General features: G+C 39.3%; 118 protein-coding genes, 4 tRNA genes and 2 pseudogenes (1 of these 124 only partly in view). 82 read left to right on the forward strand and 42 right to left on the reverse strand.

All coding sequences use genetic code 11. From position 1 onward, the window contains the following. Window positions 1-112: 112 nt before the first annotated feature. Entirely contained in the window at window positions 113-1,522 is a 1,410-nt protein-coding gene (locus KNQ97_RS12345) for an FAD-binding oxidoreductase (RefSeq protein WP_000993504.1), read from the forward strand. Window positions 1,523-1,617: 95 nt separating this feature from the next. Beyond that, complete coding sequence (locus KNQ97_RS12350) at window positions 1,618-1,986, forward strand: hypothetical protein (RefSeq protein WP_001189301.1); 369 nt, start codon at window positions 1,618-1,620, stop codon at window positions 1,984-1,986. Between the two features lie 45 nt (window positions 1,987-2,031). Here KNQ97_RS12350 and KNQ97_RS12355 read toward each other — a convergent pair whose 3' ends face one another. Then, window positions 2,032-2,346: a putative quinol monooxygenase gene (locus KNQ97_RS12355; protein ID WP_000955560.1), complete on the reverse strand. Its 315-nt coding sequence runs from the start codon at window positions 2,344-2,346 to the stop codon at window positions 2,032-2,034. A 13-nt stretch (window positions 2,347-2,359) separates the two neighbouring features. Then, the gene (locus tag KNQ97_RS12360) at window positions 2,360-2,947 is read right to left on the reverse strand and encodes an NAD(P)H-dependent oxidoreductase (RefSeq protein ID WP_000065452.1); all 588 of its coding nucleotides are present in this window, start codon (window positions 2,945-2,947) and stop codon (window positions 2,360-2,362) included. A gap of 224 nt (window positions 2,948-3,171) precedes the next feature. Here KNQ97_RS12360 and KNQ97_RS12365 point away from each other — a divergent pair, with 224 nt between their 5' ends. Both KNQ97_RS12365 and KNQ97_RS12370 read left to right on the forward strand, forming a co-directional pair. After that, entirely contained in the window at window positions 3,172-3,537 is a 366-nt protein-coding gene (locus KNQ97_RS12365) for a hypothetical protein (protein ID WP_000719497.1), read from the forward strand. Between the two features lie 369 nt (window positions 3,538-3,906). Beyond that, complete coding sequence (locus KNQ97_RS12370) at window positions 3,907-5,136, forward strand: MFS transporter (protein ID WP_253612297.1); 1,230 nt, start codon at window positions 3,907-3,909, stop codon at window positions 5,134-5,136. Window positions 5,137-5,172: 36 nt separating this feature from the next. Here the strand turns inward: KNQ97_RS12370 and yccS are convergent, their stop codons facing one another. From yccS to KNQ97_RS12390, 4 genes are all read right to left on the reverse strand, one after another. Continuing rightward, the gene (yccS, locus tag KNQ97_RS12375) at window positions 5,173-7,323 is read right to left on the reverse strand and encodes a YccS family putative transporter (protein ID WP_001061809.1); all 2,151 of its coding nucleotides are present in this window, start codon (window positions 7,321-7,323) and stop codon (window positions 5,173-5,175) included. A gap of 193 nt (window positions 7,324-7,516) precedes the next feature. Then, entirely contained in the window at window positions 7,517-8,092 is a 576-nt protein-coding gene (sodC, locus tag KNQ97_RS12380; protein WP_001143890.1) for a superoxide dismutase family protein, read from the reverse strand. 115 nt (window positions 8,093-8,207) lie between these two features. Then, the gene (locus KNQ97_RS12385) at window positions 8,208-9,326 is read right to left on the reverse strand and encodes an AI-2E family transporter (RefSeq protein ID WP_000553809.1); all 1,119 of its coding nucleotides are present in this window, start codon (window positions 9,324-9,326) and stop codon (window positions 8,208-8,210) included. A gap of 122 nt (window positions 9,327-9,448) precedes the next feature. Next, window positions 9,449-10,093 carry a ParA family protein gene (locus tag KNQ97_RS12390; RefSeq protein WP_174724423.1) on the reverse strand — a complete coding sequence of 215 codons (645 nt, stop codon included), beginning with the start codon at window positions 10,091-10,093 and terminating at the stop codon, window positions 9,449-9,451. A 158-nt stretch (window positions 10,094-10,251) separates the two neighbouring features. Between KNQ97_RS12390 and KNQ97_RS12395 the strand changes: the two genes are divergently transcribed. Together KNQ97_RS12395 and KNQ97_RS12400 are read left to right on the forward strand one after the other, a co-directional pair. Then, entirely contained in the window at window positions 10,252-10,719 is a 468-nt protein-coding gene (locus tag KNQ97_RS12395) for a Holliday junction resolvase-like protein (protein WP_000118035.1), read from the forward strand. Window positions 10,720-10,858: 139 nt separating this feature from the next. Further along, complete coding sequence (locus KNQ97_RS12400) at window positions 10,859-11,422, forward strand: hypothetical protein (RefSeq protein WP_253612298.1); 564 nt, start codon at window positions 10,859-10,861, stop codon at window positions 11,420-11,422. A 49-nt stretch (window positions 11,423-11,471) separates the two neighbouring features. Here the strand turns inward: KNQ97_RS12400 and KNQ97_RS12405 are convergent, their stop codons facing one another. Both KNQ97_RS12405 and KNQ97_RS12410 read right to left on the reverse strand, forming a co-directional pair. Further along, on the reverse strand, window positions 11,472-12,005 hold the full coding sequence (locus tag KNQ97_RS12405) for a hypothetical protein (protein ID WP_000915016.1): 534 nt from the start codon (window positions 12,003-12,005) through the stop codon (window positions 11,472-11,474). A gap of 15 nt (window positions 12,006-12,020) precedes the next feature. Next, a complete protein-coding gene (locus KNQ97_RS12410) occupies window positions 12,021-12,815 on the reverse strand; it encodes a class I SAM-dependent methyltransferase (RefSeq protein WP_253612299.1) in 795 nt (264 codons plus the stop codon). Window positions 12,816-12,942: 127 nt separating this feature from the next. Between KNQ97_RS12410 and KNQ97_RS12415 the strand changes: the two genes are divergently transcribed. The 8 genes from KNQ97_RS12415 (at window position 12,943) to astE (ending at window position 24,599) form a co-directional block, all read left to right on the forward strand. Next, on the forward strand, window positions 12,943-14,220 hold the full coding sequence (locus KNQ97_RS12415) for a hypothetical protein (RefSeq protein ID WP_253612300.1): 1,278 nt from the start codon (window positions 12,943-12,945) through the stop codon (window positions 14,218-14,220). 413 nt (window positions 14,221-14,633) lie between these two features. Next, the gene (locus KNQ97_RS12420) at window positions 14,634-16,067 is read left to right on the forward strand and encodes an amino acid permease (protein ID WP_001191140.1); all 1,434 of its coding nucleotides are present in this window, start codon (window positions 14,634-14,636) and stop codon (window positions 16,065-16,067) included. 1,035 nt (window positions 16,068-17,102) lie between these two features. After that, on the forward strand, window positions 17,103-18,374 hold the full coding sequence (locus KNQ97_RS12425) for a Glu/Leu/Phe/Val dehydrogenase (RefSeq protein ID WP_001281781.1): 1,272 nt from the start codon (window positions 17,103-17,105) through the stop codon (window positions 18,372-18,374). A gap of 144 nt (window positions 18,375-18,518) precedes the next feature. Then, window positions 18,519-19,733: an aspartate aminotransferase family protein gene (locus tag KNQ97_RS12430; RefSeq protein WP_253612301.1), complete on the forward strand. Its 1,215-nt coding sequence runs from the start codon at window positions 18,519-18,521 to the stop codon at window positions 19,731-19,733. 17 nt (window positions 19,734-19,750) lie between these two features. Then, a complete protein-coding gene (gene astA / locus KNQ97_RS12435; protein ID WP_000973732.1) occupies window positions 19,751-20,782 on the forward strand; it encodes an arginine N-succinyltransferase in 1,032 nt (343 codons plus the stop codon). Further along, window positions 20,782-22,251, forward strand: a complete 1,470-nt coding sequence (astD, locus tag KNQ97_RS12440; RefSeq protein WP_253612302.1) for a succinylglutamate-semialdehyde dehydrogenase — start codon at window positions 20,782-20,784, stop codon at window positions 22,249-22,251. Before astA ends, astD begins: the two co-directional genes overlap by 1 nt. Before the next feature lie 17 nt (window positions 22,252-22,268). Further along, the gene (astB, locus tag KNQ97_RS12445; protein WP_000679450.1) at window positions 22,269-23,612 is read left to right on the forward strand and encodes an N-succinylarginine dihydrolase; all 1,344 of its coding nucleotides are present in this window, start codon (window positions 22,269-22,271) and stop codon (window positions 23,610-23,612) included. A gap of 12 nt (window positions 23,613-23,624) precedes the next feature. Next, window positions 23,625-24,599: a succinylglutamate desuccinylase gene (astE, locus tag KNQ97_RS12450; protein WP_005109362.1), complete on the forward strand. Its 975-nt coding sequence runs from the start codon at window positions 23,625-23,627 to the stop codon at window positions 24,597-24,599. A 62-nt stretch (window positions 24,600-24,661) separates the two neighbouring features. On the opposite strand, the gene KNQ97_RS12455 is transcribed toward astE, so the two are convergent. Then, window positions 24,662-25,423, reverse strand: a complete 762-nt coding sequence (locus KNQ97_RS12455) for a hypothetical protein (protein ID WP_000783288.1) — start codon at window positions 25,421-25,423, stop codon at window positions 24,662-24,664. 592 nt (window positions 25,424-26,015) lie between these two features. Between KNQ97_RS12455 and KNQ97_RS12460 the strand changes: the two genes are divergently transcribed. Both KNQ97_RS12460 and KNQ97_RS12465 read left to right on the forward strand, forming a co-directional pair. After that, window positions 26,016-26,324, forward strand: a complete 309-nt coding sequence (locus KNQ97_RS12460; protein ID WP_086222286.1) for a hypothetical protein — start codon at window positions 26,016-26,018, stop codon at window positions 26,322-26,324. Between the two features lie 35 nt (window positions 26,325-26,359). Continuing rightward, window positions 26,360-27,715 carry a S8 family serine peptidase gene (locus KNQ97_RS12465; protein WP_253612303.1) on the forward strand — a complete coding sequence of 452 codons (1,356 nt, stop codon included), beginning with the start codon at window positions 26,360-26,362 and terminating at the stop codon, window positions 27,713-27,715. Window positions 27,716-27,814: 99 nt separating this feature from the next. On the opposite strand, the gene KNQ97_RS12470 is transcribed toward KNQ97_RS12465, so the two are convergent. The 3 genes from KNQ97_RS12470 to KNQ97_RS12480 form a co-directional block, all read right to left on the reverse strand. Beyond that, the gene (locus tag KNQ97_RS12470; RefSeq protein WP_001088069.1) at window positions 27,815-28,246 is read right to left on the reverse strand and encodes a hypothetical protein; all 432 of its coding nucleotides are present in this window, start codon (window positions 28,244-28,246) and stop codon (window positions 27,815-27,817) included. 94 nt (window positions 28,247-28,340) lie between these two features. Next, window positions 28,341-28,760 (reverse strand): hypothetical protein, encoded by a 420-nt coding sequence (locus KNQ97_RS12475; RefSeq protein WP_000644154.1) that lies wholly within the window; start codon window positions 28,758-28,760, stop codon window positions 28,341-28,343. A 148-nt stretch (window positions 28,761-28,908) separates the two neighbouring features. After that, window positions 28,909-29,775 (reverse strand): LysR family transcriptional regulator, encoded by an 867-nt coding sequence (locus tag KNQ97_RS12480; RefSeq protein ID WP_000355656.1) that lies wholly within the window; start codon window positions 29,773-29,775, stop codon window positions 28,909-28,911. 108 nt (window positions 29,776-29,883) lie between these two features. On the opposite strand from KNQ97_RS12480, the gene KNQ97_RS12485 reads away from it, so the two are divergent. Then, a complete protein-coding gene (locus tag KNQ97_RS12485; protein WP_001018287.1) occupies window positions 29,884-30,786 on the forward strand; it encodes a DMT family transporter in 903 nt (300 codons plus the stop codon). A gap of 35 nt (window positions 30,787-30,821) precedes the next feature. After that, complete coding sequence (locus KNQ97_RS12490; RefSeq protein WP_253612304.1) at window positions 30,822-31,106, forward strand: YciI family protein; 285 nt, start codon at window positions 30,822-30,824, stop codon at window positions 31,104-31,106. 50 nt (window positions 31,107-31,156) lie between these two features. Here KNQ97_RS12490 and KNQ97_RS12495 read toward each other — a convergent pair whose 3' ends face one another. The 5 genes from KNQ97_RS12495 to KNQ97_RS12515 form a co-directional block, all read right to left on the reverse strand. Further along, a complete protein-coding gene (locus KNQ97_RS12495) occupies window positions 31,157-32,479 on the reverse strand; it encodes a reverse transcriptase domain-containing protein (protein ID WP_253612305.1) in 1,323 nt (440 codons plus the stop codon). Continuing rightward, window positions 32,472-33,110 carry an SLATT domain-containing protein gene (locus tag KNQ97_RS12500; RefSeq protein ID WP_253612306.1) on the reverse strand — a complete coding sequence of 213 codons (639 nt, stop codon included), beginning with the start codon at window positions 33,108-33,110 and terminating at the stop codon, window positions 32,472-32,474. Before KNQ97_RS12500 ends, KNQ97_RS12495 begins: the two co-directional genes overlap by 8 nt. A 247-nt stretch (window positions 33,111-33,357) precedes the next feature. Beyond that, a complete protein-coding gene (glyS, locus tag KNQ97_RS12505) occupies window positions 33,358-35,427 on the reverse strand; it encodes a glycine--tRNA ligase subunit beta (RefSeq protein ID WP_253612307.1) in 2,070 nt (689 codons plus the stop codon). Continuing rightward, window positions 35,427-36,404 (reverse strand): glycine--tRNA ligase subunit alpha, encoded by a 978-nt coding sequence (gene glyQ, locus KNQ97_RS12510; protein ID WP_000085212.1) that lies wholly within the window; start codon window positions 36,402-36,404, stop codon window positions 35,427-35,429. Before glyQ ends, glyS begins: the two co-directional genes overlap by 1 nt. A gap of 94 nt (window positions 36,405-36,498) precedes the next feature. After that, window positions 36,499-36,921, reverse strand: coding sequence for a hypothetical protein (locus KNQ97_RS12515; RefSeq protein WP_002010652.1), 423 nt, complete (start codon window positions 36,919-36,921; stop codon window positions 36,499-36,501). Window positions 36,922-36,950: 29 nt separating this feature from the next. Here KNQ97_RS12515 and KNQ97_RS12520 point away from each other — a divergent pair, with 29 nt between their 5' ends. The 4 genes from KNQ97_RS12520 (at window position 36,951) to KNQ97_RS12535 (ending at window position 40,772) form a co-directional block, all read left to right on the forward strand. After that, complete coding sequence (locus KNQ97_RS12520) at window positions 36,951-37,367, forward strand: lysozyme inhibitor LprI family protein (protein ID WP_253612308.1); 417 nt, start codon at window positions 36,951-36,953, stop codon at window positions 37,365-37,367. A 109-nt stretch (window positions 37,368-37,476) separates the two neighbouring features. Beyond that, on the forward strand, window positions 37,477-38,739 hold the full coding sequence (locus KNQ97_RS12525) for a putative DNA modification/repair radical SAM protein (protein WP_057054110.1): 1,263 nt from the start codon (window positions 37,477-37,479) through the stop codon (window positions 38,737-38,739). A gap of 2 nt (window positions 38,740-38,741) precedes the next feature. Next, window positions 38,742-39,539: a TIGR03915 family putative DNA repair protein gene (locus KNQ97_RS12530; RefSeq protein WP_000481387.1), complete on the forward strand. Its 798-nt coding sequence runs from the start codon at window positions 38,742-38,744 to the stop codon at window positions 39,537-39,539. A 132-nt stretch (window positions 39,540-39,671) separates the two neighbouring features. Further along, window positions 39,672-40,772: an HPP family protein gene (locus KNQ97_RS12535; RefSeq protein ID WP_253612309.1), complete on the forward strand. Its 1,101-nt coding sequence runs from the start codon at window positions 39,672-39,674 to the stop codon at window positions 40,770-40,772. A 69-nt stretch (window positions 40,773-40,841) separates the two neighbouring features. Here the strand turns inward: KNQ97_RS12535 and KNQ97_RS12540 are convergent, their stop codons facing one another. Then, window positions 40,842-41,096: a PspC domain-containing protein gene (locus tag KNQ97_RS12540; RefSeq protein ID WP_000013717.1), complete on the reverse strand. Its 255-nt coding sequence runs from the start codon at window positions 41,094-41,096 to the stop codon at window positions 40,842-40,844. A 252-nt stretch (window positions 41,097-41,348) separates the two neighbouring features. On the opposite strand from KNQ97_RS12540, the gene KNQ97_RS12545 reads away from it, so the two are divergent. Then, complete coding sequence (locus KNQ97_RS12545) at window positions 41,349-41,996, forward strand: hypothetical protein (RefSeq protein WP_253612310.1); 648 nt, start codon at window positions 41,349-41,351, stop codon at window positions 41,994-41,996. 71 nt (window positions 41,997-42,067) lie between these two features. On the opposite strand, the gene KNQ97_RS12550 is transcribed toward KNQ97_RS12545, so the two are convergent. Then, window positions 42,068-43,891 carry an acyl-CoA dehydrogenase C-terminal domain-containing protein gene (locus tag KNQ97_RS12550; RefSeq protein ID WP_001112080.1) on the reverse strand — a complete coding sequence of 608 codons (1,824 nt, stop codon included), beginning with the start codon at window positions 43,889-43,891 and terminating at the stop codon, window positions 42,068-42,070. Between the two features lie 259 nt (window positions 43,892-44,150). On the opposite strand from KNQ97_RS12550, the gene KNQ97_RS12555 reads away from it, so the two are divergent. Next, the gene (locus tag KNQ97_RS12555; RefSeq protein ID WP_253612311.1) at window positions 44,151-46,454 is read left to right on the forward strand and encodes a hypothetical protein; all 2,304 of its coding nucleotides are present in this window, start codon (window positions 44,151-44,153) and stop codon (window positions 46,452-46,454) included. Between the two features lie 47 nt (window positions 46,455-46,501). Here KNQ97_RS12555 and aroE read toward each other — a convergent pair whose 3' ends face one another. The 3 genes from aroE to ribA all read right to left on the reverse strand — a co-directional run bounded on the left by aroE (window position 46,502) and on the right by ribA (window position 49,144). Next, a complete protein-coding gene (gene aroE / locus KNQ97_RS12560) occupies window positions 46,502-47,290 on the reverse strand; it encodes a shikimate dehydrogenase (RefSeq protein WP_253612312.1) in 789 nt (262 codons plus the stop codon). Between the two features lie 173 nt (window positions 47,291-47,463). After that, entirely contained in the window at window positions 47,464-48,414 is a 951-nt protein-coding gene (gene hemF / locus KNQ97_RS12565; protein ID WP_058062061.1) for an oxygen-dependent coproporphyrinogen oxidase, read from the reverse strand. 127 nt (window positions 48,415-48,541) lie between these two features. Beyond that, a complete protein-coding gene (gene ribA, locus KNQ97_RS12570) occupies window positions 48,542-49,144 on the reverse strand; it encodes a GTP cyclohydrolase II (protein ID WP_032046388.1) in 603 nt (200 codons plus the stop codon). A 303-nt stretch (window positions 49,145-49,447) separates the two neighbouring features. Here ribA and dxs point away from each other — a divergent pair, with 303 nt between their 5' ends. The 9 genes from dxs (at window position 49,448) to KNQ97_RS12615 (ending at window position 58,202) form a co-directional block, all read left to right on the forward strand. Further along, window positions 49,448-51,352, forward strand: coding sequence for a 1-deoxy-D-xylulose-5-phosphate synthase (gene dxs / locus KNQ97_RS12575; RefSeq protein WP_000967377.1), 1,905 nt, complete (start codon window positions 49,448-49,450; stop codon window positions 51,350-51,352). Between the two features lie 122 nt (window positions 51,353-51,474). Further along, a complete protein-coding gene (locus tag KNQ97_RS12580) occupies window positions 51,475-52,305 on the forward strand; it encodes an inositol monophosphatase family protein (RefSeq protein ID WP_000433617.1) in 831 nt (276 codons plus the stop codon). 409 nt (window positions 52,306-52,714) lie between these two features. Beyond that, window positions 52,715-54,562, forward strand: a complete 1,848-nt coding sequence (locus KNQ97_RS12585) for a DEAD/DEAH box helicase (protein ID WP_000047396.1) — start codon at window positions 52,715-52,717, stop codon at window positions 54,560-54,562. 105 nt (window positions 54,563-54,667) lie between these two features. After that, window positions 54,668-54,838: a hypothetical protein gene (locus tag KNQ97_RS12590; protein ID WP_001232173.1), complete on the forward strand. Its 171-nt coding sequence runs from the start codon at window positions 54,668-54,670 to the stop codon at window positions 54,836-54,838. A 125-nt stretch (window positions 54,839-54,963) separates the two neighbouring features. Then, window positions 54,964-55,782, forward strand: a complete 819-nt coding sequence (locus tag KNQ97_RS12595; protein ID WP_002019647.1) for an ABC transporter ATP-binding protein — start codon at window positions 54,964-54,966, stop codon at window positions 55,780-55,782. After that, the gene (mlaE, locus tag KNQ97_RS12600; protein ID WP_001091949.1) at window positions 55,779-56,555 is read left to right on the forward strand and encodes a lipid asymmetry maintenance ABC transporter permease subunit MlaE; all 777 of its coding nucleotides are present in this window, start codon (window positions 55,779-55,781) and stop codon (window positions 56,553-56,555) included. The genes KNQ97_RS12595 and mlaE overlap by 4 nt, the downstream gene beginning before the upstream one ends. Next, window positions 56,555-57,235 (forward strand): outer membrane lipid asymmetry maintenance protein MlaD, encoded by a 681-nt coding sequence (locus KNQ97_RS12605; protein WP_000842362.1) that lies wholly within the window; start codon window positions 56,555-56,557, stop codon window positions 57,233-57,235. Before mlaE ends, KNQ97_RS12605 begins: the two co-directional genes overlap by 1 nt. Before the next feature lie 26 nt (window positions 57,236-57,261). Then, window positions 57,262-57,903, forward strand: coding sequence for a phospholipid-binding protein MlaC (locus KNQ97_RS12610; protein WP_001093907.1), 642 nt, complete (start codon window positions 57,262-57,264; stop codon window positions 57,901-57,903). A gap of 11 nt (window positions 57,904-57,914) precedes the next feature. Continuing rightward, window positions 57,915-58,202 carry a lipid asymmetry maintenance protein MlaB gene (locus KNQ97_RS12615; protein ID WP_000250997.1) on the forward strand — a complete coding sequence of 96 codons (288 nt, stop codon included), beginning with the start codon at window positions 57,915-57,917 and terminating at the stop codon, window positions 58,200-58,202. A gap of 68 nt (window positions 58,203-58,270) precedes the next feature. On the opposite strand, the gene KNQ97_RS12620 is transcribed toward KNQ97_RS12615, so the two are convergent. Further along, entirely contained in the window at window positions 58,271-59,284 is a 1,014-nt protein-coding gene (locus tag KNQ97_RS12620; protein ID WP_000888321.1) for a CorA family divalent cation transporter, read from the reverse strand. A 157-nt stretch (window positions 59,285-59,441) separates the two neighbouring features. On the opposite strand from KNQ97_RS12620, the gene KNQ97_RS12625 reads away from it, so the two are divergent. Both KNQ97_RS12625 and KNQ97_RS12630 read left to right on the forward strand, forming a co-directional pair. Further along, a complete protein-coding gene (locus KNQ97_RS12625; protein ID WP_001084310.1) occupies window positions 59,442-60,023 on the forward strand; it encodes a TIGR00730 family Rossman fold protein in 582 nt (193 codons plus the stop codon). Window positions 60,024-60,037: 14 nt separating this feature from the next. Then, entirely contained in the window at window positions 60,038-60,439 is a 402-nt protein-coding gene (locus tag KNQ97_RS12630) for an NUDIX domain-containing protein (protein WP_000849701.1), read from the forward strand. Window positions 60,440-60,441: 2 nt separating this feature from the next. Here KNQ97_RS12630 and KNQ97_RS12635 read toward each other — a convergent pair whose 3' ends face one another. Continuing rightward, window positions 60,442-61,077 (reverse strand): ComF family protein, encoded by a 636-nt coding sequence (locus KNQ97_RS12635; protein ID WP_017815938.1) that lies wholly within the window; start codon window positions 61,075-61,077, stop codon window positions 60,442-60,444. Then, window positions 61,070-63,115 (reverse strand): ATP-dependent DNA helicase RecG, encoded by a 2,046-nt coding sequence (recG, locus tag KNQ97_RS12640; RefSeq protein WP_253612313.1) that lies wholly within the window; start codon window positions 63,113-63,115, stop codon window positions 61,070-61,072. Before recG ends, KNQ97_RS12635 begins: the two co-directional genes overlap by 8 nt. A gap of 20 nt (window positions 63,116-63,135) precedes the next feature. Between recG and KNQ97_RS12645 the strand changes: the two genes are divergently transcribed. Both KNQ97_RS12645 and adeT2 read left to right on the forward strand, forming a co-directional pair. After that, window positions 63,136-63,951: an NAD(P)H-binding protein gene (locus tag KNQ97_RS12645; protein ID WP_000547774.1), complete on the forward strand. Its 816-nt coding sequence runs from the start codon at window positions 63,136-63,138 to the stop codon at window positions 63,949-63,951. Between the two features lie 79 nt (window positions 63,952-64,030). Continuing rightward, window positions 64,031-65,017 (forward strand): putative multidrug efflux protein AdeT2, encoded by a 987-nt coding sequence (adeT2, locus tag KNQ97_RS12650; RefSeq protein WP_000712907.1) that lies wholly within the window; start codon window positions 64,031-64,033, stop codon window positions 65,015-65,017. 43 nt (window positions 65,018-65,060) lie between these two features. On the opposite strand, the gene plsB is transcribed toward adeT2, so the two are convergent. Continuing rightward, complete coding sequence (gene plsB, locus KNQ97_RS12655) at window positions 65,061-67,634, reverse strand: glycerol-3-phosphate 1-O-acyltransferase PlsB (protein WP_000045404.1); 2,574 nt, start codon at window positions 67,632-67,634, stop codon at window positions 65,061-65,063. A gap of 275 nt (window positions 67,635-67,909) precedes the next feature. Here plsB and KNQ97_RS12660 point away from each other — a divergent pair, with 275 nt between their 5' ends. Together KNQ97_RS12660 and KNQ97_RS12665 are read left to right on the forward strand one after the other, a co-directional pair. Then, a complete protein-coding gene (locus tag KNQ97_RS12660) occupies window positions 67,910-68,782 on the forward strand; it encodes an acyl-CoA thioesterase II (protein ID WP_000993136.1) in 873 nt (290 codons plus the stop codon). A 106-nt stretch (window positions 68,783-68,888) separates the two neighbouring features. Continuing rightward, window positions 68,889-70,154 carry a dicarboxylate/amino acid:cation symporter gene (locus tag KNQ97_RS12665; RefSeq protein ID WP_002000599.1) on the forward strand — a complete coding sequence of 422 codons (1,266 nt, stop codon included), beginning with the start codon at window positions 68,889-68,891 and terminating at the stop codon, window positions 70,152-70,154. Window positions 70,155-70,197: 43 nt separating this feature from the next. Here KNQ97_RS12665 and KNQ97_RS12670 read toward each other — a convergent pair whose 3' ends face one another. The 7 genes and pseudogenes from KNQ97_RS12670 to KNQ97_RS12700 all read right to left on the reverse strand — a co-directional run bounded on the left by KNQ97_RS12670 (window position 70,198) and on the right by KNQ97_RS12700 (window position 76,371). Continuing rightward, the gene (locus KNQ97_RS12670; RefSeq protein WP_086262216.1) at window positions 70,198-71,148 is read right to left on the reverse strand and encodes a metal-dependent hydrolase; all 951 of its coding nucleotides are present in this window, start codon (window positions 71,146-71,148) and stop codon (window positions 70,198-70,200) included. 123 nt (window positions 71,149-71,271) lie between these two features. Further along, complete coding sequence (gene yihA / locus KNQ97_RS12675; RefSeq protein ID WP_001254463.1) at window positions 71,272-72,048, reverse strand: ribosome biogenesis GTP-binding protein YihA/YsxC; 777 nt, start codon at window positions 72,046-72,048, stop codon at window positions 71,272-71,274. A 108-nt stretch (window positions 72,049-72,156) separates the two neighbouring features. Next, window positions 72,157-72,594, reverse strand: a complete 438-nt coding sequence (locus KNQ97_RS12680) for an Rrf2 family transcriptional regulator (RefSeq protein ID WP_001176606.1) — start codon at window positions 72,592-72,594, stop codon at window positions 72,157-72,159. 85 nt (window positions 72,595-72,679) lie between these two features. Then, on the reverse strand, window positions 72,680-73,444 hold the full coding sequence (locus KNQ97_RS12685; protein ID WP_000188889.1) for a globin domain-containing protein: 765 nt from the start codon (window positions 73,442-73,444) through the stop codon (window positions 72,680-72,682). 2 nt (window positions 73,445-73,446) lie between these two features. Further along, window positions 73,447-73,568, reverse strand: a pseudogene (locus tag KNQ97_RS12690) (hypothetical protein). A gap of 21 nt (window positions 73,569-73,589) precedes the next feature. Continuing rightward, a complete protein-coding gene (locus tag KNQ97_RS12695) occupies window positions 73,590-75,137 on the reverse strand; it encodes a helicase HerA-like domain-containing protein (protein ID WP_000537113.1) in 1,548 nt (515 codons plus the stop codon). 43 nt (window positions 75,138-75,180) lie between these two features. After that, window positions 75,181-76,371, reverse strand: coding sequence for a PLP-dependent transferase (locus KNQ97_RS12700; RefSeq protein ID WP_057051676.1), 1,191 nt, complete (start codon window positions 76,369-76,371; stop codon window positions 75,181-75,183). A gap of 167 nt (window positions 76,372-76,538) precedes the next feature. Between KNQ97_RS12700 and KNQ97_RS12705 the strand changes: the two genes are divergently transcribed. The 30 genes and pseudogenes from KNQ97_RS12705 to KNQ97_RS12850 all read left to right on the forward strand — a co-directional run bounded on the left by KNQ97_RS12705 (window position 76,539) and on the right by KNQ97_RS12850 (window position 92,751). Beyond that, window positions 76,539-77,267, forward strand: a complete 729-nt coding sequence (locus KNQ97_RS12705; protein ID WP_000835293.1) for a type 1 glutamine amidotransferase — start codon at window positions 76,539-76,541, stop codon at window positions 77,265-77,267. 252 nt (window positions 77,268-77,519) lie between these two features. Next, a complete protein-coding gene (rpsJ, locus tag KNQ97_RS12710) occupies window positions 77,520-77,831 on the forward strand; it encodes a 30S ribosomal protein S10 (RefSeq protein ID WP_000070912.1) in 312 nt (103 codons plus the stop codon). 57 nt (window positions 77,832-77,888) lie between these two features. Continuing rightward, window positions 77,889-78,527 carry a 50S ribosomal protein L3 gene (gene rplC / locus KNQ97_RS12715; RefSeq protein ID WP_001982642.1) on the forward strand — a complete coding sequence of 213 codons (639 nt, stop codon included), beginning with the start codon at window positions 77,889-77,891 and terminating at the stop codon, window positions 78,525-78,527. Between the two features lie 11 nt (window positions 78,528-78,538). Further along, complete coding sequence (gene rplD / locus KNQ97_RS12720; RefSeq protein WP_001050255.1) at window positions 78,539-79,141, forward strand: 50S ribosomal protein L4; 603 nt, start codon at window positions 78,539-78,541, stop codon at window positions 79,139-79,141. Beyond that, on the forward strand, window positions 79,138-79,458 hold the full coding sequence (rplW, locus tag KNQ97_RS12725; protein WP_001058538.1) for a 50S ribosomal protein L23: 321 nt from the start codon (window positions 79,138-79,140) through the stop codon (window positions 79,456-79,458). Before rplD ends, rplW begins: the two co-directional genes overlap by 4 nt. 11 nt (window positions 79,459-79,469) lie before the next feature. After that, window positions 79,470-80,294, forward strand: coding sequence for a 50S ribosomal protein L2 (gene rplB / locus KNQ97_RS12730; protein ID WP_001122317.1), 825 nt, complete (start codon window positions 79,470-79,472; stop codon window positions 80,292-80,294). Between the two features lie 13 nt (window positions 80,295-80,307). Continuing rightward, a complete protein-coding gene (gene rpsS, locus KNQ97_RS12735; RefSeq protein ID WP_001138119.1) occupies window positions 80,308-80,583 on the forward strand; it encodes a 30S ribosomal protein S19 in 276 nt (91 codons plus the stop codon). Window positions 80,584-80,594: 11 nt separating this feature from the next. After that, window positions 80,595-80,924, forward strand: coding sequence for a 50S ribosomal protein L22 (gene rplV, locus KNQ97_RS12740; protein ID WP_001982638.1), 330 nt, complete (start codon window positions 80,595-80,597; stop codon window positions 80,922-80,924). A 1-nt stretch (window position 80,925) separates the two neighbouring features. Further along, window positions 80,926-81,742, forward strand: a pseudogene (gene rpsC / locus KNQ97_RS12745) (30S ribosomal protein S3). Further along, on the forward strand, window positions 81,682-82,095 hold the full coding sequence (gene rplP / locus KNQ97_RS12750) for a 50S ribosomal protein L16 (protein ID WP_000941215.1): 414 nt from the start codon (window positions 81,682-81,684) through the stop codon (window positions 82,093-82,095). Before rpsC ends, rplP begins: the two are co-directional and overlap by 61 nt. Beyond that, a complete protein-coding gene (gene rpmC, locus KNQ97_RS12755; RefSeq protein ID WP_000849928.1) occupies window positions 82,095-82,292 on the forward strand; it encodes a 50S ribosomal protein L29 in 198 nt (65 codons plus the stop codon). Before rplP ends, rpmC begins: the two co-directional genes overlap by 1 nt. Further along, complete coding sequence (gene rpsQ, locus KNQ97_RS12760; RefSeq protein ID WP_001291845.1) at window positions 82,289-82,546, forward strand: 30S ribosomal protein S17; 258 nt, start codon at window positions 82,289-82,291, stop codon at window positions 82,544-82,546. The genes rpmC and rpsQ overlap by 4 nt, the downstream gene beginning before the upstream one ends. Window positions 82,547-82,638: 92 nt before the next feature. After that, window positions 82,639-83,007: a 50S ribosomal protein L14 gene (rplN, locus tag KNQ97_RS12765; protein WP_001982634.1), complete on the forward strand. Its 369-nt coding sequence runs from the start codon at window positions 82,639-82,641 to the stop codon at window positions 83,005-83,007. A gap of 9 nt (window positions 83,008-83,016) precedes the next feature. After that, complete coding sequence (gene rplX, locus KNQ97_RS12770) at window positions 83,017-83,334, forward strand: 50S ribosomal protein L24 (protein ID WP_001062685.1); 318 nt, start codon at window positions 83,017-83,019, stop codon at window positions 83,332-83,334. A 15-nt stretch (window positions 83,335-83,349) separates the two neighbouring features. Then, on the forward strand, window positions 83,350-83,886 hold the full coding sequence (rplE, locus tag KNQ97_RS12775) for a 50S ribosomal protein L5 (protein ID WP_000113197.1): 537 nt from the start codon (window positions 83,350-83,352) through the stop codon (window positions 83,884-83,886). A gap of 9 nt (window positions 83,887-83,895) precedes the next feature. Then, the gene (gene rpsN / locus KNQ97_RS12780; protein WP_001074624.1) at window positions 83,896-84,201 is read left to right on the forward strand and encodes a 30S ribosomal protein S14; all 306 of its coding nucleotides are present in this window, start codon (window positions 83,896-83,898) and stop codon (window positions 84,199-84,201) included. A gap of 11 nt (window positions 84,202-84,212) precedes the next feature. After that, window positions 84,213-84,608: a 30S ribosomal protein S8 gene (gene rpsH, locus KNQ97_RS12785; RefSeq protein WP_000062616.1), complete on the forward strand. Its 396-nt coding sequence runs from the start codon at window positions 84,213-84,215 to the stop codon at window positions 84,606-84,608. 13 nt (window positions 84,609-84,621) lie between these two features. After that, window positions 84,622-85,155, forward strand: a complete 534-nt coding sequence (rplF, locus tag KNQ97_RS12790; protein WP_000091932.1) for a 50S ribosomal protein L6 — start codon at window positions 84,622-84,624, stop codon at window positions 85,153-85,155. A 14-nt stretch (window positions 85,156-85,169) separates the two neighbouring features. Then, window positions 85,170-85,520: a 50S ribosomal protein L18 gene (rplR, locus tag KNQ97_RS12795; RefSeq protein ID WP_001003194.1), complete on the forward strand. Its 351-nt coding sequence runs from the start codon at window positions 85,170-85,172 to the stop codon at window positions 85,518-85,520. Between the two features lie 2 nt (window positions 85,521-85,522). Beyond that, window positions 85,523-86,020 carry a 30S ribosomal protein S5 gene (gene rpsE, locus KNQ97_RS12800; protein ID WP_001141025.1) on the forward strand — a complete coding sequence of 166 codons (498 nt, stop codon included), beginning with the start codon at window positions 85,523-85,525 and terminating at the stop codon, window positions 86,018-86,020. A gap of 6 nt (window positions 86,021-86,026) precedes the next feature. After that, window positions 86,027-86,203: a 50S ribosomal protein L30 gene (rpmD, locus tag KNQ97_RS12805; RefSeq protein ID WP_000849088.1), complete on the forward strand. Its 177-nt coding sequence runs from the start codon at window positions 86,027-86,029 to the stop codon at window positions 86,201-86,203. 3 nt (window positions 86,204-86,206) lie between these two features. Next, window positions 86,207-86,647 (forward strand): 50S ribosomal protein L15, encoded by a 441-nt coding sequence (gene rplO, locus KNQ97_RS12810; RefSeq protein ID WP_000175340.1) that lies wholly within the window; start codon window positions 86,207-86,209, stop codon window positions 86,645-86,647. A 45-nt stretch (window positions 86,648-86,692) separates the two neighbouring features. Next, on the forward strand, window positions 86,693-88,012 hold the full coding sequence (gene secY / locus KNQ97_RS12815) for a preprotein translocase subunit SecY (RefSeq protein ID WP_253612323.1): 1,320 nt from the start codon (window positions 86,693-86,695) through the stop codon (window positions 88,010-88,012). Between the two features lie 20 nt (window positions 88,013-88,032). Further along, on the forward strand, window positions 88,033-88,149 hold the full coding sequence (rpmJ, locus tag KNQ97_RS12820; RefSeq protein ID WP_000867907.1) for a 50S ribosomal protein L36: 117 nt from the start codon (window positions 88,033-88,035) through the stop codon (window positions 88,147-88,149). A 107-nt stretch (window positions 88,150-88,256) separates the two neighbouring features. Next, entirely contained in the window at window positions 88,257-88,613 is a 357-nt protein-coding gene (gene rpsM / locus KNQ97_RS12825; RefSeq protein ID WP_000090815.1) for a 30S ribosomal protein S13, read from the forward strand. 19 nt (window positions 88,614-88,632) lie between these two features. Next, entirely contained in the window at window positions 88,633-89,019 is a 387-nt protein-coding gene (gene rpsK / locus KNQ97_RS12830) for a 30S ribosomal protein S11 (protein ID WP_001040166.1), read from the forward strand. A 12-nt stretch (window positions 89,020-89,031) separates the two neighbouring features. Next, window positions 89,032-89,658: a 30S ribosomal protein S4 gene (rpsD, locus tag KNQ97_RS12835; protein WP_000135204.1), complete on the forward strand. Its 627-nt coding sequence runs from the start codon at window positions 89,032-89,034 to the stop codon at window positions 89,656-89,658. A gap of 17 nt (window positions 89,659-89,675) precedes the next feature. Next, window positions 89,676-90,683: a DNA-directed RNA polymerase subunit alpha gene (rpoA, locus tag KNQ97_RS12840; protein ID WP_000198631.1), complete on the forward strand. Its 1,008-nt coding sequence runs from the start codon at window positions 89,676-89,678 to the stop codon at window positions 90,681-90,683. Between the two features lie 18 nt (window positions 90,684-90,701). After that, entirely contained in the window at window positions 90,702-91,079 is a 378-nt protein-coding gene (gene rplQ / locus KNQ97_RS12845; protein ID WP_001216380.1) for a 50S ribosomal protein L17, read from the forward strand. Between the two features lie 181 nt (window positions 91,080-91,260). Beyond that, window positions 91,261-92,751: an NAD(P)/FAD-dependent oxidoreductase gene (locus tag KNQ97_RS12850; RefSeq protein WP_000415132.1), complete on the forward strand. Its 1,491-nt coding sequence runs from the start codon at window positions 91,261-91,263 to the stop codon at window positions 92,749-92,751. 49 nt (window positions 92,752-92,800) lie between these two features. Here KNQ97_RS12850 and KNQ97_RS12855 read toward each other — a convergent pair whose 3' ends face one another. Continuing rightward, entirely contained in the window at window positions 92,801-93,973 is a 1,173-nt protein-coding gene (locus KNQ97_RS12855) for an acyl-CoA dehydrogenase family protein (protein ID WP_253612314.1), read from the reverse strand. A 187-nt stretch (window positions 93,974-94,160) separates the two neighbouring features. Here KNQ97_RS12855 and KNQ97_RS12860 point away from each other — a divergent pair, with 187 nt between their 5' ends. From KNQ97_RS12860 to KNQ97_RS12880, 5 genes are all read left to right on the forward strand, one after another. Continuing rightward, window positions 94,161-94,418 carry a succinate dehydrogenase assembly factor 2 gene (locus KNQ97_RS12860; RefSeq protein ID WP_001288210.1) on the forward strand — a complete coding sequence of 86 codons (258 nt, stop codon included), beginning with the start codon at window positions 94,161-94,163 and terminating at the stop codon, window positions 94,416-94,418. A 6-nt stretch (window positions 94,419-94,424) separates the two neighbouring features. Beyond that, on the forward strand, window positions 94,425-94,814 hold the full coding sequence (locus tag KNQ97_RS12865) for a hypothetical protein (RefSeq protein WP_002086511.1): 390 nt from the start codon (window positions 94,425-94,427) through the stop codon (window positions 94,812-94,814). A 769-nt stretch (window positions 94,815-95,583) separates the two neighbouring features. Continuing rightward, window positions 95,584-96,669 (forward strand): hypothetical protein, encoded by a 1,086-nt coding sequence (locus KNQ97_RS12870; protein ID WP_000049106.1) that lies wholly within the window; start codon window positions 95,584-95,586, stop codon window positions 96,667-96,669. Between the two features lie 78 nt (window positions 96,670-96,747). Next, complete coding sequence (rrtA, locus tag KNQ97_RS12875) at window positions 96,748-97,314, forward strand: rhombosortase (protein WP_000651536.1); 567 nt, start codon at window positions 96,748-96,750, stop codon at window positions 97,312-97,314. Window positions 97,315-97,501: 187 nt separating this feature from the next. Further along, on the forward strand, window positions 97,502-99,697 hold the full coding sequence (locus KNQ97_RS12880; protein ID WP_001158905.1) for a TRAP transporter large permease subunit: 2,196 nt from the start codon (window positions 97,502-97,504) through the stop codon (window positions 99,695-99,697). Window positions 99,698-99,845: 148 nt separating this feature from the next. Here KNQ97_RS12880 and KNQ97_RS12885 read toward each other — a convergent pair whose 3' ends face one another. The 4 genes from KNQ97_RS12885 to rnr form a co-directional block, all read right to left on the reverse strand. Then, the gene (locus KNQ97_RS12885) at window positions 99,846-100,277 is read right to left on the reverse strand and encodes a hypothetical protein (RefSeq protein ID WP_001130988.1); all 432 of its coding nucleotides are present in this window, start codon (window positions 100,275-100,277) and stop codon (window positions 99,846-99,848) included. Between the two features lie 11 nt (window positions 100,278-100,288). After that, entirely contained in the window at window positions 100,289-100,498 is a 210-nt protein-coding gene (locus KNQ97_RS12890; protein WP_000745518.1) for a YheV family putative zinc ribbon protein, read from the reverse strand. Window positions 100,499-100,538: 40 nt separating this feature from the next. Continuing rightward, window positions 100,539-102,593, reverse strand: coding sequence for a M3 family metallopeptidase (locus KNQ97_RS12895; protein ID WP_049081866.1), 2,055 nt, complete (start codon window positions 102,591-102,593; stop codon window positions 100,539-100,541). A gap of 133 nt (window positions 102,594-102,726) precedes the next feature. Beyond that, window positions 102,727-105,144, reverse strand: coding sequence for a ribonuclease R (gene rnr / locus KNQ97_RS12900; RefSeq protein ID WP_253612315.1), 2,418 nt, complete (start codon window positions 105,142-105,144; stop codon window positions 102,727-102,729). A 261-nt stretch (window positions 105,145-105,405) separates the two neighbouring features. Between rnr and KNQ97_RS12905 the strand changes: the two genes are divergently transcribed. The 4 genes from KNQ97_RS12905 to KNQ97_RS12920 all read left to right on the forward strand — a co-directional run bounded on the left by KNQ97_RS12905 (window position 105,406) and on the right by KNQ97_RS12920 (window position 106,397). Beyond that, window positions 105,406-105,496, forward strand: a tRNA-Ser gene (locus KNQ97_RS12905). A 10-nt stretch (window positions 105,497-105,506) separates the two neighbouring features. After that, window positions 105,507-105,583 (forward strand) — tRNA-Arg (locus KNQ97_RS12910). A 39-nt stretch (window positions 105,584-105,622) separates the two neighbouring features. Further along, window positions 105,623-105,699: transfer RNA gene (locus KNQ97_RS12915), tRNA-Arg, on the forward strand. A gap of 107 nt (window positions 105,700-105,806) precedes the next feature. Next, on the forward strand, window positions 105,807-106,397 hold the full coding sequence (locus KNQ97_RS12920) for an HAD-IB family hydrolase (RefSeq protein ID WP_253612316.1): 591 nt from the start codon (window positions 105,807-105,809) through the stop codon (window positions 106,395-106,397). Window positions 106,398-106,456: 59 nt separating this feature from the next. Here the strand turns inward: KNQ97_RS12920 and KNQ97_RS12925 are convergent, their stop codons facing one another. Next, a complete protein-coding gene (locus KNQ97_RS12925; protein ID WP_253612317.1) occupies window positions 106,457-108,823 on the reverse strand; it encodes a hypothetical protein in 2,367 nt (788 codons plus the stop codon). A gap of 591 nt (window positions 108,824-109,414) precedes the next feature. Here KNQ97_RS12925 and KNQ97_RS12930 point away from each other — a divergent pair. Continuing rightward, a tRNA-Arg gene (locus KNQ97_RS12930) sits at window positions 109,415-109,491 on the forward strand. Between the two features lie 120 nt (window positions 109,492-109,611). On the opposite strand, the gene KNQ97_RS12935 is transcribed toward KNQ97_RS12930, so the two are convergent. Beyond that, window positions 109,612-110,304: a nitroreductase family protein gene (locus KNQ97_RS12935; protein ID WP_004742225.1), complete on the reverse strand. Its 693-nt coding sequence runs from the start codon at window positions 110,302-110,304 to the stop codon at window positions 109,612-109,614. Window positions 110,305-110,528: 224 nt separating this feature from the next. Between KNQ97_RS12935 and KNQ97_RS12940 the strand changes: the two genes are divergently transcribed. Then, a complete protein-coding gene (locus KNQ97_RS12940) occupies window positions 110,529-111,026 on the forward strand; it encodes a YcxB family protein (RefSeq protein ID WP_000139385.1) in 498 nt (165 codons plus the stop codon). 39 nt (window positions 111,027-111,065) lie between these two features. Beyond that, complete coding sequence (locus tag KNQ97_RS12945) at window positions 111,066-111,707, forward strand: fumarylacetoacetate hydrolase family protein (protein WP_000857685.1); 642 nt, start codon at window positions 111,066-111,068, stop codon at window positions 111,705-111,707. A gap of 75 nt (window positions 111,708-111,782) precedes the next feature. On the opposite strand, the gene KNQ97_RS12950 is transcribed toward KNQ97_RS12945, so the two are convergent. Continuing rightward, window positions 111,783-112,577: an AraC family transcriptional regulator gene (locus KNQ97_RS12950; protein WP_253612318.1), complete on the reverse strand. Its 795-nt coding sequence runs from the start codon at window positions 112,575-112,577 to the stop codon at window positions 111,783-111,785. A 105-nt stretch (window positions 112,578-112,682) separates the two neighbouring features. On the opposite strand from KNQ97_RS12950, the gene KNQ97_RS12955 reads away from it, so the two are divergent. Beyond that, window positions 112,683-113,597: a DMT family transporter gene (locus KNQ97_RS12955; RefSeq protein WP_253612319.1), complete on the forward strand. Its 915-nt coding sequence runs from the start codon at window positions 112,683-112,685 to the stop codon at window positions 113,595-113,597. A gap of 20 nt (window positions 113,598-113,617) precedes the next feature. On the opposite strand, the gene KNQ97_RS12960 is transcribed toward KNQ97_RS12955, so the two are convergent. After that, on the reverse strand, window positions 113,618-114,753 hold the 3' portion of the coding sequence (locus KNQ97_RS12960) for a YihY family inner membrane protein (RefSeq protein ID WP_000893466.1). 112 nt of this gene lie beyond the right edge of the window; the window shows 1,136 of its 1,248 coding nt (coding positions 113-1,248); the start codon falls outside the window, past its right edge; the stop codon is at window positions 113,618-113,620.

Raw genomic sequence — 114,753 nt, forward strand, 5'->3', positions numbered from 1 at the left:
ACATGTAGAATATAGGAGTTCCTTGAACATTATGGCTTTGCTCAGGTGAAAACCTAGAGAAATATGAGGTCATAGTCCCACCACAGTTTACTTCTTGCTAGGTCTGCAAACGATGAATGCTCCAGTCGCTTTAACACCTGAGTTACTCACCCAATTAACAGCAATCGTCGGTGAAAACCGTATTAAAACCGATGCTGATAGTCTCGAAAACTGGGGTAAAGATCATACCAAGCATTTTAATCCGAACCCATCGGTCATCGTTTTTCCATCAACGACTGAACAAGTTCAGGAAGTTGTGAAGCTTGCAAACCAGTTTAATATCGCAATTACACCGTCAGGTGGACGTACAGGACTTTCTGCTGGTGCTGTAGCAACCAATGGTGAAATTGTCATTAGCATGGACAAAATGAACCAGATTCTTGAGTTCTTTCCGGCAGACCGTATGGTTCGTGTACAAGCTGGTGTTGTGACTGAGCAATTGCAAAATTATGCAGAAGAACAAGGCATGTATTATCCAGTTGACTTTGCGTCAGCAGGTTCTAGCCAGATTGGCGGTAATATCGGTACCAACGCTGGTGGTATTAAAGTCATTAAATATGGCATGACGCGTAACTGGGTACTCGGTTTAACTGTAGTGACGGGTAAGGGCGACATTTTACGTTTAAACAAAGGCATGATTAAAAATGCAACTGGTTATGCATTACAGCATTTGTTTATTGGTGGTGAAGGTACATTAGGTTTAGTGACTGAAGCAGAAATTAAACTTGAGCGTCAACCACAAAACCTACAAGTTTTAGTTTTAGGTGTTCCTGATTTTGATGCAGTAATGCCTGTGTTACATGCTTTCCAAAAAGATATCGACTTAACTGCATTTGAGTTCTTTGGTGAGCTTGCAATGCAAAAAGTACTCGACCGTGGTCATGTTCAACGTCCATTTGAAACTCAATGTCCATTCTATGTATTGCTTGAGTTTGAAGCGCCATACGAACCGATTATCGACAAAGCAATGGAGATTTTCGAGCACTGTATGGAACAAGGTTGGGTACTTGATGGTGTAATGAGCCAGAGTCTTGATCAAGTAGAGAGCTTGTGGCGTTTACGCGAAGATATTTCTGAATCAATCGCGCCGTTTATTCCATACAAAAACGATATTTCAGTATTAATTACTCACGTACCTGCATTTATTCGTGAGATTGATGCAATTGTTCAAGAAAACTATCCTGACTTTGAAATTTGCTGGTTCGGCCATATCGGCGACGGTAACTTGCACTTAAATATTTTAAAACCTGAAAACTTAACCAAAGATGAGTTCTTTGCGAAGTGTCAAGTTGTGAATAAATATGTGTTTGATACCGTTAAAAAATACGATGGTTCAATCTCTGCCGAGCATGGCGTAGGTATGACGAAAAAGCCATATTTGGAATATTCGCGCTCAGCTGAAGAAATCGAATATATGAAAGCTTTGAAAAAAGTATTTGACCCGAAAGGTATTATGAATCCGGGTAAATTATTCGATCTTTAAATTAGATCTATTTTGTAGAACTACATAGTTTCTACAGAGTAACCGACAAAGGCATAGCATCATAAAGCTATGCCTTTTGTTTTTTGGTGATGAAAATGCAACGTTTATTTTTTATTTCTGCACTTTGTGCTGGACTTATGACGGGTTGTGCAACCACAAGTAAATTAATTCCTTTTGTGGGCTCAGAAACCCCAATGCAACAAGTACTTAAAACGCAACCCGAGATTGTAAAAGAGCATAACAATACTTCAGTTCAGCAGGTATTTAACCGAGTAGAATCTCCAACAGTTTCTCGCATTACTGTTATACAAACCGGTTTAATGGATGATTCTGTCTCAGCAATTCGGACGGAATATTTATTTAAATTGGTTGATGAAAAGTGGCAATTGCAAAATAAGCAAAAGAGCTACCAATGTGCAAGAGGAAAAGGTTCTAAAGGTTTCCAGACGCAGCTTTGTTCTTAAGCATAAAAAAGACGATAAATATATCGTCTTTTTTTATTTCTTAAATTATACGCCGCTTTCTAAAATTTTAATTTTGACGTCAACTACATCATCTTTGACTGCTTCATGATGCGCTTGCATATGAGGTGTAGCTAAGTGTGCTTCAAGATGAGCCACACTTTCCCATTTTTCTAACATCACAATAATGTCAGGGTCTTTGTTTTGGAAGCTCGCATTTGAAATGTGGTCAACCAAAGGTTCATAACCATGACAACCATCTTCTGCTAAAACAGTTGGAATGATTTTTTGAAATGCATTCAATACGTTTTGGCGGTGCTGTCCACCCGATTGAGTACGAATTTCCGCGATAATAGTAAGCATGGTTTTCTCCGGGTTAGGCTGCTGCAAATAGTGTGTTCAAATGTGCTTTGTATGCTTCCACATAACTATCTACATCAGGCATTTTAATTACATCATTTACAATAAATGTTGGTAGGGTACTCATACCTAAGAACTGATTTGCTTTATGAAATGGTAAATAAACACCATCTACACCCACGCCATGGAAAAACTGATCCGCATCGTCAAATGCTTCCATTGGCGCATTCCAAGTAAGTGACAGCATATATTTTTTGTCATGAATTAAACCACCTGAACCATATTTTTTTGAGGCATCAGAGCGGCTACGACCATCGTTTGCATAAAGAGAACCATGACCTGTCGTAAATACATCGTCAATATATTTTTTTACGGTCCACGGTGCACCCATCCACCAGCCCGGCATTTGATAAATCACGACATCTGCCCATAAATATTTTTCTACTTCAGCTTCAGCATTGTAGTCACTATCTGCACGAGTGACTTTTACTTCATGACCGAGTTCAGTGAGGTGATTCGTCGCTAATGTCGTGAGTGTGTCATTTAATTCACCATTTGAGTGCGCAAATTGTTTGGCACCATTAATGACTAAAATATTGCTCATGGGAGTTACTCTAATTCAATTCTTAAACTTGAGCGATACTTTAGAGAACTTACTCTTAAAGAAAAATGTAGTAATTGGAAAAATATTATTGATTAAAAATCATTAATCTTGGTTTGATACCTTATATTGGTTTCTTTATTTTAATGGCAAATACTTTACAAAGTTGAACGGAAAAAATTGTTTGTAGCCTTTAGCATCATGGTGAAATTGTGGTGGAGTTGAGTATGAAAAAGATTGGTTTACTCATGATGTGTAATTTGTTGATTCTGAGTGCTTGTACACCAAATACAAATCCACCTACACCTCAAGCGAACAGTCCGATACAAGCTGTTTTACTCGATCAACCTAATCTTTTAAATAATGCCAGTAATTTAAGTATTTCACAGCAAATGAATGCTTTAGAAGATCCTTCTAATGCTCAAGTCACTATTTTGCAGACAGAGCCGAGTGAAGATGCTGTTTCGAAAACACGTACTGAGTATTTATTAAAAAAAGATCAGACTGTTTGGAAAATCGTGAATAAAAAACAAAGTTATCAATGTACAAAGGGCGAGGAAGCAGCAGACTTTCAAGTTAATCCTTGTCCTTAAAGCTGAATTTCTATTGAATATGTGGATAACTTTAGGGTTATTCACAATATAAAAATGAGTTCGTCATCATTAAAATATAGAATTTAAAATTGTTGGAATTGTCCGATTGATGATCAATTTGAAAAGTGATATTGTGTCATCCGGCAATTATGCCAGATGGTAAAAATTACCGAATCTCACGTCATACATTTTTTCTCGTTTTAGACACCTTGTGAATACGGTGTTTCACATTCTAAACATGCACTCTCACGGCATATAACAACTTAACTAAAGATTGACTGACCATACTGTCATCGTCATGGCTACATTATTTATTTCAATATGTAGTTGCTGAGACATAGTGGCCGCTATTTTGAAGTGTACAAACTCATGAAAAATATTCAAACGACAGCGTTGAACCGTACAACGTTGATGTTTCCTTTAGCTTTAGTGCTATTTGAATTTGCGGTTTATATTGGTAATGACCTGATTCAGCCAGCCATGTTGGCAATTACTGAAGATTTCGGTGTAAGTGCAACTTGGGCGCCGTCTTCAATGTCATTTTATTTATTAGGTGGTGCATCTGTTGCATGGTTACTAGGACCTTTATCAGATCGATTAGGCCGTAAAAAAGTACTTTTGTCTGGTGTTTTATTTTTTGCCTTGTGCTGTTTTTTAATTTTATTAACGCGACAAATTGAACACTTTCTGACATTACGTTTTTTACAAGGTATTGGGTTAAGCGTAATTTCAGCAGTGGGATATGCCGCAATTCAGGAAAATTTTGCCGAGCGTGATGCGATTAAAGTCATGGCACTTATGGCAAATATCTCATTGCTTGCGCCTTTGCTAGGACCTGTACTTGGAGCTTTCTTAATTGATTATGTTTCATGGCACTGGGGTTTCGTGGCAATTGCTTTACTCGCACTGCTGAGTTGGGTTGGCTTAAAGAAACAAATGCCTAGTCATAAGGTGAGTGTAACCAAACAGCCTTTTAGTTATCTTTTTGATGACTTTAAAAAGATATTTAGCAATCGGCAGTTCCTTGGGTTAACGTTGGCCTTACCGCTTGTAGGTATGCCGCTTATGCTCTGGATCGCGTTATCACCAATTATTTTGGTCGATGAACTGAAGCTAACGAGCGTGCAATATGGTTTAGCACAGTTCCCGGTATTTTTAGGTTTAATTGTTGGTAACATTGTTTTAATTAAAATTATTGACCGTTTAGCTTTAGGTAAAACTGTCTTAATTGGCTTACCGATTATGCTCACTGGTACGCTAATTTTAATATTAGGTGTTGTCTGGCAAGCCTATTTAATTCCTTGCTTATTAATAGGTATGACACTCATTTGTTTTGGTGAAGGAATTAGCTTCTCAGTGTTGTACCGTTTTGCGCTCATGTCATCTGAAGTGTCAAAAGGAACTGTAGCTGCTGCTGTTTCAATGCTATTGATGACGAGCTTCTTTGCAATGATTGAGCTTGTACGTTACCTCTACACCCAATTTCATTTATGGGCTTTTGTCTTATCTGCTTTTGCATTTATTGCCTTGTGGTTTACTCAACCACGTTTAGCTTTAAAACGAGAAATGCAGGAAAGAGTTGCACAAGACTTACATTAAAAAAATACCGGAATTTATATTCCGGTATTTTTTATTCTATTTAATTTCATGCTCTAAAAGTTTGCCTTTTAAGCTTAAGAGTTCAGGCAAGGTTTCTAATAATAAACTCATCTGTTTTAAGACAAGTGTGTAGTTCTCTGAAAAATGTTCGTGAGTTATTAAACTTTGAATTTGCTTTAAAGTCTGTTCAAGAAAACTAAAGTTAACCGAAGCTTGTTCAAATAAACTTTGTTTAAGAATTTGCTGACAATCCAGTAAGAGTTGTAATACCTGTTGATCATCAATTTTTTGTCTTTGGCTGCCTAAGGCGGCGACATAACTCAGCTGGCTGTGGCTATAAACCAAATAACGAAAGGCGTAATGAATCAGCTCTGGATTCGGGTTGGGCTCGGCACTTAAGCTTGAAATCATATTCGACAGTTCAATTTGCGCGTTATGTGCAGCACGGCGAATTCTACGATATTCAATGTCTTGATTTTTCCCATGCTGATATTGCTCAACAATCACATTAAAATAATCAAATGTGGCTTGGCTACTTTTCTTAATATTGTTTGGAATATTACGGAAGTTCCAGTCCGGCCATATAAAATTAACAGCAAGCCAAGCAATAAAGCAGCCTAATAAGGTGTCGATTAGACGAGGTAAAATAATGCTGTAACCTGCACCTTTTAAATTGAAAATGAGCAATACCATTAAGGTTGCCATCAGTGTTGCCAGCGCATATTTTTTCTGGCGTAAGTAGAAAAAGCTAACTCCACAAATAATGGTAAGAATGAGTTGACCTTCAATACTAGGAACAAAATATAAAATGGGAATACCCAATAAAACGCCGAGTAAAGTCCCAATCGTTCTAAGCTTTAAACGACTTTTGGTTGCAAAGTAAGTAATTTGGCAAACAAATAAACTGGTGAGCAAAATCCAGTAACCATGTTGGGCAAAAGGTAAGAGGGAAATGGCATAACCTGCGGCAAATACAACCGCAATTCGTACTGCATGTCTAAATAGGGCCGATTGTGGCGTCAGTTGCTGCCGAATTTTTAAAACAAGGTCTGAAAATCCTTGAATATCATCATCTAGTAAATTGAGATGTTCTTGCTTGTTCTGACTTAGCGTTTCATTAAACGGTTGAGCATATTGAAGCTGTTCAAATTGTTCATGCATTCCTTTTAAATTATTAAAAATCAGCTTTAAATTTTTAACTTCAAAATTTTGTGGATGCTGTTGTATCCAGTCTTTCAAAGAGCTTTCCAAATGGTTTAGGCCAATTTGGCTTTCTTGAGAAGACTGATATTGTTGATTATGCAAAATGCATTGGGCTAAATCATGGCAAGCTTGTGCCTGTAAGCGTAGGTTTTTCTGAAAACGAAAAATGAGATCACTACGGCTAAAATTTTGTTGGATATGCTCGTAGTGTAAATAATTAGAAGTTGCCTGCTCGTGTATATCTCGCGCAAAAAAGTATAGGTTTAACCAGTAAATACTTTTATTACTGACTCGTGATGCCTTAAGGCGAGTCAGCAGAGAGCTACGTATTTGGTTAAGGCTCTGTGCAACTTGTGTATTTTGTAGTGATAACTCAAATAAAAGCTGTTCAACATTTTCTTTATTATCTGGGTCGAACAACCGTGCTTTAGCTTGAAGTAAGGCTGAAATTTCTTCAAAAATTTGTGAAAGTTTATCTTGTAAAGGAAGTGTTGGTTTAAGAATAAAAAATAAAATAGAAGTTAAGCCGTACCACAACGCACCATAGACAAAATAAGTAGGCTGTTGGTACCAGTGTGCATATTCTCCTAAACCAAACATGCTATAAATTGAGAGTAAAATCGTACCAAAAGAAATGGTGGCGTAGCGTTGCCCTAAAGCTCCCAATAAAATGAAACAAGCACTGGAAATTGAAAGATATAAAATAAATAAAAATTTATAAGGTGCTAAAAAACCAAGAATAGTGCTGACAGTAAAAAAGAGTAGGCAGACATAGAGCAAGTTGCGTAAACGAAGACTTAAGCGATCATCAAAATCGGTAAGTGCAGCAGCAATCGCACCTAAAGTCACAGGAACGATCAGTTCATTATGACCTAACCAAAGTAAACCTAAAGTTGTGCCTGTGAGTACAATTAAAATTTGCAGGCAATAAATTAAAATTGAATTCGCTTTAAAACGATTGAATAGTTGAGTCAGATTATTCACGGCTTTTTTTCTAAATGAGAGGGTACGTGACAATTGGTATTTAAATTTTTATTACTTGAAAAATATTATGCGTTTTGTCTAAAAAAGTCAGTTTATTTTTTAAGATTTTATAATAATTAATTAGTCTAAGTTGCTTAATAAAATAGCAAAATTGTGGATATCTTTTTAGATACCCACAATTTAAAAATAGCACTTATTTGATTACGCCACATGCAATTCGCGCTCCGCCACCACCTAGAGGCAAAGGAGAATCTGAATAGTTATCACCACCAGCATGGATCATGATAGCGCGACCTTGAATGTCAGCAAGTTTTAAACGTGGTGCAATAACAGCAGTTGTAGCTACACCAGTATTGTCAACGACTAATGCTGGTAAATCGCCTAAATGCCCGGTAGTTGGCGTACCATGATGTGGGGCTTGGTTAGGGTTATAGTGGCTACCCGCAGCTAAAGCAGCGCCTGGTTTTCCATCTTTAACAGCAGGGGCACAAGATGGATTTTCATGGATGTGGAAACCGCGAGTACCACTTGGTAAATCTGCTAAAGCAGGGGTAATGATTAAGCCCTTATCACTGTCTTGAAAGCTGATCGTACCAAGTTTTTTACCTATACCATTGGCTGTCACTTCATTAACATCCACCACTTTTTTAGTATGCATTGTGGTAAGTGCATGGGCTGTATCAGATACAGTCTTACTTACCGTGCTACAACCGACCGTTAATAAAGCTGTCAGTGCACATACTGCACCAATTTTATTAAATACTGGCATTATAGATATCCTTATAACTATAAATCTGATTTTTTTATTCAAGCAAAGGTGCGTGAACCCTACAAGTTAATTTAAATAGTCACTTTGTATCTTGAAATATTTTTAAATCATTAGCTTAGTTTTTAGATGGCGGTAAATCATCATCTGAATCATAAATCATGGTTGTTTTTGGCATGGGTTCAGGGTCAATCGTCTCATGAAGCCATTCACGCCAAATTGCTAATAAAACAGCTAAAATAACAGGGCCAATAAATAGACCAACTAAACCAAAACTTGCAATACCACCCAATACACCGAACATAATCAATAAAAACGGAATTTGAGTCGCACCAGAGATTACAAGTGGACGGATCACGTTGTCTGAACTACTTACAATCAGCACACCCCATAAGATGACGCCAATAGCTTCCATGGTTTGACCTTGAGAGAACAACCATAGTCCAACGCCTAAGTAGGAAACAGGAGTACCAAACGGAATTAGGGCTAATAAGAACGTTGCAATGGTGAGAACCATTGGGTTAGGTACACCAGCGACGAAATAACTTAATCCAGCCAGTACTGCTTGAGCAATTGCAGTTAAACCCACGCCATACACAACGGCACGAGTGGTTTCTGAAATTGTGTCGAGATAATGATGAATACGTGGCCCAATCACCATTTCCAAGGCTTTACTCACTTGGGTTAAGATCGTGTGGCCATCACGATAAAAGAAGAAAAGACTTAAAATCGCAAAACAAAGTTTGACGATATTTTTACTAATTTCATTTAATAACACACGCCCATAACTTAAATGGCTTTGTACCCAAGCTGCAATATTCTGAATAGTACTATTAGGGTCTGTGTTAATTTCGTTGAGTGTGCGAGATATTTCTTTACCAATAAACGGAAGATTACGAATAAAATCGGGAACGCTTAAATGACCTGAAAAGACTTGACGCTGTAAATCAAAATAAAGGTTACGACCTTCATGTTGTAGAATAAAAATAGCACATGTAAATGGCACGCCAACAATTAAAATGACTAAGCTAATCATAACTGTAGCATTTAAATTATTTCTGTTTTCACCAAAAAAATGCTGAATTCTTAAATAAATCGGCCAAGTCATGTAGGCAATAATGGCAGCCCAAAGTACAGGTACAATAAAGTACTTCAGGATGTTAAATCCTAAAAAGATCAGGATAAAAAACAGCCCAAACAATAAAACGCGCTGTAAAGTAGGAGCGTATGGATGCACGAACAAAATTCTCTAATTTTTAAAATAGAATAAGGTCATATTAACTGAAAAATGACCTGAGACAAATTTTAGGCAGGCGTGCTCATTTCTGCATCTTGCCCACCTAAAATAAAGAGATGGTTTTAGAACCACTCAGATTTATCTTCAATCAGTTTATTTAAAAGAGGCTGCCACTGGCTTTGAATTGCAATAAAGTTCTTTTGTGGTTTATCAAATACACTTAAACCTTGCATTGCTAAACTGCCATAAGCACTACGCTCGGCAATCCACGCAATGGGTTCATGTTCGATTTTTTCAAAAAATTGCTGAATGTCTTTTGAACTGGCGCTGTTCGGCTTAACTCGGTTTGCAAGTAGTAAAATTTGTACTTTACCTTTACGAATACGCTTAATATCCTGCAAATGCTTGAGAAAACGACGTGTACTATCGATATCAAAAAATGAAGGCTGAAGTGGTGTAATAATCGCATGAGCTTCGCTGACTAACTGTTCAGCATGATCGCCCGAAAGAGCACCCGGTGCATCAATAATTAAATAATCTAAATTTTTAGGCGCATCACCAATCGATTTTTCGTGACGCCAATCCAAGCTTTGAATCGCGGCTACACTTTCTGGACGTTGCTTTAACCATTGTAAAGAAGATTTTTGGTTGTCAGAATCTGCCAATGCTACTTTATATCCTTTTTGTGCCAAAGCTGTTGCCAACGTAATGGCTGTCATGGTTTTTCCGCATCCGCCCTTTTGATTTGCAATAAGTATCGTTTTCATAAATTCAGTTATATTCAGCAGCACACTTGTTCTACTTATACCTTAGCATCTTTTTATGTGAAGTAGATGACTGCCTTTGACAAAAGTTTAAGCTACTCCCTAATTTTAGATATGATTGCTCATCTATCGCGATGATGTGTATTTGTTAAGGAAAATTTATGTCCGTATGGCTGGCCATGCTTATTGGTGCTGGTATTGGTATTATTATCACGACGCTTATTTTATCAAATACCCGTAATGGCCGAATCAAGGCTGAATACGAGCAATATATTGCCGAGTTGGAGCTTGAGCATCAACAAGCCCTTGCCCAAGCACAAAAGAGAAGTGTAAATACGAGCCGCGCCGTATTAAAAGGAAAAATGGCAGAACAATTTGCGCCAGTCTTGCCGGAGTTTCAGTATTTGCCAAGTGATGCCAAGTTTATGGGCGACCCGGTTGATTATATTATTTTCGATGGCTATACCGATTTTCGAGATGGAGACGGAACTGCCGATGATATTCAAATTATTTTGCTGGATGTCAAAAGTGGAGGGGCACGTTTAACAAAGGGGCAGCAAGCAATTGCTCAGGCAATTAAGGAAGGGAAAGTTCGTTTTGAAACTTTAAGAATAGATTTTGAAGATTAATAATCTATTTAATTAGGCACAAAAATAGACGAAATTGATCTGTATTGTTACTAAATTCCGATATTTTTTTCATACCTTAGAGCTACCATAAAACGAAGATCTAATGAATTTGATCTAGCAATATTTGAGGTATAAAGCGATGAAAAAACAACGTTTGATGATAGCTTTGCTGGCGACTTTAGGCATGGGGTCAGCATTTGCATCAACCTCGAGTGAATATAATATTGCCAATGGCTTGCTTCCAGTTGAAAAAGATCAATCAATTTCTGTATTACAACCATTTCAGGGAAATTTTAGGATTTTAGGTTCAAAAATTTATCACAATGATGAGCAAGCCAAATTTTCACCGATTGATTATGCGGTAAGTTGGGGTTTATTTGCTCAACCTGAAATCGCGCGAAATATTTCAGTGAAACAATATGACCGCTATTTAAACTGGAAAATAGCAAAACTTCCTGTACCAGCTGAGCAAGCAATGCAGATGGTATCGAATATGCACATTATTCCTGCAAACCCTGAAATCGCCCAACAAATTAAGCAAGTTAAACGTGGTGATTTGGTTTATTTAAAAGGTGATCTGGTTGAAATCAAAGATAAAGATTTAGTTTGGAAGTCATCTTTGACCCCAACTGATACCGGCGATGGTGCATGTGAACTCTTCCGTGTTCAATCAATTCAGTGGGTTGAAAAACAAAATATTTAAATTAAAAAAGCCTTCTTTATAAGAAGGCTTTTTATTGCATGCAGTTAAATTAATGCTGCTGTGAGGCTTTCCAGTACTTTAACTGATTTTGTGCTTGTAAATAGTCAGCAAGTTGTTTGACCTGCTCATCTTTACTTGCCTGCTTATCACTAAAGTTCTTTTCTTGGTTTTCCCAATATTGATAGAGTAAGCCCTGAATATAACGACCTTGTTCAGTTTTTAAGTCGAGGTCTTTTAACATGGTCAATGCTGAGCGCACGTTATCAAGCGTACGTTTTTGTTCAAACTCTGCGGTGAGTGTGCCAGCCTCATGCATTTTCGCTAACTCATTTTCCATCTCGTCACTCATTTCAGTAAAGCGGCGATCGTAATCTTCTAGTAGCGCAATATCATGAGCGTCATCCGCAGTAGCTGGGAATTTCTTCACTGGTCTTTCATTGAGTTTTTCCAAGACCTGATCGGTAGATGAACTTGTATGAGATTGTTCAGTCTTTGCTGGCTCATCTGCTTTTTTACAAGCCGTCAATAATAGGCTAGAGCTGAGCAAAGACATTAAGATGATATGAGGCGTTTTTTTTAACATAGCTTTCAACCGAACCTATTCTCTATGATTTGACGACGTACTTTTTTGAAAATGATATGCATATGTGACATATGGAAAAACAATCTGATCTTGTGGGCCTAACCCAGTAAAATCATAAACAATTTTTTCAAACTGAGCTTTGAGCTGTAATTGATCTTTTTCGGTCATTGCTGCAATAAAACTTGTTGAAAGTAACCGTTTACTCACCACTTGTTCGACAGTACCATGCTGCGATTGCGAAAAAGTATTTAAATTGTCAAAAGTAAATAAATCTTGGTCTTCAAAAACCTTTTTCCACCTTTCACTATGGTAACGAGGTGTATCACCTTCAAGTGGTAGTAGAAAATCCGCTAAGGCTTTTACCCAGTCTGTACCTTCATCGCGCTGGTTCCAAACAAGTCCTAAATGTCCTTGAGGTTTTAATACCCGATGGATTTCGGTCAATGTTTCTATGTTGTCAAACCAATGAAAAGATTGGGCACAAATGACAGCATCAATCTGTTGGTTATTTACTGGAATATTGTGGCTAAAGGCTTGTAAAGTTTTAATATCAGGATAGGCTTGCTGAAGCTGTTGTAACATCTCGCCAATTGGCTCTACCGCAATAATATTGGCATGTGTCTGTTTTAAGTAAGGTAAGAATTTGCCAGTACCCGATCCAAGATCGATAACAGTAGAATTTTCATGTATTTGGAGCCGATCTTGTAGCCAACTTACTATTTCTACGGGATAATTTAGTCTAACTTGCTGATAAAGCTCAGCAGCAGAGCTGAAGCCTTTTTGAGCGGCAGGATGTAAGGATTGTGTCATATTTTGCGCTTTTTAATCTGACTGGCATCTATAAAATAAGATACTCCGCAATCATAAATTGGCAAAACACCTATTTTGTTTCATTTTTGACGATGTATGTGGGAGTAAATTTTCTTTCGGTGTGAGCATGGATAAGCAAATTATTTTTGAAGACGAACACATTAGAGCCATTTTTTTACAAGGCGATTCTAATACATTAGTTCTCTCTTTTGGCGATTTGATTACCCGGGCGAGTGGCTTATCTATCAATGCTGAAAAGTCTCTAATAAAGTACCAATACAATGTCATTGGGGTGATGCCAAAACAAAAATCATGGTTCCCAAAGGCCAGTATGGTTGAGTTGGCAAAAGTCATTTTGCCTATTATTCAGCGTTTTAAAAATATTGTAGGTTATGGTGGCTCAATGGGCGGCTATGCAGCAATTAAATATTCGAATTTATTAAATATGAATCGAATCATTGCATTTGTGCCTCAGTATTCAATTGACCCTGAACAAGTTGAAGACCGACGCTATGTTGAGTTCTTCGATGCTGTCGCGAATAAAGACATGCAAATTCAGCCGCAAGATGTAGATGCAAGTCGTGAATACATTATTGTTTATGATCCTTACTTTTCAATTGATCGCGAACATTACTTAAAAATAAAAGAGATCTTACCAAGTTTACATACAATTCATTTGCCTTTTACAGGACATGAAGCTTTATCTGTATTGGCAAGCTCAAGCCTTTTACATGATTTTATTGAGCATGAATTTGATGAAACGTATTTCTATCAACAAGTTCGTAAAATCAAAAAACAAAGCAAGTTCTATTATCGTAATGTTCTTGCAAATGTGCTGACATACCATGACAGCATGTTATTGAAAATATTGCGTCAAAATGACTTTCAGTTAGATGAACGTTATTTAGACAATCCACTTAAGCAAGCAGTCACTCGTAGTCTTATTAAAACAAAGCAAGCTACAGAGCAAGATTTCCAGAAGCTTGGAATTAAAATTCAGTATAGCCAGCAAGCTGAAAACCATAAAAAGGGTTTGAAAAATCAATTTGAGGCAATACTGGTATTTAATTTGATTAATCTAAAGCTTGAAACCTATGCTGTAGATGTAGTGTTGGCGAACCCATCATATTTGATTCCCATTGTGGCAGAGCACACTGGGGTTGTTCAGATTGAGTTAAATAATGAACTTTATTTGTTAGGGATGAATGACCGAAAAATTATTAAATTGTTTAAACAGGGTGATGCACTCACTTCGGATATGAGTCCGTTTGTTATTAAACAATATTCTGATTTCTTTGCGTTAAGCTACAAGCAATTAAATTTAAATTGTGATGAACAAGGTGTATGTGATTACGTTGAAGGTTCCGTTCAGCCATCTCAACAGTTTGTATTGACCAGCTACTAAGTCATTTCCTCGATTAAATAAAGCTCAAATCTCAAGATTTGAGCTTTATTTTTTGCTTAAAAAATATTTTTTTATCAATTTATTTGTATATAAATTTAAAAGTCATTATTTAAATAAATAGTGTGTCTAATTTTTAAATAAAGATAAAGCTAAAAGTAGGCATGGGGAATTAAGTGAAAAATTATTATATTTTAAAAAGTATAGTTTTTAAATTTATATAAATTAAAGAAATGATGTAAGATTAATTAAAATACAATAATTACCCTAATAATTATTAATTAATTGTTTTTAAAATATATTTTATTTGATTGGCAAAAGATTGCTTAAAATAACTTCACTATTCAAAGATAATTGCATATTTATTTTTTTATCCTAAAATGATTTTTTACTAAATTGTCGTTACAGTTTTTTATATGCAATCATTAAATTATCGGAATAATGATGCATCGCAACATGGAAGTTCTGCACCTTTGAAACGAGCAATGAGTACTCGACATTTGGTGATGATCTCCCTTGGCGGTGCCATAGGTACAGGTCTTTTTCTTGGGTCTGGCGACGTAATCTCTCAAGCAGGTCCAATTGGCGCAATTATCTCTTATTTCTTGGGCGGTCTAATTGCCTATACCGTTATGCTGTGTCTCGGTGAGCTAGCGGTTCATGTCCCTGAATCTGGCTCTTTTGGTGAATACGCACGGCGTTATATCGGTCCAGGTACGGGGTATATGATTACTTGGCTGTATTGGCTGACTTGGACTGCAACTTTGGGGACTGAGTTTACCGCTGCGGCCTTGTTGGTTCAGGAGTGGTTTCCATCTACCTCGGTATGGGCTTGGACTCTTTTCTTTGGCGCCTTGGTTTTCTTTCTTAATGTAAGTTCAACCCGCTTATTTGCAGAGTCTGAATTTTGGTTGGCGCTTGTAAAAGTAATCACCATTATCTGTTTTATTGGTTTGGGATTGCTGGCGATTTTCGGCTTTATTCCTTATCAGGGGCATGAAACAGCACCATTGTTCAGTAATTTAACTGCTCATGGTTGGTTCCCAAATGGTCTTTTCCCAATTTTTGCCACTATGCTTATCGTTAACTTTGCATTTTCTGGCACAGAATTAATTGGGGTGGCGGCTGGCGAAGCTGAGAATCCAGCAAAAACAGTTCCTAAAGCAATTAATGCGGCTATTTGGCGCTTGTTGATTTTCTTTGTTGGTACGATTGTAGTGATTAGTTCACTATTGCCATACCACCTAGCAGGTCTTAGTGCAAATGATGTGAGCAGTAGCCCATTTGTGACTGTATTTAATTACATTGGTATTCCGTATGCAGAGGATATTATCCGTTTTGTAATTATTACAGCTTTACTATCAGCTGCTAACTCGGGTCTATTTGCTGCATCACGTATGATGTGGTCGCTTTCAGCAAAGAATCAGTTACCTAAAATTTTCGCGAAACTCACGCCGTCTGGAACACCTATTATTGCCATTATTGTGACAATGTTTGGTGCTATTCCGGGGTTGCTTTCAGAACAATTTGCGCCAGAAACAATTTTTAAAAATTTGTTGGGTGTTGCTGCTTTTACAATGGTTGTTGTTTGGATTGCAATTTGTATTTCGCAATTTAACTTCCGTAGACAGTGGTATAAGTCAGGAAAAACAGTAAAAGATCTACGTTTCGCTGCACCACTTTTTCCTCTTACTCCAATTGTAGGCGGGCTATTCTGTATAGTTACTTGTATCAGTATGGTATTTGATCCATCTATGCAAGTGGGCTTTATCTGCTGCATTATTTTTATCTTGCTATGCTATGTCAGCTATTTCATCTTTTATCGTAAAAAAGATATAGCTCAAAACTAAGTCTTTTGCTTACTTGGTTGTGTTGATTGAAGGCTTCTTATGGGGCCTTTTTTCATGGGCGCAACTTGAGCTTTAAAGTGAGTTTTATATATTTTTTTTGAAAATGTTTTTTTTGTTTTGATAATAAAAGCAAATATTGACACATAAATTAACCACTTGTCGGAATATTATTAATAGCTAATTATTATAAGTTTTTAAATAAGTATATGTTTATCATGGTTATTTAATAAATAGATTGTTTAAATATTTATATATCTTTGTTTTGAATTAGAGAAACTGAATAAATATTATGAAAATTTATAGAAATTTTAAGAATTTTTTGAAATTTTTTGTTAATTAAGTCTTTGTTATTAAATGGTAATTTTTTAATCATTTTTAATTTTAATATTTTTTTAATTTCCATAAAATAAAATTATTATAGTGTAGTGTTTTTTTAGGTCTGGTTACTTTTTTATTATAAAAAATAGAGGAAATTGATTATTTTTTCTCTGCTTGTTTATTTTAAAATGTTCTAAATTAACTTGCTCTGTGCTATATTTACTTAAAGATTTTATGTCTATATGAAGGCTTGATTAACTCGCTTGAGTAGTGATGTGAAACTTGCAGTATTACTGAACAATTTTTATTTAAAAAGACTAATGGAGGGATCTATCGATTAGTCAAAAATAATTTTAGGGACTTATGGTTTTTTTGTTTCATGAACCTTAGTTCTTTTTAACTCCCAAACGGTTATGTCACCTCTTTTGTACTTATTTCCAGTCGACTTATTTGAGTTGGTTGCGGTGGAACTTTTGCTTTTATAAAGACTTTTTATAAATGGCAGATGAGGCAAAAGAATATTGTAAAAGATATCGATATATAAAAGTAAATCGTACTTTTGATATCACAAGATGGAATTTAAAAGGTCTAAAGCTTTAGAAGAGCTGAAGATTTTATAAATAAATCAAAACATTGTTATTGCAAGGTTTTGGTTGCTGAATAATAAAGACTGCAGATTTATCACATCTGAGTCTGTGTAGGTAGATAGGAAAAAAGATGTCAGATCTTTCATACGTAAACGAACATAGCGATGCATGGCAAACTTACTTGGCTCAAATTGACCGTGTAGCGCCATACTTAGAACATTTAGCTGATTATATCGATACTTTAAAACGTCCTAAGCGTGCGCTTATTGTGGACGTGCCAATTGTAATGGACGACGGTTCAATCCAGCACTTTGAAGGCTACCGTGTACAACACAACTTGTCTCGTGGTCCTGGTAAAGGTGGTGTTCGTTACCATCCAAATGTTGACTTAAATGAAGTGATGGCATTGTCTGCATGGATGACAATTAAAACTGCTGTTTTGAACTTGCCATTTGGTGGTGCAAAAGGTGGTATCCGTGTTGACCCACGTAAATTATCAAATCGTGAATTAGAGCGTTTAACTCGCCGTTATACGACTGAAATTGGTCACATTATCGGACCTCAAAAAGATATTCCTGCTCCAGACGTTGGTACAAATGCCAATATTATGGGTTGGATGATGGATACTTACTCTACTAGCCAAGGTCACACAGTGACGGGTGTTGTAACTGGTAAACCAGTGCACTTAGGCGGCTCTTTAGGTCGTGTGAAAGCAACTGGTCGCGGTGTATTCGTTACTGGTCGTGAAGTTGCTGCAAAAATCAACTTACCAATTGAAGGCGCGAAAGTTGCTGTTCAAGGTTTTGGTAACGTAGGTAGTGAAGCTGCTTTCTTATTTGTTGAATCAAAAGCAAAAATCACTCACGTTCAAGACCACACTGGCACAATTTTCAATGCTGATGGTATTGATCTTGTTGCGCTACGTGATCACGTAAATGCAAACCAAGGTGTTGGTGGTTTTGCTGGTGCACAAGCAATTGCAGATGAAGATTTCTGGACTGCAGAAGTAGACATCATTATTCCTGCTGCATTAGAAGGCCAAATTACAGTTGAGCGTGCTGAAAAACTTAAAGCTAAGTTGATTTTAGAAGGCGCGAACGGCCCGACTTATCCTAAAGCTGAAGATGTATTGGTTGAGCGTGGCATTGTTGTAGTTCCTGACGTTGTATGTAACGCCGGCGGTGTAACTGTAAGTTACTTCGAATGGGTTCAAGACATGGCGAGCTATTTCTGGAGCGAAGAAGAAATCAACGAGCGTTTAGACAAGTTGATGGTTCAAGCAATGGATGACGTTTGGAATACAGCGAACAAGAATGCTTGTACTTTACGTACAGCAGCTTACATCTTGGCATGTGAGCGTATCTTAAAAGCTCGTAAAGAACGCGGTATTTTCCCAGGCTAATCTGAGGAAACTACCTTTTAGGAAAGGTGGGTCGAGCAAATATAAAGGATGTTATAGGGTTATTTGTTCGGTCCCTTTTTCTAAATGAATTAAATTAAAGACAGTAAGACAGATTAAATAAATTAAATAGATACTGAGGTAAGCATGGAACAGCCAATTTCTGTAACTCGAAGCAACTTTAATGACTGGATGGTTCCAGTATTTGCACCGGCAAATTTCATTCCGGTACGTGGTGAAGGTTCACGTATCTGGGATCAAGAAAATAAAGAATATATCGATTTTGCAGGCGGGATTGCAGTAAATGCATTAGGTCATGCGCATCCAGTGGCAGTCAATGCGTTAACAGAACAAGCAAAAAAACTTTGGCACGTCGGTAATGGCTATACCAATGAACCAGTACTACGCCTTGCTAAACAACTCACCGAAAATACATTTGCAGACAAGGTTTTCTTCTGTAACTCAGGTGCAGAAGCGAATGAGGCAGCTTTAAAACTTGCGCGTAAAGTTGGACTCGACAGCGGTGTTGCAGGTAAAAGTGGCATTGTGGCATTTAATAATGCTTTCCACGGCCGTACTTTATTTACCGTTTCGGCAGGTGGTCAGCCAAAATATTCACAAGACTTTGCACCACTTCCAAACGGTATTAGCCATGTTGCTTATAATGATTTAGAAGCAGCTAAAGCAGTCATAAATGAACAAACTTGTGCAGTAATTGTAGAGCCTGTACAAGGTGAGGGCGGGGTTATTCCTGCTGACATCGAATTTTTAAAAGGTTTACGTGAACTGTGTGATCAGTTTGGTGCCTTACTTATTTTTGATGAAGTACAAACCGGTGTCGGTCGTACGGGTGCACTTTATGCCTACATGAACTATGGTGTGATGCCGGATGTACTTACGACTGCAAAAGCATTGGGCGGTGGTTTCCCAGTCGGTGCAATGTTAACAACTGATAAGTTTGCTCCGCATTTTTCTGTAGGCACACATGGTACGACTTACGGTGGTAACCCGTTAGCAAGTGCGGTTGCAGGTGCAGTCTTTGAGTTTATTAATACACCAGAAGTACTTGAAGGCGTGAAACACCGTCATCAATATTTCCTTGATGCATTAAATACTTTAAATGCTGAATATCAAGTATTTGATGAAATTCGTGGTCAAGGTCTATTGATTGGCTGTGTACTAAAAGCTGAATATGCAGGTAAAGCGAAAGACATTACCACATGGGCAGGCGAAGAAGGACTACTCGCTTTAATCGCAGGACCTAACGTGGTTCGTTTCACTCCTTCTCTAATTATTCCTGAACAAGATATTGATGAAGGGATTGCTCGTTTAAAAAGAGCTTTGGCAAAGTTGGCTAAATAAAAAAAGGGAAGCTAGCCATGATGATTGTCCGTCATGCCGAGTTTCGAGACCTTGAAGATATTTATAAATTAGCAGGTAAGTCAGGTGTTGGCCTGACTTCCTTGCCACAAAATATGGATACGCTTTCGGCTCGAATTTCACGTACTCGCAATACTTTAAATGGCAATGTTCATAAGAGTGAGCAGGGATATTTGTTTGTTCTGGAAGATACCGAAGCTCAACGTGTTATTGGTGTAAGTGCAATTGAGGTTGCTGTAGGTTTAATTGAACCTTGGTACAACTTTCATGTGGGAACACAAGTACATGCTTCAAAAGCATTAAACGTTTATAAGTCATTACCGACTTTATTTTTAAGTAATGACAGAACAGGAAGTAGTGAGCTCTGTACATTATTTTTAGATCCGGAACGCCGTGAAAATCAAAACGGTAAATTTTTATCGAAAATCCGTTTTATGTTTATCGCAGCATTTAAGCAATATTTTGAGAAAAAATTAATTGCGGAAATGCGTGGCTACTCTGATGAAAATGGATGCTCACCTTTTTGGGATGCGATTGGGCACCATTTTTTCAATATGGATTTTTCAACTGCTGACTATTTAAGTGGTATTGGCCAAAAAGTTTTTATTGCCGAGCTGATGCCACGTTTTCCAGTCTATGTTGACCTTTTACCAAAAGATGCACAAGAAGTGATTGGGAAAATGCATCCACATACTTTGCCTGCTTATCATGTGCTTGAATCAGAAGGTTTACGTTATCAAGGATATGTCGATATTTTTGATGCGGGTCCAACTATTGAAGCGAATATTGATGAGTTGCGTGCAGTCAAAGAAAGTCAACTCTTAAACGTCAAAATTACCAATGAGGCAACAGTGGGTAAAACACAATACCTTGTTGCTAATGATAATTACCACGACTATCGGGCCATGTTATTGAAGCTTGATCTCGTAGATAACACTTTAAATTTAACGCATGAACAAGCTGAAAAACTCGGTGTACAAGAAGGTCACGCTGTTCGTGTGTTATCACTAAATCCTATGGAAGTATCCTGATGTCAAGCTCTTTATTTATAAACGGTGTCTGGTTACAAGGCAGCGGTACAACATTTGTAAAAACAAACCCGGTTGATAACCAAACTGTATGGTCAGGCGCTGAAGCTACGGCTAGTGATGTTGAGAAAGCTTGCCAAGCTGCTCGTACAGCATTCCCAGCGTGGGCGCGTTTACCTTTTGCTGAGCGTGTGGCGATTGTAGAAAAGTTTGCAGCTTTGCTTGAAGAAAATAAAAAGCATTTAGCAGAAGTGATTAGCCAAGAAACCAGTAAACCTTTTTGGGAAACATTAACTGAAGTTCAGTCAATGATTGGCAAGGTTGCAATTTCGATTCGTGCTTATCACCAACGTACCGGTGAAAGCTCAACTGAAATGGCAGATGGTGTGGCATCTTTACGTCACCGCCCACATGGCGTACTTGCAGTTTTTGGTCCATATAACTTCCCGGGCCACTTGCCGAACGGACATATTGTTCCTGCGTTACTTGCTGGTAACACAGTTGTATTCAAACCAAGTGAATTAACGCCTTGGACTGCTGAAGAAACTGTAAAACTTTGGCAACAAGCCGGTTTGCCAAATGGTGTAATGAATTTGGTGCAAGGTGGTCGTACCACGGGTGAAGCGCTAGCTGCCTCACATGAAATTGATGGCCTCTTGTTTACTGGAAGTGCAAACACAGGTTATCACCTACACAAACAAATGGCGGGTGCTCCTGAGAAAATTCTTGCGCTTGAAATGGGCGGCAATAATGCATTGATTATCGATGAAATCGAAAATATGGATGCTGTTGTTAACCTCACTATTCAATCTGCATTTGTTTCGGCAGGGCAGCGTTGTACATGTGCGCGCCGTATCTTGGTAAAAAATGGTGCTGAAGGCGATGCATTTATTCAACGTTTTGTTGAGGTTGCTAAAAACTTAAAAGTTGGTCGTTGGAATGATGAGCAACAACCATTTATGGGCGGCGTAATTTCATCGGCTGCTGCAACAAACATGATGAATGCCCAGCAAAAGTTGCTTGAGCTTGGTGCAAAAAGCTTGTTGCCAATGACACGTCCTCAAGAAGACAGTTCATTACTTACTCCAGGCATTATTGACGTAACAGGTGTGGCGGGTATTCCGGATGAAGAATATTTCGGTCCGCTTACCACTATTCAGCGTTATGACAGTTTTGATGAAGCATTAAAAATTGCCAATGCAACTCGTTTCGGCTTGTCAGTTGGATTAGTTTCTCCAAAACGTGAATTGTTTGATGACTTACTCATTGAAGCACGTGCCGGAATTGTGAATTGGAACAAACCATTAACAGGAGCATCGAGTGCAGCACCATTTGGTGGTGTAGGAGCTTCAGGTAATCACCGTGCAAGTGCATTTTATGCTGCTGACTACTGTGCTTGGCCAATGGCTTCACTCGAAAGTGAAAGCTTGACGTTGCCAGAAAAATTATCTCCAGGGATTGTGTTGCCTTAACACTAGGGAAAGAAAAAATGAAAGGATATGAAGTAAATTTTGATGGTTTAGTGGGACCAACACATCACTATGCGGGTTTGTCTTTTGGTAATGAAGCATCGACCAAAAACCGCAATAATTTGTCTAACCCAAAATTAGCGGCGAAACAAGGCTTATTAAAAATGAAAGCTTTGGCTGACATGGGGATGAAACAAGGTGTACTTGCTCCGCATGAGCGTCCACATGTTCCGATGTTACGCCGTTTAGGTTTTACCGGAGATGACATTAGTGTTGTGGCTCAAGCAATGCGTTATTCACCAGAGCTACTGTCATCTTTAAGCTCAGCTTCTCCAATGTGGACTGCAAATGCTGCGACTGTTTCACCTTCGGCTGATAGCCAAGATGAGCGCGTGCATTTTACAGCGGCTAACCTGAACAATAAATTTCACCGTTCAATTGAAGCTGAAACTACAAGCCAAGTTTTACAAGCGATCTTTAAAAATGAACGTCATTTTGTACACCATGAAGCTTTACCGCAAGTGGCTTTGTTCGGTGATGAAGGGGCAGCAAATCACAATCGTTTAGGTGGTGATTATGCGAAACGTGGTGTTCAGGTGTTTGTTTATGGTCAACAACATTTAAATAATGGTTTACCGGGACCAAAACGTTATCCTGCACGTCAGACACGTGAAGCGAGCGAGGCCATTGCACGTTTGCACCGTTTAGATGAAGCACATACCGTTTTTGTTCAGCAAAACCCGGATGTGATTGATCAGGGTGTTTTCCATAACGATGTGATTGCGGTAAGTAACCAACAGGTTTTATTCCACCATCAACATGCTTTCTTAAATCAAGATCAGGCATTTGCCGAAATTCGTCAGAAAATGGCAAGCATCGGTGAAGACTTTATTTCAATTGAAGTGCCTGAAAACCGTGTGACTGTGGACGATGCTGTTGCAACATATTTATTTAATAGTCAGATTTTGACTCGTCCAGATGGTGGAATGACCATTGTTGTGCCAGAAGAGTCTCGCCAAAATGCTGCAGTATGGAGCTATTTGAATGACATGATTCAAATGGGTACACCAATTGATGCAATTCAGGTTTATGACTTGCGTGAAAGTATGCGTAATGGTGGTGGTCCGGCTTGTTTACGTTTACGTGTAGCATTAAATGAAACCGAATTAAATGCCGTAAATCCAAAAGTTCTCATGAATGATCAATTGTTTATGACGCTTAATCAGTGGGTAGATAAACACTATCGCGATCGTTTAGCACAAGAAGATTTGGCAGATCCGCATTTACTCATGGAAAGCCGTATGGCACTTGATGAACTGACTAAAATTTTAGGTTTAGGTTCGGTTTATCCTTTCCAAAAATAATGAGGAGGTGACATGCAAGATTTTCTAGCATTAACCTTACAAGGTGAGCAACCTGCAACGCGTGAGGGAAAACAAGCAAATTTTTCTTGGCGTTGGTTGGGTGAGGGACTTCTTGAATGTACACCACATGCGCAGTACGACAAAGCTGTCGTACTGTCAGCTGGAGTACATGGGAATGAAACGGCACCAATTGAATTGCTATCTCATCTTTGCACCGATTTATTTGCTGGGCGTTTAAAGCTTTCGGTGAGATTATTGCTTGTATTGGGTAATCCCTATGCGATGCGTCAAGGCAAGCGTTATGTACATGACGATGTAAACCGTATGTTCTGTGGTGGGTATAAAAATCTGCCTGTAACTGAAGAATCTAAGCGTGCTGAGGTTTTAGAGCAGACTGTTGCCACTTTCTTTCAGGAAAGTTCGAGTCAGGCAAAACGTTATCATTATGATTTGCACACAGCAATTCGGGCTTCATTATTGCCAACATTTGCTTTATTTCCATATCAAACGCATGGCTATGATGCTGATTTAACGGCAAGTCTTGAAGCAGCTGATTTGGATGCTTTGGTTTATCATAATGCGGTAGGTAAAACGTTTACCCATTTTACGAGTGAGAATTTTAAGGCGGCGAGTGCAACTTTAGAGTTAGGTAAAGCATTACCATTTGGACAAAATGACTTGAGTCAATTTGCTTCAATTGATGAAGTCATTCGTAACGTGGTTTCTGAGCAAGCTTTGCCAGTGCGTAATAAACCAAAAATTCGTGTGTTTCAGGTATCTGACTCTTTAATAAAAAAAGATGAAGAGTTTCACATGAATTTATCTGCTGAGGCTCCAAACTTTTCAACTTTTACTAAAGGCGAAATCATTGCGACTCAGCCTTCTGGTAACTATGTAGTTGAACAAGATCAGGTCTGGATTTTATTTCCAAACCCGAATGTGAAGATCGGTTTACGTGCAGGCTTGGTTTTAACTGAAACAATCTGAATAGTTAATTTTAGGCAAATAAAAAAGGGCGATGAATCGCCCTTTTTTATTGCTAACTTTAATTAGTTAGTACCGAAAAGACCTTTAATAAAAGATTTCTTTTCGCCTTTTTGTGTAGTCGCTTGAGCGCCTGCATTTACGTTTGCATTTGCATTAATACCAGCAACATTAACACCAACGTTTACACCTGTTTGAGCGTTAACTCCATGAGCCGGTTGAGCTGCATTTAATTTTGCTTGAGCATCAGCTTTAGTGTCAGCAACGAATTCTTTTTGCTCAGCTTGATTTTGTGCTACACGAGCTTTAACAGCATCTACACGTGCTTGAGCATCGGCCTGTTTTTCAGCAGTAAATTCTTTTTGGTCAGCTTGTTTTTCTGCTACCTTAGTTTTTACAGCATCAAGATGCGCTTTTGTATCTGCTTTAGCTTCAACTGCTAGGTTTTTAGTGCCAGTTGCAGCCTTAGTCGCTAAATTTTTTGTACCTGTTGCTGCTTCGGTAGCAAAATGTTTAGTACCAGTTACAGCTTCACTTGCTACATGTTTAGTGCCAGTAGCAGCTTTAGAAGAAAGTTCAGTTACTTTACCTGTTGTTTTTTTTGTAGCTTTAACGGTTGTGTCAGCAGCTACGTGACCAGCATGTTTTGCTGTGTTCCCTACAGTATGTGCAGTATTTTTGACTGTATTGGCTACGCCACTAACAAGACCACCTGGTTGTACGTTGACTTGAGCAGATGCACCTGCATTAACGCCCGCACTTTGTGCAAAAATAGAGGCAGAAGCAAGTACACTTGCAGTAACGATAGCTGTTTTCATCATTTTCATTGCGATATCCTTCAAAGAATATACCCTTTTAGTGAGGTATTTCATAAACGCAATCGCATCATAGCTAAGGAAATATGAGCTTGGGAACTCACTTCATCAAAACGTTACAACAGTGTTACATTGAGTAAACAGACTAGGGATAAATTGTGAAGATTAATAAAAATTAATAATAAAGTGAAAAAGAACATTTATTTTTTAGTTATTCTTATTAAGCTGGTCCTATTTTCATCTTACAGCTTTTTAACCTTCATCTCCTAAATTTTTCTATCGTTGTTCATGTGATACATGCCTATATCTCTAAATGTGATGTAGTTCTCGTTATTTATTAGAGGAAACGGCATAATAATTGCTTATTATGAGAATAGGGTGCTTTTTAGCACTTTTTTGAACCTTATTCTGCCAGAAATATAAACGTAAAGGGCAGAACTGTATTTTTGCTTATTCGAGAAAAGATATTTTAGCTTTTCTCATGTTTATACATTTTACGAAATAGAAATTTCACATGAAATGTAACTCAAGAAATGTCTCTTTATTTCGAATAATCAAAAGTAAATATAGATGTCTATAAACAAAAAAACAGAGATCTTAAATGATGAAAATTATAGCTTCCCTACTTGTAATAGTCGGCTTGATCGCCGTTGTTCTTTATTTCAAACCCACAAGCGGTGCATCTGATGTGTTCAATTCTGCTTTACAGGAGACGAATTCACCACAACCAGATACTTCATCTTCCCTTTCTAAACTTAAGGAGCCTACTCAACCTAAAAACGTATCTTTAAATTCAAACCACTCTCAATCGGTATCAGCAGATACCGTTCCTTTTTATGACACAAAAAGTGATCCTTCGATTCAACCGATTGATCCAGAAAAAGATCCAGCAAATGAAATAAAAGCGAAATAAGCAAATTGTTAGTTGAAAAACTACGGAGAAAAATAATGCAAAGTAAAACGTTGTTTCTATTAGGTCTATGTACAATTTTCAGTACAACTGTGTCCGCTCTTCCTTTGGATTCCAAAGGGACCAAACATCGGTTAAGTCAGGCAGCAAAACAAAAAGTGTTCCAAGGTAAAATAGATTTAGATGCCTTGGTTAGTAATGATTCAAACGATTTAATTGTCGAATACAATATTCCTTCATCGAGCGTACCTTCCGGTTTAGAACGGCGAAGTTATATTGCTACAAATAAAAAGAATCTTCAGACAAGGTTTAATCGTGCCGGCGGTGTACAAGTACTTCGGGATTACAATAACCTGCCTTTGGCTTTTTATCGGATTAGTAACCGTGAGGCTTTAGTATCTTTATTAAATGATCCGAACGTTAAAGCAGTTTATCCAAACCGTATTAACCGTACTACAACTACTGAAAGTTTGCCTTTGATTAATCAACCACAAGCCAATACCAATGGTTTTACGGGGGAGGGATCTAGTGTTGCTGTGCTGGATACAGGGGTAAATTATCTACATTCAGATTTCAGATGTACCGCTGTGAATACTCCATCAAGTACTTGCCGTGTGGTTTATTCTTTTGATAGTGCACCAGATGATGGCACTTTGGATGATGATGGGCATGGTAGTAACGTTTCCGCTATTGTGTCGAAAGTCGCTACTAAAACTAAAATTATTGGTATTGATGTATTTAGAAAGGTCAGATCGCAAGGTAAGTGGGTAAGCACCGCTTATGATAGTGATATTCTCGCGGGGATTAACTGGGCTGTAAACAATGCACAAACCTATAATATTAAAGCGGTGAATTTGAGCCTTGGTGTGCCGGGAGTCAAATATACCTCTGAGTGTAGCGATAGCAGTTATGGAACAGCATTTGCCAATGCGCGAGCTGCTGGCGTGGTTCCGGTTGTAGCCTCTGGTAATGATGCCTTCCCTGACGGAATTTCATCTCCTGCTTGTGTGGCAGGGGCAGTAAGGGTAGGCGCTGTTTATGATAGTAATATTGGTGGTGTGTCATGGGGTAACCCCGTGAAATGTTCTGACCCTACTACAGCAGCAGATAAGGTAGCCTGCTTTAGTAATGGGGGAAGCCTTGTGACTTTATTGGCGCCGGGTGCAATGATTACCGCAGGTGGCTATACCATGGGCGGTACCTCTCAAGCGACACCACATGTGGCAGGCGCGATTGCTCTATTGAGAGCGAATAGTGTGAGTCCAACTGAAAGTATCGATCAAACTATTAGCCGGTTAAAAGCTACGGGTAAACCTATTACTGACTCAAGAACGGGCTTGGTTTTCCCACGGATTGATTTACTGGCGGCAACCAATGGTTTAACCGTTAACTAAATAGCATATTTATAATTTTTTATTAGGTCCAAAAAATTTAAATGGCTATGGCTCGTTGCAAAAGATAACTTCTGCAACGAGTTTTTTTATGAAAAAGCCTTAATCACACTTTGCTAAGTTGTCTTTACTAAAATTACTTTGAAGTTTTTTGAAATTATTTTGAATTTCGGGATCTTGGATATTAAAAGTGGTAGAGCTTTTGGTTGTCGAATTGGTCGCTTGACTTAATATGCCAGAAGAGTCTGGATATTGTTCTGTAAATGATTGAGCTGAAATCAGACCTTTATTATTAAAAATCCAATGTTCAGTTACTTGTCCACCACCTAAATAACCCGTAAATTCAATCATACAAGCTTGCTTATCGTGTTTAATGAGCTTGGCTACATTGCCTGTGGTGGTTGGATAAGCTTCGATATTGGTATCTTGTTCTAAAACTTGTGCCTGAGGATAAGAAGAAAGAGGTGCAGTAGTTGCACATGCAGTTAATGCTAAGCAGCACAGGGTAGAAAAGAGAAGTTTTTGACTGTTCATAAGGCAGGTTCCTAGCTCTTTGTAGTGGATGTATGTCTTTTTTAAAGTGTGTTTCTTTGGAAGCGCGATATGATCGCGCTACTCCGATTTAATTTTAATTGGCAGTCGTACTAGATTTACTTAGCTCACCTTGTTCGATTGGAATATTTTCACCGTTTCTACTGCTGGTAATATTTTGTTTGGCTTGCTCTATTTTCTGTTCAGTAAATACTTTGGCTGTATCCGCTTTTTGTTGAACAACTTCTGCTTTTTCAGCGGTAAATTCTTTCGTATCTTTCCATTTTTCACTAATTTTATTTGAGGTTTTTTCAGAGGCGCCTTGAATAGAATCTCCTAAGTTTTGTATGCCTTTTCCTGTTTTATATAACAGTACGCGGCCTAAGCTTGGATTATCACCATAAGGCATTGTCTTAGAAGTTGCTTCATTCACTTGTTGAGGTTGAGGTGTTTCAGCAAAGAGAGATGATGAAACCAAGATAGAGCTTGTAATACATAAAATTTTTATGGCTTTCATTTTGGATTAATCTCCCCAATGACTATCAAAATATGGATAGCTGATCTTACTGTTAAAAATAAATCTTGTGCAGACATGAGATAAAACCCATACGATTTGATTACGAGAAATCATCATTTGAAGGGAATAGCATCATTACCCAAATGCTTTATAAACAAAACTCCGACTTTATCAATTCTATAAACATGTCTCTCGCTTTATGGTTACTCACATTTTTATGCCAGAAAAAATGATTTTGCATAAAGGCAAGGTATTCAAATTTATAACTTTGAATATGCGCTAAATTTTTATATTGTTCATAAATACTCTTAGGCACTAACGCCACGCCAGAACCCGCACTGACACACCCAATAATGGTGGCGTAACTGGTAATACTGGTGATAGGGAGAGAGATATTCTTCAGTTTAAGCCATTCTTCAAGAGCTGCACGGTAAGGACAGCCTTCAGTCCACATGAAAATTTCTTTACCAATCAAATCTTCTTGGCAATGAATTTCTCCTAAAGAATGAGATGCAATTAAGACCATGTCTTCTTGATAAATACTCAGTTTATTCAGCATCGGAAACTCAATATTACCTGCGACAATTGCACCATCAAGTTTGTGCTGAGAAATATCGACTAGTAGCTGTTTCCATGTGCCAGTAATAATTTGAATAGAAACTTCTGGATAACGTTGATGATATTTTGCAAGTAAGTTGGGCAGGCGAGTTGTAGCAGAAGATTCAATAGCTCCAATTTTGAGCGGGCCAGAGGGCGGTGCATCTGGATGAATACTTCGTTTCGCTTCATCGCATAGCGCTAAAATTTTATGGCAATAATCGAGAAAGATTTCTCCTGATGGGGTGAGTTTTAAACTTTTTCCTTCACGATAAAACAGCGGTGCGCCTAGTTCTTCTTCAAGTTGCTTAATGCGTGTAGTGATATTGGAGGGTACGCAATGTAGTTGTAGTGATGCTTTAGCCATGGTTCCGCATTCAACCACGGTTTGAAACATTTTTAACTGGGTAATATCCATATTTAATCATTCACTTTTAATGAATATTTGACTCAATATAAGTTAATTTTATTCAACTATCTATGCGCATATGATGAAAGAGTTCCATTTCATTAGTGCAGATTTAACATGGCAATTTCTCTTGCTGCCGAAACCCAGCCTCCAGCATTTAAGCTCTACTTATGTATTGCTGTAACCGTTTTTTGTTGGGGCTATTCGCCTATTGGTGTACATAGTGCTTTGCATTCATATACACCGCAGCACATTGCCTTGCTTCGCTTTTTGATTGCATCGGTTTTCTTGCTGCTTTTGGTCATTAAAAAAGGCATTCAGCCTTTAACGTGGAAAGATGCTCCTGCGTTAGGTGTATTAGGATTTTTCTCTGTAACGCTGCATCATTTGCTGATAAATACAGGGCAGCAATATGTAACTGCGGTCGCATCTAGTATTTTGAGTCAATCTATTCCGCTATTCACTTTTATTATTTCAGCTTTGGTTTTTAAAGAGCATATTCGGTTCAAACAGTGGTTGTGTATTTTGCTAGGGCTTTGTGGTGCCGTGTTAGTGGTCAGTGGAGATCATGGTTTTGGTATGCCGAGCCCTTATAGTTTGTTGATTGTTTTAGCTGCAATCGCCTGGGGGATTTATTTTAATTTATATAAAAAATTTGCCTTAAATTATGATGCCTTGAGCATGATGTGCTACATCATTTGGTTCGGGACCCTTCCTTTATTATTTTATAGTGCTCATTTACCTAGTGAAATTTTACATGCTACTTGGCAGGCCAATATGTCGGTTGTTTTATTAGGTATTTTTCCAAGTGCGATGGCTTATGTACTTTGGGGCTATGTACTTAAAAATATGCCGTTAACGATTGCATCGAATTTTTTGTATTGCTCGCCGATTGTCGCCATGAGTTTGGCAGTTATTTTCTTAAATGAAAAACCATCAATGATGGTGCTGCTGGGAGGAGTAATTATTGTGGGAAGTTTAGTGTGGATGAATTGGGGGAATAGGCGTACTATCGAATAAGCTATGTCACGCGCTACTTGCTTTAAGAGAATGAGATGATTGTTGTTACTTTAACTTATAAAAAACCGTTAGCCGAAGTTGATGCAGTGCTAAAAGAACATATCACATTTTTAGATCATTACTATGAGCAAAAGAAATTTCTGGCATCAGGTCGCCGTGAAAATAGAGTAGGTGGGGTAATTATAGTTCTAAGCTCTTCGCTTCAAGAGGCCGAAGAGGTTATAAAAAATGATCCGTTTTATATTCATGATGTAGCTGATTATGATTTTATGTGGTTTGAGCCATCGAAAATTTTAGAAGAGATTAAAGAATTTGTTTAACTACATTAGAGAACTACTTAAGCTTAAGTAGTTCTCTATTTTTCTAAAAATTAAGAAAAATTTCTAAGGTCGATAAGTAACTTGTTAATATGTTTTCTTGTTTTAAACTTAAACATATCGTCTATTTCCTCATCAGAACGTCCTTTTAAATCTTGACTAAACACTTGTATTAAAATATCTTTTTTCATAGTGATGTTATATTTATCAAAGTTGGGGATGTAATTTGAAGAATAAAAGTTATGTGTAATTTCAAAATAAGTTCTTGAGAATCTTTTAATTTGATTAATCTCAGCACTTGATAGTTTAAATTGCTTAGCTATTTTTCTAACAAAATGATCTAATTCATATAAAATTTTATAATTAGATAATTGTGAAAAAAAGAACAACCAACCTTTTGATTTACCATTGTCAATACATCCAGTAATTTTTAAGTTAAGGCGCCATAATAAAAAATTTATATTTTTTCTTGAGCTGGTTGCGTATCTATAAGAAGTAAAACATTCCACAATTGAATTTCTTAAATTATTTATAGATGAATCACGAATAGAAAATTCCTCATTACGATAATTATAACCAAGATAATCAAATCCATTACTCAAGTAAGAAATTTTAGATTTACTATTTTCATCTTTGATTGGATGTATTTCTAATTTTAGTTTGGAAAATTCTTTTTCTAAAATTTCTATTATATAATTTTTATCTCTCATATCAAGAAGGATTAAAATATCGTCAACAAATCTAAAGTATTTAATATTAAATTGACTAGTTAATTTTTTATCTAAGGGAATTAAATAAATATGAGCGAGTATATTTGATATTGATAAGCCTTGAGGGACTCCTGAAATAAACTCCTTTTTAGATGGATTTAAAGCATCTAAAAGTAAATTTGAGAAATATTTATTTCTAATTTTAGATCGAATTTTTTTTAATAAAATTTTTCTATCAATGGATGGGTAAAAGTTCTTTATATCAATTTTTATAAAAGCATTATATTTCTTTGAGTCTAGTTCTGATTTTAATTCTTTAATAATATTTTGGGGTAATTCTTGAGATAGATTTTCTTTAAAAACTTCTTGAAGAAATAGTTGAATAGCTTTTAATAAAACTCTATCTCTTATAGTTGGTATATAAATTTCTCTTGGAGACTTTCCTTTGCCTTTGTTCAGTAGTTTTAGTTTATAACGGCTGAACTTATATTTTTGAGAAAGTAATTTTCTGTTAATTAGATCTAGCTCATCATTTATCTTTTTATTAAATTGAGTATGATTTATATTGTCTATACCAATAGCATAACTATAGTAGATATATTGATTATATATATCGTTTAAAGAGCTTACATTTATTTGAGATTGGAATAATTTTGTATTAGACATGTTGCTGTTGCTGTTGCTGTTGCTGTTGCTGTTGCTGTTGCTGTTGCTGTTGCTGTTGCTGTTGCTGCCAATTGCTTTCTGTAAAGTAAATTGTATATATTGGTAAAATATATAAAATACTTAAAATTATAAAATTAACTACTTTCCTGTAAACATATTGTATTTTTTCAAAAACAGTTGGTGATGGATGTATATCTGTTCTAGAATTTTTAGGTGTAGAATAATAAATATTTATTTTTGCATTAATATAATCAATATCCTCGTGATTTTCACAACTATCTAATAATTTTTGATATTTATGATTTGCCTCATTGTCATTTTCATAATTTAATAAAGCTAAATTTTCATAGCATTGTTTAATACTTAATGATCTTCCTTTAAAATTTAATGAAGAAACAAAACATGACATAGTTAATGTTAAAACTGAAAATATTATTAGTATATTGGGGTCAAGTTGTTTCTGATTTATTCCAAGTAAATATAATGAATTTGCATTTAATGTTGAAGCCGCTACTGTAAATAATGAATACCATATCAATAGTAATTGAGAATGAAAGTTATAGGCTAATAATCTTTTTTCATGGAATATTTTTGATTTTTTTGTCCACCAAACTTTATCTTTTAATTCCATATTTTACTGGCTCTAATACTTACTTTTAATATGAGGAACATTTAGACCATTTAAAAGTTACAGAGTATTATCCTTATACTTAAGGATCAGGCAAAGCCTAGTAGCAGAAAGCTACTCTAAATCAGTTGCACCTATATTTTCATACAGATGATATCAGAGATATATGGTCTAAATGCTTAATGATAATATAAGAAAATCCCACTAATTTAAAGTGGGATTTTTAGAAATACTTAAAAAAATTAAAAGTTTAGCTCTGCAACACACTCACATCAGCCACAGCAGTAAACAAGTTACGTAACTGAGCCAATAAACGTAAACGGTTTGCTTTCAGGTCAGCATCGTCTGCCATAACCATTACACCATCAAAGAATGCATCAATCGGCGCGCGAAGTGCTGCAAGCTTAGAAAGAGCAGCTGTGTAATCTTTTGCTGCAAGTAATGGTTCAACCACAGGTGTCACTGCTTGAAGCTCAGCAAATAATGCTTTTTCAGCATCTTCAACCAAGTTTGCTTCAACTACAGAACCTTCTGGTGCTGCTTCTTTTGCAAGAATGTTAGCAACACGTTTGTTTGCAGCCGCAAGTGCAGCAGCTTCAGGTAATGTACGGAAGTGGTTAACTGCATTTACACGCTTGTCAAAATCAAGTGGAGATTTTGGTGCAAGAGCTTGAACTGCTTGAAGGACGTCAACAGCAACGCCTTGGTCTTCATACTTAGCACGGTAACGACCTTCCAAGAATGCAACTGCGTCAGCACGAGTTTTGTCATGGTCTTTAACGATATCGCCATAACCTTGAAGCGCAAGATTCACTAACTCTTCAATCGTTACGTCTAGCTCATTTTCAATAATTAAACGTAAGATACCGATTGCTGAACGACGAAGTGCAAACGGGTCTTTAGAACCTGTAGGCGCTTGTCCAATACCGAAAATACCAACAAGCGTATCTAAACGGTCAGCAAGGGCAATAGTTGTACCTGTTTTGGTTTTTGGTAAAACATCACCCGCAAATTTTGGTAAGTATTGTTCACCTAAAGCTTCTGAAACTTCAGTGTTTTCGCCTTCAATACGCGCGTAGTAAGTACCCGCAATACCTTGAAGTTCTGGGAATTCACCAACAAGCTCAGAGGTTAAGTCGCATTTAGCAAGTAATGCAGCTTTTTCAGCATCAGCTGGGTTTGTACCAGTGATTGAAGATAATGCAACTGCAAGTTTTGCAATACGTGTTGATTTGTCCCAAAGCGTACCAAGCTGTGCTTGGAATACCATGTTTGCTAATTTTTCTTTACGAGATGCAAGCGGTTGCTTTTGATCTTGTAAGAAGAAGAACTCAGCATCAGACAAACGAGGGCGAACAACTTTTTCGTTACCTTCAATAATTTGAGTCGGGTCTTTAGACTCAATATTTGAAACAGTAATGAAGTAAGGCTGTAATTTACCTTCCGCATTGATCAAACAGAAATACTTCTGGTTGTCTTGCATTGTCGTAATGAGCGCTTCTTGAGGAACAGCTAAGTAGCGTTCTTCAAAAGTTGCACGTAAAGCTACAGGCCATTCAACCAGACTTGTTACTTCATCAAGTAAGTCAGCTGGAACAATCGCAGTTGCGTTCACTTCATCAGCTAACTTTTTCACTTGTTCTTGAATAGTTGCCTGACGCTTTTCAAAGTTCGCTACAACATATGCTTTTTCTAACGCAGCTAAATAGTCATTTGCATGCGCTAAGGTCACAGCTTCAGGTGCATGGAAACGGTGACCATAAGTCACATTACCAGCTTTGTGATCTTGAATAGTCGCCTCAATAACTTGGTCATCTTTGAGTAAGACAACCCATTTCACTGGACGTACAAATTCGGTACGGCTTGCAGCAGAACGCATGCGCTTAGCAATTGGTAAATTGTCTAACGCAGTTTGTAAAATCTGTGGAAGTAAAGCATCAAGGCTTTGACCTTTCACATCTTTTAAATAGCAAACTTTTTCAACTTTACCTGCTTGGAATGTAGAAAGCTGATCAACAGTAATGCCTTGACCGCGCATAAAGCCTTCAAGTGCTTTAGTCGGTTTGCCTTCTGTATCGTAAGCTGCTTGAACAGCAGGGCCGTCAAAACGTTTTTGTGTATCCGCTTGAGCAGCATCTACATCTACAATTTTAAGCGCTAAACGACGTGGAGCGGCATAAGCTTCAACAGATGCGAAGTTTAAACCTGCTTCATTTAAGCCTTTTACAGTTTCTGCTTGTAGTGCATCACGTAACGTTTTTAAGCTTTTTGGTGGAAGCTCTTCACAGCCAAGTTCGAATAAAACAGTATGTTTGCTCATTAGTTTTTCTCCGCCTTTGCTGCTTCACTTTCAGCTTGTGCTTTTAGCTGTGCCAATACTTCATCACGTAAGTGTGGTTCTGCCATTGGGAAGCCAAGCTCTGCACGTGCTTGTACATAACTTTGCGCAATAGCGCGCGCCAAAGTACGTACACGTAAAATGTAGCGTTGACGCTCAGTTACAGAAATTGCGCCACGTGCATCAAGCAAGTTAAAGGTATGAGACGCTTTAACGACTTGCTCATAAGCTGGAAGTGGAAGTTTAGCTTCCATTAAACGGTTAGCTTCTGACTCGTAGAAATCAAATAGTTCAAATAGTTTATCAACTGGAGCGTATTCAAAGTTATAAGTCGATTGCTCAACTTCATTTTGATGGAATACGTCGCCGTAAGTCACAGTACCAAATTGGCCTTTGGTCCAAACAAGGTCATAAACCGAGTCTACACCTTGTAGGTACATCGCAAGACGTTCTAAACCGTAAGTGATTTCGCCTGTTACTGGGTAACATTCAACACCACCAACTTGTTGGAAGTAAGTGAACTGAGTTACTTCCATACCGTTAAGCCAAACTTCCCAACCTAAGCCCCAAGCCCCAAGAGTTGGAGATTCCCAGTTGTCTTCTACGAAACGGATATCGTGAGTAAGCGTGTCAATCCCGATTGCTTTTAAAGAATCAAGATAAAGTTGCTGGATGTTGTCTGGGTTTGGCTTAAGTACCACTTGGAACTGGTAGTAGTGTTGCAAACGGTTCGGGTTTTCACCGTAGCGACCATCTTTTGGACGACGTGAAGGTTGAACGTATGCCGCGTTCCAAGTCTCTGGCCCTAAAGCACGTAAGAATGTTGCGGTGTGGAATGTTCCAGCGCCCATTTCCATGTCGTAAGGTTGTAGTACGACGCAGCCTTGTTCGGCCCAATAGTTTTGTAGGGCAAGAATTAAGCCCTGAAATGTATCAATGTGCGAGATGGCGCGACTCATGTAGCATCCACGAATTTATGAGAAAAATTGCCCCTAAGTATAAGGATTTTGTAAGGGAGTGGCAAAGGCTTAATCAAGGGAATACATGATTCGGTCATTTGTTTTTCTGGCTTAGCCACTTTAAGCCTAACCAATAGCAAAAGCCTGTAAATAAGATCATCAGATAGAAACTGTAGATCTTATAAATATGCCACCAAGGGGAAGGGAATGATCCGACAAAAATCAAACGTGTAATAGGGCCAATCAAAATCCAGATCGCAGTTGCGCTGATGAAAATACTCATCAGATTTAAACGATTTTTACGGGCGAGAAAATAGGAAATGATATATGCAAAAGGAATAACCAGAAGGCCATAAAAAAGTAAATAAAATAAGAAGTGGGCTAGAAAAATAACTCCAATCGAATAAAGGTTGAACTCAGCATTTAATATTATTACCCCTAAGGCAGATAAACTCAGCAATGGGATGGGTGCAAGCGCAAGTGCGTGAATAATCATTTTTTTGTTATATTGAAGCATATTAAAAATTATAGAATCGAGAATAAATTATGCTGAAATTTTGCTGCAAACTCATTGTTTTATCCAGCCTTTTTTGTAGTCCCTGGCTTTACGCGCAGACGGAAACTGATGAGCAAGATGAATACAACCAATGTGTAGACCAGACCATTAAGGAAATGCAGCTTGAAAGTATTAATAACATGGTTGTACATAGTTGTTCTGAACAAGCTAAAAAGACTTATGAAGAAAAAATTGTTGCTCTCATTGATCAAATTCGCACACAAAGCGAAGAATATAAACAGCCAGAGCGTTATCAAGATATTTTAAAATCTCAGCGACTTTGGAAAGCTTATGTAGATCAGGAATGTAGTAATGCAGGCTCATACATTGGCTCACCGATGTATTCGTATTGCCCAATGCAAGAGTATGCAGCGCGTGTAAAACAGCTTGAAGAATACGTTAATTAAGACGAATTATTTTAAACGTCACCTCATGACGCTGAGCGTACTTCACTGGATTAAATTTAAGAATGCGAAATGATATTTTTAAAACGATGCCATAAATGAGTCGTTTGATATGTCTGATCGCATTCGGGAAAAACTACAAATTCTTGCTGATGCTGCTAAATATGATGTGTCTTGTTCATCAAGTGGCAGTGATCGTAAAAACAAAAATAAAGGTCTGGGGGATGCCAGTCATTCAGGTATTTGCCATAGCTATACCGAAGATGGCCGCTGTGTATCTCTCTTAAAAATTCTATTTAGTAATGTTTGTATTTTTGACTGCGCTTATTGTGTTTCACGTCGTTCTAATGACGTCCAGCGTGCAGCATTTACGGTGCAAGAGGTTGTAGATTTAACCATTAATTTTTATCGCCGTAATTATATTGAAGGTTTATTTTTAAGCTCCGGCATATTTAAATCGGCCGATCACACGATGGAGCGTATGCTTCAAGTCGTGAAAAAGTTACGTCTTGAAGAAAATTTTAATGGCTATATTCATCTAAAAACTATTCCGGGTGCATCGCCTGAACTGATTCATGAAGCAGGTTTATATGCTGACCGGATGAGCATTAATTTAGAGATGCCGACTGAGATTGGGTTAAAAACTTTTGCGCCAGAAAAATCACATCAGGAAGTACAAAAAGATTTAGGTTTGGTTCGTGACAGACTCATTCAACTGAAAGATGAGCGACAAATTATTAAGCACGTGCCGAAATATGTACCAGCAGGGCAGACTACGCAAATGGTTGTTGGCGCTCATCAAGAGTCAGATCAAGATGTCTTGTTTATGGCAGACAAGCACTATAAAGAATTTAAACTCAAACGTGTCTATTTTTCGGGTTATATCCCAATTAATACTGAAAATAATTACTTGCCCGCAGTTGGCTCTGCGCCGCCATTGTTGAGGGAAAACCGACTCTATCAAAGTGACTGGCTGATGCGTTTTTACGGTTTTGAAGTCAATGAAATCGTCAATGAAAAACACCCTAACTTAGACCTTGATGTAGACCCAAAATTAAGCTGGGCCTTAAGGCATCCCGAACAGTTTCCGGTAGATTTAAACCGCGCAGATTATCAAATGATTTTGCGTGTACCGGGCATTGGTGTGAAATCAGCCAAGAAAATTGTGCAGGCTCGCCGTTTTGGAAAAATCCATATCGATTTACTTAAAAAACTCGGTGTGGCCTACCAACGAGCAAAATTCTTTATTCGCTGTGAAGACAGTCCAAAATTCCAAAAAGAACTGTCTTCAAGTTTTATTCGACAGCAGATTTTAATGCAAGGCTCGTCGAAATATGTGCAGCAGCTTTCGCCACAATTAAGCCTTGGGTTTTAGCTATGTTTAATGAGGAAGTCGCTTATTATTTTGATGGTTCAATGGTTGGGCTGCTGAGCTGTGTTTTTCGTGCATTTCAATTTAAAGAATTACAGGTTAGGCTTTGCTTGAATGATGCGGCTCAACATGGCTTGTTTGCCGATAAAATTGAGGTTTCAAATAATGAGCAACATGCAGAACGTGTTTGGTCAGCGCTACAAAAAAAGCTTTCATCCTCTTCATTAAGACAATTTTATTTTGCCTCTTTATCTGAATCTTTAGATGCCTATCAACATTTATTTAATTACTGTATTTATGTGTTTAGTAGCCATTCTTCTGTAGAAAAAGATTATTCACATCCCAGTGTTTTAGCGATTGCGCAGTGGACGAAAAAAGTTGGACGAGAGAAGCATCGGATGGAGGCTTTTATTCGTTTTAAGAAAACCAAAGATGAGCTTTTTTTAAGTCTGGTTCGTCCTGATTTTAATGTTTTACCGCTTATTCAGCCGCATTTTAAACGGCGTTATCAAGATCAGCGTTGGCTAATTTATGATGAGCAACGCAAGTTTGGCCTATATTATGATTTACGGGAAATACATGAAGTTTCACTCGAAGCCTCTGACGTTGACCGTAATTTAAAAAATGGAATGAGCCAAAGTTTTCAGCTTGAGCTAGATGAGCAAGAAGTCTTATATGACCAGCTTTGGAAGGATTATTTTAAAAGCGTTAATATTACGGAACGCCAGAATATTAAGCTTCATGTGCAATATTTGCCAAAAAGATACTGGCGCTATTTAAATGAAAAGTTAATTGAATATTAAAACAATAAAATAGTAAAAGCTCATTCAACAGGTTTTCTGATAATTGAAAGATATAATTTAAATGCACTTTATGCGGCTTTGGGCGTATACTTTTGCCCGTTATAAATAACGGCATATCCCCTAAGGTGTACTGTGAGTGTTATACAGCCAGAATGGTTACAGATTTTAAAGCCAAATTTTAAGATTTTACCCTTAAAAGAACGGTTAATTTGCGGTATTGGAGCGTTGTGTGGTTTAGCAATTTCCTCCTTAATTAGCTGGTATGTTCTGGGTGGAATTAATGCTTGGTACATCGCCCCAATGGGCGCCTCATCTGTTCTATTGTTTGCTGTGCCGACCAGTCCCTTGGCTCAGCCTTGGAATGTTATTGTCGGTAATACATTAGCCGGAATTATTGGGGTTGCCTGTGCACAGTGGATTCCGGATTTAACCACGGCTTTTAGCGTGGCTGTGGGTTTTGCCATATTTTTAATGATGACCACCGACTCGTTGCATCCGCCTAGTGGAGCAGTTGCGATTACGGCTGTGTTGGGCGGTGCTGCCATTCATAAATTAGGCTTTTATTTCGTTTTTTATCCGGTTCTGCTCAACTCATTACTTCTACTCGGTTTTGCTGTATTTTTTAATCGATTGATTGGGCGACATTATCCGGTTACTGCACATTTAAATGAGCGAAGCAAAGATCCAACACCTACTCAAAAAGTATCAATTCAGCCAAAAGATATTGAGTATGCATTAGAACATCATACTGAATTGTTAGATATCAGCCAGTACGACTTAGAAAAAATCATTTTAGAAGCGCAAGAACATGCCAATGAACGCATGGTGAACCAATATACCTGTCAGGATATTATGAGCCGAGATGTGATTAAATTGCATGAAAATGATGATATTCATCAGGCATTAGATAAATTTAAACAAGAAAATCTCATGAGTTTGCCTGTAGTTAATGCAGACAACCATTTAGTGGGTACTTTGGCGCTATATGAAGTTGTAGAATGGTTTAAAGGGGCAACAGACCCAAGAAACTCATGGCAGCATTACGTAAGACAAATTATGAGTCGCCGAGTAGTTACTGTACTGCCAACTCAGCCGATTCAAGACCTTGTACCTTACTTTGTTGAGAAGTCTTTTAACTATATTCCGGTGGTTGAGGAACGAAAACTGATTGGAATCATTAGCCGTGCAGATATGATTGCGGCTTTACAACAGCAGTTAAATCGTAAATTGTAATTTTAAACATAAAAAAAGCTACGGTTGATTAGGGGATGCAACCGTAGCGACCAAAATAAGCTAAGTTATTTAATGTATTTGTTCTTCTCGTACAGTGCGAACAGGTTGTTGATAACCTTGCACTTGTTCTGGCTGTTTTTTAGGAATTACCAACCATAAAACTAAGTACACTAAAATCCCTGGAAAAGCCGCGCTCATTATCGAAACTAACACGAAAATAATGCGTAACAAATTTGCATTCCAACCAAATCGTTCAGCAATACCGCCCATTACACCGGCGATCATGCTTTGTCGGTTCGAGCGATATAAACCAGAATTGGCCATCTAAGTCTCCTCAAATATAAGTTACAAGGAATCATTTATTCACTTGGTTAATTAAGAATATGGAGCCAATCCGAATGAATTAAAGGTTCACTAAACTAAAAATGGTTAAAATATGTAAATGGTTTAAATCAATGAAAGCAACATCTACTAAAATGCACTGTTTCGGGGCTGAAAGTGTTTGTAGCAGCGATGATATCGTTCCTGAACAATAAGGTTGAACTGTAGCATTGCTGTTGTATGTGAATGATGTATATGTCTTTGAAGTCGTCTGGTCTTTTAATGAAACATTTGGGTGTGGCAGCCATCTTGTGTATGGGGTTAAGTGCCTGCGATGTAAATCATGCCGACTCTAAAGATCACTCCGCCGTAGCAACGACTTCTAGACATGAAGATAGTTTGATTAAAAGCACTACGAAGGTTAAAACTTTAGATGATGCAGCGGGACGAACTTTCTTGCCTGAGGGCGTTCCAGATAAAACCTCAAAACTATCCGAAGCAGACCAACAATATGCAGGCCGTTATCACACTCGTATTTCATGTGAAGATAATTTTGCCGATTGTGAAACAGGCGAGGCAGAATATATTTTAAATTTATTACCTGATGGAACTGCGTATTGGAATGTTGTTCATTTTGGTCGTGTTGGTAGTAAAGATGGCTCAAAAAGTGCGGTCATCAATCAATTATGTCCTTCCTTGAAATGGAAGGTCGAACCTGCCGCTCATGAGTTAACGATTCAATGTCCTTTATCAGATGTTAACTTCTATTTTGATATTGATGCAAAACAAAGATTAGTCGTAAATTTAGAAAAATTATTTTATAGCGATTTTGGTAAAAACCGTGAGTTTTTGGAACAAAATTATTTTGTTCCTACAAAAGCTTATGTACTTGATAAAGAGTAAAGCCAATTTTAGCAAAATAAAAAAGAGCGCAATATCAATTGCGCTCTTTTGATTTTAGAGTCTATACATCATTAGTAGTCGAAACTAAAGTGTTCCGCTGGTAATGAAGTCAGCGTACGAGAAGTCGTTACCATTGATTCTGCATGACCTTGAGCACGTGGTAATAAACGGTCAAAGTAGAAATCTGCAACTTTAATTTTTGCTTTATAGAACTCAGGAGTTTCTTGGCCATTACCTGCTTCTAATTTTTCAGAAGCGACAACTGCTTGTTGTGCCCAGAAATAAGCCATCATCACATAGCCTGAGAACATCAAGAAATCTACAGAAGCAGAAGATACGATGTCACGGTCTTTACGTGCAGCAAGCATGATACGAACAGTTAAAGTGTTCCACTGAGCACAAAGCTTTGTTAAGTCCCAAGCAAAACGACGTAAGTATTTATTACGAGCATGTGCAGCACAGAACTTTAAGATCTCAGCAGTGTATTCACGAACTACTTTACCTTTTGAGCTTAACAACACTTTACGACCAATCAAATCAAGTGCTTGAACACCAGTTGTTCCTTCATACAAAGTAGAAATACGGGCATCACGTACGATTTGCTCCATACCCCATTCTTTGATGTAACCATGGCCGCCGTACACTTGCATACCGTGGTTAGCAGCTTCTAGGCCAAGCTCGGTCAAGAAACCTTTTAAAATTGGTGTATAGAAACCAAGTTTATCGTCATAATCTTCAAATGCAGCTTGGTCACCGCGTGTCAAAGCATCTGTCATTTTGTCAGCAAGCTGTGCTGCGTAGTAGATCATTGAACGACCACCTTCAGCGATTGCTTTTTGAGTTAACAACATGCGGCGTACGTCAGCATGGTGAATGATTGCATCAGCAACTTTATCTGGATCTTTTTTACCTGAAAGGGCACGCATAGACATACGTTCTTTGGCATATGGTAGAGCGCCTTGGAAAGATAACTCTGCATGGGCAATACCTTGAACCGCAGTACCAATACGCGCTGTGTTCATAAAGGTAAACATGGCATGTAAGCCTTTGTTTACTTCACCAATGAGGTAACCTGTTGCATTATCAAAGTTCAATACAGCAGTTGCAGAAGCGCGGATACCCATTTTGTGTTCGATTGAACCACAGCTTACAGTATTACGTTCACCTACGCCGCCATCCGCAGTTGGGATAAATTTAGGGACGATAAATAATGAAATACCACGAGTACCTGCTGGTGCATCTGGAAGACGTGCAAGCACAATATGAATAATGTTTTCTGTTAAATCATGCTCACCGGCAGAAATAAAGATTTTTGTACCAGAAATCTTATAAGTGCCGTCAGCTTGTGGTTCAGCTTTGGTTTTCACCTGACCTAAGTCTGTACCACATTGAGGTTCGGTTAAGCACATTGTGCCGCTCCATGTACCTTCAACAAGTTTCGGCATATACGTTTGTTTTTGCTCATCTGTACCGAATTGCAAAATAGTATTCATACAGCCTGAGCTTAAACCTGGATACATGGTAAATGACCAGTTCGCAGTACCCATCATCTCTGATTTAATCAGATTTAAAGACATTGGTAGGCCTTGACCACCAAATTCTTCAGGATAAGAAAGACCTTGCCAGCCACCCATTACAAACTGGTCATAAGCTTCTTTAAAACCTTTTGGCGTTTTAACTTCGCCGTTGTCAAAATGGCAACCTTCTTCATCGCCAGATTGGTTAAGTGGAGACAGTACGTTTTCACAATAATCTGCTGCACCTTCAAGAATCATATCTACTGTATCAGGATCTGCACTTTCACCATTTGATAAAGTTTTGTAGTGAGCAGGATAGTCTAGTACTTCATTCATTAAGAAGCGGATATCGTGTAGCGGAGCTTTATATGCTGGCATGGCTTTAATCCTAATTTTGAATCATTGTGGGATTATCTGAATCGATGATTTGATTATTCACTCGCATGATAAAAATACAATGTTAATCGCACCCAAAAGGAATGTCAGAAAAGCGAATTTTGTCGAAAATAAATACACCTGAAATTATAATTTCTGCTAAAGTCGGGACTTATACTTTTATGTGAAAAAACAACTAATTTTTTTTTATTTTTAGCAAGTTTTGTTAAAAAGATAAAGCGATAAGGTTTTAAAAAAGGTTATGCATTTAAAATATCTCAGTTTATGTTTATTTAGTTTGGGCTTGACGGCATGTGCACAACACGGCGTGCGTCCACAGGTGGCATCTGCGAGTTTAGAGCAAAAAGCCATTCAAAGTGTTAATGCGATGTATGAATACCCAAGTTATGATTATCGCGGAAACTTTAAAATTACCGTTGATCCTTCACAAATAAAGCAAAATGTAAAAGCTGAGAATACTGCTAAGCTAGATGCTGAATTACAAAAGAAAGTTGATCAATATTTACGTGAACAAAAAGTTGCCTTAAGTAAAGCACAGAAACAAACCTTATATGCGGCGATTGCAAACGAACAAGGTGATTTGGGACTGACTTCCTCAGCACGTTCTGAAAAAATTAATACCGTATTATTTAATTTGTTAAATGATCTTCAGTTTAGTTATGACGGCTCGATACATTATCGTCAAAAAATGGGTTCATTTAATTTAACTGCTAGATATGAAAAACCGACACTTTTAGTTCAGGCAAAATTGCCAATGGTGCTTGATCTTGAGAATTATAAGTTTTACATAAATTATTTTGGTTTGATGCCATATTTGGTTAATAAAGATAATCAAAATAATTTAGCTTATGTTGATTTCTCAAAATATAAAGCCTTCTTTAAAAATGTCGATAAGAAGAAATTTATTGAATACCTTAAAGCTTCAAGTGCTGTTTCATACCGATTAGCTGAACCGCAAAACTTACAACGTATATCGTTGACTGAGGCTGATCGTAAAGCAGGGGCGGTTGAAAAAATTCGTTTAAAGACGACGGTTGAGCAACTACTTTTAGAAGTAGATTTGTTTGGGCAAGTTAATGAAAAATATCTTCAAAAAAGTGTTTTAGGTCTTGATGAGGAAAAACTTGCTGAAACGCTTGCTGCAGAGATTGCTGCTTCTGATGCGAAAAAAGGCACTGCAAGTAAAGAAGAACAAAAGGTTTCTTCTGATGACGCCGCTGCTGTTAGTCAACAGTTGTACTCCCTTGTTAATGTTCATTTAGGCAATACCTCTACTTCTGAAGATGAGGAAGTAGAGTCTGCTTCTAGTGAAGAGGCGAGTGATGTAGCTGTAGCAGAGACTGAACAAACTTCAGAAAATGAAGAAGTAGTTGTACTGACGGAAGATCAATGTATTGAATTAAAATCACTTAAAAACCCGGTCGCTTTAGGGGATATTAATTATTGCCAAATCTACGGTATTGATGTCCTGGATCAGAGCGATACAAGTATTCAAAAAGCGCAAATTAAGTCTCGTCAGGACGCTTTAAAGCAAACTTTTGAAGCGTATAACCAAAACCAGTTTATTAATGATGAAGCATTCAAAGCTCTTTGGTTAAAACATAAGGATGAAATTGAACAAGCTTTACCGAAGCAAAGAAACCCAATCACAATTGATGTGGCTTTAGATGACAAAGGCCGTGCAGTCAATATGGATTACGATGTTGATTACACGCCAGCTGAGTTTAAGCACCGCTTCAATATTAAAGCAGATATGCAAATTCTGAATTATGGGAAAGCGACTTCAATTGATCAGCAGCAGCTTAAACAAGCTAAATCTGTGGCTGAAGCAAGTAAAGGTTCTATGCTGGAAAACTTTATTAAAGGTTTTAGTGAAAAGCTTGGGCAAAGTGATGTTTCAGAGCACCCTGTGGGCACACATAGTGATGTACAAGATTTAGATGCAAATCTGGCTGTACTTGCAGATAAAACCTATGATGCAACGCATGCTTATGACAAAACGTATAAAGCAGTATTTATTGCCAAATTGACTGCCGAAAAACCGTCATATATTAAGTATTATTCAGTTCAACAGCTACAAGAAATTGCTGAGGTTTATGCTTACTGGTTCTCTGATGAAGATACATATAATCCTCAAGGAAAAGCCTTAGAGCGTATTACCGCTTTACAGAAAAAACATCATCTTGAACAAGATGATCAGTTTGACCACGAGTTAGGACGTGCTGTAGATCATATTGTATTAACGACTATACAAGGTAAAACAGGGCGTGAAGCTTGGCAGAAGCTACAGAAGCAATATAAACAGCCAGCCCAACTTTTCTCAAAACAGTATCAGTTAGAGTTTGAAAAACAAAATGGTGTTTCTGCTGAAGAAAAGCATCTGTTATCAGAAACGGCTGATATTTTAGGGAATGTTTATGTGGCTGCTCGTAAAAAACAGCTTTCGGAAAAAACAATTCAGAACTTAAAACCTGAACATAATGAATTTATCGATTATGAAATTTTCCGAGAAGTTTATAAGCAAATGGTTGCCGCTAAAAAATAATGAGTAAGATAAAAAAAGAACCTACATATGTAGGTTCTTTTTTTGGTTTATAGAAAATCTCTTAATTGTGGTCGTACGCCATTCCAGATATAGAAGGCTTCAATAGCTTGGCCTACTAACATGCCGAAACCTTCTGAGTAAGGCACATTACGCTGTTTCGCTTGATCAAGGAAGCTAGAAGGTTTGCCATAAGCCATTTCATAGGCATATTTGAATTGTAATTTTTCAGGTAGTTGTAAAGCATCGCCTGAAAGACTTGCCGAAGTGGCATTAATCACAATATCAAAATCGCCTTCTAAATCATTTAGGGAAATTGCTTGTAATTGGGCTTGTGGAACTGCTGTTTTTAAGTCATCTACAAGTTGTTCTGCACGAGCTAAAGTTCGGTTTGCAATGACGATTTTTTGGGCACCAGCCTGTACAAGGGGATAAATAACACCACGCGTTGCGCCGCCAGCTCCTAAAATTAAAATAGTTGTATTTTCAAGATTCCATTCTAAAGCTTGAATTGCGGCAACTAAACCTTGGCCGTCTGTATTGTCACCATGCAATTTGCCATTTTCCATCCATAACGTATTTACAGCTTTAGCAATTTGAGCACGCTCGGTTAACACATCACATAAAGCAAAAGCTTGCTCTTTAAAAGGAACAGTAACGTTCATACCACTGCCGCCTTCTGCAAAGAAACTTCGCATGCTCGATTCAAAACCGTCAAGAGGAGCAAGCCGTTTTTGATAGTTTAGCTCAACACCTGTTTTTTCAGCGAAAGCATGATGCAATTCAGGAGAGCGTGATTGTTCGATCGGATTGCCAATTACTGCAAACTGTTTGGTCATTCTTGTATCCAAAATTTTAAAATGGCATGAAGCAGATAGAGTCTGCACTGAATATTCAGCAGGCCTCACTATAAGTCAAAATAGCACAAGAAAAAATATTTGAATGAAGGCAAATGGAAATCAAAAAAGGAGATTCTTTAGGGTGGAAGCCAAAGAATCCCCAAAACAAAAAATTAGGCGACTTTTTCTTCTAAACCTAACCAATCACGAGGTTTTAAATAGTAGTCAGTTAAACGCTTCTCTGGAGAGTCTTCATCCCATTCAGGGCGATAAGACCATGCAGCTAGATTAGGTAGGCTAACTAAAATCGACTCAATACGGCCACCTGTTTGTAATCCAAACAACGTACCGCGGTCATACACCAAGTTATATTCCACATATCTGCCACGCCGGTAAAGCTGGAAATCTCGTTGAGCTTCGGTATAAGGCTGTTCGCGGTGTTTTTCGAAAATTGGCAAGATCGCATTTAAATAGCCATTACCTACGGCTTGAATATATTTAAAGCAGGTTTCGAAATCCCAGCAATTTAAATCATCAAAGAATAAACCGCCCACACCACGTTGTTCATCGCGATGCTTTAAATAGAAATAGTCATCGCACCATTTTTTATGTTCAGCATAAACATTGTCACCAAAAGGCTTACACAGGTCATAAGCGGCTTGGTGCCAATTTAAAACATCTTGATCATCTGGATAAAATGGCGTTAAGTCAAAACCTCCACCAAACCACCAAATCGGATCTTGACCTTCACGCTCTGCAACGAATAAGCGGACATTCGCATGCGAGGTTGGAATATTCGGGTTTTTAGGGTGAATGACTAAAGACACACCTAGCGCTTGAGCTTTTGCCCCTGCAATTTGAGGGTGACGTTCTGTTGCAGAAGCAGGCAGTTTACTAATGTTGATATGTGAAAACATCACGCCGCCTTTTTCAATCACTGTACCATTTTGCAGTACACGTGAACGGCCGCCACCGCCTTCAGGGCGCTCCCAATCATCAATGATAAATTCTGCTGTCCCACCACCAGCTTTTTCTTGTTGTTCTAAACCGGCACAAATACGGGCTTGTAAATCGAGGAGAAATTCGCGGACACGTTGAATATCTGTTGAAGTCGGATGTTGCATAATGACCCTCAAAGATGATCGAAATAGATTAGATACATCAAAACATAAATCCATAAAAAAAGTAAGGGATTTTTTCTAATTCCTGAAAAAATCCCTTAAATATAATTTTTAAATTTTGGACTTGAAATCAAAAATCATCTTTTTGGTAAAGGTGATCCATTCTTTCACGTTTGGTTTTTAAATATTGTTCATTAAAAGGGTTACGGCCGACAGTTAAAGGTACACGGTCTACGACATTAATACCTTGATCTTTGAGTGCCTGAATTTTCAAAGGATTATTGGTAATTAATTTAACTTCTTTCACTTTTAAGTGGTCGAGCATAATACTGCACATATCGTAACGACGTGCATCGGCGGGTAAATTCAGTAGTAAATTGGCATCTACTGTATCGTGCCCCTGATCTTGCAGGGCATAAGCACGAATTTTATTGGTTAAACCAATACCGCGTCCTTCTTGACGTAAGTATAAAATTACACCTTGTCCTGCTTCATTGATGAGTTTCTGAGTGGCTTGTAGTTGTGGGCCACAGTCACATTTCAATGATGCAAACGCATCACCCGTTAAGCATTCAGAATGTACGCGGACCAAAACAGGATCCGTTGGCGGATTTTCTAACCCTTTGGAAAGTGCCACATGTTCTTCACCTGTTACGGGATCTTGAAACACAGAAATATTGAATTCACCAAAAGCGGTCGGGAGTTTTGATGTTGCAATGAACTCTATAGGCACAGATTAACTCATCTTTTAACCGAAAACGGTTTAAAGTATAGCGTAATGCTGGGAGATTGGTCGAATTGTCATAATCATTTTGCACACTAAGGTTTTCTTTTTTGTATAAAGAAGACGATAATAGTTGATAAATAGTCAGATTATTCAGGATAATCTGCCAACCATACCCATACTGTATGAGAGACTGCTTTGCATGATCTCGTTCGCAAATGTGGCTGATTGAAGGTGACTTCATTCGATTGTATGATCGACCCATTTTGACCCAGCTTAGGATTTGCCAGGCTTATAAAGGCTTTGCCACATATGTTGTATACCGAAATTCCAACTCAACGCCCTGTTACGCCATTGTTAGATGCGATTGATCATCCTCAACAATTACGTCAGCTCGAGCATAGCCAATTACTACAAGTGGCTGATGAGTTGCGTCAATATATTTTATATGCAGCAGGCCAGAGTGGTGGCCATTTCGGTGCTAACCTCGGCGTGGTTGAGCTGACGGTAGCGCTGCATTATTGCTTTAATACACCAAATGACCGTTTAGTTTGGGATGTGGGACACCAAGCATACCCACATAAAATCCTAACTGGACGCCGTGAACAAATTACGACCATTCGCGCTAAAAATGGATTGGCTGCTTTCCCTGCCAGAGAAGAGTCTGTTTTTGATACCTTTGGGGTAGGGCATTCTTCAACTGCTATTTCAGCTGGTTTGGGGATGTCTTTGGCACGTCGCTATCAGAAAGACCCATGTGAAGTCGTTTGTATTGTGGGTGATGGTGCAATGACTGCGGGCATGGCATTTGAAGCAATGAATGATGCTGTTGCTCATGATGCAGATTTAATTGTTGTACTCAATGACAACGATATGTCGATTTCTTGCAGTACAGGTGGCTTTGCCAAACATTTAGCTGCAATTTGGGAAAAAGGTCATTTAGTTAATGTCAATGAACATGGTGAAGCTTATATCCAGCCACACCCAAAATGGACATATAACTCTCGATTACACCAATCGGCAACCGACGCGGCAGATAATTTATTTAAAGCAATTGGTTTTGATTATTTCGGGCCTTTTGATGGACACGATGTCACTCAGTTGGTTCAGGTGTTCAATGCGCTCAAAAAACGCAAAGGTCCACGTTTAGTTCACGTTTATACCAAGAAAGGTAAAGGCTTTGCTCCTGCTGAAGCAGACCCGATTACTTACCATGCGATTGGCAAAATTAATGCTGCTTCGGGCGGGAAAACACCACCAAAATACTCTGATGTGTTTGGTGAGTGGTTATGTGATGAAGCTGCACAAGATGAGCGTTTGCTTGCGATCACGCCTGCAATGTGTGAAGGCTCGGGCATGGTCAAATTTGCGAAGCAATTTCCGCAGCGTTTCTTCGATGTCGCGATTGCAGAGCAGCATGCTGTAACACTTGCAGCAGGAATGGCATGCGAAGGACTAAAACCTGTTGTCGCCATTTATTCAACATTCCTGCAGCGTGGTTACGATCAGCTTATTCATGATGTCGCATTGCAAAATCTTGACGTGACTTTTGGTATTGACCGTGCAGGCTTGGTTGGTGAAGATGGTCCAACGCATGCAGGTGCATATGACTATGCTTATATGCGTACTGTGCCTAATATGGTGATCATGGCACCGAAAGATGAAAATGAATGCCGTCAAATGCTTCATACGGCTTATGCCTATAATGGCCCGGCTGCGGTACGCTATCCGCGTGGTGCAGGTGTGGGCGTCGAAATCCAAAAAGAGATGACTGTTCTTGAATTGGGTAAAGCTGAAATTGTTGCAGAAATTAAAGCAAACAGTGATGAGCAGATTACGGTTTTAGCATTTGGTAGTCGTGTCATGGTTGCTCTGGAAGCAGCTGAGCAATTTGCGCAAAAACATGAAGTCAGTGTGTGTGTTGTAAATATGCGCTTCGTAAAACCGCTTGATGAACAAATGATTCGAGACTTGGCTGAGCATACTCATTTATTCGTGACAGTTGAAGAACACGCAATTATGGGTGGTGCGGGTAGTGCAGTGAATGAGTTTATGGCTCAAGAACAAATTGTTAAACCTATCATTAATTTAGGTCTACCAGACTCGTTCTTGCATCAGGCGACACATAATCAAATGCTACAAGATTGTGGTTTAGATGCTAAGGGTATTTTGAACTCGATTGAGCGAGCATGGCTTAAGGTAAATCAGGTGGTTTAATACCTCAATAAAATTTTTCGAAACATTTTTTCCCAAAAAGCGTATTCATTTGCTAAAATGGATACGCTTTTATGCATTATTCTTTGTCAAAATCTTCAAATTTGTATTGTAGTGGGTGTTCAATGGAACCTATGGTGGTGATGGCTGCGCGTGCGGCTCAAACAGTTGGTCAAGAGCTTTTAAAAGCGCATCAAAATCGTCATAAGCTCGATTTGCAAGTTGAAGAGAAAGGCATTGATGGTCCTGTAACACGTGTAGATCGTTATTTAGAACAATTGACGATTGATACATTACGTAAAAGTTATAAAAACCATAGCTTCTTAGGTGAAGAGTTCGGTTTGCAAGAGGGCAAAGGCCACGATGCAGACTGGTGCTGGGTGATCGACCCTCTTGATGGCACGCAAAACTTTATTAATGGTTTCCCTCATTTCTGTATTTCTATTGCTGTTCAGCACAAAGGTGTTACTCAGCACGGCGTAATTTACGATCCGGTACGTGACGAATTGTTCTCTGCAAGTCGTGGCCGTGGTGCAGTGATGAACCAGCGTCGTATTCGCGTAAATGTAAAAGACAGCCTAGAAAATACATTCTTGGCAGTAGGTCACCCTTACCGTGCTAAACGTGCTGGTGAAATTGTGTCTTATGCAGAGCAGCACTTTGCTTCATTATTAGCTGTGACTCAAGCGGGTGCTCAAATCCGCCGTGGTGGTTCAGCTGCTCTCGACTTAGCTTATGTTGCTGCTGGTCGTTTTGATGGTTTCTTTGAACTTGGCTTAAAACCATGGGATATCGCTGCTGGTGAGCTTATTATCAAGGAAGCTGGTGGTGTTGTGGTTGACGCACGTGGTGGTAATGATTCACTTGAAAATGGTCAAGTGATTGCATGCTCACTGAAAATGTTAAAGCCATTAATGCAAACTGTAGTTCCTGCTTGGGACAAAGCTGCAAAATAATTTAAAAAATTATTTCTGAGTAAGACCCTCTTTTTATAGAGGGTTTTACTTTTTAATGGTCGGTAAAATACAAATAACAGTAGAAATACCGAGAAAGTTGATTAAAACACATGACTTTTAAATTCTTTCTGCTATAATCCGCCCACGCACTTAAATTTCCGTTCATTACCTGAACATTCTGTTCTATTCATTGTAAGCGCACGCTGTCCATAGAGAGGACCATTTCTTGCGCCCCAATCGCTCAGCGATTCTTCAGGTTGCGGCCGTAATCAAGCGTGCGTTTAGTCCACATCGTCGTTACTCGGATTGCTGCTGAATAATAAGATTCAGCTAATATTTGCTTTGCCGCTTTTGCCGATGTCTATTTGTATTTATTAAAAATGGAGCACCCTTTGGGGTGGAACTCTCTATGAGCAAAACTTTTGCCGAATTTTCTTTGCACGAAACCTTACAACAAGCTCTTGAAGGTTTAGGTTTTACTAACCCAACTCCTGTGCAAGAACAATCTATTCCTGCTGCTTTAGAAGGTAAAGACCTTCTTGTTTCTAGCCAGACTGGTTCTGGTAAAACTGCTGCATTCTTATTACCGACATTACATAATTTGGCAGGTCAAGATACTTTCGTTCCGTTCAAAGAACGTATGAAAGCAGTGACTCAGCCTAGCATTTTAGTTTTATGCCCAACACGTGAATTGGCTCAACAAGTTAGCCAAGACGCAATTGCTTTTGTACGTCACATGAAAGGTGTTCGTATTGCTGCAATTATGGGTGGTATGCCTTTTGGTAAACAAATTCAACAGCTTAAAGGTGCTCAAGTTGTAGTTGCGACTCCAGGTCGTTTATTAGACTTAGTTAACCGTCGTCAATTAAAGCTAGACAAAGTTGATGCTTTAATCGTGGACGAAGCTGACCGTATGTTAGACCTTGGTTTCTCTGAAGACTTGGAAGCGATCAGTGACTTGGCTGCGAATCGTGGTCAAACGTTAATGTTCTCTGCAACTTTTGCTGACCGTATTATTCGTCTTGCTGAGCGCATGATGAATGAACCTGAGCGTATTGCAATTGAAACTGGTCACAGCACCAATACTGACATCACCCAAACTTTACACTGGACAGATGGTTTCGAACACAAGAAGAAACTTCTGACTCACTGGTTGGCTGATGAAACGCTTGACCAAGCTGTTGTATTCGCGAGCACACAAGAAGATACAGATATGTTGGCTGAAGAACTTGCAGAAGCAGGTCATTCAGTTGTTGCACTTCACGGTGCAATGCCGCAAACAGTTCGTAACCGTCGTTTACGTAGTATCCGTGAAGGCCGTGCGAAAATCTTAGTTGCTACTGACGTTGCTGCACGTGGTCTTGACGTTCCAACAATTTCACACGTTATTAACTTCGGCTTACCAATGAAGCATGAAGATTATGTACACCGTATTGGTCGTACAGGTCGTGCTGGTCGTACAGGTCAAGCGATTACTTTAGCGACTTATCGTGAACGCGGTAAAATCCGTGCGCTTGAAGATTACTTAGAAGCTCGTTTAAATGTTTCTGAAATTGAAGGTTTAGAGCCATCTCCACCTCCAGCTCGTCCACGTCGTGAAGGCGGTCGTGGTGGTAACGGTGGCCGTGATGGTCGTCGTGGTGGCGGTTTCGGCGGTGGTCGTCGTTTCGAGGGTGAAGGTAACTTCAAACGTCGTGAAGGTGGTCGTGATGATCGTCCACGTCGTAGCTTTGATGATAAGCCTCGTGGTGAGCGTCCTGCTTTCGGTGGCGAAGATCGTCCACGTCGCGAGTTCAACTCAGATCGTCCACGTCGTGAAGGTGGTTTTGAAGACCGTCCAAAACGTAGCTTCGGTGGTGAAGACCGTCCACGTCGTGAGTTCAACTCAGACCGTCCACGTCGTGAAGGTGGTTTTGAAGACCGTCCAAAACGTAGCTTCGGTGGTGAAGATCGTCCGCGTCGCGAGTTCAACTCAGATCGTCCACGCCGTGAAGGTGGTTTTAACGATAAGCCTCGTTTTGATTCAAATGATGACAATCGTGGTAACCGCGTAGACTATAAACCACGTCGTGAAAACGGTTTTGGTGACCGTCCACAACGTAGCTTTGGTGGTGAAGATCGTCCACGTCGTGAAAGTGGTTTTGGTGATCGTCCAAAACGTAGCTTCGGTGGTGAAGACCGTCCACGTCGCGCAGTTCGCGAAGAACACTTTAATCAAGAATCTCGTGGTGAGCGCCGTCGTAAATTCGACCGTTAATCTTTAAGAGATTTAAAAAAGGCCAGTTTACATACTGGCCTTTTTTATTTTTTAGTTTTGTTATAAAATAACAAAGTGTGAAACAGTTCAATTTTTATTGTAATAATGCGTAAAAGTAAGCGAAAAGAGTCGCCTTTGGCATGGTTGAGTAAATTCTTATTTCAACGTGGTTTGCCATATCTTTTTATTGCACTTGCTTTGTGCAATGGAATCTACTTTGCCTATGCTTTATTAACTGGCCATTTCGTAGACCAGTTTCAAGTTCTCGATCAATAATTTCTTTTCAAAATCTAGCTTATATTCCTATATTAGCTTGTTTTGCTTTTGTCAAAATTACAACAAGATTCCCAAAATTCAGTGTTATAGTATGCGGGCATAAAAGTGCAGGAATGATTGCCATTATGAATAATAAAACTCCTCTCTCGACTCAATCACTGATTGAAGTGAAAAACTTGAGTTTTAACCGAGGGGAACGCGTCATTTATGACAATATTAGTTTAAATATACGTCGAGGCCAGATCACGGCCATTATGGGACCATCTGGTACAGGTAAAACGACTTTATTACGCTTGATTGGTGGGCAGCTTGTTCCCGATCAGGGCGAAGTTTTGCTTGATGGCAAAGATATTGCTCAAATGTCACGTCAGGAATTATTTGCAGCACGTGCGCGTATGGGAATGCTGTTCCAGAGTGGAGCTTTATTTACCGATATGTCGGTTTATGAAAATGTCGCTTTTCCAATTCGTGCGCATACTAAGCTTTCTGAAAATCTCATTGCAGAACTGGTCGCTTTAAAACTTGAATCGGTGGGCTTGCGTGGAACAGAACAGCTTATGCCTACTGAGTTGTCAGGTGGTATGAACCGACGGGTCGCTTTAGCTCGTGCAATTGCGCTTGATCCCGATTTAATTATGTATGACGAACCTTTTGCGGGGCAAGACCCGATTGTGAAAGGTGTTTTAACACGTCTCATTCGTTCATTGCGAGAAGCTTTAGATCTAACTACGATTATTGTTTCGCATGATGTTCCTGAAACTCTATCTATTGCTGACTACATTTATGTTGTAGCGGAAGGGAAGATTCAAGGGGAAGGAACGCCAGAAGAATTACAAGCTTATGCTTCTCCATTTGTAAAACAGTTCTTAACCGGCTCGGCAGAAGGTCCGGTTGAATACCAGTTTAGCCACCAAGCTTATTTAGATAACGAGGTTCGTCCATGAATACGATTGCCTGGTTAGGTAGACTCGTTATTGAGCGGATTCGAGGGATTGGTGTTGCGGCACTGATGCTCTTACAGATTATTTTTTCATTACCTTCAGCGGGCGGTTTTGGACGTTTCGTCTATCAAATGCATCGTGTAGGGGTAATGTCTTTACTCATTATCACGGTATCAGGTTTATTTATTGGTCTGGTACTCGGATTGCAAGGCTACTCAATATTAGTCAATGTTGGTAGTGAATCAATGCTAGGCACAATGGTGTCTTTAACTTTATTGCGTGAGCTTGCACCGGTCGTTGCAGCTTTGCTCTTCGCTGGACGAGCAGGTTCTGCATTGACTGCTGAAATTGGTTCGATGAAACAAAGTGAACAGCTTGCCAGTATGGAAATGATTGGTGTTGATCCTTTAAAGCAAATCGTATCACCACGTCTTTGGGCTGGTATAGTCAGTTTGCCAATGTTAACCGTTATTTTTGCTGCGATTGGTATTGTTGGCGGTAAATTGGTTGGAGTTGACTTTCTTGGCGTTGATGAAGGCTCCTTTTGGAGTGGTATGCAAAATAATGTTCAATTTGGCCACGATGTCGTAAATGGCATTATTAAGAGCATTGTATTTGCTTTGCTGTGTACATGGATTGCTGTTTTCCAAGGGTATGCATGTGATCCGACACCTGAAGGCATTGCAACGGCAATGACCCGCACGGTTGTATATTCTTCATTATGTGTTTTAGGTTTTGATTTCGTGTTGACTGCGGTCATGTTCGGAGGGATTTAATGAAATCACGTACTAGTGAGCTGGCCGTAGGTATCTTTGTCATTATCTTCGGTATTGCTTTATTCTTTTTAGCAATGAAAGTGAGTGGTTTAGTGGGCACGAACTTGAGCGATGGCTACACCATGAAAGCTCAGTTTGATAACGTTAATGGTTTAAAGCCTCGTGCTAAAGTGACGATGAGCGGTGTAACAATTGGCCGCGTTGATTCAATCACGCTTGATCCGGTTACACGTTTGGCTACGGTTACTTTTGATCTTGATGGAAAACTGACAAGCTTTAATGCTGAACAGTTAAAAGAAGTTCAAAAAAATGCTTTAGACGAATTACGTTATAGTTCTGATTATACGCAAGCGACTCCAGCGCAACAAAAAACAATGGAACAGCAACTGATCAGTAACATGAACTCCATCACAAGTATTGATGAAGATGCTTATATAATGGTTGCAACCAATGGTTTATTGGGTGAGAAATATTTAAAAATCGTACCGGGTGGTGGTCTAAACTACCTTAAACGTGGCGATACTATTTCTAATACCCAAGGAACGATGGATCTAGAAGATCTTATTAGTAAATTTATTACTGGTGGTGGCGCAGGTAAGGTTGCCGCTGGTTCATCCTCAGCAGAAGAAAAAGCTCCTGCAAGTACTGACAGCAGTGCACAGCCGTCATTTGTTGAGTAAGAGATTATTTGAAGGAGTGGTTCCAGGTGAATACGTTGTTTAAACAAACCCTTACAGCAAGTATTTTGTCTACTATGATTGCTGGTACAGCTTTTGCTGCACCTTCAGAAGCACCACCTGACTTTATTAAGCGTGTTGCTGATGGCTTGATTTCTCGTTTAAAAGCCGATCATGCTAAATTGCAAAATAACCCAGCATTAGTAAAAACAATTGTACGCCAAAACTTAGACCCGTATGTTGATTCACAAGCGTTTACTCGTATTGTGATGGGTACTTATGCGACAAACCAATATAGTACTGCTGCACAGCGTGCTCAGTTTGAAACGAACTTCCGTAATACGTTAATTGAGAATTACGGTAGTGCATTTGCTAAGTATACAAACCAAACTTACACGATGCGTCCATACAAGGCGACAGCTGGTAAAAACCCTGTTGTGACTTTAGATTTTAATCACAATGGTGAAAAAATTCCTGTGTCGTTCCAGTTGGCAGACAAAGGTTCGCAGTGGAAAATCCGTAACATCAATGTTTCTGGTATTGATTTAGGATTGCAGTTCCGTAACCAGTTTGCTGCAACTGTGAAACGTAATGGTGGTGATTTGAATAAAGCAATTGCTACGTTCCAACCTGATGCAGATGCTGCTGTTAATCAGAATAAACAAAAATAAGTAGGTGAAGAGTGGTTCAGTATCTTAACCAAGAGTTAGTTGTTTCAGGCAAAATTGATTTTGAAAATGCTGAACAACAATACCAAGCTGGATTGGCAATTATTAAAAAGCAAACAAGCTTTCCTTTAATTGTTGATTTAAAGCAGCTTGAGCATGGTAATACGTTAGCCTTGGCTGTTTTAGTGCAATGGCTACGTCAAACTCCACAAAAGTCTGGATTACATTTTAAAAATGTACCGGAGAAGATGCTGAAAATCATTCAAGCCTGCCATTTGCAAGAAGACCTACATTTGGTTTGATGAGCAAAGATAAAAAAGCACCTAAATTTAGGTGCTTTTTTATATACAAAATTTGCTGGGTAATCTCTTTAAATCCATTTTTTCCAGCGGAAATAAATGATAGGCCCAATAAAGAAACCAATAATAATTAGTAAAACGATAATAAAGCTGGTTGTACCGTGTGCGAAAGGAAGTACATCCGTGTTCATACCATAGATACTGGCGATTAACATAGGTGGTGCCAACATACTTGGTAATATCGAGAATCGACGGATCGTATCGTTTTGTTCAGTGTTAATAAATCCTGACGTTGTATCAAGCAAGAACCGTACTTTTTGGAATAAGAAAGCGTCATGTTCGACAAGCGAGCGAACATCTTCACTAAGTTCTCGAATATCTGCATCGTAGATATGACTGCCTAAAGCACGTGGACGAGACAAAAACGTTAAAACACGGCGCAAATCAATTAAACAGAGCTGTGCTTTCCCAAGCATGTCTTCTTGTTGTGCCAAGCGGGTAATCATGTCATCAAGATCTAAAATCTGTTCACGTTGATGGTTATTGAGAACCTCGGTTGAGTATTTTTCTAGATCCTTGTGGATATCTTCCAAGATATCCGCAAGCTCATCTAGCTTTGCTTCAAGTAAGCCCAATAAAATCCATGTTGGATCTTTATAATCCATTTCGTAGTCATTACGGCGAGCTCGAGCACGAAAAGCACGAAAGGCAACTAACTTTTCACCCCGTAAAGTAAATAAGCGGTCTTTATGTAAGATGAATGCAACAGTCTGCACCATGGCAAGCATATGGGAAGAATCCTCAGCATCCCCATCAACCTGATAATTTTTATTTTTCGTTAAAAAATAGGTGCTGATATGCAAAATACCGTCATCATCACGGTAGAATCGAGCAGAAGATGAAATGTCTTCTAACGACTTTAGTGTAGGTAAGTTCTGATTGTAAGCATCTAAGACCCATTGTTGTTCTTCTTGAGAGGGTGCAATAAGATCAAGCCATACTAATTCGGGATGTAGATCAAATCCACCATTGATGGTGGCATCTTCCAGACTTCCGCGTTCTGTGGCATAAAAGGCTTCAAGCATGTGTCTTTTTTCCTTACGCAGTCTGATGGAAATTGATGGGTGTATTTTAGACAAGGATTTGCCGAAAAACACTTGCCAATACGCTATTTTGCAAAAAAAAACTCTGTCGATAGTCTAGTTTGTCAGCATGACAGTTCAATAAAACGGTTTTTATACTATGAATTCAATTTGTATTTTCTGTGGTTCATCTCTTGGTTCAAACCCAATCTTTCAACAAATTGCTCAATTAACCGGTGAAGCTATTGCTAAACAAGGTAAAACACTCGTTTATGGCGGTGGCCGTTCTGGTTTAATGGGTGTTGTTGCTGATAGTGCTTTGCAAGCCGGCGGGCAGGTCATTGGGGTAATTCCTCGTGCTTTAGTTGATCGCGAGTTAGCTCATCCTGGACTGACAAAATTATATGTCGTCGAAAATATGCATGAGCGTAAAACCAAAATGGCAGATCTGTCGGACGGTTTTATTGCTTTACCAGGTGGGGCAGGTACATTGGAAGAAATCTTTGAACAATGGACATGGGCACAATTAGGTATTCATCAAAAGCCGTGTGCTTTTCTAAATGTAGCTGGCTTTTATGAAGATTTGCTTAAAATGATTCAGGGAACTGTAGATAACGGATTTAGCCAAGCGCGGTTTGTTGATAAATTGATTGCCTCAGACAAAATTGAAGATATTCTTCAACAATTTGAGCAATATCAGGCTCCTGCTCCGAAATGGACAAATGCCGACGTTCAACCATAAATGAGGTTAAATAGGTGAAAACAATTACGGTCGCCGCTGCGGTGATCTTAAATGAACAAAATGAATTATTGCTTGTTAGAAAGCGTAATACACAAGCTTTTATGCAGGTAGGCGGTAAACTGGAGCCGAATGAGGCTCCGGAAAGTGCTATACAGCGTGAAATCTTGGAAGAAATAGGCAGCCCGTGTGTAATAGAACAGTTTATAGGGCGTTTTGAGACAGCAGCTGCCAATGAACCGGATCACAAGCTTATTAGCCATTTATATTTGGTTCGATTAAAACAATCCCCACAAATTGCAGCTGAAATTGCTGAAATGAAGTGGGTGAAATTTAATGATTCCGAGACAAAACTCGCACCATTAACCAAAGAAATTGTAATTCCGTGGTGTGAGCAGAACTTATCTATAACTCTATAATTTTAATATGATGTAGATGAAGCAGCAGCTAGGCAACTGGCATGAATAGATGTACACCCTAGCTGTTTTAGCGCCTGACTTAAAGCGTGAATTGAACTTCCTGTTGTGATTACATCATCAATAATCAGTACACGACGATAACGCCGTTTTTCTTGAGTGAGCGCAACAAATTGCTGTTCAATATTTTCAAATCTTTCGAGTCGAGATAATCCCTTTTGAGAATGCTCATTTAAGCGTTGTACAGGTTGCCAAACTGGTATTTTTAATTGCTTACTCAAAAGATTGGCGAGTAATAAGGATTGATTAAAACCACGTTCAGTTAAACGTTGTTTAGAAATAGGCATGGGTACAATCGCTTGTACCTTAGGAAATTTTAATTGCTGTAAAACTTCAGCGAGTAAGGTTTGGTAATGTAATTTTTGTTCATATTTAAACTGCTGAATAATCCGGTTAATTGGATAGGCGTAGTGACAGGCCACAAGAACAGACTGATCATTGCGCTGAACGGTTTGCTTAAGCCACGGTAGCTGTTCCCAGCATTCTTTACAAAGAGAATATTTTTCCCGTGTTCCTATTTCGCAAAGTAGGCAAGGGGACAGCAACTGAAAAAGATACTGTGGGTTTAAAAACTTAAACATATGCGTATCGAGGAGCTTCGGGAAGCCAGCGCTTCAATAAGGCATCAGCTTGCTCAGGGTAATCTTTTAGAACTTGTTGTGCAACGTAGTGTGCTTGACTCAATAAATGATCATCTCGCTCTAAACGTGCGACACGGAAACCCATATCACCTGTTTGTTTTGTTCCTAATAACTCACCCGGGCCTCTTAGCTCAAGATCTTTTTCAGCAATAACAAAGCCATCATTACTTTCTCTTAAAATTGAAAGTCTTTCTTGCCCATTTTGTGAAAGTGGTGGTTTATAGAGAAGAACGCAAAAACTGGCTTTTGCACCTCGTCCTACACGCCCTCGTAATTGGTGTAGCTGTGAAAGCCCTAATCGTTCAGCATTCTCAATGACCATAATTGACGCATTGGGAACATCTACTCCAACCTCAATAACAGTTGTGGCAATTAGCAGTTGTAGTTCATTGTTTTTAAATGCTTGCATGACAGCCTGTTTTTCATCGGCTTTCATTTTGCCATGAACCAAACCAATATTAAGTTCAGGAAAGCGCTCTTTCATTTCTTGATAGGTGGCTTCGGCGGCTTGAGCATCTAAAGTTTCGGACTGTTCGACCAGAGTACATACCCAGTAGGCCTGTTTGCCTTCTCGGCAGTTTGAAGCAATTCGATGCAGTACTTCTTCACGACGATCTAGCGGAATCGTGACGGTCTGAATTGGAGTTCGGCCTGGGGGTAATTCATCAATAATCGATGTATCTAAATCGCCATAAGCACTCATTGCCAGTGTTCTAGGAATTGGCGTTGCAGTCATGACCAGTTGATGTGGGGTGAGCTGTTCGGCGCCTTTATTGCGTAAGGCTAATCGCTGATCGACCCCGAATCGGTGCTGTTCATCAATAATCACGAGTCCTAGTTTTGCAAACTCAACGTTATCTTGAAATAAGGCATGGGTACCCACGATCAGTTCAGCATGGCCTTCTTTAATTTGTTGCTCAGCGTGTGCCCGCGCTTTCCCTTTTTGTTTACCCGACAACCAAGCTACCGTAATACCTAAAGGTTCAAACCAGCGTTTAAAATTTAAATAATGCTGCTCTGCTAAAATTTCGGTAGGTGCCATTAAAGCAACTTGCCAATCTGCTTCCAATGCGTGACAGGCTGCAACTGCTGCAACTAAAGTTTTTCCAGCACCTACATCACCTTGTACCAAACGCAGCATAGGTTGATGTTGTTTTAAGTCGTTTAAAATTTCTTTTGATACACGTTTTTGTGCGTTGGTCATTTGAAAAGGTAAAGCTTCTAGCAGTTTTTTTGCAAGCACTTTACTACTCGGAAAAGCAGGTGAAGCAATTTGGCGAATATAAGCACGTCGAGTGAGAAGACTAATTTGATGTGCGACCAGCTCTTCAAAAATAAGACGTTGCTGCGCAGGATGAGAGCCTTGAGCCAATTGGATCATATTGGCATCAACTGGCGGCTCATGAATGTAATGTAAAGCTTCTTGGAGTGCATACCCATTTGTATATTGTTTAGGGAGTAACTCGGGTAAAGCATCACTATGATGCTTCAACGCTTGTTTAACATATTCGCGTAATTTAGCTTGTGTTAGTCCATCGGTACTTGGATAAATTGCAGTGAGCTGCGTTTTTGGTAGTGGTGTATGTTCATTAATAAGTTGAATTTCTGGATGATAAAGCTCAAGCCCTCGTGCACCTACGCGAACTTCACCAAAAATACGTAAACGGTTACCAGGTTTTATTTTGTCGGTTAAATTTTTATAAATATGATAAAAGCGTAAAGTCACCTTACCAAATTCATCTTGTATTAATGCGGCCATAGATTTACGTTTACCTGGAGGGAAATCAACAGATTTGACTTCACCCTCGAGTAAATAACTACGACCAACCACCAATTGATTCATAGGAATAATGGTACTGCGATCTTCATAATCACGGGGCAGATGAAACAGCAAATCATCTGTGGTAAAAATATTTAGTTTTTCGAGTAGGGCTGCTGAAGCCGATCCAACGCCTTGTAACTGATGGACTGAAGTCATGTCCCCTCAACGAGTTCTCTATGCATATATTATTTATCGGTTATGGTAAAACATCTCAGCGTGTTGCTAAACAACTATTTGAGAAAGGACATCAAATTACCACAATTAGCCGTAGTGAAAAGACAGACCCTTATGGGACACATCTCGTACAGGATATTTTTACGCTCGATTTAAGCGAAATTGCACCTGTAGATGTAGTGTATATTTTACTTTCTCCAGACGATAGTACTGTTGAAGGTTATCAGCATACTTATGTGGATAGTATTGAGCCTATTCGTCAGGCTTTAAAATCGCATCCGGTTAAAAGATTAATTGTGGTGTCATCTACGCGGGTATATGGTGAAAATTCTGGTGAAACAATTGATGACCATAGTGAGATTCACCCAAATGATGCCCAAGGGCATATCTTGCACAATATGGAATTGCTATGGCAAAAGTATTTTCCGTCACAGTGCGTGATTGTGCGTCCTACAGGGATTTATGGGGCTTCTATTGATCGTCTAAAACGAATGGCTGAGCACACGCAAACCTATCCAAATATTCACTATAGTAACCGTATTCATATTGATGATTTAGCAAGGTTTTTGGCATTTTTAGCTGATTTTGAAAAACCCCATAAAAGCTATCTTGTTGCTAATAATGCACCTGTACCTTTGCATGAAGTCTTACTGTGGTTTCAAAGTCAGTTAGATTTACCACTGCTTACCTTAGATTCAGCTCATGTGTCAGGCAAAAAAATTTATGCGAAACATCTGTTTGAGACGGGTTTTCAACTTGAGCATCCAATTTGCTTTAATGACTATTTATTATGTTTAAATGCTCATGGTACAAATTAAAATTTAGACTAAACTTTAAATAACAACAGAAATACCTGATGAGGCAGTTAAATTGCCGATAAAGATAAAAAGGTTAAAAGTGAAAAAATTTTGTTTAGCTCTCTTTTTGAGTGTAACGTCAGTTACGAGTTGGGCTGGGGATCAGGTGTGGTGTGCATATGATCCAGCGGGTACCCAAGGGGATATTACGCGCCGACTAAATGACATTCGTCTATATGCTCAGCAATATCAAGTCAAATTCAAAGTCGTTAGTTATCAAAAAGAGCAGCAAGCCATTCAAGCCTTTGATGAGGGTAAATGCTCAGGCTTAGCAGCCAGTAACTTTAATACTTATCAGTATAATCATTTTATGGGCAGTACCTCAGGTATTGGTCTTATACCCAATAACCGGACTGCACGAAATCTATTGCAGCTTTTAAATCACCCTACAATTGAGAAAAGATTAATTAATAAAGACTATGAAGCAGTCGGCATGATTCCGGTTGGTACTGCAAATATGGTCATGAAAACCAAAAAAATATCAAAAGTGGCACAGCTTAGAGGTCAACGAATTGGAGTTCTGGCCAATAATCCGCCACAACAAGCTTTGGTGAGAAGTGTAGGTGCGCAGCCGGTATATGTTGATTTATCGAATGCGATTGCGCAGTTTCAACAAAATAAAATCGATATTATGCCAGCGCCTGTTTATGGTCTTTTGCCTTATAACCTACAGAAAGATTTTGGGCCAGATACTCAGGTGATTAATTTTCCTTTGGCGTATTTCGGGGTAAATATAATTATTAAACCGCAAGCTTATCCAGCCAACTTTGGACGAAAAATTCGGGCTTGGTTTGTCCAAAATAGTCAATTATTAACGAATCGAGCTATACAATGGGAAAACCATTTACCAGCCTATTATTGGGTTGACGTTTCTTTTTACGAAAAGCAGAGCTATGACATTATGGTGGCAAAAATACGCAATCAATATGTCCGCTCCGGTTATTACGATGCCTACTTTGTGGAGCTAATGAAACGCTTACGTTGTATTGATGATCCGCGTTACTTTGAATGTCCAATGAGTAGATAAAATAAAAGGCAACTTAAGTTACCTTTTATTTTGCATGAAGATTTTAAGCTTTTTTACGTTTTAAACGGCGTTTAGCTTGCTGAGAAGCCATTGCTTCAAGAGCTTCTTTTAACTCTTCATCAGTAAAGGTTGTGATGTGTTGCAACATTTGTAATGTCACTTCATCAAGCACCAACTGTGCGCCTGCTGCCATTTGACGGAAATTATCGTCAAACTCGATTTGGCCTTGGTCATTCGTTCGAATGTAGTTTTGTTGAGTTAAAACTTTGATAAAGCTTTGGAACAATGCTTTGTCAAAGAATTCAGGAGAGTTAAATTCATAAAGAACTGATAAACGTTGGCCTAATAAATGACTTAATTCTTCAACTTGTTTTGCTGAAATATTGCCTGAACCACGCTGAGTGATTAAAGCTAAAGTCATGTAATAACGTTCAAGGCTTTGTTTAACAGGTGTTGCTAATACAACAAGCTGATTATGCTCTTCAGTATTTGGTGCAGAGCTAATTAAATTGCCTTCGTCATCTTGTTGAATAAGATTTGATTGAACCAATGCATCTGCATATTGCTCAATCTGTTCTTTAAGTTCGCTACTTTTCCATTTAAGGAATAGTTCGGCTTTTAAGAATGGATAAAGTGTATAGATAACATTGCTTAAATCAGCACGGCTAATTTTCCCGTTATGTTCAACAAGAGATGCAATCAATGAAGGTAAAACGAATGCATGCAAAATGTTATTGCGGAAATAGGTGAGGAGAACCGCTTGGTTATCTTCAATCGCAATAATGTCACCAAGGGCATGCTGTACGCGCTTAATCAATTTAAGCTTTAAGCCATAAGCAATAATTTCCTTACCAGATAGCGGCGTCACTTCTGTGCGCTGATCGTAAGGGAAATTTGATGCTAAATTGCGGTAAGCTTCAAGCTGCTTAATACAGATTTCTTCATCAAGCGTATGCTTTGGTGTTGCAAGCAAAATAATTGAGAGTAAAGAAACCGGATTAATCACTACCGCACGGTTAATATTTTCTAAAATCGCATTTGCAGAACTGTTTACTGCTTCTGAAACAGCAGGTGGCACTGGGTCATCGTTCTTTTCAATATAAACGTTCTCAGCATTATGCTGTTTAAGCAAGTCATCTAGAAAAACAGGTTCACCAAAGTTAACGTGTACTTTACCGAAAATACGTTCAATTTTTCGGAGTGTTTTTAAAATACCAAAAATAGACTCGGCTTCTTTTGGCTTACCTTGCATTTCGCCTACATAGGTTGAACCTTCCATAAGGCGCTCATAACCAATGTAAGTTGGCACAAATACAATCGGCTTGGCACGGCCACGTAAATGACTATGGACTGTCATTGCGAGCATGCCGGTTTTCGGGGGTAATAAGCGGCCTGTACGCGAACGTCCACCTTCAATAAAGTATTCAAGTGGTGTGTTGCGAGAAAGAATACTATATAAATATTCTTTAAATACAGAAGTATAAAGGCCATTACCACGGAAAGAGCGGCGAATAAAGAAGGCACCGCCTCCACGTAAAAGCTGACCAACGAAAGGTAAGTTTAGGTTGTCGCCTGCAGCAATATACGGAACCATCAAGCCACGTTTATAAATCACATAAGACAGTAGTAAGTAGTCAATGTGGCTACGGTGACATGGTGTGTAAACAATTTCATAGTCTTTTGCAAGCTCTCGGACAGTACTGAAGTTATGAACTTCTACGCCGTCATAAAGCTGAGTCCATAGACGTGTTAACGCCAAATCTGCAAAACGTACTGCTGAGTGAGAATAATCAGATACGATTTCATTCACATAACCAATCGCACGACGCTCTGCTTCAAGCATGCTGATTTTACCGCGAATACTTTCGCGTCGAATGGCTTCTTGAACATCACGAGACTTTAATACCGACTGCATGACATTGCGGCGGTCTGATAAGTCTGGACCTAAAACAACTTCACGTTGGCGATCAAGGTAGTCATTTAAAGTGCTAACAATATAAGTTGCTGGCGAAAGGTTTGGATAATGCTTCTGAGCATATTCAACGAGGTCACGTAAAGACTGTGGTTCATGGAATTCCAAATAAGATTGGCGACCATGCAAACCAATATTTACAAGCTGTTTAACTGTACTTGGTGTTGCCCATGTATCTGAGAATAACAACTTAAACCAAGAGTCTTCTTTATCTGGAGAACGGCCCCATAAAACGGTTACCGGAACCAGTTCTATGTCGAGTTCAGGATTTGCTTGTAAAACTTCGATCAGTTTAATTAAACGTGGCGGAAAAGCGTGAGGAGGGGGATTCAGTAGGTTATTTTCATCATTGTGTTGTAAAAATAAAACTGAAGCTTTTTCCTGATGAGTACCGATGACTAATGGATCTAGCGCTGGCTTTAAATTTAAGCGGCGTGTTTCCCCATCCACCACTAAAGCATTACTGCGAGAATGGTTTTGCAAGACATAGCACACTACTTTTTGGCGCTCGGTCTTCGCTTCTGTTTCTGTTGTTGCTGATACTGGTTCAGTAGGAACTTCCCCAAGAACATGTGGTGTTACCACGAGGTCAAGTAGTTTACTCGAAAGCCGACGATACATTTGACCAAACCCACTCTTGGACATAAGAACTCCTACTTCTTAAAGACAAATCCCGGCACCAAAGGCAGAGGGTAAATATTTTGCGGTATTTATTAAAAAAAACAATATGCTATTTTCTGATAAATTATAATTCTTTTGGCATTTTTTATCGTTAAAAATCGTATTTTTAGCTGTTTTAAGGGCAATGTTTGTCAGAAGTTGACTGATTGTTCCATGTACAAATAGTTTTTTATGGCACAATAGATTCTACACATCTGTCCTTTAATACCAATTTTGCCTGCAATATGAAGGTATCTCTCATGAATGCGTTAACCCAAGAACTGGTTGAGCTGCTCACTTTAGAAAAGCTTGAAGAAAATATTTACCGTGGAATTAGCCGTAATTTGGTCGGTAAACGTGTTTTTGGAGGTCAGGTTCTCGGTCAAGCATTACGTGCTGCTTCTTACACAACTGATCGTCCTGCGCATTCTCTGCATGCCTACTTTTTATATGGTGGTGATATTAATGCTCCAATCATCTATGAAGTAGATCGTTTACGTGATGGCAAAAGCTTTGTCAGCCGTCAAGTTCGGGCAATTCAGCATGGACGAGTTATTTTCTCGGCAATGGTGTCTTTTGCTAACCCTGAAGAAGGCTTGAACTATCAGCATCCAGAACCAGATTACCCAGCTCCTGAAGCGCTAAAATCGGAAAGTGAGTTGAAAGAAGGTATCCTGAATTTTGTACCGGAAAATGTTCGTGCAAGTTTTATGCGTGAGCGTCATGTTGAAATCCGTCCGATTGATCCAGTCAATCCGTTTCAACCACAACCGGAAGCGCCTTTCAATGCGCACTATATCCGTACCCATGACCGTATTCCAAAACAGCTAGATGATATTTCATTGCATCAAGCAATTGTAGCGTTTTACTCAGACTTTACTTTGATGACAACAGCTTTAAGACCACATGGCTTAAGTTATATTTCTCCGAGTTTGCAATGTGCCAGTATTGATCATGCGATTTATTTCCATCGCCCACTTCGTGCTGATGAATGGATGCTCTATGACATGGAAGCTACAGTTAGTGCGGCTTCTCGCGGTTTAAACTTTGGCCGTATGTGGCAAAATGGCCAACTCGTATGTAGTACGGTGCAAGAGGGTTTGATGCGTTTACGGGAAATTGAAACTCAATAAATAACGATGAGCCATCTGAAAAGATGGCTTTTTTATTTTTAATTGAAACGATGTGACAAAAAATTGCTCGAATGAAAAGCAAGCTCATGTCATATTTACAAAAGGATTGCCTACTGAAAAAAATAATGTTGATATGAACTTAAATACACAAATTCTGATTGCTGCCATTTTAGGTTTAGCCTTTGGCTTCCTACTTACCATGTATCCGGACACTGCTTTTGTAAAGCACAGTTTATATGGATTAGGCATATTAAGTAGTGTTTTTATTGGGCTACTTAAAATGTTGTTGGTGCCATTAATTTTTAGCTCCATTGTGGTTGGAGTTTCAAATTTGCAGGCAGGTGGACAATTAGGCCCAGTTTGGAAAATCACATTCTTGTGTTGTATCACCACCACCACCTTGGCCTTAATTTTAGGTATTAGCTGTGCTCATTTGTTTGAGGTCGGGCGAGGTGTAGATATTTCAATTTTTCAGGCATCTATGCAAAGCTATCAAACACCAGATAGTTTAAACCCGGCAACTTTCTTCACTAATTTTATTCAAAATACTTTAATTAACCCATTTAAAGCTTTTAGTGACGGGAATGTTTTAGCTGTCGTCGTGTTTGCTCTATTTGTGGGTGTTGCTTTAGTTCATGGTGGCGAACGTTTTAAAAGTATTCGGGTATTGAGTCATCAGTTTTTTGAAATGATGATGATGTTAGTAGGTTGGGTAATGAAATTGGCGCCGTTAGGTATTTTTGCCTTACTCGCTAAATTAATGGCCACCGAAGACATTTCAGTATTAAGCCGATTGGCGGAATTTGCTGCTGTGGTAACAGGTACTACTATTTTTCATGGCGCTGTTGTTTTACCGCTACTGCTTTGGATTTTTGGTCGTATGAGTCCTTGGACTTTCTTCAAAGGCACACGTACAGCTTTAATTACCGCATTTGCAACGAGCTCTAGCTCTGCCACTATGCCGCTGAGTATGAAATGCGCACAGGAAAACTTAGGTGTTCGTCCTCAAACTGCAGGTTTTGTGATTCCGTTGGGTACACAGCTCAACATGGATGGTACAGCTTTATATGAAGCTGCTGCCGCGCTCTTCGTGGCAAATCTAGTTGGACTAGACTTAAACCTGACACAACAAATTGTAGTGTGCCTAACCGCAATGATCGCATCACTTGGAGCACCAGGAATTCCAAGTGCGGGTATGGTTACCATGATTATGGTATTACAGTCTGTGGGTTTACCTGCCGAAGCAATTGCGATTTTACTTCCAATCGATCGTTTACTCGATACGGTAAGAACGGTTGTAAATGTGCAGGGAGATATGATGATTAGTGTGGTAGTAGATCGATATACCAAAGATAAAGATATTAGTATCTAATCTCTAAATAAAAAAGCAGGATTTATATCCTGCTTTTTTTATTTTAAGCTGCTTGTAATTCAGCTCTTTTGGCTGCTGGCGACTGCGATAAATAACTTACCGCATCTTCAGTGCTGCCTTCTTTAACTGGATCATACCACGGCATGAGGTAGTCAATTTGCTGAGCAATAAGCCAGATTGGGTTTGGTAAAACCTGATTATCTTTTCGGCTAATTTTATACCATTCTAGAGCAACCCAAGCTGGGAAAAATCTTGATTTGGCAGCATCAGCAAAACGTGGATCTTGCTTCATAATATGTGCGGCGCCGTCTACCCATAGCCCTAACACAAGCACAATCACCGCAAGACTTAAATAATAGCGCGGGATATAACCACCTCCTAAATGGCGATATAAATCGAAAGCAACCGTGCGGTGTTCAATTTCTTCTGAACCATGCCATTTTACCAAGTCTACCATTTCTGGATCTGCGCCTAACTCTTCCCAGCGTTTGTTATAAAGCGCATATTTACCTAGAACACATGTCATGTGCTCAACTGTCGCGATAACACCTAAACGAAATAAATCCCATTGCTCTTGCAGGAATTGCGGAACTTCTTTGTCAAAAGGCTTATCTGCCAAAGCAGTAGTAAATAGATAATTCATAATGTCCAGATTTCTCTGGATATCAATATTGCGTGCACTTAAATATTCTTTATTGGCAGAAGTGTGTGCGTTTGCATGCATTGCTTCTTGGCGAATAAATGCTTGTACATCCTGTTTAAGTTTTTCATCAGTAATACGCGGTAAAACCTTGTTATAGAGTCGGCAGAACCAGAACTCTCCAGCAGGCAAGATATTGTTAATTTCATTAATAAAATAACTTGCAAACGGTTGGTTTGGAATCCAGTCTATAGGGGTATCTTTCCAGTCAAATTTTACCTTGCGTGGAAGAATCTTATAATCAATAGAAGAACCTAAAGCCTTATTCTTCAAAAAAGATAGCAATTTCATCATTTAGTCCTGATTTTTAACTCGATGAAGTTATGATGAGTATAAAAAAAGCCCCTACATTTGTGTTTAGCAATAGGGGCCAATTGAATATAAATTTAATGAAGAAATTGTATCTGTTTTGACGATTTACTCTTCTGCATCCTCATCGCTTGCTTCTGGGATTGCATCAACGTCAAATTCTGGCTGTTGTTCAAGCGTAAAGTGCAGACGTCCAGCCATCACACTTGCTAGCTCTTCTAAACCTAGTTTGTTTAATGAAGAAAAAAGCTGAATCGAGAAATCAAGCTTCATTTTTTTCAGTTGCTGTTTAACTTCGAGCAAGACTTTGTTCGCTGGACCGCGGTTCAGTTTATCTGCTTTGGTTAAAAGAATATGAACAAATAAATGGCGTGAATAAGCCCACTCTAGCATCATCATGTCAAAGTGCTGTAAAGGGTGGCGAATATCCATGAGTAAAACCAAACCTTGTAAGCTTTTACGATGGATTAGATAGTTTTCTAATTCTTTTTGCCATACACGTTTCATTTCTTCTGGTACGGCTGCATAACCATAACCAGGAAGGTCAACTAAGCGTTGATCTGGATTACCTAGGCTGAAAAAGTTAATCATTTGCGTACGCCCAGGTTTTTTGGAGGCACGTGCAAGCTGTTTCTGGTTTGTTAATGCATTAATTGCGCTAGATTTTCCTGCATTTGAACGTCCGGCAAACGCAATCTCGTAGCCACTATCTTCAACACATAGTGCCAATTTCGGAGCACTCATTAAAAATTCAGCTTGGCGTAACCAGTTTAGAGATTGCACAGCATAGGCTGTAATCGCTGGATCCGGTTTCTTTTCATAACTGATCTTTTGCTTGGGTGCGAGTCTGGCTTTGGTGTCTTTCGATTTTTCACTACGACGCATAAAAAATAACTTTTTAAATGAGAGGGCTCGCGCCTAGTATAAAGGAGCTTGGTTATTCTTGCTAATTTTCAGTAAGCTTGCTTAAAAAGATAAATAGAATTACGGGCTCTAGAGTTGTAAAAAGGCGATAGGGGAATGATCTGAAGCGGATTTTGGCTGTTGTAAAACTTCACCTAACGTATATTGATCTAAACTTTGATAAAAGCTTTCCAAAGCTTGATCAAGAATACCTTTCAAACCGCAATGGGAGCGTAAAACACAAGGCGGTGTATTGCATTCAACAATTTGGTGGTCACCTTGTAAAATTCGGACAATTGTTCCAAGTTTTAAATCTAAAGCTTTTGGATTTAATCGAATTCCACCACCTTTGCCGCGAATGGTAATAATCCACTCTTGTTTACCCATAAAATGGACAACCTTCACAAGATGATTTTGCGAAACATATAAATCTTGAGCGATTTCTGCAATCGTGTACGGCGCATCACTTGGACGAGCGACATACATTAATATTCGCAAAGCATAATCGGTAAATTTATTAAGTTGCATGATCACCAAAAACTAAAGGTTAAGAGGTTGATCATCTTAGCCTGAAAGTCTAAAGAATAAAACTTTCAGGCCAGAGCTTTTTAAGTTACAGCGTTAAAGGAGCTGAAACTTGTACTTGATCACCAACTCTATAGTGCTCAAGCAAAATGTTTGAAACAGAGAACTCTGTATGGTTTTCTTCTGGTTGAACATCAAAATGATAAGTATTGTCCTCTTGAGCCTCTGTGAACTTAAATGCTTTTGGTTGTTCAAGCTGCTGGTTAGGTACTTGAACTTTTACAGAAATAAAAGCATTTGCTGGGCTGGTGAGTACATCTTCATGATCAGTTGCCTTTAAAGTAAAGCGTTTGCCAGACTCAAGTGGGTCAATTTGCGTAATTTCAAATGAACGCCAGCCAGCCCATCCACCTTTCAAGCTTTCAAGTTGTTCATATTTTTGTTTTTCAACACCAATTAAGATATCTGCCAACTGTAAGTAAGCTTGTTTCCACGCTTCAATGAGTTCTGATTCAAATGGAACATTTAAAACTTCACTAATTGAATGAAGCAAGTTGTCGCCCACAATTGCATATTGATCTGGTTGAATATCTAAGCTCACGTGTTTAGTGGTAATACGTTCAACCGCTTTGGCAAGCACCGTAGGATTCTCAATATTTTCAGCATACGCGAGTACAGCTGCTGCAAGAGCACGAGGTTGGCGCAGGCTGGTCTGATCATCAAGATTAAAAACATTTTTTAATTCTGGGTTGTTATTCAACATACGCTTATAGAAGTATGTAGTTAGAGTAACACCATGTTCACGCAATACAGGTACAGTAGATTTAACGAGTTCAATTTGTTGTGGAGTCATGGCTAGACCTTAATTATCTGGCTATATAAGATGTATTTAAAATACATCTTTAAAATAATTGTAGCAATAGCTTTTTAATAAAAACCTTAAAAAATTTAAGGGATATAAAATCCCCTAAATTAATATACTGATTTAAAAATAAATTTTATTTTCCAAATAATGAGCCGAGTAGCCCCCGTACTAATTTTTGGCCAGTACTACCACCTAAGCTGCGAGCAGCACTTTTTGCAAAAGTTCCGACAATATCTTGAGTAAGTTTAGCTCTTTCACGCGCCGCACGTTCCTCTTCTTTTTGCTGTTCACGTGCTAGACGCTCTTGTTCTTTGGCTTGTTGTTTCGCTAAGGTTTCCTGTTCTTTCGCTTGCTGTTTTGCGAGTTCTGCATCTTGTTTTTGCTGTTCCCGTTCAGCCACTTTGTTTTGGAGCATTTCATAGGCACTATCACGATCTACAGCTTGTTCATAAACCCCGGCAATAATACTTTGCGAAATTAAGGTCTGACGCTCTTCTGGAGTGATAGGCGTAAATGAAGAGTAAGGAGGCATAACCCAACCACGTTCTACAATTTGAGGTGTACCTTGTTCATCTAGACAACTAATCAGTGCTTCACCTACACCGAGCTCGGTAATTGCTTCATCTACTTTAAAATCGGGATTAGAGCGGAATGTGTCTGCTGCTGTTTTTACTGCTTTTTGATCTTTAGGAGTAAAGGCACGTAAAGCATGTTGTACACGGTTGCCGAGTTGCCCTAAAACACTTTCTGGTAAGTCGAGCGGGTTTTGGGTAATAAAATAAATTCCCACACCTTTAGAACGAATTAAACGTACAACTTGTTCAATTTTTTCTTGTAAAGCTTGACTGGCGTTGTCGAATAACAGGTGGGCTTCATCAAAGAAAAACACGAGTTTAGGTTTATCCATATCACCAACTTCTGGAAGCTGTTCAAATAATTCTGAAAGCATCCATAACAGGAAAGTAGCATATAGCTTAGGTGTATTCATGAGCTTGTCAGCCGCAAGAATATTGATATAACCATGCCCATTTGCGTCGGTTTGTATAAAGTCCAGAATATTTAAAGCTGGTTCTCCAAAAAACTGCTCTCCACCTTGGTCGGCAAGAGCAAGAAGATTGCGTTGAATAGCGCCTAAGCTGGCTGGAGATAAGTTGCCATATTCGGCTTTAAACTCAGCTGCATGTTCACTTACAAAAGTGATCATGGCTTTTAAATCTTTAAAGTCGACCAGAAGTAATCCTTGGTCGTCTGCAATACGGAATACGGCAGATAAAACACCTTCTTGGGTGTCATTTAAGTTGAGTATACGTGCTAATAAAATTGGTCCAATTTCAGAAATAGTGGTTCGAATAGGGTGGCCTTGCTGACCAAATAAATCCCAGAAAACAACTGGATTGGCTGCAAATGGAACACTGTCGATCTGTAAAAGCTTTAAGCGTTCATTAAATTTATCCGAAGCTTCACCAGCTTTTGCGAGGCTTGAAACATCACCTTTTGCGTCGGCAAGAAAGACGGGAACGCCGATTCGAGAAAAACTCTCTGCGAGCACCTTTAGGGTGACTGTTTTACCTGTACCGGTCGCACCTGCAATCAGGCCGTGCCGGTTGGCAAATTGGGAAAGTAAAACAATTTCTTTTGATGTGTCGTTAATATTTTTTGCAATAACAATCGGTGTACCCATATATTTTTATCCCTTAGTGTGAGCCACTATTGATGTTGTCGTTTTACATTTGTTTCAGAGCATTTTCGATATCTTGAATTAAATCTTGTGGATCTTCTAGCCCTATACAGAAGCGAACCAACAAACCTTGTTGTAAATGTGTATTTTCAAGTTTTCTCATCATTTTTAAATCATAAAGCATGACGAGACTCACAGGTCCTCCCCAACTAAAACCAAGTTTGAATAGCTTAAGAGCATCACAAAAACGGCGTACTGCTGAAATATCATAATCAGATTTGAATACAACACTCACTAAGCCTGCACTTTTACCTGTTGAGCAAATTTCTTGCCAGTATTGATGACCAGGTGCAGCTTTATCGCTTGGATGTAGAACTTGTGCAAACTGAGATTGTTCTTTTAACCATGTCAGTAGGGTTTTAGCATTATTTGATTGTTGCTCATACCTTAATGACATATGCGCAAGACTGCGTTGAATTTGGGCGGTATCATCACCAGATACCGAAATCCCTAAAATGGCATGCATTCGGAACAAACGGTGATGTAACTTCTCATCACGAGTTACCACACTTCCCATTAAAATATCGCCACCACCACTTGGATATTTGGTAAGCGCATGAATGGTTAAATCCACTGATAAATGCTCATCGGAAAAATCAAAAGCATTAAAGGCGAGGCCAGCTCCCCAAGTATTATCTAGTGCAGTTAAAACGCCATGTGCTTTTGCTTTTTTTACTAGCGCTTTGAGATCTGGAAATTCAAGAGTGACAGAACCTGCTGCTTCTAACCATAGCAACTTGGTTTTATCAGAAGGCTGGAAACTTGAGACATCGATCGGGTTATAAACTTGAACATTAATTCCATATTGATCTTTTAAGTAGTTTAGGTGTTCCAGATTCGGACCATATATATTGTCTGGCACCCAAACTTCATCACCTGTTGCTAACACAGCAGAATTTACGAGATTAATCGCAGATAACCCGCTTGGAGCAAGTAGGCAGTATAAACCACCCTCAATTTGAGCAATATTGTCGCCTAGTGTAAATGTCGTAGGCGTACCGTGGGTGCCATAACTAAAGTCATAAGGATCGGTCCAGTGACGGTCAAAAAGGTGCGAAGTTGATTTAAAAATAATAGTTGATGCACGAAATAAGGGAGGTTGCACGGTTTCAATAAATTGAGGTGCTTTTCGTGGTGCATGAATGAGTTGGGTTTGGAAATTGTTATGCTTTTTCATGGGGCGCTATACTTTACATAATGAGATTAGATTAAGAGAAAACTTACTTAACTGCTAGATTTTTGATTATTTCTAAGATGTTTCGTTACTAGTGTAACATTCACTAAAACTTGGCTTTATTTTTGCAAAGATCAAACCAACATTCTAACAACAATAGGTTTAAGCGCATGAAGTCGCATTTACGTGTTCACTATTTTCAACATATTGCTGGCGAAGGTTTTGGAAGCTGCTATTCATTCTTAAAAGCACACCATGCAACGATAACAGCTACAGAGTTTTTTGCACTTCCAGTTGATCTCCCTTTGGAAATAGAAGCATTGCCACACATTGAAGATGTGGATTTGCTACTTATTATGGGGGGAACCATGAGTGTAAATGATGAGGCAAATTATCCATGGTTAAAAATAGAAAAAAGATGGATACGTCGTTATTTGGCGGCGGGAAAGCCTGCGATAGGACTTTGTCTCGGAGGGCAACTTATTGCCAATGCACTAGGAGCCGCCGTTAGTAGAAACCGTTATCAAGAATTGGGATGGTCGACCGTACAAAGGGTGCCGAATTTACCTAAAGAAAGCTTTTTATTACCAGAAAAAATAAATGTAATGCAGTGGCATAGTGAAACTTTTGAGATTCCTAAAGGTGCGATTCATTTAGCAGAGAACTCAGTTTGTCGTAACCAGATGTACCAAATTGGTTCAAATGTTCTTGGTTTTCAATTTCATCCAGAAATGACACCGAAGGTATTAAATCTTCTTTTAGAGAACGAACAAGAGCTTTCTATTTTTAAAGGTGAGTATGTTCAATCTTTAGATGAACTACATCATTGCGACATCCAAAAGTTTGAACAAGGCAATCAACTTTTAAACAGGGCAATAGAGTTCGTGGTCAATCAATAAAAAATATAGAGTTGATGAGAAAAAGGATGAATTGAGCAGAAAATAGAAAAAGAGAATTGCATAAGACTTAAACAATCGTTATAATGAGCGACCCTCAAGAAGAGGGCATTTACTGCGAAGAAAGTAGTAAATGTGCATTACAGTCGTGGCATCGATCACGACCTTGGTGATTATCACTGCCTTTGACACTTACCAGATAGGTGAGATGCGTCAAAGGTGATTCTTTATATATTTGGCTTGGAGTTTACTGGTATGTCTAACCAGAGAATTCGTATCCGTCTTAAGTCTTTTGATCATCGTCTGATTGATCAATCTGCTCAAGAGATCGTAGAAACCGCTAAGCGTACCGGCGCACAAGTGTGTGGTCCAATTCCGATGCCTACTCGCATCGAACGCTTCAACGTTCTTACTTCACCGCACGTTAACAAAGATGCGCGTGACCAGTACGAAATTCGCACCTACAAACGTTTGATCGACATCGTTCAACCTACAGATAAAACTGTTGATGCATTGATGAAGTTAGATCTTGCAGCTGGTGTTGATGTTCAGATCGCTTTGGGTTAAGGCTTTCGGTTAATTAACGATTAGTTAATTAGGCCGCTTTTTTAGAGGTTTATGCACATGGCTATTGGTTTAGTCGGTCGCAAATGTGGTATGACTCGCATCTTTACAGATGCTGGTGTTTCTGTACCTGTTACAGTCATCGAAGTCGATCCAAACCGCATTACGCAAATCAAAACACTTGAAACTGATGGTTATCAAGCTGTTCAAGTAACTACTGGTGAACGTCGCGAGTCTCGCGTAACTAACGCTCAAAAAGGTCACTTCGCTAAAGCGGGTGTTGCTGCTGGTCGTTTAGTTAAAGAGTTTCGTGTTACTGAAGCTGAGCTTGAAGGCCGTGAAGTTGGCGGTACTATTGGCGTTGATTTGTTCACAGTTGGTCAAATTGTTGACGTAACTGGTCAATCAAAAGGTAAAGGTTTCCAAGGTGGTGTTAAACGTTGGAATTTCCGTACCCAAGATGCTACTCACGGTAACTCTGTTTCTCACCGTGTTTTAGGTTCTACAGGTCAAAACCAAACTCCTGGACGCGTGTTCAAAGGCAAAAAAATGGCTGGTCACTTAGGTGATGAACGCGTAACAGTACAAGGTCTTGAAATCGTATCTGTTGACACTGAACGTTCAGTTTTGGTTGTTAAGGGTGCAATTCCTGGTGCAACTGGCGGTGACGTTATTGTACGTCCTACCATCAAGGCCTGAGGGGAAATACCGTGAATTTAAAAACTGTTTCCGGCTCTGCTGTTGAATTGTCTGAAGTAGCTTTCGGACGTGAATTTAACGAAGCTCTTGTACACCAAGTTGTTACTGCTTACTTAGCAGGTGGTCGTCAAGGTACTCGTGCTCACAAATCACGTGCAGACGTTTCTGGCGGTGGTAAAAAACCATTCCGTCAAAAAGGTACTGGTCGCGCTCGTGCGGGTTCTATTCGTAGCCCAATCTGGGTTGGTGGTGGTAAAACTTTTGCTGCTCGTCCACAAGATTGGTCTCAAAAAGTAAACCGTAAAATGTATCGCGGTGCAATGCAATGTATCTTAGCTGAACTTGTTCGCCAAGATCGCCTTGTTTTAGTTGAAGAGTTCGCTGTTGCTGCTCCAAAAACTAAAGAATTGCTTGCAAAACTTAACGATTTAAATGCAGCTCGTGCTTTGATCGTTACAGATGCTGTAGATGAGAACTTATATCTTGCAGCGCGCAACCTTCCACACGTTGATGTGGTAGATGCAACTGCAATCGATCCTGTAAGCTTGATCGCGTTTGATAAAGTTGTGATGTCTGTAGCTGCTGCTAAGAAAATTGAGGTAGAACTCGGATGAACAACGAACGTATCTATCAAGTCCTAAAAGGACCAGTCTTCTCAGAAAAGGCACAAGTTTTAGGTGATACTGCTGGTGTTCAAGTATTTAAAGTAGATATCAACGCTACTAAACTTGAAATCAAAAAAGCAGTTGAAAAACTTTTTGGTGTAGAAGTTGTTAAAGTTAACACAACTATTACTAAAGGTAAGACTAAGCGCTTTGGTCGTACATTAGGACGTCGTTCTGATGTTAAAAAAGCATACGTCACCCTGAAAGCCGGCCAAGATGTTGAAATGGCTGACTTGGGCGATACCGCTGAAAGCGCAGCGGAATAAGGACGAAAATTATGCCGATTCAAAAATGTAAGCCAACGTCTCCAGGACGTCGCTTTGTAGAGAAAGTGGTTCATGACCATCTTCACAAAGGCGCGCCTTATGCACCGTTGGTAGAAGCAAAAAAACGTACTGGTGGTCGTAATAACAACGGTCACATTACTACTCGTCACGTTGGTGGTGGTCATAAGCAACATTACCGTATCGTTGACTTCAAACGTAACAAAGATGGCGTACCTGCTGTTGTAGAACGTATTGAATACGATCCAAACCGTACAGCGCATATTGCATTATTGAAATATGCTGACGGTGAGCGTCGTTATATCATTGCGCCTAAAGGCTTACGTGCTGGTGATAAAGTACAATCTGGTAACGATGCTCCAATTCGTCCAGGTAACTGTTTACCACTTCGTAACATGCCAATCGGTTCTACACTTCATAACGTTGAACTTAAAATCGGTAAAGGTGCTCAATTAGCACGTTCTGCTGGTGCTTCTGTTCAATTGTTGGGTCGTGATGGTTCTTACGCAATCATTCGTCTTCGTTCAGGCGAAATGCGTAAAGTACACGTTGAATGCCGCGCTGTAATTGGTGAAGTTTCTAACCAAGAAAACAACCTTCGCTCATTAGGTAAAGCTGGTGCTGCACGCTGGCGTGGTGTTCGTCCTACCGTACGTGGTATGGCGATGAACCCGATTGATCACCCACACGGTGGTGGTGAAGGGCGTAACAAAGGTATTCAACCTGTAAGCCCATGGGGTCAAAAAGCTAAAGGGTACAAGACACGTACCAACAAGCGTACGACTAAGATGATTATTCGCGACCGTCGCGTCAAGTAAAGGAATCTGACTAATGCCTCGTTCTCTGAAAAAAGGCCCATTCGTCGATGCGCACTTGTTCGCTAAGGTTGAAGCGGCTGTTGCTAGTAACTCTCGCAAGCCGATCAAAACTTGGTCTCGTCGTTCGATGATCCTTCCAGACTTTGTTGGTTTAACAATTTCTGTTCACAATGGCCGTAACCACGTTCCAGTAATTGTTACTGAGCATATGGTTGGTCATAAACTCGGTGAATTCGCGCCAACTCGTACCTATCGTGGTCACGGTGTTGACAAGAAGTCTAAACGTTAATAGGTGTCATGATGGAAGTAACTGCTAAATTACGCGGTGCCGCTATCTCGGCACAAAAAGCACGTTTGGTTGCGGACTTAATCCGTGGCAAGTCTGTTGCACATGCTTTAAACATCTTGAACTTCAGCAACAAAAAAGCTGCAGTTTTAGTTAAAAAAGCATTGGAATCTGCAATTGCAAACGCTGAACACAATAACAGTTTAGATGTTGACGACCTTAAAGTTTCTACGATTTACGTTGACGAAGGCATGAGCCTTAAACGTATTATGCCACGTGCTAAAGGCCGTGCAGATCGTATTACTAAGCGTACTTGTCACATCACCGTTAAGGTAGGGGTTTGATATGGGTCAGAAGGTTCATCCAATCGGTATCCGCCTAGGTGTTGTGAAACGTCATAACGCTAACTGGTATGCGAATCCGAAACAATACGCTGAATACTTGCTTAAAGATCTTCAAGTTCGTGAGTTTTTAACTAAAAAACTTAAGAATGCGATGGTTAGCAATATTCTTATCGAACGTCCATCAGGTGCTGCTAAAGTAACAATTAGCACAGCTCGTCCTGGTATCGTAATCGGTAAAAAAGGCGAAGACATTGAAAAATTACAGCGCGAACTTACCAACATCATGGGTGTTCCAGCGCAAGTAAGCATCAACGAAATTGATCGCCCAGACTTGGACGCGCGTTTAGTTGCTGAAGCAATCGCTTCTCAATTAGAAAAACGTGTAATGTTCCGTCGTGCTATGAAGCGTGCGGTTCAAAACACTATGCGTGCTGGTGCTAAAGGTATCAAAGTTGAAGTTTCTGGCCGTTTAGGTGGTGCAGAGATCGCTCGTACAGAATGGTATCGTGAAGGTCGTGTACCTTTGCACACTCTTCGTGCGGACATCGACTATGCAACTATGCGTGCTGAAACTACTTACGGTACGATTGGTGTTAAAGTTTGGATTTTCCGTGGTGAGATTTTAGGTGGCATGAAACAAGTCATGAACCCTGCTCCTGCTGAAGAACGTCCAGCTAAACGCGGTCGTGGTCGTGGTGAAGGTCAAGAGCGTCGTGGTCGTCGCGGTGACCGTGCTGCTGACAAGGGAGAATAATCCATGTTGCAACCTAAACGTACCAAATTCCGTAAAGTGCACAAAGGCCGTAACACTGGTCTAGCACATCGTGGTAGTACAGTATCATTTGGTTCGATTGCAATTAAAGCAACTGAGCGTGGTCGTATGACTGCACGTCAGATTGAAGCTGCACGTCGTACCATTAGCCGTCGTATTAAACGTGGTGGTAAAATCTTCATTCGCGTATTCCCGGACAAACCAATTACCGAAAAACCATTAGAAGTTCGTATGGGTAACGGTAAAGGTAACGTGGAATATTGGGTTTGTGAGATCAAACCAGGTAAGATCCTGTACGAAATTGAAGGTGTGAACGAAGACTTGGCACGTGAAGCTTTTGCTTTAGCTGCTGCTAAACTTCCGTTTAAAACCACTATCGTGACTCGGACGGTAATGTAATGAAAACTAAAGATCTACGTGAAAAATCGGTAGAAGAGTTGAAAGCTTTGCTTGATGAGCAACAGCTTAACCAATTCCGTCTTCGTATGGCGAAAGCAACTGGTCAGTTGGGTAAATCGCACGAAGTGCAAGTTGCTCGTAAGACAATTGCTCGTATTAAGACACTCCTTACCGAAAAACAGGGGAACGGACAATGAGTGAAAAAACAGTCCGCACGTTAACCGGCAAAGTAGTAAGCGACAAAATGGACAAATCTATTGTTGTCCTTATCGAACGCCGCGTTCAACACCCGTTGTATGGCAAATCAATTCGCCGTTCAACTAAGTTACACGCTCATGATGAGAACAACGTTGCTAAAATTGGCGATGTTGTAACCATTAAAGAAAGCCGCCCAATTTCTAAAACTAAAGCTTGGACTTTAGTGGAAGTAGTTGAAGCAGCTGCTGAGTAATTCGACGTTCTTGTTGCATCATCGGTCAATTTCGAGTACTCTTTGAGCCTTTCGAAATTGTGACCGGTGATGCTCGGTTTTGGAGTAGGGCAATGATTCAAACCGAAACTATGCTCGACGTAGCAGACAACAGTGGTGCTCGCCGCGTACAATGTATTAAAGTACTTGGTGGTTCACATCGTCGTTATGCTTCTGTTGGCGACATTATTAAAGTTACTGTAAAAGAAGCTATTCCACGCGCACGTGTTAAAAAAGGTGACGTGATGAATGCAGTTGTAGTTCGTACTAAGTTCGGCATTCGTCGTCCAGATGGTTCTGTGATCCGTTTTGATGATAACGCTGCAGTTATTTTGAACAACAACAAAGCTCCGATTGCGACTCGTATCTTCGGACCAGTGACTCGTGAACTTCGTACTGAACAGTTCATGAAAATCATTTCATTGGCTCCTGAAGTTCTATAAGAGGCAATCATGGCTAAGATTAAAAAAGGCGATCAGGTTATCGTGATCGCAGGTAAAGAAAAAGGCAAACAGGGTACTGTTTTGTCTGTTTCTGAAGACCGCGTTAAGGTTGAAGGCCTTAACTTAGTGAAGAAGCATCAAAAGCCGAATCGTGTAACTGGCGCTGAAGGCGGTATCGTTACTCAAGAAGCTTCGCTTCATATCTCAAACGTGGCAATTTTAAATGCTACAACCCAGAAGGCTGACCGTGTTGGTTACCAAGTGATTGATGGCGTGAAAACTCGCGTTTACAAATCAACTGGTGAATCAGTGGCGGTAGCGAAGTAATAGGTTGAAAAGGCAATGGCCAGACTTAAAGCACGTTACAACGACGAACTTAAAGCGAAGTTACAAGAAGAACTTAGCATTAAGAATGTGATGGAAATTCCTCGCATCACAAAAATCACTCTTAACATGGGTGTAGGCGCAGCAGCTACTGATAAGAAATTATTAGACGGCGCTGTAGCTGACATGCAATTAATTGCTGGTCAAAAACCAGTAGTTACTCTTGCACGTAAATCTATCGCTGGTTTCAAAATCCGTGATGGTTGGCCAATTGGTTGTAAAGTTACTTTACGTGGCGACCAAATGTACGAATTCTTGGACCGTTTGATCTCTATCGCAATCCCTCGTATCCGTGACTTCCGTGGTTTCTCAGCGAAATCTTTCGACGGTCGTGGTAACTACTCAATGGGTTTGAAAGAGCAAATCGTTTTCCCTGAAATCGATTTCGACAAGATTGATCGTATTCGTGGTATGGATATTACTATTACTACGACTGCTCGCACCGATGACGAAGGCCGTGCGCTTATGCGTGCATTCGGCTTCCCGTTCAAATAAGAGGTCGATATGGCTAAGAAAGGTATGATTAATCGCGAATTGAAACGCGAAAAAACTGTTGCTAAATACGCTGCAAAACGTGCTGAATTAAAAGCTACTATTGCAAATGTAAATGCGAGCGACGAAGAACGTTTCGAAGCGATGTTAAAGTTACAAGCATTGCCACGTAATGCATCTCCGGTACGTCTTCGTAACCGTTGTGGTTTAACTGGTCGTCCTCATGGTTACTTCCGTAAGTTCGGTTTAAGCCGTAACAAATTACGTGACACAGTAATGCAAGGTGATGTACCAGGCGTTGTTAAGGCAAGCTGGTAAGGAGCGACTAAATGAGTATGCAAGATACCGTTGCCGACATGCTAACACGTGTTCGTAACGCACAAATGGCTAAGAAACAAACTGTTTCTATGCCGTCTTCTAAGTTGAAAGTTGCTATTGCAAACGTACTTCAACAAGAAGGTTATATTTCAAACGTAGAAGTTGCTCAAGAAGAGACAAAATCTACTTTGACTATTACTTTAAAATATTTCGAAGGCAAGCCAGTTATCGAAATGGTTAAGCGCGTAAGCCGTCCAGGCCTTCGCCAATACCGTGGTAAAGATAAACTTCCAAGCGTTAAGCAAGGTTTAGGTATTGCAATTGTTTCTACAAGCAAAGGCATCATGACTGATCGCGCTGCACGTGCTGCGGGCATCGGTGGTGAAGTTATTGCTTTTGTTTCTTAATAGGTGATTCCTCATGTCTCGTGTGGCTAAAGCCCCAGTAACTGTACCAAATGGTGTAACAGTTACTCAGAACGGCCGGCAGGTCGAAGTGAAAGGCAGCAAAGGTACATTGTCTTTCAACCTGCATGCGCTGGTCGAGCTAAAACAGGAAGAAGGTAAACTTCAACTTGCTCCAGCTAAAGAATCGAAAGATGCTTGGATGCAAGCTGGTACTGCTCGCGCTGTATTGAACAACCTTGTTAAAGGTGTTAGCGAAGGCTTCGAACGTAAGTTGCAGCTAGTTGGTGTTGGTTATAAAGCTGCGGTTAAAGGTACAGTTGTAAACCTTAACCTTGGTTACTCACACCCAATTGACTACGCTTTACCTGAAGGTGTAACAGCGGAAACTCCAACTGCTACTGAAATCATTTTGAAATCAGCAAACAAGCAGTTGTTAGGTCAAGTAGCGGCAGAAATCCGTGCATACCGTTCTCCTGAACCATATAAAGGTAAAGGTGTTCGTTATTCGGATGAAGTCATTCTTCGTAAAGAAGCTAAGAAGAAATAAGGCGCGAGGTTCTTATGAACGAAAAGAAACAATCCCGTTTGCGTCGTGCGAAAAGCACACGCTTGCACATCCGTGCATTGGGTGCGACTCGTTTGTGTGTAAACCGCACTCCGCGTCACATCTATGCTCAAGTTATTTCAGCAGATGGTGGCAAAGTTTTAGCGCAAGCTTCAACTTTAGATGCATCTTTACGTAGTGGTACTACTGGTAATATTGAAGCTGCGACGAAAGTTGGTGCTTTAATCGCAGAACGTGCTAAAGCAGCTGGCGTTACTAAAGTTGCATTTGACCGTTCTGGTTTTAAATATCATGGTCGTATCAAAGCCTTGGCTGATGCTGCTCGTGAAGGCGGCTTGGAGTTCTAATCATGGCAAAAGTTGAACAAAACGAAGGTCTCGTTGAAAAGCTGGTTGCCGTTGATCGTGTAGCCAAGGTTGTTAAGGGTGGTCGTATCTTCTCTTTCACAGCATTAACTGTTGTGGGCGATGGTAATGGTCGCGTAGGTTTTGGTCGTGGTAAAGCTCGTGAAGTTCCAGCTGCTATTTCTAAAGCACTTGAAGCTGCACGTCGTAACATGATCACTGTAGACCTTGCTGGTACTACTTTACAACACCCTGTGAATGCTCGTCATGGTGCAAGCCGTGTATACATGCAACCTGCTTCAGAAGGTACTGGCGTAATCGCTGGTGGTGCAATGCGTGCCGTTCTTGAAGCTGCAGGTGTACATAACGTACTTGCTAAATGTTATGGTTCTACTAACGCTGCTAACGTAGTAAACGCAACTTTTAAAGGTTTGCGTGATATGACTTCTCCTGAGAAAGTCGCTGCGAAACGTGGTAAATCAGTAGAAGAAATTCAAGGGTAATCAATCATGAAAACGATTAAAGTTACCCAGACTAAATCTTCTTCACATCGCTTGAAAAATCACAAGCTTTGCTTACAAGGTTTAGGTCTGCGTCGTATTGGTCATACTGTAGAAGTGCAAGATACGCCTTCTAACCGTGGTATGATCAACAAAGTCTACTATATGGTTAGTGTAGAGGAATAAGCCATGACTCTGCGTTTAAATGAGCTTGCACCTGCAGAAGGTGCAAAACGTGAACACCGTCGTTTAGGCCGTGGTATCGGTTCTGGCGTTGGTAAGACTGGTGGTCGTGGTATCAAAGGTCAAAAATCACGTAAAAGTGGTGGCGTTCGTCCAGGTTTCGAAGGCGGTCAAACAGCGATTTATCGTCGTTTACCTAAATTCGGTTTCACTAGCCAAATCGCTTTAAAAACTGCTGAAGTACGTTTGTCTGAGTTAAGTAAAGTGGAAGGCGATATCGTTAGCCTTGAAACTTTAAAAGCTGCGAATGTTGTTCGTCGTGATCAAATTCGCGCTCGTATCGTGCTTTCTGGTGAAATCACTCGTGCATTCACTGTTCAAGGTGTTGCATTGACTAAAGGCGCTAAAGCTGCAATTGAAGCAGCTGGCGGCAAAGTCGAGGAGTAATCTCGAGTGTCTATGTCTCCTAGTTCTTCAGGTCATGTCAACATGATGAAAGGTCAGCCATTTCACGTGAAATATCGTGAAATTATTCGCCGGATGAGTTTTCTAATCGGTGCATTGCTGGTCTTTCGACTAGGAGCGCATATTCCAGTACCAGGCATTAATAATGCTGCGTTAGAAAATTTATTTCATGCAAACCAAGGAACTATTCTTGGGCTATTCAATATGTTTTCTGGCGGTGCTTTAGAGCGAATGTCGATTCTTGCTTTAGGGATCATGCCTTATATTTCTGCATCAATTATTGTGCAGTTAATGTCTACAGTGATTCCTTCTCTCGAAGCCTTGAAAAAGGAAGGGGAGCAAGGTAAACGTAAAATTAATCAATATACGCGTCAGGGTACATTATTACTTGCAGTGGTTCAGGCAGTAGGTATGTGTGCAGGTCTTATTGGACAGGGTATTACTCTATCTAGTGGTCTTGCTTTTTATATACCTGCAGTTACATCACTTGTCGCAGGAACTATGTTCTTAATGTGGCTAGGTGAACAGATCACTGAAAGAGGTATCGGTAATGGTATCTCAATGATTATTTTTGCAGGTATTGTTGCTGGTTTGCCTAAATTAATTATGCAATCAGTATCATCTGTCGATAATGGTCAAACAAGTTTAATTGGTCTTGTTATCTTTGGTCTTTTGTCTCTTGGTGTATTGGCAGCGATTGTGTTTATTGAAAAAGCACAGCGTCGTATTCCAGTAAACTATGCACAGAAGCAGCAAGGGCGTCGTATATTTACAGCTCAGCAAACACATCTACCGTTGAAAATTAATATGGCTGGTGTGATTCCTGCGATTTTTGCGAGCCCTTTACTCTTGTTCCCAGCTAGTTTGGGGCAATGGGTAGGAAGTGCAGATCCGAATGCTGGTTTAATTAAACGTAGTTTACAAGATTTAGCTTTAGTATTGTCGCCTGGACAGCCTTTGTATTTGGTGCTCTTTGGTGCGTTAATTATCTTTTTCTGTTACTTTTATACGGCTTTAGTATTTAGCCCTAAGGAAGTATCAGAAAATCTAAAACGCAGCGGAGCTTATGTGCCTGGTATTCGCCCAGGTGAGCAAACTGCTCGTTACTTAGATCATATTCTTAATCGTTTGACGTTTATTGGTGCGATTTATATTACAGTCATTTGTTTGATGCCAATGATTCTACAAAGTTCTTTTGGTATTCCATTCTATTTGGGTGGTACCTCATTACTCATTGTAGTCGTTGTTGTTATGGACTTTATGGCTCAGCTACAAGCGCATTTAACTTCTCATCAATATGACAATCAAACATTAATGAGAAAAACGACTGCTCATCCTAAGGGATAAGCGCACTTAGAGGTTTCATCATGAAAGTACAAGCTTCTGTAAAGAAAATTTGTGGTAGCTGTAAAGTTATCCGTCGTAATGGGGTTATTCGCGTGATTTGTAGCGCAGAACCTCGTCATAAGCAGCGTCAAGGTTAATCTAATCAAGACCTGTTGATTTCAGTAGGCGAATTGGGTTAATATCCGCCCCTCAAGATTTTTGTGGGGCGGTTGATTATCTCTACTGCCTTTTTGGAGAAAAGTGAATGGCTCGTATTGCCGGTGTAAACATTCCGGATAACAAGCATGCTGTTATCTCCCTCACTTACATCTTTGGTATCGGTCGCCACACTGCTAAGAACATCTTAGCTGCAGTTGGTATTACTGAGACTACTAAGATCCGTGAGTTGGACGATGCACAGCTTGATGCGATTCGTGCAGAAGTTGCTAAGGTTCCTACCGAAGGTGACTTACGTCGCGAAATTTCCATGAACATTAAACGTTTAATGGATTTAGGTTGCTATCGTGGCCTTCGTCATCGTCGCAGCTTGCCTGTCCGTGGTCAACGCACCAAAACTAACGCACGTACCCGTAAAGGTCCGCGCAAACCGATTAAAAAGTAAGATTTCTGGAAGCTAAAAGATGGCTAAAGATACTCGCACACGCAAGAAGGTCACTCGTACCGTCTCTGAAGGTGTTGCACACATTCACGCGTCTTTTAATAACACCATTGTTACGATTACCGATCGTCAAGGTAATGCATTGGCTTGGGCCACCTCAGGTGGACAAGGCTTCCGTGGTTCACGTAAATCAACTCCGTTTGCTGCTCAGGTAGCTGCTGAAGTTGCTGGTAAAGCAGCTTTAGATTACGGTTTGAAAAACCTTGACGTCCTTGTAAAAGGTCCTGGTCCAGGTCGTGAGTCTGCGGTTCGTGCATTAGGCGCAGTGGGTTATAAGATTAACAGCATTACCGATGTGACTCCAATTCCTCACAACGGTTGCCGTCCACCTAAAAAACGTCGCGTGTAAGGAGAAACATTCATGGCTCGTTATATTGGTCCAAAATGCAAACTCTCTCGCCGCGAAGGGACAGACCTGCAACTTAAATCTGGCGTTAAACCATTTGACGTCAAAACTAAAAAAGCTAACAAAGCACCTGGTCAGCATGGTCAGGCTCGCGGTGGTAAGCAATCTGAGTATTCACTACAATTACGTGAAAAACAAAAAGTCCGTCGTATTTACGGTGTGTTAGAGCGTCAATTTAGTAACTACTATAAAGAAGCAGCTCGTGTTAAAGGCGCAACTGGTGAGAACTTGTTGAAATTGCTTGAAAGCCGTCTTGATAACGTTGTTTATCGCATGGGTTTTGGTTCTACACGTGCAGAAGCTCGTCAGTTAGTAAGTCACCGTAGCATTACTTTGAATGGTCGTCGTGTAAACATCGCATCTATTCAAGTTAAAGCTGGTGATGTAATTGCGGTTCACGAAGGTGCTAAACAACAATTGCGTATTAAAAACGCGATTGAATTGGCTGCTCAACGTGGTATTCCAGCTTGGATCGAAGTTGATCACTCTAAGCTTGAAGGTACGTTTAAAGCTGCACCAGATCGTTCTGATTTACCTGCTGAAATCAACGAAAGCTTGATTGTAGAATTGTATTCTAAATAATCCTTGAGGTAGCAATAATGACGCGTACTGCAAACGAGTTTCTAACTCCGCAAGCGATCAAGGTCGAAGCGGTAAGCGGGACCTCGGCAAAAGTGATTCTGGAACCTTTAGAGCGTGGTTTTGGCCATACTCTAGGTAATGCTTTACGTCGCATTCTATTGTCTTCTTTGCCAGGCGCTGCTGTGGTTGAAGTAGAGATAGAAGGTGTCGAGCACGAGTACAGTACTTTAGAAGGCTTGCAGCAGGACATCGTCGAGCTCTTGCTGAACCTAAAAGGATTGTCTATTAAGCTGTTCGATCAAAATGAAGCTTATTTAACATTAGAAAAACAAGGTCCTGGTGACATTACTGCTGCCGACCTTCGTTTACCTCATAATGTTGAAGTGGTTAACCCAGAACATTTAATTGGTACTTTGAGTGCTACAGGCTCATTAAAAATGCGCTTGAAAGTTTCTCAAGGTCGTGGTTATGAAACATCTGACTCTCGTTTCCCTGAAGGCGAAACACGTCCTGTAGGTCGTTTACAGTTAGATGCTTCTTATAGCCCAATTAAGCGTGTTTCTTACACCGTAGAAAATGCGCGTGTAGAACAACGTACCGATTTAGATAAACTGGTAATCGATCTTGAGACCAACGGTACGGTTGATCCTGAAGAAGCAATCCGCAAAGCGGCAACAATCTTGCAACAACAAATTGCAATTTTTGTTGATCTTCAGAAAGACCAAACTCCTGTTGCTCAAGAACCTCGTGAAGAAGTTGACCCAATCTTGCTTCGCCCAGTAGATGATCTAGAGCTTACTGTTCGTTCTGCTAACTGTTTGAAAGCAGAAAATATTTACTACATTGGTGATCTTGTTCAACGTACTGAAGTTGAGTTGTTAAAAACTCCTAACCTTGGTAAAAAATCGTTAACAGAGATCAAAGATGTTTTGGCATCGAAAGGTTTACAACTCGGTATGCGTCTTGAGAACTGGCCACCAGCTAGTCTTCGTATGGACGACCGTTTTGCCTATCGTAGCCGTTAATTAAGTAGGACTATCACCATGCGTCATCGTAATAGTGGTGTGAAATTAGGCCGTACAAGCAGCCATCGTAAAGCGATGTTCCAAAACTTGGCTAATTCTTTATTTGAACATGAGTTGATCAAAACAACTTTGCCTAAAGCTAAAGAATTACGTCGTGTTGCTGAGCCTTTAATCACTCTAGCAAAAAACGATACTGTAGCAAATCGTCGTTTAGCATTTGCTCGTACTCGTAATGCTGCAACTGTTGGTAAATTATTTACCGTACTCGGCCCTCGTTACAAAGAACGTAACGGCGGTTATCTACGTGTTCTTAAAGCGGGCTTCCGTGCTGGTGATGCAGCACCGATGGCTTACGTTGAGCTTGTAGATCGTGAAGTGAACACTTCAGCTGAATAATTGATATTATTCAAAAAAGACCGGCTTTATGCCGGTCTTTTTTATTTTCCAAAAAACATAAAATTAAAAATTTGTCCCCAAGTGACATAAAAAAACGGATAAACGGTCAAACTTGACATTGTGTATTGTCAAAATTGTGATTTAATAAAGTTATATTCTCAACAATGGGTATAAAAATAAAATGGAAAAGCAAGTTGATGTATTAATCATTGGTGCAGGCATATCAGGAATAGGAGTTGCTGCCCACTTATCTAAAAACTCTCCACAACGTCAGTTTGAAATTTTGGAGCGTCGTGAATCGTTTGGTGGAACTTGGGATCTTTTCCGCTATCCTGGTATCCGTTCTGATTCAGATATGTCTACTTTTGGTTTTAACTTTAAACCATGGCGCAAAGCCAATGTTCTCGCTGATGGTGCCTCTATTAAAGGATATCTAGGGGAAGTGATTGATGAGTTTAAGTTAAAAGAAAAAATTCATTTCGGCCATCGTGTCCTTTCTGCGAATTATGATTCTGCCTCGAAAAAGTGGCATGTTATTGTCGAGGACAATAAGAAAAAACAGCAGACTTGGGTTGCTAACTTCGTTGTAGGTTGTACTGGTTATTATAATTATGACCAAGGCTACGCGCCGACTTTCCCAAATCAAGAAGCTTTCAAAGGTCAACTCATTCATCCACAACATTGGCCTGAAAACTTGGATTATAAGGGTAAAAAAGTAGTAATTATTGGTAGCGGAGCTACAGCAATTACACTGGTGCCTGCAATGTCAAAAGGTGGAGCTGGTCATGTAACGATGTTGCAACGTTCACCAACTTATATTGCTTCTGTTCCGTCTATTGATTTCATCTATGAAAAAACTCGTAGATTTATGTCTGAAGAAGCAGCCTATAAATTTACGCGTGCTCGTAATATTGGTATGCAACGAGCAATTTATGCATTGTCTCAAAAGCATCCTAAAACAGTTCGTCGTTTACTCTTAAAAGCAATTGAAATGCAACTTAAGGGTAAAGTTGATATGAAACATTTTACACCTTCATATAACCCTTGGGATCAGCGTCTTTGCGTAGTTCCTGATGGTGATTTATTCAAAATTCTTCGTGAAGGTAAGGCGAGTGTTGAAACTGATCAAATTGAAAAATTTACTGAGACTGGTATTCAATTAAAATCAGGCAAGCATCTTGATGCCGATATTATCGTATCTGCAACAGGTTTGCAGGTTCAAATCATGGGCGGTGTGCAGGCAACTATTGATGGGGAGCCAGTTAAATCATCTGAACACATGCTTTATAACGGCGTGATGCTCAGCGATGTACCAAACATGGCGATGATTATTGGCTATGTAAATGCTTCATGGACATTAAAAGTTGATATTGCAGCAGATTATATCTGCCGTTTATTAAACTACATGGATAAGAATAATTATGATGAAGTCATTCCATCTGGTGATAAGAGTGTGATGGAAGAGGACACAGTCATGGGTAGCTTATCATCTGGTTATATTAGTCGTGCTGCCGACGTGATTCCTAAACAAGGTAAACAAGCACCATGGCAGGTAACCAATAATTATCTTGAAGACCGAAAATCATTAAAAAATGCAAAATTTGATGATGGTGTTCTACGTTTTCATAAGCATTCAGAAGTTTCTACACGTAAACCAAAATTAGTGTCTTGATATTCGAAAATAAAAAGGAGGCTATAAGCCTCCTTTTTTATAGTAAAGATTAAAGAGTTCTAGAGATTAATTCTTTCATAATTTCATTGGTGCCTGCATAAATACGGTTTGCTCGGTGATCGATATAAGCGCGGGCAATTGGATATTCCAGCATATAGCCATAACCACCATGTAATTGAAGACATTCATCTACAACTTTTGAAAACATATCTGAAATTTTATATTTTGCAGCAGCTGCAGCTTCAACACTCAATTTTTCATCGAGTTGTAATTCCATACAACGATCTAAATAGGTACGGCAGAAATCTATCTCTGTTCTAAGTTCAGCAAGTTTAAAACGAGTATTTTGGAATGCTCCAACTGGTTTGCCGAATGCTTTACGATCTTTTGTATATTGAACAGTATGTGCAAATGCCGCTTCTGCCCCGGCTTGGCAGATAATAGCAACTAGCATACGCTCCCACGCTAATTCTTTCATGAGCATGATAAAGCCCATACCTTCCATACCTAAAAGATTTTCTTTAGGAACACGAACGTTATCAAAGAAGAGTTCACAGGTATCTTGGCCTTTCATACCAATTTTGTTAAGTGGTTTGCCCTTAGTAAAACCAGCACGGTCAGCTTCGACAATAATGAGTGATAAATTGGCAGATCCTTTATCGCTATTCCCGGTTTTACAAACGACAATCGCCATATTGCATAAATAGCCATTGGTAATAAATATTTTTGAACCATTAATGACATATTCATCGCCATCAAGAACGGCTGTTGTACGAACCGCTTGCAAGTCTGAACCTGTTCCCGGCTCGGTCATGGCAATTGCGGTAACCGTCTCACCAGTAGCCATTTTAGGGAGCCATTTCTGTTTTTGCTCTTCATTACCGAAGTTATTAATATAGTTGGCTACAATGTCGGAATGCAGTGAGAAACCTGTACTTGAGTCCATCGCATAGGCTTGTTCTTCAATAAGAATCATGCTGTATAGGCGATCGACACCTGAACCACCATATTGTTCTGGCATGGTGGTACAGAGTAAACCTAATGCACCAGCTTTATTCCAAAGATCTCGGTCAACATGTTGTTGTTTTTCATATTTTTCAATATTAGGTACAACTTCTTTCTCATAGAATTTACGTACCGTTTCCCGAAAAGCTTCATGTTCTTCATTAAATAAATGGCGAGGTAACATATTTGGAATGGGACGAATAGCACCAGATTGCATTGTATTTCTTCCTTGGTTTGGGCTTGATGTTATGAGCTAAACATAAGGGAAGCGACTAGGTCTAACAATGTGATGAATGCTCATTTATGGCGATGAAGTGATAAGTTTGGTCAATTTGATATTTTTAGCGAACTTTCTCATGTGATCAGGTAAACTAAGCGCACTATCAACGCAGATGGGGAAATAAATGTCTGAAGAAATGACCTTGGAAGAACGTAAAGTAATCTATCGCGCACGTCGTGGTTTAAAGGAAATTGATGTCTATTTTGACCCTTATGTGAAAAATTATTATTTAAAGGCAGACCCGGCAGAAAAAGCGTTGTTTGCTGAGTTGGTAGAACAGGAAGACCCTGATTTACTAGATTGGTTTATGGAAGTATCAGAACCACCACGTACCGAATTACGTGACTTTATCTATAAATTAAAACACTATGTTCATGGTTAATTTATTTTGATCAACCATTTGAATTTTAAGCTGAAATATAGTCGTTTTTCGATTATATTTCAGTTTTTTATTGGCTTAAGCTTAGCAATTCTATTTTATCAATTAATGCCGTTACTATGGTGGTTAGTTGTAATCAGCTTACTATTTATAAGCTTTATTTTCTTTTTAAAGCGTCCGCAGCTTGCAAAAATTGCCTATTTAGATAAAAAACTATGGTCGCTTGCTTATCACTCACAGAACACCATTTCTCGCGTCAAAATTTTAAAAATAATTGATTATCAGATTTTCATAGTGATCTATTTTGAAGGTCATAAAACACTAACTTCTATCATTTGGTTTGATCAAATGTCATTAGCGGAGTGGAAAAAGCTTAAAACTTTAGAAAAACTCCATTAATTGTTAGACAATTCTACATTTGTATATTTATTTAAAATTATTATTAATCAATATCTTATATTTTATTTCTTTTTGGGAAATTGAAATTGTCTAGTTAAAATACAGAAAAACCAGCAAGAAAGTTAATTGTCGGACAATTTCTCAATATGGTTACTATTCTATCGGTTAAAGTACAAACACCAACGTAAAGTGTGTCGGAGGTCTCAAATGGAGATGCCAACATGGTCGTTCTTGGTCATTGCCATAATTATGGCGGTGGTGATAGGAAGAGCAGGAACTTTACTCAGGGAACATCTTAACCGAGTTAATCTTAGCAAAGTTAAGAGACAGAGGATGCAAAGGTCATCGATCAGTCAATAATCTAATTGGTTAATCGATTAATTTCATCAAGTGTCCAGTTTTTAACTGGGTGCGAACGTAGTAAGGAGGTCTCTCATGGAGATTTCAATGTGGATGTTTCTGTTGATTGCAGTAATTATGGCTGTAGTAGTAGGAAGAGCAGGAACTTTACTTAAGGATTATCTAGAACAACAATAATATAAGCCGTTAAAAGCTTATCCCAGTTAATAAGTAGCATGTGCTGAACCGTCGCAATGCTACTTTTTTTTGCCTAAAATTTTTGTTTCCCTGAAAAACTGTCAATTTTATCTGCTGTGAAGTGTGTCAAAGTATAAGCGCTACAATTAGAGTAATTACTCTTTTATTCAAGATATGCATCTGCTAATGTACATCTGAAAAGGAAAAAACAAATTACATCGAGGACAGGAAGATGTCTAAAGTCCAAAAAATATGCCAAGGTTTGGCGGTAAGTTTTCTTGCAGCTTCAGTTTTATCAGGTTGTTCATACGTCGTGAAAAGCGGAGCAAATGTTGCTTTAGGTTTTACGGAAAAGCACGTCGTTCCACCTATTTTGGCAATGCAAGATGCTGAAATGGTCTGTAATACTGGTAGTGCCTTAACTCCTGCAATTATGTCGACTAAAGGTATGGGTGCAGATCCTACTCGTGTTGCTGTCTTAATGTATGCTGCTTCAGGTGTCTGCGCGGAAAACCAAGCATTAGAACAGGAGTTACGTTATTTGCGCGCTTCAAAAGCAGGGCAGGTAACAGAAGCTCAAGATGCACGTATTGCACAGAAGCGTTGGGCTGCAATTGCTGCTGAGCGACAATACGCAGGCTATAAGCTCTTTGCTGATCGTTGGGAATCTAAATATAAATATCATTTAGGTGACTCTTGTCCGACAATGCGTAGTGATATTGACCAAACTGTATATTTACTTGGGATGATTAGTGGTCTTCAAGCTGTGACCAACGACATTAACTCTGGCGGTTCTGTCAATGTTCCGAAAGATATTGCTGCTATTGTAGAGCGCGGTATGGTCTGCCTTGATAACCAAAAATTCTGGGGCGCACCAAATGCAACGCGCGCAGTGATCTGGACTTTATTACCAGGCGCTAATGAAGGGAAGCCTGATCCATATGAAACTTTAAAACAGTCTGTGCAAATTGGTGAACAAAAAGGTGTTCGTTTATCTCATGCATTATATGCCGTAGCTGCTCAAGCGAGTGGTGACGATGCCAAAATCCGTGATGCATTAAAAACTTATGCCGCATCTCAAGCAGATGACAAACCTGTCAATCCGAACTTTAAATTAATCGATAGTATGGCTGGTTTAATTGTGCGCGGTATTTCTGACCGTTACTGGACTGAGCATACTGGTGTTCGTACCGGTGATGACGGTATGTCTCATTTCTGGGATGAGAAAAACGAAGGCTCAGCTGAATTGGATGAGTTGTTTGATGGTGGAGCTGCATCGGAAGCCCCAGCTGACACGAAAACTGCACCAGCACAGTAAAATAGATCTGAAGGAACTCACTCCTTAGGGTTACTAACTCTAGTAATCGTAAGGAGTCTGGTTTAAAAGGAGTGTGCTATGAAAGATCATGTACTCAATAAAAAAGTGCTTTTGGTCGCAGGGTGCATTTCTGTTTCTGCATGTTTACAGGTGTTTCCGGATTATTTTATCTATTGGCGTGAAAGCTTACTCGGCGAGTTCTGGCGTTTATGGACAGCACACTGGGTACATGTCGGATGGATTCACTTTCTTTTAAATATGATGGCATTTGCGTGTTTGCCTTTCATATTTCCACATACCAAAGTGTGGCACATTTTAAGTCTTCTTTTTCTTTTACCACCTTTTATTAGCTTGGTGTTCTATTTTTATTTGCCCAATATCGATGCATATGCCGGCCTTTCTGGGGTACTCCATGGGTTATATACCGCAGTTGCTTTGGTTTACTTGCAATACCGTAAAGAAAGGAATTTTGCATTTCTGGTCTTAGGTTTAATTGTTGCAAAGTTGATTTGGGAAAATACATTTGGGCAAACAGGAACAGCCCAGCTCATTGGTAGTCCAGTTTTAACTGAAGCTCATCTATATGGGGCGATTGGTGGTGCAATCTTTGGAGGATGCTATTGGCTCATACAAAGATTCAAATAGAAAGATTGACAATACAAACTGTTAAAAAAGTGATTTTAGTCATTCTTTATTGATAAAGTTTGATGCAAATTTGATCGTTGAATAAAGGGATTGGTAGAAGGGGGATGGACGATACCCCTGACCAAGGAAATTGCATGACTCAAAGCCTTTGTTATGAGGGATTTGAGAGAACAAAATTGGAATATTTATGCAAGAATATCAAGAAAAAAGATCTGGATTAGGTCTGCTGGGTTATATCTGGAATGAATGGATCTCAACATTCATTATCCTCATTTTACTATTGATGACGCTCATAATTGGTACCGGGGAAATGATCCACGGTCAATTATTACGTATCGGGGAACGTCTTTATGGTGACCCTGCTACAGGCATGCAATATTCATTCTTGCGTGCTGAGCCTGAAAAGCCGACTTGTGATCGACATCCGAATATTGATGCTCAAGTAAAAGAGCAGATGAAAGCAAATGCATCTGATGATTTTGCGAGCTTCTTTGGTGCTGCATCGGAAAGTGATGTCCGTGCGTCCTTACTAGCAGCACAGCAGCAATGTGAAGAAAAATATCAGGCTTACGACAAAACTATTAAATATATCGAAGCAAACCCGGGCGTACGTACTTATCGTGCGATCGAAACAGGTTTCTTTGGTATTTTTAAATTCGGTACAGAGAACCGTGCCATTTTACTGGTCTTTATGGTACTGATTTCAGCGATTACTGCATCATTGAAATATCACCATATTGGCTTGCGTAATCCAGCAACAAAAATAGATTACAAAGTGTATTCTCTATTTATGTTGATTGGTAATGCGCTACTAAGCTTCTCGGTCATTAGCCAGTATCGTTCAGTCATTAATTCCGGGGTAACACCTACTTATGAAACAGTAACGATTTACTGGATATGGATGATTCTGTTTGTTGTTCTGACCTTAATTAGTCTGTATCAACTATTTGTTTCACCTCCACCAAAACGTGAAGGCGGTAATATAGGTTTAGCCTTACTTTCTGTACCTTTATATGCCTATATGGCACTAATTACAGGTATTGTATTCACGTTCTTTATGGATTATCCAATGGGGCAAGGGATTTACCTTGGTTTATTGGTTGAGTTCTCGGGTATCTTCTTAAATCTTGCCTTATTTATTTGGGCGGGTATGTTACTCACGCAAACCCGTGTTATGGACTTGTTCTTAAATGTACTTCGTCCATGGAACTTGGCACCAGAAACCTTAACTTGGTTAATTCTGATTGCTGCTGCTGTACCGACTGCTTATACCGGTGCTTCGGGGATTTTCGTTATCGCGGCTGGTGCGATTATTTATAAGGAAGTTTGGAACGCAGGCGCTCGCCGTCAATATGCATTAGCTGTATCTGCAATGTCCGGTTCCCTAGGGGTGGTTGTACGTCCATGTCTCTTGGTCGTTCTAATTGCGATGTTGGATAGTCGTCATGTTACATCTGATGAATTATTCGGACATGGTATTTATGTCTTCTGGCTAACAGCATTTATTTTCTTGGGTGTATCCCTTTTATTGGCAGAAGAAAAGTTCCGTGTGAACTCGCCAAAAGTGGCACTACCAGGTATGGCACGAGCTTTCGTACCAGTTATTCCATATATCTTAATTACTGTAGTTGTCCTTGCATTTTATAAATATGCATTAGATACAGGAATGAATGAATTTACTGCGCCAGTGATTCTGCCACTCGTGCTTATTGCGATGATTCTGTACGATAAAATGGTTATGCCTAAAGAGGCACCAGCTTTAAATATTCATGAGGCGATTGTTCGTGAGCATGAGAAGAAATCACCGTTCTTACAGACTCATGATCCGCATAGTTCACAGTTCCGTCTTGGTTTTGGTGGTGCTTTACGTTTTGCGACATCAGAAACAGTGGGACATATCGGTGCCTTAATCATTTTGATGGCATTGTCTGCAAGTGTAGGTGGTTTAATTGAACGCTCTGAAGTGGTCGAATTATTACCAACTCATTTAGGCAGTATCTATATATCACTAGCATGTATTGCACTGTTACTTGCAATTATTGGTATGTGTACAGATCCATTTGGTGCCGTAATTTTAGTGGCAGCAACTATTGCTCCTGTAGCTTACGAAAATGGTATTCATCCAATTCACTTCTGGATGATTGTATTGGTCGCATTCGAATTTGGTTATGTAACGCCGCCAGTTGCCTTGAACCATCTATTAACGCGGTTATCCGTTGGTGATGATGAGGTGAATGCTGCCGATGCAGAAGCGAAAGAGAAGTACACAAGTTTCTACTACCGATATGAACGTTGGTTATTACCAATTATTGTCTTGTTCTCATCATTGGTATTGGTAACTTATGCACCACTAATACTGAAACTATTTGGTTGGTACAAGTAATTTAAATATATAAGCCGAGCAAAAACACTCTCTTTAAGAGGGTGTTTTTTTATGTGGTAGTTATTTTGAGCATATAAATTTTTAGTAAATAAAAAAGCTAGCTCAGAGTGAACTAGCTTTTTGCATCATATCTAGAGTTAAACAAATACTATTGTTGTTTAACTTGGGCCTCAAGAAGCTTCACTTGCTCTTCTTTTAGCTTAATAAGTTGATCTGCATCAGCATGTTGAGCTTTTAGTGTTGCTTCCTGATCTTGCAATTGATGATGAATGTCATTGAGTTTAGATACTTCTTCTTTAGCTAAAGATTCTTGAGCAGGGATTGGTTGTTTGAGCACGTCCTCATTCACAAGTTGCTGTGAGTTAGCGGTTTGTGTTTGAACCACAGGTTCCGAGCTTTCAGAGGGTTTTGTAGTTTTTTCAGGAGCTGGTACCGAGGCTGGTTGTGGATCAACCATTGGCGCTGATGTTTCAGTTTTTTTGAAAAACCATTGTGCTGCGAAAAAAAGCACGACGAGAATGCTTAAGCCCCCAATTAAAATCCACAATAGTTTTGAGTTTTGTTTTCTTTGTAGTGGCATGTCTAAGACCTTTAGTCAGAACGACGAGGCTTGAACTGTATTACCCCAATTTCATCAGGTATAGCGGGCGTTTCAGGCTCATCAATATGAGTCGGACGATTTTCGCTATAACCGCATTCGATACATTCAATCCATTCGTCTTCAGCGGTGGTTAGCATGACAATCCGATCTATGGCTTCACATTTTGGACATTTAGCCCCAGCAATGAAACGTTTCTTCATCTTTATCACCCTAACCACACGATCAATTTAGGCCCATAGTTTAAGCGGTTTTGTTATCGTTCGTCCAACCTTGATGACGTAACAATGCATCAATTTTTGGCTCACGACCGCGGAAATTCACAAATGCTTCAAGAGCAGTATCTTTCCCACCCACCGCTAAAATTGCCTGACGGAATTCTTTACCCGTTTGAGTATTGAAAATACCTTCATTTTCAAAACGGTCAAAGGCATCACTTGCTAAAACTTCTGCCCATTTGTAAGAGTAGTAACCTGCTGCGTAGCCGCCTGCAAAAATATGACTAAAGCTATGCTGGAAACGGTTGTAGTCGACGGTTGGAACTACTGCATATTGTTTGCGAATATCATTTAAGGTCTGCTGAATTTGCTCACTATTCAACGCAGGAGTTTTGGTGTGAATAGTTAAGTCAAATAAGGCAAATTCAAGCTGACGTAAAGTTTGCATACCAGACTGGAAGAAACGTGCATTTAATAAAGCATCAAGTAACTCTTGAGGTAAAGTCTGCTTGCTCTCAATATGCTCACTTAAAACATCAAGACTTTCTTTATCCCATGACCAGAATTCCATAAACTGACTTGGTAACTCGACTGCATCCCAAGCAACGCCGTGAGTACCTGCAACTGAGATATTATCTACTTCAGTAAGCATATGGTGTAAGCCATGACCAAATTCGTGGAATAAGGTGATGACTTCATCATGAGTTAATAAGGCGGGCTGGTTGCCTACAGGTGGAGTGAAGTTACACACCATATAGCAAATTGGTTTTTGTAAACCATGAACAGTTTGCATACGTGAGCGGAAACCACTCATCCATGCTCCACCACGTTTCCCTGTGCGCGCATATAAATCAAAGAAGAAGCCGCCAATGACTTCACCTTGGTCTTCTAACTCAAAATAACGTGCATCTGGATGCCAAACCGGAGCTTCACGTTCAACAATGTTAATACCATATAAACGCTGTACGATCTGGAATAATCCCTGAATCACTTTTGGTGCAGGGAAGTAAGGTTTTAAAGCTTCCTGTGATAAGTTGAACTGTTGTTGTTTAAGCTTTTCAGAATAGTAAGTGGTATCCCAAGGTTTAAGCTCATCAATACCATCTTGTTTGGCAATAGCTTGGAGTTCGGCAACTTCCTGAAGTGCAGGGGTACGTGCATGCTCAGCTAAATCGACTAAAAAGTCGTGAACTGTTTTGACATCAGGCGCCATTTTGCTGGCAAGAGAATATTCAGCATAGTTATTAAAACCGAGTAGTTTTGCCATCTCTTGGCGAAGACTCAGGATTTCTTCCATAATTTTGCTGTTGTCAAATTCTGTTTGCTCAGACTGATCTGATGCACGTGTGACATAAGCTTTATAAAGCTCTTCTCGCAAGGCACGATCATCGGCATAGGTCATGATGGCAAAATAAGCTGGGAAATCTAAAGTTGCGACCGCTTGATCAAGCTCACGCTGTTTGCCGTACTGTTTTAATAACTCAACATTACTTTCCGGAAGACCTTTTAATTGGTCTTCTGTCAGTGGTTTAAAATAAGCCTGTGTCGCATCAAGTACATGGTTTGAGAAGTCAGAAGAAAGCTGTGAAAGACGTGCAGAAATTTCAGCGTAACGTTTTTTCTCTTCACCCTCTAAAGCGACACCAGAAAGTTTAAAATCACGTAAAGCGAGACGGATGGCACTTTGTTGCGCAGGGCTTAGCGTTGAATAGCTCTGACTATCATGTATGAGTTGATAGGTCTGATATAACGCCGTGTGTTGGCCAAGCTGAGTGTAATATTCACTTAAAGCGGGTAATAGAGATTGATAGACTTCTCTGGTTTCAGCATTGTTCATCACAGCATTTAAATGTGACAACACTCCCCACGATTCACTGAGGTTATTTTCAAGTGCATCAATTTGTTCAAGCACGGCAAGTTGCTGGTCTGTCTCGGATGGTGCAGCCGTAAGGGTGTTTAAAAACTCTTGTCCTGCTTGAATCGCTTGTTGAATATCTTGTTTTAAATTATCTAATGTAATTTGATCAAAGCGGGGAGTAGGTAGAGTCGCTTGCTGTAAAGTCATTGCTAATAGCCACATTATTTTTTAAACATAGTATTAGATGTAGGTATTGTTAGGCAGGAAATCAAGCTTAATTTAAAAAATAAACGTTTTAAAAACATTAAGCCCCCATTTTGGGAGCTTAATCATAATTAATGCAAATACCTATGAATTAGTCAGCCTTAGACTTGGCGTTTGACTTTTTCTTTTTAGGTTTCGCTTTTTTCTTTACTTTTTCTGGTTTAGCCTCTGCTTTTGTAGAGGTTTTCTTACCAGACTTTTTACTATATGAGCTTGGTTTGCCTTTTTCCTTCTTTTTACGGACAGGTTTTTCACCATCAGTTGATACAGACGGTTTACCAAAAACTTCTTCTGTTGCTTGTGTGCTAGTTTTGGTTGTGCGTGGAGCACGACTACGAACTACACGTCCAGCATGAGTAATTTGTTTAATGAGTTGGAAATCGATTTTACGCTCTTCTAGATTTACACCAGCAACTTGAATTTTAACTTCGTCGCCTAAACCGAAGACTTGACCACGATTTTGTCCAATGAGGTTTTGACTGGCTTGATCGTAAATAAAGAAATCATCGCCAAGTTGGCTAATGTGAATCATGCCATCAACATAAAGATCTTTAAGAGTAACAAATAGGCCAAATTCAGTTACCGCACTCACAATACCAATAAACTCATCACCTAAATGTTGTTGCATATAGTGGCATTTCAACCAAGTCGTTACGCTGCGGGATGCTTCATCGGCACGGCGTTCTGTTTGAGAGAAATGTTCACCTGCATCATCTAAAGCGGCTCCGGAAAGTGGGTAAGGCTTTTGTTTTAGATGAGCTTTAATTGCACGATGTAACAATAAGTCCGGGTAGCGGCGAATTGGTGAAGTGAAATGTGTATAAGCTTCATAAGCTAAACCATAGTGACCTGCATTTTTGGCACCATAGTAAGCTTGCATCATTGAGCGTAATAACACGGCGTGAATACTTGGCGCATCAATACGGTCTTTAGTTGCCTCAATAACTTTTTGATAGTCTGCCTGAGTTGGTTGGTCAGGGAAAGGTAAACCCAATAGTTTTACAAAATCTTTTACTTTTTGAATACGTGAGAATTCAGGTGCCTCATGTACACGATACAACATCGGAATATCATGTTCTAAGGCATATTCTGCTGCTGCTACATTGGCAAGCAACATACACTCTTCAATAAGCTTATGAGCATCATTACGTGTACGAGGTAAAATTTCTTTAATTCCACCTAACTCGTCAAAGGTCATATAGGTTTCAATGGTTTCAAACTCCATTGCATGACGATCAACACGTAAGTTTTTCAAAATCTGGTAAAGCTGGAAAAGTGTATTTAGCGATTTATGAATATCACGATCTTTTGGAATTGCATCAGTTGCACCTTCAAAATATTGTCCTACTTGTGTATAGGTCAAACGTGCTTTTGAATGCATGACTGCCGGATAAAATTCATAACCTGTAACACGACCCGCACGAGAAAGTTTTAGGTCACAGACCATGCATAAACGATCTACGTGTGGGTTAAGTGAACACAATCCATTTGATAATGCTTCTGGTAGCATTGGTAAAACAAAATGTGGGAAATAAACCGAAGTGCCGCGCTCTTCAGCTTCTTCATTTAATGCCGAATCTAAACGTACATAATGGCTCACATCGGCAATTGCAACGACAACTCGGTAACCACCACCAGGACGTTTTTCCGCATATACTGCATCATCGAAATCTCGCGCATCTTCACCATCGATTGTGACAAGTGCCAAGTCTCTTAAATCAACTCGACCTTTGCGATCTTGTTCAGCAGGTTCTTTGAAACTTTCAGCTTCTTTTATAACTTCATCTGGAAATTCGTAAGGCAAACCAAACTCTAAAATGGTCTGCGGGATAATAATTTCAGTATCGGCTTTATCTGCCATAGACTGAATAATATGTGCCGTTGCAAATTCTTCCCGGGTTGGGTAAGTGTCTATAGCAACACGAAGCATATCGCCGACATTTGCTTTAGCATGTTCAACCAACTCTTTTTCTAGTGGGATAGGTTGGTGCTGATTTGGATTGTTAGGCTGAATAAAATATTCGCCGTCATGTACCGACAATTTACCAATTAACTGTTTTACACGATGCTGTATAACTTCGGTAATGAAACCCCACGGTTTACCTTTGCGATCTACCGATGTCTGCCGAACACGGACCCGATCACCATTAAAGACTAAACGTAACTCACGCTCAGGTAATAACAAATCATCTTGACCATCAATATGTGCTGTACCCAAACCTTTACTATTAATATAGACAGTTGCTTCATAGGTAGGTTGGTCTGCCACCAACTGAAACTTAAAACCATCCTTCATAAGTTGGCCATCACGAACCATAGCACTTAAGCGATGACTTAAGGCTTCAATACTTTTCTGATCTTGAATATGAAAATGGTCAACAAGTTCTGCATGAGATTGCGGTGTTTGCAATTGTTCCAACGTATCTAAAATAAGAGTACGGCTTGGAATAGGATTGTCATAACGTTCAGCTTCGGCTTTTGCTTCGGGGTCAACCCAGTTTTTTGTCATGTCGTTTGGTTTCATGCTTGGCAGATAGGTTTAGCATAAGACATGCAGACCAGAACTGCACGTTCAGGTTTGCAATAATGTGTTATGCACTACTGTGTTGAAATAAAAAAATAATATCTATCTTAACAAGCGTTTGATTGAAAAAGGCGAAAAGAATACGAAAATTGTTTAAAAAATATTTAATTGAACGAAAAAACAAGAAAATTTCAGTATCATGACTTGAACAATGTAGTTTTAGTTTGTATTATGGCGGCTCGTTCCGGTGAGGTGGATGAGTGGCTGAAATCACTTCCCTGCTAAGGAAGCATACCTATTACTGGTATCGAGGGTTCGAATCCCTCTCTCACCGCCATTTACTTAATGCGCTCATAGCTCAGCTGGATAGAGCACTTGGCTACGAACTAAGGGGTCGGGAGTTCGAATCTCTCTGAGCGCACCAAGTAAAATCGAACGAATCGCTGAAAAGCACACAAGTTACGCGCTCATAGCTCAGCTGGATAGAGCACTTGGCTACGAACTAAGGGGTCGGGAGTTCGAATCTCTCTGAGCGCACCAACTTGAAGAATTAACCGCTTTTATAGCGGTTTTTTTGTATCTGCTGTTTATTAATTTTTAAAAATCTAAATTTTATAACTTTTTAATTATATTAGAGATAACGATAAATGAATCTGGCTTTATTCGATTTTGATGGCACGATCACCCATAATGATACCTTCAGTTTATTCCTTAAATTTTCTTTGAGTAAAAAAACTCAAATATTAGGTGGCATCCGTCTTGCACCTTATATAGCGGGTTATAAGCTTGGATGGGTAACGGATAAAACGATCCGTACTAAGCTCTGCCAAGTGGGATATATCGGCTATGATGCAGCTTCTTTGATATGCAAAGGACAAGAGTTCGCTAAAAAAGTAATTCCTTCCTGTATTCGTGAAAATGCTTTAGAACGCATTCTCTGGCATAAACAACAGGGAGATCAGGTTGTTGTATCTGCTTCATTAAGTGTTTACTTGGAAAGTTGGTGTAAATCTTTAGATCTGGATGTTATCTGTAATCAACTTGAAATAGATAATGGTATTTTGACAGGTTGTTTTATTGATGGTGATTGTGGTTATTTAGAAAAAGTAAATAGAATAAAAAATAAATATGACTTAACTCAATATTCTATAATCTATGCTTATGGTGATACACCTAATGATTATGCAATGTTGGAGTTAGCTCATAGAAAATATTATAAATGGCAAGAGATTAATTAATATTTAAAAATATATTAAAAAAGAAAGCCACTTATATAAAGTGGCTTTCTTTTTAATTATTAAACAGTATTGAATGAGTTTTCTAGGAAGTTATCAGTAAGTAATGATGTCGGTACGATCGTATGCGTTGTATTTGTTACGCTAGATACTGTAGAAGTTACACCACCGAGTAAGCTACCACCAGTTAATCCGCCTAGCAAATTAGAAATAACATCTAAACTGCCTTCACCAGTAACACCACCCGTTAAGCTTCCAACGATATCCGTTACGATACCGATAGGGTTGTCTGTACCGCCAGTAACACCACCAGTTAAACCGCCGAGCAGATCAGTGACTACGCCAAGCGGACTGTCGCCACCTACGCTACCAGTTAAACCACCAAGTAAATCAGTTACTAATCCTAGTGGGCTATCTCCGCCAGTTACGCCACCAATAGTTCCTGTTACTCCGCCAATGATTTCAGTTACTAAACCAGTTGCAGTTGTACCATTTGTAATAAGCGTATCGAGAATACCGGTAGCCGATTCAGTAGCGCCTTGAATATCACCGCCGACTAAATCAGACACAACTTCAAGAGCACCATTGACCGTGTCACGAGACGTTTCAAAAGTTAATGTGCCAAGGTCTGCAATTTCAGAAACTGGATGTTCTGCTTGTGGAAGGATACCGATAATTGTATCCGCAACTGTATCAATACCAGTGTTAATAATTTCGGTTTTTAGGCTTTCAACGCCTTGAAGAATATCGATGCCGCCTTGAACAACATCGATTACTGGAGAAATAGGAGATGTTCCACCACCAATAATGCCACCAGTAACGCCACCGATGATGTCAGTTACTACACCAAGAGGATTGTCACCGCCAATACCGCCAGTAACACCACCGATGATGTCAGTTACTACACCAAGAGGATTGTCACCGCCAATACCGCCAGTAACACCACCGATAATGTCAGTCACTACACCAAGCGGATTATCACCGCCAATACCACCAGTAACACCACCAATAATGTCAGTTACTACACCAAGCGGATTGTCACCGCCAATACCACCAGTAACGCCGCCGATAATGTCAGTTACTACGCCAAGAGGGTTATCACCGCCGATACCACCAGTAATACCAGCGATGATGTCAGTTACTACACCAAGCGGATTGTCACCGCCGATACCGCCAGTTACGCCGCCGATAGTACCTGTCACGCCACCAAGGATATCAGTAACAATCCCAGTCGCTGTTGAACCATTCTGAATAAGTGTTCCTAGAATACCGGTTGCATTTTCAGTAGCACCTTGAATATCGCCACCGACTAAATCAGAAACAACTTCAAGAGCACCATTGACCGTGTCACGAGATGTTTCGAAAGTTAATGTGCCAAGGTCTGCAATTTCAGAAACTGGATGCTCAGCTTGAGGTAATACACCAATAATAGTGTCGGCTACTGTATCAATACCCGTGTTAATAATTTCAGTTTTTAGGCTTTCAACGCCTTGAAGAATATCGATACCGCCTTGAACAACATCAATAACTGGAGAAATAGGAGATGTACCGCCACCAATAATGCCACCGGTTACGCCGCCGATAATATCAGTTACTACGCCAAGAGGGTTATCACCTCCAACACCACCAGTTACACCACCGATAATATCTGTAATCACTTCAAGTGGGTTGCCATCAACACCACCAGTTACACCACCAATAACATCAGTAACACTTCCAACCACACCAGTAACAATACCTGTAGCAGTTGTGCCATTTGTAATAAGCGTATCGAGAATACCGGTCGCTGATTCAGTAGCGCCTTGAATATCACCACCGACTAAATCAGAAACAACTTCAAGAGCACTATTGACTGTGTCACGAGAAGTTTCAAAAGTTAATGTGCCAAGGTCTGCAATTTCAGAAACTGGATGCTCAGCTTGAGGTAATACACCAATAACTGCATCAGCTACAGTTTCAATGCCTGTATTAATAATTTCAGTTTTTAAGCTTTCAACGCCTTGAAGAATATCAATGCCGCCTTGAACAACATCGATTACTGGAGAGATTGGAGAAGTTCCGCCGACAACACCACCCGTTACTCCGCCGATAATATCATTAACAACTTCAAGAGGGTTGCCTGTAACGCCACCCGTTACGCCGCCAATAATATTGGTTACAGTATCAATTGGGTTTGTAGACCCTACAGTACCTGTTACGGTACCAACTACATTAGAAACTAAGTCTGTGGTTGTATGTGAAACTGTATCGGTTACAGTTGAAATCACATTAGAAAGTAAGCCTGTTGTTGAAACATTAGCAATGTTGATATCAGAAACATTTACATTAACAGAGGAACCTGTGTTTACTACAGGGGTTATCGACACAATATTACCCAGGTCCTGAGTAACTTTTGATATTGAAGAGACGAGATTTTTCAGTAAGAACATGGTGGTCTATTTCCTGTGTATTTATGTATTTTTAAGTAAGTATTTATATATTGCGTTACGCAATTATTGAGATATGTATCGCAATAATTAAAAATTAGTATTGTGTAGATCTCAAAAAGTGTCAATGCATATTTCTACTCAAATAAATTGATACTTATAATATTTTGACAATTAGTTATTCTTTAGATTTAGACATAAAAATAATAATTTTTTTTATAATATATTCTTTGTAGATGAATACATTTTTTCTTTATTTTTTTATTATTTTTTATGAATATTAAAGCTAACTAATTTTATTTATGAAAAGACTTTTGCATAAGTAGAAATATTTTATTTATATAATCCTGACTAAAAAACTAGACTTTTGTTTCTGTCAATTTGGCCAAAATGCCCAAATTAGATACGAGAAATAGAGAACTTTAATTGAAAAAAAATATTTCAAATACATTTTATAGGCAATCATCTCGACTTTTTTGAAGCTAATCTACTTAAATATTTCATTATGGCTAAGAACTAGACGCTTGATGACAAAAAGATGAAAAATGTCTTTCTAAAATGAAAAAACTGCGTATAATGCCCTCCATCAAGTACGCGCTCATAGCTCAGCTGGATAGAGCACTTGGCTACGAACTAAGGGGTCGGGAGTTCGAATCTCTCTGAGCGCACCACTTGAAGAATTAACCGCTATATATAGCGGTTTTTTTGTGCCTGTTTTTTATAATTTTTTAATAAAGAAAGCTGGTACTTGTGATAACCAGCTTTAAAAAATCTAAATTCGAAGCTATTTATTAGCCGAATGTTTTGAAGCGGCTTTCATCATCAATAAAAGCTTTTTCGCCTGCTGCGCCTTCAATAGAACCAAAAACTAGCTGAGCTCTTAGTTTCCATTCTGCCGGGATATTAAATAAGGTATTAATTTTCTCATCAATAATTGGATTGTAGTGTTGCAATGAAGCACCAATATTTTGTTCAGCTAATACATTCCAAACTGCAAATTGAGCAATTGCTGTTGAATGTTCTGACCAGATCGGAAAATTATCAGCATAAAGCTCAAATTGCTCTTGTAAGCTTTTAATAACGCTCTGGTCTTCATAAAACAGAACTGTACCTGCGCCTGCTGCAAAGCTTTGAATTTTTTGTTCTGTTCCAGATACCGCTTCAGCTGGGATAATGGTTTTTAAAACTTCTAGAACTGTATTCCAGAATTTATGATGTGATTGTCCAAATAAGATCACAGCGCGAGATGATTGAGAGTTAAAAGCTGAAGGGCTGTGTCTTATTGCTTCTTGAATTAACTTTTCAATCTCATCATTTGATTGGCTTAAGTTATTGCCAATTGCATAAATAGAGCGGCGGTTTTTAATGAGTTCTATAAAAGAGGTTTCATTTGAAGGTTCTAGCTCTTGAGCAGCTTTCAAAGCCACATCTTCTTGAGCTGTTGTTTTTTGTTTGAAGCCAAATAGTTTTGCAAAGAAAGACATGACGAATTCCACGAAAAGAGACAATAGAAGCATTCTATAAATTTAAAAATATGAAATAAGCCTTATAAATATGAATCTACGTTCTATATATGAAACGCATAAGTAGCTTGTACTAATAAAAGCTTTACAGTTAAAGCAAAAATAAAAAATCACTTTTGATTCATTTTAAAGCGTAGATGAATATGCTCTAATAGTTTCGATTTATTCAATATTGATACATTGTGATGACCGAGCAAAAAAGCGCTTTATCTTTACGTTATTATTTAAATTTAGAAGAGTCTCAAGACGGATTTGGCTTGGTGACATTCGGAAAGAAGCAATTCACACGGTTTTTGACACCTGTTATTAGTATTGCAATTATTATTTGGGGCTTATATTTAGGCTTTTCAGGTGTTGGCCGCTACTATGTTGCTTTAGGCGTTTTCTTCTTGGTTATGCAAGGTCTAATGCGCTACTGGCTTTTACCTATGATGTTTAAACGTCAATTTGTACGTTATCAATTTGGTAAGAGCGAGCAAGGAATCGATTTATATCAAGATTATTTTGAGCTCTATGCTGCTGGGCGTAAACAAGCTGTACAGTATAGTGAAGTGCAGACTTTTGCTAAAGGCAAGCTGACTTATATGCTTGAGCTTAAAAATAAAACGGTCATCATTGTACCGAAACGTGCATTTGCTCAGGCTTCAGATCAAACTATATTTGAAAATACATTTAAGAAATAAGTTATTGGAATTATTAGCCGCAACAATAAAGGAAGCTTCATGAAAACACGTCCTTCAAAAATCGTTTGTGTGGGCAGAAGTTATGCTGATCATGTAAAAGAGCTGAACAATGCAATGCCAGGACGTCCGGTGTTATTTATCAAACCACCAAGTAGTTTGATTGGTTTAGATGAAGGCATTTCATGGAATCCTGCGTGGGGTAGTTGTCATTTCGAATGCGAATTTGTTTTACGCATTGATCAGCCACTAAAAGGAGAAACTGATCCGCAAAAAGTATTGCAGGCCATTGGTGCAGTGACTTTAGGATTGGATTTAACATTACGTGACTTACAAAATGAGTTAAAAGATAAAGGCCAACCCTGGGAAAGAGCAAAGGCTTTTGATGGTTCGTGTGTGCTTGCAGACTGGGTAGATGTGAGTGAAATCACGAACTGGGAAGAGACTAGATTTACTTTCCATATTAATGATGAATTACGTCAAGACGGTAATACCGCTTTGCTCATGTTTAATATTGCTTATCTTTTAGTAGATATTAATCAGGTGTTCTCACTTGAGCCAGGCGATGTCATTATGACGGGTACACCCGCAGGTGTAGGGCCATTAAATGCTGGCGATCAGCTAAAAATGACTTTGAAAGGGGCTACTCAAGATTTTGTTTGGGAAACTTTTGTTAAAGCATAATTTTATTTAAGTTATTAAACTTTAAACCCTATTATTAAACGGATAATAGGGTTTTTTATTATACTCAAAATTAATTTATTGATAGAGCTTTCGGAACTGGTCTGGGGTAAAACCCATCCAACGTTTAAACATATAAATAAATGCCGATGCGCTGGCATAGCCCAAATCAAAAGCGATACTTTCTATGGTTTTTCCTTGATTAAGCATGGTCATTGCTTTCATTACTTTTAATCGTTGCCTCCATTCATGTAAAGACATTCCCAGCTCTTTTTGACTGTAACGTGCTAACGTTCTTTCAGTCATATTTATTCGTTCAGCTAATTCTTGCAAGGTGCTGTTATCGGTAGGGCATTGATGTAAATCATTTAGAATTTTTGCTAAAGCTGGATGATCTGTTGTAGGTAAATAACTACCCACTAATTCAGCCTGTATGAGTTGATCTAATAAAACTTGGAGTAGGCGTATATATTCGACTTGGGTTTCATCTTGTGGGTTTTGCCTCAAGTGATCGAGTAAAGCAGGTACAAGTGGGGACGTTAATAGGATACCGGCTTTCTGCGGTAACTTTTGGCACAGACTTTCATGAACATATAAAGTTGCATGAGTCACTTCGTTGCGGTTAATACCACTGTGTTTGGTATAAGGAGGAAGCCAAATACCATAAGGTGGCGGGGTTAAATAATTAATTTGATCAATATTAACTTCGAGTACACCACTAAACGCATAAATAAACTCACCCCATGCATGCGCATGTTGAGGATAAACCGATTCTGCGGGTGCATTACGAACACGGAACCAAAGCAAATCAGGAATTGCGTTATGAGCCGGAATTTCCTGAAAATCCTGCACACGTTGAGCTGATTTTTTCATCTTTGAAAATTGCCTGAAATTACTTATGTCTTGTCTGTTTTTCACTATATCATCTAAATAAGACAGTTCTATAGTCAGATTTTTCGCTATAAATAAAGGTGCTAAATGGAAGAGCGCAAAAATCTGGATACCAGAGCTTCGGCTTTAATGGTGCTTTTATGTATGGTCTTAGGGCTGCAACAGGTGGTTCTGAAAATAGCAGCACCAGATATTTCGCCGATTATGCAAATTGCTTTACGTTCCGGCTTATCTGCTGTTCTAGTTTTACCTTTATTGTGGCGAGATCATTCGATTCATCTATTTTCTTATAGACAATGCAAAGCTGGCGCTCTTGTTGCTTTATTTTTTTCATTAGAATTTTATTTCGTCACCCAAGCCTTAAAGTTTACCTCTACCTCTCATACAGTAGTTTTACTGTATACCGCTCCAATTTTTGTTGCATTAGGGCTTCATTGGAAATTTCCTACTGAACGTCTGAATCGAGCGCAATGGGGTGGTATTGCTCTGGCTTTTATGGGGATCATTCTTACATTTTACCCAACAACCACAGCTACAAATGCGCCAGCTCTAGCACAAGTTTTGTTAGGCGATTTATATGCACTTATGGCTGGGCTTGCATGGGCACTCAGTACAATTATTGTTCGTTTATCTCCTTTAGCTCAAGCGCCGGCAACTCAAACATTGTTTTATCAACTATTTGGCTGTTTTGTTCTACTCTTATTAATTGCTTTTTTAACAAATCAAACAACAATTCATTTCACCACTTTAACGATCTTAAGCTTAAGCTTTCAAACTTTAATCGTATCTTTTGCAAGTTTACTATTATGGTTTTGGTTATTAAGAAATTATCTTGCATCACGATTAGGGGTATTTTCTTTTTTAACCCCGTTATTTGGTGTGTTATTTAGTATTTTATTATTAGAGGAAAAACTAGAAATTAAATTTATTTTTGGAAGTATTTTCGTGTTGTCAGGAATTGTCATCATGAGTCTAAAGCAGGGCAAAGCTAAAAGCAGCTAAGCCCTGACTTTAGTTGAATATTATTTCTCTTCAAAAATTGTTGAAAGTGGAATAGAGAGCTTTGCAGCTAAATAATCATTAGACTCTACTAAAGCTGGACCAATTTTTTCCATCCATTCGTCATCATCATGAACATTTGATACATCCTGACGTAAAGGTAATGGATAAGGCAGTGCAGTGAAGAAGCTCCAAAAGTCGACTTGAGATAAATTGCGGACCAAAACATATTCATCTTTATCGGTACGTTTAACCAGATTTTGCTCTTCTAGTAAGAGAACATAAGCAGGCCAACGACCAACTTCACCACGACCTAAAATTTCTAATGCTTCTTTATCACTTACGCTTTCACCAAGTTTTTGCTTTTTATAGAACAATTCCAAGATATCGAGCAGCATTAAAACCGGATGTCTTTTTTGCTCTTTGCCTGAATGAAAAGCGGTAAGAGCAAAACTTACCTCGACACCAAGCAATACAATATTCCAAGATAAGAAGACCCATAATAGGAAAATAGGTACTGCTGCAAACGCACCATATATGATTTCATAACTGGTGAAATTTGACATAACAAAGCTAAATAAATTTTTGAGTGTCTCAAATAATGCAGCACTTAAGCATGCAGCAATTGCTGCTGCATATAGGGGAACTGTGCGGTTGGGAATAGTCCAATATAAAATAAAAAAACCTAAAATTGTGAGAACAAAAGAAATAAGCCAGAGTAAAAAGGCGCCATCAAGTTGATAACCTGTGAAGTTATTGCTCAATAAATTCATGGAAGCAACAGTTGATGAAATAACAAATGCACTGCCTAAAATAATTGGACCAAGCGAAATAATGGTCCAGTAACGCATAAAGCCTACAATACCGCTACGGGTTTCTTTTACTCGCCATATTCGGTTAAAAACGGTTTCAATTGAAGTAAGCATTAAAACTGTTGTGACAAAGAGGAATAGCACACCAATTACAGTTAAATTACTGGACTTTTCGGTAAAAGCATTAAGAGCTTTATCAAAAGCAATCGTACTTTTAGGTAAAAAATTACTGTAGATTAAGTGCTGTAACTGTTGTCTGGCAGGTTCCAATGCCTTAATTGAAGAAATAATAACTAAAAATACCGTTAACATAGGTACAACGGCAAAAAGAGTCGTATAGGTGAGGG

It is taken from the genome of Acinetobacter sp. UC24323, from assembly GCF_024151445.1.
Taxonomy (GTDB): domain Bacteria; phylum Pseudomonadota; class Gammaproteobacteria; order Pseudomonadales; family Moraxellaceae; genus Acinetobacter; species Acinetobacter baumannii.

Coding starts and splice junctions, on each gene's coding strand:
- KNQ97_RS12470 (WP_001088069.1), bottom strand. CDS start 28,246: ATGAACAGTCAAAAACTTCTCTTTTCTACCCTGTGCTGCTTAGCATTA.
- KNQ97_RS12395 (WP_000118035.1), top strand. CDS start 10,252: ATGTCCGTATGGCTGGCCATGCTTATTGGTGCTGGTATTGGTATTATT.
- rplQ (WP_001216380.1), top strand. CDS start 90,702: ATGCGTCATCGTAATAGTGGTGTGAAATTAGGCCGTACAAGCAGCCAT.
- KNQ97_RS12475 (WP_000644154.1), bottom strand. CDS start 28,760: ATGAAAGCCATAAAAATTTTATGTATTACAAGCTCTATCTTGGTTTCA.
- KNQ97_RS12355 (WP_000955560.1), bottom strand. CDS start 2,346: ATGCTTACTATTATCGCGGAAATTCGTACTCAATCGGGTGGACAGCAC.
- KNQ97_RS12555 (WP_253612311.1), top strand. CDS start 44,151: ATGCATTTAAAATATCTCAGTTTATGTTTATTTAGTTTGGGCTTGACG.
- KNQ97_RS12895 (WP_049081866.1), bottom strand. CDS start 102,593: ATGTGGCTATTAGCAATGACTTTACAGCAAGCGACTCTACCTACTCCC.
- KNQ97_RS12525 (WP_057054110.1), top strand. CDS start 37,477: ATGTCTGATCGCATTCGGGAAAAACTACAAATTCTTGCTGATGCTGCT.
- rpsK (WP_001040166.1), top strand. CDS start 88,633: ATGGCTAAAGATACTCGCACACGCAAGAAGGTCACTCGTACCGTCTCT.
- rpmC (WP_000849928.1), top strand. CDS start 82,095: ATGAAAACTAAAGATCTACGTGAAAAATCGGTAGAAGAGTTGAAAGCT.
- rplN (WP_001982634.1), top strand. CDS start 82,639: ATGATTCAAACCGAAACTATGCTCGACGTAGCAGACAACAGTGGTGCT.
- yihA (WP_001254463.1), bottom strand. CDS start 72,048: ATGCGTCGTAGTGAAAAATCGAAAGACACCAAAGCCAGACTCGCACCC.
- recG (WP_253612313.1), bottom strand. CDS start 63,115: ATGACTTCAGTCCATCAGTTACAAGGCGTTGGATCGGCTTCAGCAGCC.
- rplV (WP_001982638.1), top strand. CDS start 80,595: ATGGAAGTAACTGCTAAATTACGCGGTGCCGCTATCTCGGCACAAAAA.
- mlaE (WP_001091949.1), top strand. CDS start 55,779: ATGAATACGATTGCCTGGTTAGGTAGACTCGTTATTGAGCGGATTCGA.
- plsB (WP_000045404.1), bottom strand. CDS start 67,634: ATGTCCAAGAGTGGGTTTGGTCAAATGTATCGTCGGCTTTCGAGTAAA.
- KNQ97_RS12590 (WP_001232173.1), top strand. CDS start 54,668: ATGCGTAAAAGTAAGCGAAAAGAGTCGCCTTTGGCATGGTTGAGTAAA.
- KNQ97_RS12350 (WP_001189301.1), top strand. CDS start 1,618: ATGCAACGTTTATTTTTTATTTCTGCACTTTGTGCTGGACTTATGACG.
- rplR (WP_001003194.1), top strand. CDS start 85,170: ATGAACGAAAAGAAACAATCCCGTTTGCGTCGTGCGAAAAGCACACGC.
- KNQ97_RS12625 (WP_001084310.1), top strand. CDS start 59,442: ATGAATTCAATTTGTATTTTCTGTGGTTCATCTCTTGGTTCAAACCCA.
- KNQ97_RS12585 (WP_000047396.1), top strand. CDS start 52,715: ATGAGCAAAACTTTTGCCGAATTTTCTTTGCACGAAACCTTACAACAA.
- KNQ97_RS12480 (WP_000355656.1), bottom strand. CDS start 29,775: ATGGATATTACCCAGTTAAAAATGTTTCAAACCGTGGTTGAATGCGGA.
- KNQ97_RS12855 (WP_253612314.1), bottom strand. CDS start 93,973: ATGCAATCTGGTGCTATTCGTCCCATTCCAAATATGTTACCTCGCCAT.
- KNQ97_RS12660 (WP_000993136.1), top strand. CDS start 67,910: ATGAATGCGTTAACCCAAGAACTGGTTGAGCTGCTCACTTTAGAAAAG.
- dxs (WP_000967377.1), top strand. CDS start 49,448: ATGTTGTATACCGAAATTCCAACTCAACGCCCTGTTACGCCATTGTTA.
- astB (WP_000679450.1), top strand. CDS start 22,269: ATGAAAGGATATGAAGTAAATTTTGATGGTTTAGTGGGACCAACACAT.
- rplX (WP_001062685.1), top strand. CDS start 83,017: ATGGCTAAGATTAAAAAAGGCGATCAGGTTATCGTGATCGCAGGTAAA.
- aroE (WP_253612312.1), bottom strand. CDS start 47,290: ATGACCAAACAGTTTGCAGTAATTGGCAATCCGATCGAACAATCACGC.
- sodC (WP_001143890.1), bottom strand. CDS start 8,092: ATGCCAGTATTTAATAAAATTGGTGCAGTATGTGCACTGACAGCTTTA.
- KNQ97_RS12685 (WP_000188889.1), bottom strand. CDS start 73,444: ATGACTCCACAACAAATTGAACTCGTTAAATCTACTGTACCTGTATTG.
- KNQ97_RS12365 (WP_000719497.1), top strand. CDS start 3,172: ATGAAAAAGATTGGTTTACTCATGATGTGTAATTTGTTGATTCTGAGT.
- KNQ97_RS12495 (WP_253612305.1), bottom strand. CDS start 32,479: ATGTCTAATACAAAATTATTCCAATCTCAAATAAATGTAAGCTCTTTA.
- KNQ97_RS12485 (WP_001018287.1), top strand. CDS start 29,884: ATGGCAATTTCTCTTGCTGCCGAAACCCAGCCTCCAGCATTTAAGCTC.
- rpsH (WP_000062616.1), top strand. CDS start 84,213: ATGAGTATGCAAGATACCGTTGCCGACATGCTAACACGTGTTCGTAAC.
- KNQ97_RS12500 (WP_253612306.1), bottom strand. CDS start 33,110: ATGGAATTAAAAGATAAAGTTTGGTGGACAAAAAAATCAAAAATATTC.
- KNQ97_RS12595 (WP_002019647.1), top strand. CDS start 54,964: ATGAATAATAAAACTCCTCTCTCGACTCAATCACTGATTGAAGTGAAA.
- astE (WP_005109362.1), top strand. CDS start 23,625: ATGCAAGATTTTCTAGCATTAACCTTACAAGGTGAGCAACCTGCAACG.
- KNQ97_RS12465 (WP_253612303.1), top strand. CDS start 26,360: ATGCAAAGTAAAACGTTGTTTCTATTAGGTCTATGTACAATTTTCAGT.
- rpsD (WP_000135204.1), top strand. CDS start 89,032: ATGGCTCGTTATATTGGTCCAAAATGCAAACTCTCTCGCCGCGAAGGG.
- KNQ97_RS12545 (WP_253612310.1), top strand. CDS start 41,349: ATGTCTTTGAAGTCGTCTGGTCTTTTAATGAAACATTTGGGTGTGGCA.
- KNQ97_RS12870 (WP_000049106.1), top strand. CDS start 95,584: ATGTCTAAAGTCCAAAAAATATGCCAAGGTTTGGCGGTAAGTTTTCTT.
- KNQ97_RS12530 (WP_000481387.1), top strand. CDS start 38,742: ATGTTTAATGAGGAAGTCGCTTATTATTTTGATGGTTCAATGGTTGGG.
- KNQ97_RS12880 (WP_001158905.1), top strand. CDS start 97,502: ATGCAAGAATATCAAGAAAAAAGATCTGGATTAGGTCTGCTGGGTTAT.
- rrtA (WP_000651536.1), top strand. CDS start 96,748: ATGAAAGATCATGTACTCAATAAAAAAGTGCTTTTGGTCGCAGGGTGC.
- secY (WP_253612323.1), top strand. CDS start 86,693: ATGAAAGGTCAGCCATTTCACGTGAAATATCGTGAAATTATTCGCCGG.
- KNQ97_RS12400 (WP_253612298.1), top strand. CDS start 10,859: ATGAAAAAACAACGTTTGATGATAGCTTTGCTGGCGACTTTAGGCATG.
- rplW (WP_001058538.1), top strand. CDS start 79,138: ATGAACAACGAACGTATCTATCAAGTCCTAAAAGGACCAGTCTTCTCA.
- KNQ97_RS12945 (WP_000857685.1), top strand. CDS start 111,066: ATGAAAACACGTCCTTCAAAAATCGTTTGTGTGGGCAGAAGTTATGCT.
- KNQ97_RS12520 (WP_253612308.1), top strand. CDS start 36,951: ATGCTGAAATTTTGCTGCAAACTCATTGTTTTATCCAGCCTTTTTTGT.
- KNQ97_RS12680 (WP_001176606.1), bottom strand. CDS start 72,594: ATGCAACTTAATAAATTTACCGATTATGCTTTGCGAATATTAATGTAT.
- rplC (WP_001982642.1), top strand. CDS start 77,889: ATGGCTATTGGTTTAGTCGGTCGCAAATGTGGTATGACTCGCATCTTT.
- rpmJ (WP_000867907.1), top strand. CDS start 88,033: ATGAAAGTACAAGCTTCTGTAAAGAAAATTTGTGGTAGCTGTAAAGTT.
- KNQ97_RS12920 (WP_253612316.1), top strand. CDS start 105,807: ATGAATCTGGCTTTATTCGATTTTGATGGCACGATCACCCATAATGAT.
- hemF (WP_058062061.1), bottom strand. CDS start 48,414: ATGCAACATCCGACTTCAACAGATATTCAACGTGTCCGCGAATTTCTC.
- KNQ97_RS12345 (WP_000993504.1), top strand. CDS start 113: ATGAATGCTCCAGTCGCTTTAACACCTGAGTTACTCACCCAATTAACA.
- rpsQ (WP_001291845.1), top strand. CDS start 82,289: ATGAGTGAAAAAACAGTCCGCACGTTAACCGGCAAAGTAGTAAGCGAC.
- KNQ97_RS12405 (WP_000915016.1), bottom strand. CDS start 12,005: ATGTTAAAAAAAACGCCTCATATCATCTTAATGTCTTTGCTCAGCTCT.
- KNQ97_RS12925 (WP_253612317.1), bottom strand. CDS start 108,823: ATGTTCTTACTGAAAAATCTCGTCTCTTCAATATCAAAAGTTACTCAG.
- rpsM (WP_000090815.1), top strand. CDS start 88,257: ATGGCTCGTATTGCCGGTGTAAACATTCCGGATAACAAGCATGCTGTT.
- rplB (WP_001122317.1), top strand. CDS start 79,470: ATGCCGATTCAAAAATGTAAGCCAACGTCTCCAGGACGTCGCTTTGTA.
- KNQ97_RS12540 (WP_000013717.1), bottom strand. CDS start 41,096: ATGGCCAATTCTGGTTTATATCGCTCGAACCGACAAAGCATGATCGCC.
- KNQ97_RS12390 (WP_174724423.1), bottom strand. CDS start 10,093: ATGAAAACGATACTTATTGCAAATCAAAAGGGCGGATGCGGAAAAACC.
- KNQ97_RS12955 (WP_253612319.1), top strand. CDS start 112,683: ATGGAAGAGCGCAAAAATCTGGATACCAGAGCTTCGGCTTTAATGGTG.
- KNQ97_RS12550 (WP_001112080.1), bottom strand. CDS start 43,891: ATGCCAGCATATAAAGCTCCGCTACACGATATCCGCTTCTTAATGAAT.
- KNQ97_RS12645 (WP_000547774.1), top strand. CDS start 63,136: ATGCATATATTATTTATCGGTTATGGTAAAACATCTCAGCGTGTTGCT.
- KNQ97_RS12885 (WP_001130988.1), bottom strand. CDS start 100,277: ATGCCACTACAAAGAAAACAAAACTCAAAACTATTGTGGATTTTAATT.
- glyQ (WP_000085212.1), bottom strand. CDS start 36,404: ATGAGTCGCGCCATCTCGCACATTGATACATTTCAGGGCTTAATTCTT.
- KNQ97_RS12950 (WP_253612318.1), bottom strand. CDS start 112,577: ATGAAAAAATCAGCTCAACGTGTGCAGGATTTTCAGGAAATTCCGGCT.
- KNQ97_RS12705 (WP_000835293.1), top strand. CDS start 76,539: ATGAAGTCGCATTTACGTGTTCACTATTTTCAACATATTGCTGGCGAA.
- KNQ97_RS12370 (WP_253612297.1), top strand. CDS start 3,907: ATGAAAAATATTCAAACGACAGCGTTGAACCGTACAACGTTGATGTTT.
- KNQ97_RS12460 (WP_086222286.1), top strand. CDS start 26,016: ATGAAAATTATAGCTTCCCTACTTGTAATAGTCGGCTTGATCGCCGTT.
- rnr (WP_253612315.1), bottom strand. CDS start 105,144: ATGACAAAAAACTGGGTTGACCCCGAAGCAAAAGCCGAAGCTGAACGT.
- astA (WP_000973732.1), top strand. CDS start 19,751: ATGATGATTGTCCGTCATGCCGAGTTTCGAGACCTTGAAGATATTTAT.
- KNQ97_RS12425 (WP_001281781.1), top strand. CDS start 17,103: ATGTCAGATCTTTCATACGTAAACGAACATAGCGATGCATGGCAAACT.
- KNQ97_RS12700 (WP_057051676.1), bottom strand. CDS start 76,371: ATGAAAAAGCATAACAATTTCCAAACCCAACTCATTCATGCACCACGA.
- KNQ97_RS12430 (WP_253612301.1), top strand. CDS start 18,519: ATGGAACAGCCAATTTCTGTAACTCGAAGCAACTTTAATGACTGGATG.
- astD (WP_253612302.1), top strand. CDS start 20,782: ATGTCAAGCTCTTTATTTATAAACGGTGTCTGGTTACAAGGCAGCGGT.
- KNQ97_RS12935 (WP_004742225.1), bottom strand. CDS start 110,304: ATGTCTTTCTTTGCAAAACTATTTGGCTTCAAACAAAAAACAACAGCT.
- glyS (WP_253612307.1), bottom strand. CDS start 35,427: ATGAGCAAACATACTGTTTTATTCGAACTTGGCTGTGAAGAGCTTCCA.
- rpsS (WP_001138119.1), top strand. CDS start 80,308: ATGCCTCGTTCTCTGAAAAAAGGCCCATTCGTCGATGCGCACTTGTTC.
- KNQ97_RS12850 (WP_000415132.1), top strand. CDS start 91,261: ATGGAAAAGCAAGTTGATGTATTAATCATTGGTGCAGGCATATCAGGA.
- KNQ97_RS12940 (WP_000139385.1), top strand. CDS start 110,529: ATGACCGAGCAAAAAAGCGCTTTATCTTTACGTTATTATTTAAATTTA.
- KNQ97_RS12420 (WP_001191140.1), top strand. CDS start 14,634: ATGCAATCATTAAATTATCGGAATAATGATGCATCGCAACATGGAAGT.
- KNQ97_RS12580 (WP_000433617.1), top strand. CDS start 51,475: ATGGAACCTATGGTGGTGATGGCTGCGCGTGCGGCTCAAACAGTTGGT.
- rpsE (WP_001141025.1), top strand. CDS start 85,523: ATGGCAAAAGTTGAACAAAACGAAGGTCTCGTTGAAAAGCTGGTTGCC.
- KNQ97_RS12490 (WP_253612304.1), top strand. CDS start 30,822: ATGATTGTTGTTACTTTAACTTATAAAAAACCGTTAGCCGAAGTTGAT.
- KNQ97_RS12415 (WP_253612300.1), top strand. CDS start 12,943: ATGGATAAGCAAATTATTTTTGAAGACGAACACATTAGAGCCATTTTT.
- rpmD (WP_000849088.1), top strand. CDS start 86,027: ATGAAAACGATTAAAGTTACCCAGACTAAATCTTCTTCACATCGCTTG.
- KNQ97_RS12605 (WP_000842362.1), top strand. CDS start 56,555: ATGAAATCACGTACTAGTGAGCTGGCCGTAGGTATCTTTGTCATTATC.
- rpsN (WP_001074624.1), top strand. CDS start 83,896: ATGGCTAAGAAAGGTATGATTAATCGCGAATTGAAACGCGAAAAAACT.
- KNQ97_RS12410 (WP_253612299.1), bottom strand. CDS start 12,815: ATGACACAATCCTTACATCCTGCCGCTCAAAAAGGCTTCAGCTCTGCT.
- KNQ97_RS12860 (WP_001288210.1), top strand. CDS start 94,161: ATGTCTGAAGAAATGACCTTGGAAGAACGTAAAGTAATCTATCGCGCA.
- KNQ97_RS12360 (WP_000065452.1), bottom strand. CDS start 2,947: ATGAGCAATATTTTAGTCATTAATGGTGCCAAACAATTTGCGCACTCA.
- rplE (WP_000113197.1), top strand. CDS start 83,350: ATGGCCAGACTTAAAGCACGTTACAACGACGAACTTAAAGCGAAGTTA.
- rplP (WP_000941215.1), top strand. CDS start 81,682: ATGTTGCAACCTAAACGTACCAAATTCCGTAAAGTGCACAAAGGCCGT.
- KNQ97_RS12620 (WP_000888321.1), bottom strand. CDS start 59,284: ATGCTTGAAGCCTTTTATGCCACAGAACGCGGAAGTCTGGAAGATGCC.
- KNQ97_RS12455 (WP_000783288.1), bottom strand. CDS start 25,423: ATGAAAATGATGAAAACAGCTATCGTTACTGCAAGTGTACTTGCTTCT.
- rplF (WP_000091932.1), top strand. CDS start 84,622: ATGTCTCGTGTGGCTAAAGCCCCAGTAACTGTACCAAATGGTGTAACA.
- rplO (WP_000175340.1), top strand. CDS start 86,207: ATGACTCTGCGTTTAAATGAGCTTGCACCTGCAGAAGGTGCAAAACGT.
- rpsJ (WP_000070912.1), top strand. CDS start 77,520: ATGTCTAACCAGAGAATTCGTATCCGTCTTAAGTCTTTTGATCATCGT.
- KNQ97_RS12515 (WP_002010652.1), bottom strand. CDS start 36,921: ATGCTTCAATATAACAAAAAAATGATTATTCACGCACTTGCGCTTGCA.
- rpoA (WP_000198631.1), top strand. CDS start 89,676: ATGACGCGTACTGCAAACGAGTTTCTAACTCCGCAAGCGATCAAGGTC.
- KNQ97_RS12890 (WP_000745518.1), bottom strand. CDS start 100,498: ATGAAGAAACGTTTCATTGCTGGGGCTAAATGTCCAAAATGTGAAGCC.
- KNQ97_RS12670 (WP_086262216.1), bottom strand. CDS start 71,148: ATGATGAAATTGCTATCTTTTTTGAAGAATAAGGCTTTAGGTTCTTCT.
- KNQ97_RS12695 (WP_000537113.1), bottom strand. CDS start 75,137: ATGGGTACACCGATTGTTATTGCAAAAAATATTAACGACACATCAAAA.
- KNQ97_RS12635 (WP_017815938.1), bottom strand. CDS start 61,077: ATGTTTAAGTTTTTAAACCCACAGTATCTTTTTCAGTTGCTGTCCCCT.